The 115,343-nt window shown below is 43.0% G+C and carries 73 protein-coding genes and 1 tRNA gene (1 of these 74 only partly in view); 38 read left to right on the forward strand and 36 right to left on the reverse strand.

Annotation, left to right across the window (positions count from 1 at the left end):
- The 8 genes from DB520_RS16965 to DB520_RS17000 all read left to right on the forward strand — a co-directional run.
- Positions 1-595: the 3' portion of an efflux RND transporter periplasmic adaptor subunit gene (locus DB520_RS16965; RefSeq protein ID WP_157972135.1), read on the forward strand. Its footprint begins 509 nt before the window's first position; 595 of the gene's 1,104 nt are visible here — the last part of the coding sequence; its start codon lies beyond the left edge, outside the window; the stop codon is at positions 593-595.
- 12 nt (positions 596-607) lie between these two features.
- Positions 608-1,870 carry an ABC transporter permease gene (locus DB520_RS16970; RefSeq protein ID WP_114750967.1) on the forward strand — a complete coding sequence of 421 codons (1,263 nt, stop codon included), beginning with the start codon at positions 608-610 and terminating at the stop codon, positions 1,868-1,870.
- Between the two features lie 4 nt (positions 1,871-1,874).
- Positions 1,875-2,543: an ABC transporter ATP-binding protein gene (locus tag DB520_RS16975; protein WP_114750968.1), complete on the forward strand. Its 669-nt coding sequence runs from the start codon at positions 1,875-1,877 to the stop codon at positions 2,541-2,543.
- Positions 2,544-2,743: 200 nt separating this feature from the next.
- On the forward strand, positions 2,744-5,152 hold the full coding sequence (locus DB520_RS16980) for a TonB-dependent receptor domain-containing protein (protein ID WP_114750969.1): 2,409 nt from the start codon (positions 2,744-2,746) through the stop codon (positions 5,150-5,152).
- Between the two features lie 124 nt (positions 5,153-5,276).
- The gene (locus DB520_RS16985) at positions 5,277-6,572 is read left to right on the forward strand and encodes a mandelate racemase/muconate lactonizing enzyme family protein (RefSeq protein WP_114750970.1); all 1,296 of its coding nucleotides are present in this window, start codon (positions 5,277-5,279) and stop codon (positions 6,570-6,572) included.
- 265 nt (positions 6,573-6,837) lie between these two features.
- Positions 6,838-9,993 carry an AsmA-like C-terminal region-containing protein gene (locus DB520_RS16990; protein ID WP_114750971.1) on the forward strand — a complete coding sequence of 1,052 codons (3,156 nt, stop codon included), beginning with the start codon at positions 6,838-6,840 and terminating at the stop codon, positions 9,991-9,993.
- A 178-nt stretch (positions 9,994-10,171) separates the two neighbouring features.
- Positions 10,172-10,381, forward strand: coding sequence for a hypothetical protein (locus tag DB520_RS16995; RefSeq protein WP_114750972.1), 210 nt, complete (start codon positions 10,172-10,174; stop codon positions 10,379-10,381).
- A 229-nt stretch (positions 10,382-10,610) separates the two neighbouring features.
- The gene (locus DB520_RS17000) at positions 10,611-11,336 is read left to right on the forward strand and encodes an NYN domain-containing protein (RefSeq protein WP_114751149.1); all 726 of its coding nucleotides are present in this window, start codon (positions 10,611-10,613) and stop codon (positions 11,334-11,336) included.
- 47 nt (positions 11,337-11,383) lie between these two features.
- Here DB520_RS17000 and DB520_RS17005 read toward each other — a convergent pair whose 3' ends face one another.
- A complete protein-coding gene (locus tag DB520_RS17005) occupies positions 11,384-11,962 on the reverse strand; it encodes a DUF4136 domain-containing protein (protein ID WP_114750973.1) in 579 nt (192 codons plus the stop codon).
- A 352-nt stretch (positions 11,963-12,314) separates the two neighbouring features.
- Positions 12,315-13,988: a ribulokinase gene (locus DB520_RS17010; RefSeq protein WP_114750974.1), complete on the reverse strand. Its 1,674-nt coding sequence runs from the start codon at positions 13,986-13,988 to the stop codon at positions 12,315-12,317.
- 236 nt (positions 13,989-14,224) lie between these two features.
- On the opposite strand from DB520_RS17010, the gene DB520_RS17015 reads away from it, so the two are divergent.
- Complete coding sequence (locus DB520_RS17015) at positions 14,225-16,438, forward strand: DUF5916 domain-containing protein (RefSeq protein ID WP_114750975.1); 2,214 nt, start codon at positions 14,225-14,227, stop codon at positions 16,436-16,438.
- Positions 16,439-16,693: 255 nt separating this feature from the next.
- On the opposite strand, the gene hisB is transcribed toward DB520_RS17015, so the two are convergent.
- The 5 genes from hisB to DB520_RS17040 all read right to left on the reverse strand — a co-directional run bounded on the left by hisB (position 16,694) and on the right by DB520_RS17040 (position 23,952).
- Positions 16,694-17,794, reverse strand: a complete 1,101-nt coding sequence (gene hisB / locus DB520_RS17020) for a bifunctional histidinol-phosphatase/imidazoleglycerol-phosphate dehydratase HisB (protein ID WP_114751150.1) — start codon at positions 17,792-17,794, stop codon at positions 16,694-16,696.
- Positions 17,794-18,867, reverse strand: a complete 1,074-nt coding sequence (gene hisC, locus DB520_RS17025) for a histidinol-phosphate transaminase (RefSeq protein WP_114750976.1) — start codon at positions 18,865-18,867, stop codon at positions 17,794-17,796. The genes hisB and hisC overlap by 1 nt, the downstream gene beginning before the upstream one ends.
- A 4-nt stretch (positions 18,868-18,871) precedes the next feature.
- Positions 18,872-20,164 carry a histidinol dehydrogenase gene (gene hisD / locus DB520_RS17030; RefSeq protein ID WP_114750977.1) on the reverse strand — a complete coding sequence of 431 codons (1,293 nt, stop codon included), beginning with the start codon at positions 20,162-20,164 and terminating at the stop codon, positions 18,872-18,874.
- Positions 20,165-20,190: 26 nt separating this feature from the next.
- Positions 20,191-21,051: an ATP phosphoribosyltransferase gene (gene hisG, locus DB520_RS17035; protein WP_114750978.1), complete on the reverse strand. Its 861-nt coding sequence runs from the start codon at positions 21,049-21,051 to the stop codon at positions 20,191-20,193.
- A gap of 1,062 nt (positions 21,052-22,113) precedes the next feature.
- A complete protein-coding gene (locus tag DB520_RS17040; protein WP_232835030.1) occupies positions 22,114-23,952 on the reverse strand; it encodes a M1 family metallopeptidase in 1,839 nt (612 codons plus the stop codon).
- 442 nt (positions 23,953-24,394) lie between these two features.
- On the opposite strand from DB520_RS17040, the gene DB520_RS17045 reads away from it, so the two are divergent.
- Positions 24,395-26,653, forward strand: a complete 2,259-nt coding sequence (locus DB520_RS17045) for an efflux RND transporter permease subunit (RefSeq protein ID WP_232835031.1) — start codon at positions 24,395-24,397, stop codon at positions 26,651-26,653.
- On the opposite strand, the gene DB520_RS17050 is transcribed toward DB520_RS17045, so the two are convergent.
- Positions 26,628-27,698 (reverse strand): endonuclease/exonuclease/phosphatase family protein, encoded by a 1,071-nt coding sequence (locus DB520_RS17050; RefSeq protein WP_114750980.1) that lies wholly within the window; start codon positions 27,696-27,698, stop codon positions 26,628-26,630. The genes DB520_RS17045 and DB520_RS17050 overlap by 26 nt on opposite strands.
- 167 nt (positions 27,699-27,865) lie before the next feature.
- Here DB520_RS17050 and DB520_RS17055 point away from each other — a divergent pair, with 167 nt between their 5' ends.
- The 4 genes from DB520_RS17055 to DB520_RS17070 all read left to right on the forward strand — a co-directional run bounded on the left by DB520_RS17055 (position 27,866) and on the right by DB520_RS17070 (position 33,566).
- The gene (locus tag DB520_RS17055) at positions 27,866-28,435 is read left to right on the forward strand and encodes a DUF2911 domain-containing protein (protein ID WP_114750981.1); all 570 of its coding nucleotides are present in this window, start codon (positions 27,866-27,868) and stop codon (positions 28,433-28,435) included.
- A gap of 17 nt (positions 28,436-28,452) precedes the next feature.
- Positions 28,453-30,855: a penicillin acylase family protein gene (locus DB520_RS17060; protein ID WP_157972137.1), complete on the forward strand. Its 2,403-nt coding sequence runs from the start codon at positions 28,453-28,455 to the stop codon at positions 30,853-30,855.
- Positions 30,856-31,218, forward strand: coding sequence for a hypothetical protein (locus DB520_RS17065; RefSeq protein ID WP_114750983.1), 363 nt, complete (start codon positions 30,856-30,858; stop codon positions 31,216-31,218). It abuts the gene before it with no gap.
- A 173-nt stretch (positions 31,219-31,391) separates the two neighbouring features.
- Positions 31,392-33,566: a bifunctional alpha,alpha-trehalose-phosphate synthase (UDP-forming)/trehalose-phosphatase gene (locus tag DB520_RS17070; protein ID WP_114750984.1), complete on the forward strand. Its 2,175-nt coding sequence runs from the start codon at positions 31,392-31,394 to the stop codon at positions 33,564-33,566.
- A gap of 66 nt (positions 33,567-33,632) precedes the next feature.
- On the opposite strand, the gene DB520_RS17075 is transcribed toward DB520_RS17070, so the two are convergent.
- Positions 33,633-34,904: a mandelate racemase/muconate lactonizing enzyme family protein gene (locus DB520_RS17075; protein ID WP_114750985.1), complete on the reverse strand. Its 1,272-nt coding sequence runs from the start codon at positions 34,902-34,904 to the stop codon at positions 33,633-33,635.
- Between the two features lie 64 nt (positions 34,905-34,968).
- Positions 34,969-35,796, reverse strand: coding sequence for a zinc transporter ZupT (gene zupT, locus DB520_RS17080; protein WP_114750986.1), 828 nt, complete (start codon positions 35,794-35,796; stop codon positions 34,969-34,971).
- A gap of 967 nt (positions 35,797-36,763) precedes the next feature.
- On the opposite strand from zupT, the gene DB520_RS17085 reads away from it, so the two are divergent.
- From DB520_RS17085 to DB520_RS17145, 13 genes are all read left to right on the forward strand, one after another.
- Entirely contained in the window at positions 36,764-40,087 is a 3,324-nt protein-coding gene (locus tag DB520_RS17085) for a SusC/RagA family TonB-linked outer membrane protein (RefSeq protein ID WP_114750987.1), read from the forward strand.
- A 38-nt stretch (positions 40,088-40,125) separates the two neighbouring features.
- Positions 40,126-41,697, forward strand: a complete 1,572-nt coding sequence (locus DB520_RS17090) for a SusD/RagB family nutrient-binding outer membrane lipoprotein (RefSeq protein ID WP_157972138.1) — start codon at positions 40,126-40,128, stop codon at positions 41,695-41,697.
- A 73-nt stretch (positions 41,698-41,770) separates the two neighbouring features.
- Entirely contained in the window at positions 41,771-43,231 is a 1,461-nt protein-coding gene (locus tag DB520_RS17095) for a mandelate racemase/muconate lactonizing enzyme family protein (protein ID WP_114750989.1), read from the forward strand.
- 242 nt (positions 43,232-43,473) lie between these two features.
- Complete coding sequence (locus tag DB520_RS17100; RefSeq protein WP_114750990.1) at positions 43,474-44,502, forward strand: alpha/beta hydrolase; 1,029 nt, start codon at positions 43,474-43,476, stop codon at positions 44,500-44,502.
- Positions 44,503-44,594: 92 nt separating this feature from the next.
- Positions 44,595-46,331: a metallophosphoesterase gene (locus DB520_RS17105; RefSeq protein WP_232835032.1), complete on the forward strand. Its 1,737-nt coding sequence runs from the start codon at positions 44,595-44,597 to the stop codon at positions 46,329-46,331.
- Positions 46,315-48,654: a GMC family oxidoreductase N-terminal domain-containing protein gene (locus DB520_RS17110; RefSeq protein ID WP_114750991.1), complete on the forward strand. Its 2,340-nt coding sequence runs from the start codon at positions 46,315-46,317 to the stop codon at positions 48,652-48,654. Before DB520_RS17105 ends, DB520_RS17110 begins: the two co-directional genes overlap by 17 nt.
- A 101-nt stretch (positions 48,655-48,755) precedes the next feature.
- Positions 48,756-49,622, forward strand: coding sequence for a phosphoenolpyruvate hydrolase family protein (locus DB520_RS17115; protein ID WP_114750992.1), 867 nt, complete (start codon positions 48,756-48,758; stop codon positions 49,620-49,622).
- The gene (locus tag DB520_RS17120) at positions 49,612-50,355 is read left to right on the forward strand and encodes an AAC(3) family N-acetyltransferase (protein WP_114750993.1); all 744 of its coding nucleotides are present in this window, start codon (positions 49,612-49,614) and stop codon (positions 50,353-50,355) included. Before DB520_RS17115 ends, DB520_RS17120 begins: the two co-directional genes overlap by 11 nt.
- A gap of 140 nt (positions 50,356-50,495) precedes the next feature.
- A complete protein-coding gene (locus DB520_RS17125; protein WP_114750994.1) occupies positions 50,496-51,665 on the forward strand; it encodes a glycosyltransferase family 4 protein in 1,170 nt (389 codons plus the stop codon).
- Positions 51,666-51,740: 75 nt separating this feature from the next.
- The gene (locus DB520_RS17130; RefSeq protein ID WP_114750995.1) at positions 51,741-52,559 is read left to right on the forward strand and encodes a polysaccharide biosynthesis/export family protein; all 819 of its coding nucleotides are present in this window, start codon (positions 51,741-51,743) and stop codon (positions 52,557-52,559) included.
- 2 nt (positions 52,560-52,561) lie between these two features.
- On the forward strand, positions 52,562-55,009 hold the full coding sequence (locus DB520_RS17135) for a GumC family protein (RefSeq protein WP_114750996.1): 2,448 nt from the start codon (positions 52,562-52,564) through the stop codon (positions 55,007-55,009).
- 9 nt (positions 55,010-55,018) lie between these two features.
- Positions 55,019-56,065 carry a dTDP-glucose 4,6-dehydratase gene (gene rfbB, locus DB520_RS17140; protein WP_114750997.1) on the forward strand — a complete coding sequence of 349 codons (1,047 nt, stop codon included), beginning with the start codon at positions 55,019-55,021 and terminating at the stop codon, positions 56,063-56,065.
- A gap of 7 nt (positions 56,066-56,072) precedes the next feature.
- Positions 56,073-56,867 carry a thymidylate synthase gene (locus DB520_RS17145; RefSeq protein ID WP_114750998.1) on the forward strand — a complete coding sequence of 265 codons (795 nt, stop codon included), beginning with the start codon at positions 56,073-56,075 and terminating at the stop codon, positions 56,865-56,867.
- On the opposite strand, the gene DB520_RS17150 is transcribed toward DB520_RS17145, so the two are convergent.
- Positions 56,845-57,690: an aminotransferase class IV gene (locus DB520_RS17150; protein ID WP_114750999.1), complete on the reverse strand. Its 846-nt coding sequence runs from the start codon at positions 57,688-57,690 to the stop codon at positions 56,845-56,847. The genes DB520_RS17145 and DB520_RS17150 overlap by 23 nt on opposite strands.
- 449 nt (positions 57,691-58,139) lie before the next feature.
- Between DB520_RS17150 and DB520_RS17155 the strand changes: the two genes are divergently transcribed.
- On the forward strand, positions 58,140-59,489 hold the full coding sequence (locus DB520_RS17155; RefSeq protein ID WP_114751000.1) for a TolC family protein: 1,350 nt from the start codon (positions 58,140-58,142) through the stop codon (positions 59,487-59,489).
- Positions 59,490-59,504: 15 nt separating this feature from the next.
- Positions 59,505-60,794, forward strand: coding sequence for an efflux RND transporter periplasmic adaptor subunit (locus DB520_RS17160; protein WP_114751001.1), 1,290 nt, complete (start codon positions 59,505-59,507; stop codon positions 60,792-60,794).
- A 302-nt stretch (positions 60,795-61,096) separates the two neighbouring features.
- On the opposite strand, the gene DB520_RS17165 is transcribed toward DB520_RS17160, so the two are convergent.
- Positions 61,097-61,498, reverse strand: a complete 402-nt coding sequence (locus DB520_RS17165) for a hypothetical protein (protein ID WP_114751002.1) — start codon at positions 61,496-61,498, stop codon at positions 61,097-61,099.
- A 77-nt stretch (positions 61,499-61,575) separates the two neighbouring features.
- Between DB520_RS17165 and DB520_RS17170 the strand changes: the two genes are divergently transcribed.
- On the forward strand, positions 61,576-62,391 hold the full coding sequence (locus tag DB520_RS17170) for a ZIP family metal transporter (RefSeq protein ID WP_198675378.1): 816 nt from the start codon (positions 61,576-61,578) through the stop codon (positions 62,389-62,391).
- Positions 62,392-62,555: 164 nt separating this feature from the next.
- A complete protein-coding gene (locus DB520_RS17175) occupies positions 62,556-63,017 on the forward strand; it encodes a hypothetical protein (protein ID WP_114751004.1) in 462 nt (153 codons plus the stop codon).
- A gap of 240 nt (positions 63,018-63,257) precedes the next feature.
- Here the strand turns inward: DB520_RS17175 and DB520_RS17180 are convergent, their stop codons facing one another.
- The 6 genes from DB520_RS17180 to DB520_RS17205 form a co-directional block, all read right to left on the reverse strand.
- A complete protein-coding gene (locus DB520_RS17180) occupies positions 63,258-63,614 on the reverse strand; it encodes a translation initiation factor (RefSeq protein ID WP_114751005.1) in 357 nt (118 codons plus the stop codon).
- A 4-nt stretch (positions 63,615-63,618) separates the two neighbouring features.
- Positions 63,619-64,473, reverse strand: coding sequence for a universal stress protein (locus tag DB520_RS17185; protein WP_114751006.1), 855 nt, complete (start codon positions 64,471-64,473; stop codon positions 63,619-63,621).
- A 227-nt stretch (positions 64,474-64,700) separates the two neighbouring features.
- Entirely contained in the window at positions 64,701-65,615 is a 915-nt protein-coding gene (locus tag DB520_RS17190; protein ID WP_114751007.1) for a 1,4-dihydroxy-2-naphthoate polyprenyltransferase, read from the reverse strand.
- A 54-nt stretch (positions 65,616-65,669) separates the two neighbouring features.
- Positions 65,670-66,266 (reverse strand): glutathione peroxidase, encoded by a 597-nt coding sequence (locus DB520_RS17195; RefSeq protein WP_114751008.1) that lies wholly within the window; start codon positions 66,264-66,266, stop codon positions 65,670-65,672.
- 2 nt (positions 66,267-66,268) lie between these two features.
- Positions 66,269-68,062, reverse strand: coding sequence for an arginine--tRNA ligase (gene argS / locus DB520_RS17200; RefSeq protein WP_114751009.1), 1,794 nt, complete (start codon positions 68,060-68,062; stop codon positions 66,269-66,271).
- A 182-nt stretch (positions 68,063-68,244) separates the two neighbouring features.
- Positions 68,245-70,440 carry an alpha-glucuronidase family glycosyl hydrolase gene (locus DB520_RS17205; protein ID WP_317047768.1) on the reverse strand — a complete coding sequence of 732 codons (2,196 nt, stop codon included), beginning with the start codon at positions 70,438-70,440 and terminating at the stop codon, positions 68,245-68,247.
- A 201-nt stretch (positions 70,441-70,641) separates the two neighbouring features.
- On the opposite strand from DB520_RS17205, the gene DB520_RS17210 reads away from it, so the two are divergent.
- Positions 70,642-71,922 (forward strand): DUF445 domain-containing protein, encoded by a 1,281-nt coding sequence (locus DB520_RS17210; protein WP_157972139.1) that lies wholly within the window; start codon positions 70,642-70,644, stop codon positions 71,920-71,922.
- On the opposite strand, the gene DB520_RS17215 is transcribed toward DB520_RS17210, so the two are convergent.
- From DB520_RS17215 to DB520_RS17235, 5 genes are all read right to left on the reverse strand, one after another.
- A complete protein-coding gene (locus DB520_RS17215) occupies positions 71,908-73,281 on the reverse strand; it encodes a sensor histidine kinase (RefSeq protein WP_114751011.1) in 1,374 nt (457 codons plus the stop codon). The genes DB520_RS17210 and DB520_RS17215 overlap by 15 nt on opposite strands.
- Positions 73,281-81,335 carry a PAS domain S-box protein gene (locus tag DB520_RS17220; RefSeq protein ID WP_114751012.1) on the reverse strand — a complete coding sequence of 2,685 codons (8,055 nt, stop codon included), beginning with the start codon at positions 81,333-81,335 and terminating at the stop codon, positions 73,281-73,283. Before DB520_RS17220 ends, DB520_RS17215 begins: the two co-directional genes overlap by 1 nt.
- Positions 81,336-81,603: 268 nt before the next feature.
- A complete protein-coding gene (locus tag DB520_RS17225) occupies positions 81,604-84,744 on the reverse strand; it encodes a PAS domain-containing sensor histidine kinase (protein WP_114751013.1) in 3,141 nt (1,046 codons plus the stop codon).
- A 402-nt stretch (positions 84,745-85,146) separates the two neighbouring features.
- Positions 85,147-86,397, reverse strand: coding sequence for an ADP-ribosylglycohydrolase family protein (locus DB520_RS17230; protein WP_114751014.1), 1,251 nt, complete (start codon positions 86,395-86,397; stop codon positions 85,147-85,149).
- Positions 86,381-87,355: a phosphotransferase gene (locus DB520_RS17235; RefSeq protein ID WP_114751015.1), complete on the reverse strand. Its 975-nt coding sequence runs from the start codon at positions 87,353-87,355 to the stop codon at positions 86,381-86,383. The genes DB520_RS17230 and DB520_RS17235 overlap by 17 nt, the downstream gene beginning before the upstream one ends.
- Positions 87,356-87,428: 73 nt before the next feature.
- Between DB520_RS17235 and DB520_RS17240 the strand changes: the two genes are divergently transcribed.
- The 3 genes from DB520_RS17240 (at position 87,429) to DB520_RS17250 (ending at position 91,711) form a co-directional block, all read left to right on the forward strand.
- Positions 87,429-90,383 carry an FAD-binding and (Fe-S)-binding domain-containing protein gene (locus DB520_RS17240; RefSeq protein ID WP_114751016.1) on the forward strand — a complete coding sequence of 985 codons (2,955 nt, stop codon included), beginning with the start codon at positions 87,429-87,431 and terminating at the stop codon, positions 90,381-90,383.
- A 108-nt stretch (positions 90,384-90,491) separates the two neighbouring features.
- Positions 90,492-91,415, forward strand: coding sequence for a DnaJ C-terminal domain-containing protein (locus tag DB520_RS17245; protein ID WP_114751017.1), 924 nt, complete (start codon positions 90,492-90,494; stop codon positions 91,413-91,415).
- The gene (locus DB520_RS17250) at positions 91,412-91,711 is read left to right on the forward strand and encodes a chaperone modulator CbpM (protein WP_114751018.1); all 300 of its coding nucleotides are present in this window, start codon (positions 91,412-91,414) and stop codon (positions 91,709-91,711) included. Before DB520_RS17245 ends, DB520_RS17250 begins: the two co-directional genes overlap by 4 nt.
- Positions 91,712-91,725: 14 nt before the next feature.
- On the opposite strand, the gene DB520_RS17255 is transcribed toward DB520_RS17250, so the two are convergent.
- The 7 genes from DB520_RS17255 to DB520_RS17285 all read right to left on the reverse strand — a co-directional run bounded on the left by DB520_RS17255 (position 91,726) and on the right by DB520_RS17285 (position 103,602).
- A tRNA-Val gene (locus DB520_RS17255) sits at positions 91,726-91,800 on the reverse strand.
- A gap of 142 nt (positions 91,801-91,942) precedes the next feature.
- A complete protein-coding gene (locus tag DB520_RS17260; RefSeq protein WP_114751019.1) occupies positions 91,943-93,535 on the reverse strand; it encodes an amidohydrolase in 1,593 nt (530 codons plus the stop codon).
- A 259-nt stretch (positions 93,536-93,794) separates the two neighbouring features.
- Positions 93,795-96,299 (reverse strand): zinc-dependent metalloprotease, encoded by a 2,505-nt coding sequence (locus DB520_RS17265; RefSeq protein WP_114751020.1) that lies wholly within the window; start codon positions 96,297-96,299, stop codon positions 93,795-93,797.
- 16 nt (positions 96,300-96,315) lie between these two features.
- Complete coding sequence (locus DB520_RS17270; RefSeq protein ID WP_114751021.1) at positions 96,316-97,764, reverse strand: RagB/SusD family nutrient uptake outer membrane protein; 1,449 nt, start codon at positions 97,762-97,764, stop codon at positions 96,316-96,318.
- An 11-nt stretch (positions 97,765-97,775) separates the two neighbouring features.
- Positions 97,776-101,090, reverse strand: a complete 3,315-nt coding sequence (locus DB520_RS17275; protein ID WP_232835033.1) for a SusC/RagA family TonB-linked outer membrane protein — start codon at positions 101,088-101,090, stop codon at positions 97,776-97,778.
- A gap of 318 nt (positions 101,091-101,408) precedes the next feature.
- Positions 101,409-102,557 (reverse strand): FAD-dependent oxidoreductase, encoded by a 1,149-nt coding sequence (locus DB520_RS17280; RefSeq protein ID WP_114751022.1) that lies wholly within the window; start codon positions 102,555-102,557, stop codon positions 101,409-101,411.
- A gap of 178 nt (positions 102,558-102,735) precedes the next feature.
- Positions 102,736-103,602 carry a 3-keto-disaccharide hydrolase gene (locus tag DB520_RS17285; protein WP_114751023.1) on the reverse strand — a complete coding sequence of 289 codons (867 nt, stop codon included), beginning with the start codon at positions 103,600-103,602 and terminating at the stop codon, positions 102,736-102,738.
- A gap of 153 nt (positions 103,603-103,755) precedes the next feature.
- Here DB520_RS17285 and DB520_RS17290 point away from each other — a divergent pair, with 153 nt between their 5' ends.
- A complete protein-coding gene (locus DB520_RS17290; RefSeq protein ID WP_114751024.1) occupies positions 103,756-104,679 on the forward strand; it encodes a hypothetical protein in 924 nt (307 codons plus the stop codon).
- 188 nt (positions 104,680-104,867) lie between these two features.
- Here DB520_RS17290 and DB520_RS17295 read toward each other — a convergent pair whose 3' ends face one another.
- From DB520_RS17295 to DB520_RS17310, 4 genes are read right to left on the reverse strand one after another with little or no spacing between them, the layout of a single operon-like run.
- Positions 104,868-107,018, reverse strand: a complete 2,151-nt coding sequence (locus DB520_RS17295; protein WP_157972140.1) for a hypothetical protein — start codon at positions 107,016-107,018, stop codon at positions 104,868-104,870.
- The gene (locus DB520_RS17300; protein WP_114751026.1) at positions 107,015-107,638 is read right to left on the reverse strand and encodes a DUF4230 domain-containing protein; all 624 of its coding nucleotides are present in this window, start codon (positions 107,636-107,638) and stop codon (positions 107,015-107,017) included. Before DB520_RS17300 ends, DB520_RS17295 begins: the two co-directional genes overlap by 4 nt.
- The gene (locus DB520_RS17305) at positions 107,635-109,446 is read right to left on the reverse strand and encodes an N-acetylmuramidase family protein (protein WP_114751027.1); all 1,812 of its coding nucleotides are present in this window, start codon (positions 109,444-109,446) and stop codon (positions 107,635-107,637) included. The genes DB520_RS17300 and DB520_RS17305 overlap by 4 nt, the downstream gene beginning before the upstream one ends.
- A 37-nt stretch (positions 109,447-109,483) precedes the next feature.
- Positions 109,484-110,308, reverse strand: a complete 825-nt coding sequence (locus DB520_RS17310) for a DUF5675 family protein (protein ID WP_114751028.1) — start codon at positions 110,306-110,308, stop codon at positions 109,484-109,486.
- 483 nt (positions 110,309-110,791) lie between these two features.
- Between DB520_RS17310 and DB520_RS17315 the strand changes: the two genes are divergently transcribed.
- Both DB520_RS17315 and DB520_RS17320 read left to right on the forward strand, forming a co-directional pair.
- A complete protein-coding gene (locus DB520_RS17315; RefSeq protein ID WP_114751029.1) occupies positions 110,792-111,253 on the forward strand; it encodes a (2Fe-2S)-binding protein in 462 nt (153 codons plus the stop codon).
- A gap of 2 nt (positions 111,254-111,255) precedes the next feature.
- Positions 111,256-113,418 (forward strand): xanthine dehydrogenase family protein molybdopterin-binding subunit, encoded by a 2,163-nt coding sequence (locus DB520_RS17320; RefSeq protein WP_114751030.1) that lies wholly within the window; start codon positions 111,256-111,258, stop codon positions 113,416-113,418.
- Between the two features lie 232 nt (positions 113,419-113,650).
- On the opposite strand, the gene DB520_RS17325 is transcribed toward DB520_RS17320, so the two are convergent.
- On the reverse strand, positions 113,651-114,238 hold the full coding sequence (locus DB520_RS17325; RefSeq protein WP_114751031.1) for a DUF1989 domain-containing protein: 588 nt from the start codon (positions 114,236-114,238) through the stop codon (positions 113,651-113,653).
- A gap of 2 nt (positions 114,239-114,240) precedes the next feature.
- Positions 114,241-114,975, reverse strand: a complete 735-nt coding sequence (gntA, locus tag DB520_RS17330; protein ID WP_114751032.1) for a guanitoxin biosynthesis heme-dependent pre-guanitoxin N-hydroxylase GntA — start codon at positions 114,973-114,975, stop codon at positions 114,241-114,243.
- Positions 114,976-115,343: the final 368 nt, after the last annotated feature.

Raw genomic sequence — 115,343 nt, forward strand, 5'->3', positions numbered from 1 at the left:
TAGGCTGGAAAATTTGAGAGAAGACCTCAGGGACAGGGAACTGGGCCTTCGGCAGCAGCTTTCCGGGATGACACAGACTGGGGATTCGGATGAGATAAGAAGTCCTTTTGAAGGAAAGGTACATGCCATTCCCCATAAATCGGCAGAGACTGTACCGGCCTTAAGGGAGTTGGCTCTGATTGGTCATCCAACGGAGTTTATGCTGGAATTGCTGCTGGATGAAAGAGACATCGGCAAAGTAAAGCTGGGGCAAAAAGTATACTTCGAAACAGAAACCGCAAAGGGAGAAATATTTGAGGCACAGCTCACTAAAATCAATGCGGTAATGGATGAGGAGAGTCGAAGTTTTTTGGCCGAAGCAGAGGTGGATGGGGTAGGTCCCTTTTTTCCAAAGGGATCCGTAGAGGCAAATATCCTGGTAGCTTCAGCAGAGGGGGCAATGGTCATCCCAAGGGATTATCTGATGGATGGGGATACGGTGCTTATGGTCTCCAATGAGAAAAGAAAAGTGAAGACAGGTATCCTTTCCCGAAATTCGATACAGGTACTGGAAGGCCTGAAGGAGGGAGACCTACTAAAGCTTCCCGAAAATTAATCCCTTTGGTTTATGGCTACGCTAAAAGATGTAAAGCTTTCCGTCTCCATTGCCATGGTCCATATCCGGTCCAAATTGAGGCAAACCATTGTGGCTACCGTGGGAGTGGCCTTTGGGATAGCGGTTTTCATATTTATGGTTTCCTTTATCATGGGCACCAATAATTATATGATGGACATCACCTTCGAACATTCTCCCCACCTCCGCCTCTACAACGAGCCCACAATTGCGGAGACAACCATCCTAGACCGAAAATATCCCGACTGGAAGAATGAGGTCCACAACGTACGGCCAAGGGATGTACAACTCAACCTTAAGGATGCCAGGCAGGCAATCCAGGAAATTTCCCAACTTCAAGAGGTAGATGCAGTGGCTGGCTCGGTGAAGTCACAGGTTTTTTACAGGTATGGGTCCAATGCCATCAATGGACTGGTAAACGGCATAGACTTTGACAACGAAAACCGCCTTTTCAATCTTGAAGAAAAGTTGGTGGAAGGCTCTTTTAGGGAGATGAATACCATTCCAAACAGCCTGGTGATGGGGGAGGGACTTGCCAATCGGCTAAACTTGTCGGTGGGGGACAGGCTGAATTTGACCACCGAGGCAGGTGGCACCTTTTCCATTGTGGTGATTGGGCTATTTAAAACAGGGCTTACCGATATAGACAGGCAACAGAGTTATGCCTCACTGGCCACCGTGCAACGCTTTCTGGGGGTTCCTGCCTCCTACATTACCGATATACAAGCCAAACTCCATGACATGGACTTGGCTCCCCAAATGTTAAACAAATGGAAAAAGCGTTTTGGGTATCAAGGTTCTGATTGGAAGGAGGATCATTCTACTCTTCTGGAAGGAGAGGCACTTAGGTCAATGATCGTCTATGGTGTGGCCATAACCATCTTATTGGTAGCTGGTTTTGGGATATTTAATATCCTTACCATGATGATTTACGAGAAGATGAAGGACATTGCCATCCTTAAAGCCATGGGTTTTTCCGATACGGATGTAAGGTATGTGTTTTTGTTCCAGGCACTACTTATTGGGGCTTTTGGTTCCGTTTTTGGGTTGATTTTCGGTTTTCTGATCGCCTATGCCATTTCTACCATGCCCTTTGAGAGTGATGTAATGGTTACCCTGGATCATTTGCCGGTGAGTTTCGAGACGGTGTATTATATAGCAGGATTTACCTTTGGCTTGATTACCACCTTTTTGGCCGGGTATTTTCCCAGCAGAAAGGCAGCTAAGGTGGACCCAATTTCCATATTGAGAGGTTAATAAAATGAACATTCTGGAGGTAAACAACGTGGATAAATACTTTTTGGAACCTTCCAGGTTCCATGTCCTAAAGGATATCACCTTTGCCATAAAAAAGGGGAAGTTGGTGACCATTACCGGCAAGTCGGGAAGTGGAAAATCAACCCTTCTATACTTGCTTTCCACCATGGACACGGAATTTTCCGGGAGCATAAGAGTAGATGGGGAAGAATTAAAAGGCAAAAGCAACAGGTGGTTGTCCAATTTCAGGAACGAACATATAGGTTTTGTGTTTCAGTTCCATTACCTGCTTCCTGAGTTTACCTCTCTGCATAATGTGATGCTTCCTGCTTTAAAGCGGGGAACCCATGACAAGGAAAGTATTGAGGAAAAAGCCTATGGATTGCTCAAAATGCTGGATATAGAGGATCAGGCGGTAAAGCGTTCCAGTTTGCTTTCCGGTGGTCAGCAGCAAAGAGTGGCCATAGCCCGTTCTCTGATCAATGACCCCCTCCTGATCATGTGTGATGAGCCCACCGGGAATCTGGACAGTAAAAACACACAGATAGCGTTTGGGATTTTTAGGGAGATCATAGACAAAGGGGAGCAGACCATGATCATGGTGACCCACGACGAGGACCTGGCGGATAGATCCGATGAGATCATCCATCTGGAGGATGGGAGGGTGGTGTGAGAAAAGGATACCGTGGTGTTCATTTTTTTTGATGATTTTTTTTCACCACGCAGGTAAATTGGGTCTCAGCTCAAATTGAAACAATTGTTTGAATCAATGGAATATATGTGCTAACCCCTAAACCGGGTTTAAGCTTACCTTGGGAGTGAATGTAAGAAGGCTGTTTTCGTAACGGGGAGCAGTTCAAAACATCTGCAACCATGAAATGCCAAGTAATTCTCATCCTGCTATTTACTTTTTATTTTGACACCTATGCCCAAATTCAAGTATCGGGGCATGTCCAAAATACCCATGGAGAGCCTATGGCTTTTGCCAATGTGATGCTGCTGTCTGTAGGGGACTCGACTATGCTAAAGGGTGATGTATCGGATGATAAGGGGCGTTTTCAGCTTTACCACCAGGAGAGTGAAACATGTTTATTGGTGGTATCTGCTTTAGGTTATTCTCCTTTCTTTCAATCCATTTCCAGAAGTGATCCCAACCCGGAGCTGGCTCCCATCATACTTTCCGAAAGTGAGACTGAATTAGAAACAGTAACCGTGTCCGCCAAAAAACCTTTGGTGGAAAAGCATTCGGATAGGCTGGTGGTCAATGTGCAGGAGAGCATCACTATGGCCGGTGCCACGGTTTTGGAGGTATTGTCCAGGTCTCCGGGTGTGTTTTTAAACGCACAGCAGGGCAATCTTTCCCTAAATGGAAAAGATGGAGTGTTGGTGATGATCAACGATGTAATCAACAGAATGCCGCTTGCTACCCTATTGCAACTCCTGGAAGGCATGAGTGCGGCCAATATCGAAAGGCTAGAACTCATTACTCACCCTCCAGCACACATGGAGGCGGAGGGAGCCGGTGGCATCATCCATATCGTGATGAAGGAAAATTTGGATGAAGGTACCTCTGGAGATATGGGAATTATGGTAGGGGCATTGAGGAGAGAATTATTCGGTGCCAATGGCAGTATAAGTCATAGAAGAGGAAAATGGGCGATCAATGTAAATTCCTCCTACAATCATTTAAGAAACATTCAAGTTTTTGATAACGCTTTTATGGCTCGGCCATCCAGTTCGATTCCAGTGGATTTTAAGAGTGGAGTGGAAAGGATACAATCCAACAAAACACTACAATTCAGGGCTGCTATTGAAAAATCCTTTGACAATAATGCATCGGTGGGAGCTATTTTTAGTTTCAACAATTCCTTTCAACCTGTGGATAACCTAGGGATTTCTTTTTATCAAGCAGCAGATTCCATGCTTTCTACCCGTCTTAATTATTTAGATAGAAAGAATATTCATAATTTAAATGCCCATCTTCATTATATTAAGAGGATAAAAGAAAAGCACCTGATCCGCTTGGATTACGATTATTTGAATCTTGGGATGAATGCACCTTCTACCTACGACCATGTTCGGCAGTATGGAAGTGGTAAATCTGAAAGGGTAAAAATGGGCATTGATAGCGATACCCCCATGAGCTTTCATATTGCCTCTATGGATTTCGAAACCACCCAGTTTAAGCACTTAATACTCAGAGTAGGAATAAAAAAAACGTGGATGAATTTTGAAAACACGGTGGATGCATTCGAAGGAGAAGAGCCAGACAAATTGCCGATTCCTGCGATTAGCATGAGGGCCACTATGAAAGAGGAAGTTGCGGGGGCATATATGAGCGGGAATTGGTCACCGGTACCTGGGTTCAATCTAAATGCTGGATTAAGATATGAACACACCATAACCGACATACAGCGAGAGGAGGTCAGTAATTATATTTACAGGGATTTTGGGAATTTTTTCCCCAATTTGTCATTGGAGAAGAGCATTGGAGAGCATCTTGGTCTGATGGGGGGGTATGCTAAACGAATTAACAGACCCACCCTAAACCAATTGGTGCCTGCCGTATTTATGTTCAATGAAAACTCCCATTTTTTTGGTAATGCCGAACTCTTACCCGCAGTTATAAACAATTACCACTTCACGCTCAAGTGGAAAAACGCTTCCCTAGGCATTGAACACTCCCATCTATTAAATTCTCTTGTCCGGCATCAACCCAGCTTCGATCCACAGCGGGATGTGGTCATCTACAATTCGCAAAATTTGGAACACCATGAAATTTCCAGCCTAAATTTCAATGCCCCTTGGATAATTACCCCTTTTTGGGACCTACAGTCCACCGTGCAACTTCAGCGCAACCACATGAAAGCCTCACATATGGGGGCTTACCTTTGGCATACCATTTACAACCTGCATTTTAACCTTAACAACTCTTTTGATATGGGAAATGGATGGTCAGGGGAAATGGTATGGATTTATGATTCGAGAAGAAACATGGGTATATGGAGGTTTAGCCCTATTTCCGTGATAAACTTTGGGATAAGGAAACAACTGAAAGCCAACCAGGGAACTATAAACCTATCCGTGACCGACATCCTAAATACCCAAAATTTCTTCTTAGCCACCGAATTACCTTACCCTTCATTCTCCACTAATTTTGACCTTTATTTAAGAATGAGAGGGATTAGGATAAATTACATCAAAAGGTTCGGGCACTCAAAAATGAAGGCCATCAAAGTGGAATCTGCTTCAGAGGAGGACAAAAAGAGAGTGGATTTGTAAGGGTGTGCCATTTTCTGTAAATAAGGATATTCCTGAGCAGATAAACCATTGGATTTTGCATAAAGTTTCTGGATGATATTGCTAAAATGGTTAACTTTTGGAAAATCACAAAAAACCCAGAATAATGAACAGAAACCGAAGAAGCTTTATCAACAAAGCCCTGGTGGGAGGAATGGCCATGGCAGCACCCTACCAGGGGTTTGGAACTAATCAATTTGTAAACAACCCTTGTGCCGAGGACCAAAACCCCAACTACCAAAAATTGGATGCAATTCTTCGGCAACCTGTCTTTAAAAAAGAACTTTTCGATCAGCCCGTGATCATCTCTTCGGTGGAGCTCCTGAAAAACAACCGGACTTTTATGTGCAGGGTGCGTTCCCAAGATGGGGCCGAGGGCATCTCGGTGGCTCACGGTATGATGAACACCTTTTACTCGATTTTGATGAACCACCTTCAAAGCATGTTTGTGGGTTTGGATGCAAGGAGATTAGATGAAATTGTGGAAAAAGCCCTTATCTACAACATGAATTACAGGTACCTGCCCTTACCCATAGGTATCCCCCTGGCCACTGTGGAGTTTGCCATTTTGGACATGATGGGCAAGATAGCTAACAAACCCATAGGCGAATTGATTGGAAGCATTCATAATACCCACGTACCCGTTTACCAGGCCACGGAGTTTAGGGAAAAACCCGTAGAGGAATCCGTGGCGTTGATCAAAGCGGAAGTGGAGAAATACCAAGCCCAGGCAGTAAAAATCAAAGTGGGTGCTTTGATGTTCATGACCAATGACCTGGACGCTAAGGGACCTGAGGGCAGAACTGAACAGATTATTCCTTTAATCAGGAAGACTTTTGGGGATGATATGCCTCTGTACGCAGATGCAAACGGCTATTACCAGGATCCTAATGAGGCCATACGGGTAGGTCGATTATTGGAAGAATACGGTTACAAGTATTTTGAAGAGCCCACTCCCTGTTATTGGCATCATGGCACCAAAATGGTCAATGATGCCTTGACCCTTCCCGTGGCAGGAGGAGAGCAAGAACACAGTATTTACGGATTTAGGTGGCTGTTGGCAAATAATGGACTCGAAATCGTGCAGCCTAATCAATTTTACTTTGGCGGGATGATTAGGTCTATGAAGGTAGCTCAAATGGCTCATGCGATGGGAAAGATCTGCACTCCGCATCTTTCCGGTGGATTTGATTACATTTATATGCTTCATTTTGTTTCGGCCATCCCGAATTCCGGTCCACATATTGAGTTTAAGGGATATACTGATATTCCCTTGGAATGTCCCACATCCACCCTACGGCTATTGCCGGACGGAACTATAAAGGTTCCTACTGGTCCTGGCTCAGGGATCACTATCGATCCAGCCTTTATCGAGGCTAGTGAGGTTCTAAAAAAAGTTTAGTGGGTTCACATTAATATCCGTAGGTATTTTCCAGAAATTTTTTAGGGGCATTCAGAGCGCTCCAATTACCGCTGTCTGTTTATTGGATGCAGGAAGGAAAATCCTGGCAGGCTAATTATTACTGTTGGGTACCGCTAACAAAAAACCTTCTCTTCCTGGTCCACAAAATAGTATCATGCTTATTAATTATCCATAAATCTTGCTTGATTTGCAATCATCTTTCGAACATTCACGTTAATTAGCTTGGGTTAGCCAGAGCGAAAAAATGAAAAAAGTAATAATAGGGGTTTCAATAGTTTTTTTTATCCTTGTAGTAGGGGTTGTGGGGGCGGTGATCGGTATTTACAAAAACCAAAAGGTCTTGACGCAAAAGGCATTGGCAAGCCTGAATGAACAATTTGTCGGGGAATTGGTGGTGGAAGATTCGTACATTTCTCCCTTTGCCCAGTTTCCATATATCTCCATTGATTTAAGGGGGGTAAGTTTTTATCCAAACAAGGAAAGATCAGGCAAGGCCCTTTACGAGGCGGAAGACCTATATTTGGGGTTTGACATTATCGGTATTTTGAAGGGAGACTTTCAAATTAAGCGGATAAAAATCGCCAATGGGCATCTTGACATAAGGAAAGACGGAGCCGGGCAAATTAACTTGGTCACCGCAAAAAACTTATCGCCAACAGAAAAGGACGTGGCAGAGAAGGATTCGGAATTGGAATTTGATTTGCAGGATTTCAGGTTGGATAATTTTGTTATTTCCTATTTCGATGAACTTACCCAGCAAGAGATCATCACTAACATTGGCAACCTTGGGGCAAAGGTGAAACTGATAAAGGACCATGTCTATTTGGATGTAGAATCAGATATGGTATTGGATGTCATTACGAATGGGAAACCCTCTTTTTTCTCCCAAAAGCACCTGGTTTTGGACTGGGAAATGGATTACCACCAAACCTTGGAAGTATTGACTATACTGCCCTCCAAGCTAAGGCTTGAGGCTTCTTTGTTCACGCTGGAGGGGAAGGTAGATATAAAAGACGACCTGAATACAGACCTTAAATTATATGGGGAAAAACCCGATTTCAATGTTTTTGCTGCTTTTGCCCCTTCGGAAGTTGCCGAAACCCTAAAACGCTACAAGAATGAGGGACAGATTTATTTTCTTGGTACCATCAGGGGAAAAATGGCAGATGGCCAAATGCCAGCTGTGTCGGTGGAGTTTGGTTGTGATAATGCCTATTTTGTAAATACGGCGGTGGAAAAAAGGGTGGACGACCTTCGCTTCGCAGGGTATTTCACCAATGGCAAGGAGCGTACCCTGCAAAGTTCCGAACTTCGGCTGCAGAATTTCTATGCCAAACCGGAGGAAGGGGTCTTCCAGGGTCGACTGGTAATCAGGAATTTTGAGGATCCCTATATTAAGGTAAATCTTCACGCCGATTTGGACCTACAGTTTTTGGGTCAGTTTTTTGAGATAGAAGGGCTGCAAAGTCTAAGGGGGAATATCCTTTTGGACATGGACTTTGATGAGTTGGTGGATTTGGACATGCCGGAACAGGGGTTGGCGCAACTCAAAGAGGGACTTGACAGCGAGCTTACCATTAAGAACCTCAGCTTTGTTATTCCCGATTATCCATTTCCGGTGAATAACGTGAATGGACATGCTGTCATGGAAAAGGGAAAAATCAAATTGGATGGGTTGTCCTTTACCATAGGCGACTCTGATTTTTCCTTCGCTGGGAATCTGAGTGACTTCCCGGCCGTTTTTCATGGATGGGATAAACCTATAACTGCCGAACTAAACGCCAAGTCCAACAAGGTGGATGTTCAGCAATTGCTCTCCCATGATTCGGTATTGATGGCTCTTTCCGATGAGCTAATCAGCAATTTTGAGGTGAAGTTGGCATTTGAAGGTTCTGCAAATGAATTTACCCAGTTTGAATACCTCCCTAAGGGTAAATTGAGGATTGATGATTTTCATGCCAAGTTAAAGAACTATCCCCACGAGTTTCACGATTTTGATGCACTTATCACCATTACCGATACGGACTTGTCAGTAGAGGACTTCAATGGTAACTTGGACACCACCGATTTTCACTTTACTGGCTTGTTTTCGAATTACCCCAAGTGGTTTATGGAAGTTCCAAAAGGGGACAGCAGTTTTGAATTCGACCTTAGGTCGAATTATATTCGGGTATTGGATTTGTTGACGTATCAGGGACAAAATTACCTTCCGGACGATTATCGGGATGAGGAGATAAGTAATTTATTGATCAAAGGTAAGTTGGACTTGCATTATGATTCTATTTTTAGGTCCGCAGACTTACTAATTGATCATTTTCAGGGTAAGCTGAACGTACACCCCCTGAAATTGGAGGAATTTAGAGGGAGGCTTCATTTTGAAGATGGAAACGTGCTGATGGAGAATTTTGGTGGCAGAATGGGGCAAAGTGATTTTGAGGTAGACTTGGCCTATTTTGCGGGAGAGGACATTACACAAAAGTCGCGACCTAATGCCTTCCATCTCAGGGCAAAGGCACTTGACTTGGATGCCCTGATGAACTATGACCCAAAGTCTACCGCCGAGGTAAACCACGCAGATACCTTTAATATCTTTGAGCTTCCTTTTTCTGATATGAATTTTAAAGCTGAAATAGGGAGGATGAACTACCATTCCTATTGGCTAGAAGACGTATATGCAAATGCCCGAACCTCTGGTGACCATTATCTGTATGTGGACAGCTTGTCCCTGAAAGTGGCAGATGGAAGTTTAGGCATGTCAGGGTACTTTAATGGTTCCGATCCTGAAAACATTTATTTCCATAGTACCATGAAAGCGGATAAGCTGGATATAGACAAGCTCATGGTGAAGTTCGACAATTTTGGACAGGATGTGATGATCAATGAAAATTTGCATGGAAGGGTGAGCGGGACAATAGAAAGCAAGTTTTTGGTACATCCGGACCTGACTCCCATCATTGAAAAGAGTGAAGCCCATATGGATCTCACCGTCTACCAAGGCAGTTTGGTCAATTTCACCCCCTTGGAAGCCATGTCCACCTATTTTAAAGACAAGAACCTGATGATGGTGAGGTTTGATACCTTACAAAACAAAATGGATCTTAAAGATGGGGTGTTGCATATTCCCAATATGAACATCAATTCTAGCCTGGGTTACATTGAACTTTCCGGGCGGCAGAGTTTGGATTTGAATATGGACTATTTTATAAGGGTGCCCTTGGGCATGGTGACTCAGGTAGGCTTCCGTTCTCTTTTTGCAGGAAGAAATAGGCAAGAGATAGATACAGAACAAGAAGATGCCATTGTTTATAGGGATCAGAATCGCCGTATCCGTTTTGTAAATTTGAAAATTTCAGGCAACCCTGAAAATTACGAGGTGTCCTTAGGAAGGGATAGGAATTGACAGCCCTATATGCCCTATTAAAATTATAATTGGGGGAAGAAGATACCCTAAAACCAAAACTAAAAAACAATTATAAACACATCGATACCCAATTTTTTAATATAAATTAAAAAATTACCGCCCATCCTCTTTTTTTACCTAAAACAATTTTGTAATTTGAAACCAAAATGGTAGGGCTATGGAAAAATTGCTTGTGATTTTGGTTTTAGGTATCAGTGCCTCTATGGCCGTAATTCCCCTATTGGATTCTTATATTAACATTTCCCTCAACATTGACTCCGTCAAGGTGAGAATGGAGGGTGAGTCCTTGACAGAGTATATAGACGAAGGATTGATGGAAATCTTAAACCTGGATGAGCTTGCCCAAGCCTCCACTACTTCTGAATAATTTTTGATTGGTAATTACAGGATGCACTGCTGATTTAGTAAGGTAGTACAGAGTTTTTTTATTCCTTGATTCCTCTTTGCGGATAACACCTTTACTCCGTGTTGGTCATGTACCTTCAAGAAACAGCTTTTATGTAGATCATCCCACTCCTTCTGAACTATGCTCGGTTGAAAGGATGGGCTTGAACGTAAATTTGCCTATCTTTGCCCTTCATTTTCAAGCCCAAACCATGAATAAAGATATAAACTTGGCAGTGCTGATAGATGCGGACAATATCCCAGCCAACCACGTAAAAGAAATGATGGAGGAAATTGCCAAATATGGCAACCCAACTGTCAAAAGGATTTATGGGGACTGGACCAAACCCCATTTAGGCAAGTGGAAAAACGTGTTGTTGGAAAACGCCATCAACCCCATGCAGCAATACGGGTATACAACAGGGAAAAATGCTACCGATTCCGCCATGATCATTGATGCAATGGATATCCTGTATTCGGGCAAGGTCAATGGGTTTTGCATTGTTTCCAGTGATAGTGACTTTACCAGGTTGGCCACCAGGCTAAGGGAAGCCGGAATGATGGTGATAGGTCTTGGGGAGAAGAAAACTCCCGATCCCTTTATCGTGGCCTGTGATAAATTTATTTATGTGGAAATTCTCAGACAGGATGAGGCTGAAATTAAGGAAAAGGATGGGAAAGGTAAGGAGTTGGACAAAGTAAGTCCTAAACTCATTCGTTTAATCGCCAGTACCATTAATGACCTTGGGGATGACGATGGTTGGGCATTTTTGGGAGACGTAGGTAATTTACTCCAAAAAAAGCAGCCTAACTTTGATGCAAGAAACTATGGTTTCCCCAAACTTACACCTCTAATCCGTTCCATTGACAAATTTGAAGTGGAAGAGAGGGAAAACCAGAGAGGAAAGTATAAGTTAGTATATGTCAGGAACAAATAAGGAGTTGCCAATTGCCCCATACACAAATAATTTCTACAGGAAATATCCTAATTTTTCGTTAATATTTTGAATTGATCCATCACTTTGTAGGTAGCCCTGGTCAGGTCAATGTGGATATTAGGAGAGTCGTAATCAAAATAAGCAGATGTGTATCCTTGCCAAACAGTGTTCCCCTTTTTGTGGTCGATGACCAAAACTACTAGCATCCCATCGTTTTGGGTATATTTCACACTGTTGTAGTTTTCTCTCATTTTTTCTCTCGCCAAGCTATCAGGTTCTTCCTCTAGTAGTTCAATGCCTTGCTTCTTAAGCCAGAAATCAAAATCCGGTTGGTTATATCCTCTATATCTTACTTCACTAAGGTACAGTTTGTAAATAATCAGCAGGTCTGGATTGTTGTCTTTCATCCTGAAGCCTTGAGAACCCAGCCTGGAAGAGATGGTCTTTTCAATGACATCTCCATAAGCGTTGGTGTTCCTTCCTTCTTCCTCTACAAATCCAAAGGTTCTGTACTTCTTAAAAGCACCTCTGTAGTTGTAGTCATATTCTGCCACGAAATCTCTTTGAGACAAACACGCTGATGTGAATATCAGCAAAACAATGATGAAGTAGTTTAAATGTTTCATACATGTTTTTTTTGGTAGGGATAAATTGATTTTAAATATGTCGGTAAAGTTTAATTTTGAATTAAGGAAGGCTGAAAGGCCTAAACTTCATAATACCTTAACAACCTCATGCTTTATTTTTTGTTTATCAATTAGGCCAAATATAATATTTAGCTAATTTTAGTGATTTCCATTTCAACATGCAAGTAATTATTAATTAAATTACTGATCTATTCCTCTGAGCGTTAGTGAACTAAAGTGATAATAGGCCTATTTTGGCCGTATTAAGGGATTTTGCCTTTTTTATACAAAAAAATGCCGTCTAAATTTTAGACGACATTTTTTTTGACCTAAAAAAACAGGAAATGGTAGGTTAGTTACCGAAAGTGTGGGACTCTATAAATTCCCCAAAACTCAGGTATTTTTCATAGCGTTTTTGATAAATCAGAACCCGTTCGGGGTTTGGGTGATAAACCTTGTCAAACCCGTTTCCCATAGTAGTAATTGCAGTAGGCAAGTCTGGGTGAATTCCTGCTGCAACAGATGCGTACATGGCAGCACCAAGTGCTGGGGCTTGTTCAGCACTGGCAACCTTTATGGGCATATCCAATACTTCCGAGAGTGTTTGCATCACAAAGGAGGACTTTTTGGCGACTCCCCCCAGGCCTATGACCGAGTCTATGGTTACGCCTTCTTCCCTGAACCTATCGATGATCTTTTTTGACCCAAAACTTATGGCTTCGACAAGGGCCTTAAAAACATAAGCTGCATCTGTACCCATGGAAAGCCCCATGATGGCCCCCTTGAGTTGTTGGTTTGCATCTGGGGTTCTTCGGCCGTTAATCCAGTCCAGCGCCAAAGGATCGTTTTCCGACAGGGGGAGCTTTTCTGCTTTGGCAGTAAGGCTGGATAATAACGAACCTTCCAACTCCTGAATCAAGGTGTTTTTTCCCGCCTCATCCAGTGAGGGAGATTGCAATATGATTTCTTCCACAGTCCCCTGAACTAGATTTTTAAACCACGCTAGCACATCCCCAAATCCGGATTGCCCAGCCTCTAAGCCAATGGCACCTGGCAACACTGAACCATCCACTTGCCCACAGATGCCTTTCACTAGGTTATTGCCCAATTCTTGGTAGGGTGCTACCATGATGTCGCAGGTAGAGGTCCCCATTACTTTTACCAAGGATTTTTCAGTAATTTCTCCTCCCACTGCTCCTGCATGGGCATCAAAGGTACCGACTGCAACCACCGTTTCTTCGCTTAGTCCAGTAATCTTCGCCCATTTGGGACAAAGTGTGCCGGCGGCTTGGTCTGAAGTATGGGTGTTGGTGTAAAGCCTGTCCTTGAGTGTTGCCAGGTAAGAGTCCAACTGCTCCAAAAAAGCCTTGTCAGGTAGGCCTCCCCAGCTTTCGTGCCATAAGGCCTTGTGCCCTGCAGCACATCTGCTCCTTTTGAGCGACAAAGGATCCCTCTTGCCTGTGAGTATCCCTGTGATAAAGTCGCAATGCTCCACCCAGCTGAAGGCCTTTTCTTTTATGGCTTTATTTTTTCTTACCGTATGTAATATTTTGGCCCAAAACCATTCCGAGGAATAAATCCCCCCCTCGTATTTGGTAAAATCCTCACCGCCCCAGTTTCTGGCTAGGTGATTGATTTCATCAGCTTCCTGGATGGCAGTATGGTCTTTCCATAGGATCATCATGGCATCCGGGTCTTGGGCATAGTCATCTAACAATGCTAAACTCTCCCCCTTCTGGTCCACTGGTAGGGGAGAGGAACCGGTAGTGTCCACACAAATTCCCTTAATGTCTTTCGCTTCTATAGAACTTTCCTTTACCACCGCCTGCAGGCAATGCTGGAGACCCTCAATATGGTCTGAAGGATGCTGTCTAAATTGGTTTTTCTTTGGGTCACAGAAATCCCCTTTTTTCCACCTAGGATAGGGATACACTTCCGAGGAAATGGTTTTTCCATTTGTGGCATCCACTAAAACTGCCCTTACTGAGTCTGTTCCAAAATCTACACCGATCACGTAGTTGTCCATTTCTTGTATTCTTGGGTTAGTATAAATAAAGTTTGTAGCGTACTTGGCCAATACGGCGAAAGTGCAATTTAGGGCAATTTTAAAATCCCTCCTTGGAAAATAGACGGAAATTGCGGAAACCTTGCAATTGATTTGTAGCCTTCTTTATTGCCTTTCAGGAGTGTTTTTACCAATTGTGTAAAAAAAGAACGGGTAATTGAAGAAATAAACTACTTTCAATTTTCTATTCTACCTCCATGAAAATCAGTATTTCTTTATCGATAATATTTTTGCTATCGGTGATGGTGGCTTGGGGCAAGGGGCCTGTTTTGCCTGGACTGGAGGCCCAGCGAATTCAGCACCCCATAGCTATTGATGCCATGTTGAACGAAGAAATATGGGCTACGGAAGATCATTGGACCGATGATTTTTTTCAGTTTTTCCCTTCCGATACATCAATGGCCATGGCTCCTACCAAGGTTAAAGTGGCCTATGATGATAAGTACCTTTATATAGCAGCCGTAATGTTTAACCTTGGACCCCGGGATGGGTATGTTAGCACATCTTTAAGAAGGGACTTCAGGGGCAACCAAAACGATGGGTTCAGTATTACCCTTGACACCTTTAATGACGGCACCAATGCCTATCTCTTCGGGATTAATCCCTACGGAGTGCAAAGGGAAGGTATGATAGGGAATGGGGGGTTAAATAGAACTGATTTTAACCTGGCCTGGGACAACAAATGGATTTCTGCCGCAAAAATTTATGAGGACAGGTGGGTGGCCGAAATAGCCATACCTTTTTCAACATTGCGCTATAAGGAAGGGGGCAATTCCTGGAATGTCAACTTTTATAGGATAGACAGTGAATATACAGAAAAAAGCACCTGGGCACCCATACCAAGGAACTTTAACGTCACCAATGTGGCATTTACCCGAAAGCTCATTTTTTCTGAACCCCTGCAAAAGTCCGGGGCAAACATCGCTCTTATACCCTACACCGCAGTGGGCACCAACAGGAATTTCCAGACTGGAGTGAATGAGCCCCTGAAACCAACCTTCGGGGGAGATGCGAAGGTAGGCCTAGGGCCTGCCTTGAATATGGACCTGACCTTTAATCCCGATTTTTCCCAAGTTGAGGTGGACGAGCAGGTGACCAATTTGGACCGATTTGAAATTTTCTTCCCGGAGCGAAGGCAGTTTTTTCTTGAAAATGCAGATCTATTTGCGGATTTTGGAACAGACCGAATCCGCCCGTTTTTTAGCAGAAGGATAGGGGTGGACAGGGATGAGAATACTGGACAAAACGTACAAAACCAAATCCAATATGGCGCCAGACTTAGCGGAAAACTCACCGATGACTGGAGGGTGGGTTTGATGAATATGCATACTGCAAATGATCCGCTCAGGGGAATTTCTGGGAAGAACTTTACCGTTGCCGCGCTGCAGAAAAAAATATTTCAACGCTCCAATATCGGTGCTATCTTGATTAATAGGGAGTCCATGGATATGGGAAAGGGTGGGTTAGCGGTAGAAAACGGAGATTATAACCGCATGGCAGGACTGGATTACAACCTGTTTTCTGCCGACAACAAATGGAGTGGGAAGTTTTTTTACCATAGGACTTTTGAAGAAGAGAACCCTTCGGATGCTGGTACCGCACATGCCCAGCTTAGTTTTAACGATACCAATTTCTCGGCTGGATTAGCCTACTCCTATGTTGGTGAAAATTATAATCCTTTGGTAGGGTATACCCCGAGGAACAATTACCAAAGGTTGGCTCCGGAAATTGCATGGCAGTTTTTCCCCTCAAAAGGAAAAGTAAACCGGCACGGGCCGGGATTGCGCTCAGAAACACTTTGGAATGAGCAGCTGGGGATTACGGATGAGCTGCATACCCTCTTTTATAGGGTGCAGCTACATTCTTTTGCGGAGCTTACCCTGATGATGAACAACCAATACACCTACCTGTTCTTTCCTTTCGATCCAACCAGAATGGGAGGGGAGCCATTAGGAGTAGGCACCTACTACAGAAACAATTTCTTGAGCTTTGATGTGAGATCAGACCCCAGGAAAGTATTTGCCATTGTTGGAGTGGGGCAGGTCGGTGAGTATTACAACGGTACCATGGCAAACTTTTCCGGCAGTACAGAATGGAGGCTGGGGTATTTAGCCAATATTTCCATGAACTTGAGTTATTCCAGGATCAGACTTCCTGCTCCCCAGCAGGATGCGGATTTACTATTGCTTGGCCCCAGGGTGGACCTCACTTTTACCAAAACACTTTTTTGGACTACATTTGTGCAATACAACAACCAAATTGACAACATAAACATCAACACCAGACTGCAATGGCGTTACGCTCCCGTTTCCGACTTTTTTATGGTTTACACGGACAACTATTTCCCTTCTACCTTTGCCTCCAAACAGAGGGCCTTAGTGATGAAACTGAATTATTGGTTCAGTATTTAAGCTAATCCCTTAGGTTCGATTAGGTATTGCTACTCCCTTCGTCCAACTTTGTTTTCCGTCCATTTAGTCGGGTTTGGAGATTCAACTCCTGTCAGGATTGAGGTGGGTATTTGAAATTCCCGTTCCTTTCTCTTGTGGAGCGAGAAAATCAAAAAAAAACCTCTGGGCTTAGCTTAGATTGAAAATGCTATATCCTGCCTGGTAAGGCTTTAAATGATATGGTTTCGAAGGAATGGATTGCACACTAAGACATATCTACAGTACTCCCTTAGTGCTTGGTAAAGCATTCAAAGCACCTGGATCCCTTTGTACTGCCATTTTGATGGCCCTTGCCAGCCCCTTGAAAATAGCCTCTATTTTATGGTGCTCGTTGTCCCCGGTAGCCTTGATATTAAGGTTGCATTTTGCGGTATCACTAAAAGACTTAAAAAAATGGTAAAACATTTCCGTAGGCATCTGTCCAATTTTTTCCCTTTTAAACTCCGCTTCCCAGATCAACCAAGGCCTGCCCCCAAAATCTATGGCTACCTGCGCCAGGGCATCGTCCATGGGCAGTAGAAAGCCATATCGGTAAATGCCTTTTTTGTGGCCCAAGGCTTTAAGGTAAGCGTCTCCCAAGGCAAGGGCGGTATCTTCGATGGTATGGTGTTCGTCTATGTGCAAATCCCCCTTAACCTCTATCCTGAGGTCTGTTCCACCGTGTTTGGCCAGTTGGTCGAGCATGTGGTCAAAGAAAGGAATACCAGTGTTGATTTCCGCTTTTCCCGTACCGTCCAGATTCACTTGAATTGAAATCTGGGTTTCGGAGGTAGACCTATTCACTTCCGCAGTCCTGGAAGGCAGGGCAAGAAAGCGATAGATCTCATCCCAATTAGTGGTAGACAGAGTGGCACCATCTACCCTCTCTTCTCCCATATAGATGGATCCAGAGCCCAGGTTTTTGGCCAGTTTCACATCTGTTTCTCTGTCTCCAATCACGTAGGAACCTTCCAAGTCGAAATCCCCATTTAAATATTCTAGTAATAACCCTGTACCGGGCTTGCGGGTAGGTGCATTTTCGTGAGGAAAGGTTTTATCTATATGTATGGCATGGAAAATCACACCTTCCTGCTCCAGGGTCTTTAGCATTTTATATTGAGCGGGCCAAAAGGTTTCTTCGGGAAAGGAATCCGTTCCCAATCCATCCTGATTGGTGACCATTACCAGCAAAAAATCTGTCTCTTCCGCAATTCTCCTCAAATTGCTGATAGCTTTTGGAAGAAACTCCAATTTCTCCAAACTGTCCACCTGAAAATCCGTCTTGGGTTCCTTGATTATAGTTCCGTCCCTATCTATGAAAAGTATCTTCTTCTTCATCATTTCTGAGCTTTTGCAGTTATGGATTGATAGTCATTCATGGCAGCAATCAAGGCTTTGTTTTCTTCCCAGGTACCAACGGTGATTCGCAGACAATTTTCGCAAAGAGTCACCTTGGACCTGTCCCTGACAATGATTTTTTTCTCGACCAAAAATTCATAAATCCTTTTGGGATCCATCACCTTGACCAGAAGGAAGTTGGCATCGGAAGGGTAGACCTTCATCACCACAGGCAAATCTTTCAATTTTGCATTGAGTTCTTCCCTATTTGACAATATTTCCCTTACCATATCTTTTACCCTACCGTAATTCATCAAAGCAGCCAAGACCGTTTTCTGGGTCAAGCCACTGATATTGTAGGGGGGTTTGATTTTATTAAGAATACTTACGATTTGGGGAGCAGCATATGCCATACCCAACCGTAGGGATGCAAGTCCCCAGGCTTTGGAAAATGTTTGAAGTACTACCAGGTTTTGGTAGTTTTCCATTTCCTCTGTAAAGCTGGCCTCATCACTGAAATCGATATAGGCCTCATCTACCACCACCAGCCCCTCAAAACATTTGGCAACCTGAAGGATATCCTCGCGTCGCATTTTGTTTCCAGTGGGGTTATTTGGGGAACATATAAAAATAATTTTGGTGAATTCGTTTATCGCATTTTTTATCCCTTTAATATCCAATTGGAAATCACGAGTCAGGGGCACCTTCTGGATATTAACATTATTAATATTGGCACTTACCTCATACATTCCATAGGTCGGGGGAAGTAGGATTACGTTGTCCATGCCTGGATTACAAAAGGCACGAAATAACAAATCAATAGCCTCATCACTGCCATTTCCCAGAAAGATATGGGAAGGAGGGACGGATTTTATCCTTCCCAGATCCTCTTTCAATTCCCTCTGATAAGGATCAGGATATCGATTGAAGGATTCTTGGGTGATACTCCCTATGGGGTTTTCATTGGCGTCTAAGAAGACCCCTTCTGTGCCGGAATATTCGTCCCTGGCAGAAGAATAGGGGAGAAGGGAGGCGATGTGGGGCCTTAGTAATTTTTCGACTTCAAATGCCATTTTGCTATTTTTGTTGGTTTAAATAGGCCAATCGTATACTTACCGCCTTTTCATGCGCTTCCAACAGTTCGTTGGCTGCCATGGTTTCCACTACAGGACCCAGTTGTTTCAATCCCTCTTCGGTGATTTTCTGGTAGGTTATTTTTTTCACGAAACTATCCAAGGATACCCCACTGTAACTCCTGGCATATCCGTTGGTGGGTAGGGTATGATTGGTGCCTGATGCATAATCCCCGGCAGATTCCGGAGTGAAATTCCCAATAAAGACAGACCCTGCATTTACAATTTGTGGGATCAGTTCATCGACATCCGATACAGAAAGGATCAGGTGTTCAGGGGCATATTCATTGATAAGGTTTACGGCCTTATCCGGGTTGTTTAACACGACAGCGACACTGTTTTCCAGTGCTTTTTCGGCAATTTTATGGCGGGGGAGAAGTTTTGCCTGTTCCTCCACCTCTTGGAGGATTTTCTTTGCTAGCTTTTCAGTGGTACATACCAGCACCACCTGACTGTCCACTCCGTGCTCAGCCTGAGAGAGTAGATCTGCAGCCACAAATTCAGGAATGGCCGATTCATCTGCGTAGACCAACACCTCCGAGGGACCTGCCGGCATATCTATGGCAACTCCTTTTTTTGTTGCTATTTGCTTGGCGGCAGTTACATATTGGTTTCCTGGCCCAAAGATCTTATCCACTTGGGGCACCGACTCTGTTCCGTATGTCATGGCCGCAATGGCCTGTGCTCCTCCAGCTTTCACTATAGTATGTATGCCCAGGAGTTCTGCTGTATATAATATGGCAGGATGTACTTTGCCTTCGGGGTTGGGGGGAGTGCACAATACCACCTGCCTGCAGCCTGCAATTTGGGCAGGAATACCCAACATCAATACCGTTGAGAAAAGGGGTGCGGTGCCTCCTGGAACATAAAGGCCTACCCTTTGTATAGGTACGCTTCTGCGCATGCAGCTCACGCCTTCCATGACTTCCATTTCCAGATCAGGAGTTTCCTGGGCTCTGTGAAATTTCTCGATATTTAGTCTAGCCTTGAGAATAGCGGCTTTTAACTCCTCCGATACCAATTCCCTTGCTGCTGCAATTTCCTGCTTGCTGACGAGCAATTGGTCTATTTCCACATGATCATATTCCAGGGCAAACTTCCTTAGGGCCTTGTCCCCTTGACGTTTCACCTTGCGCATGATGGGTTTGACAATTTTTTCTATGGACTTGGTCTTGTGTACAGGGCGGGCCAATGCTTTTTTCCATTGGCTTTGAGGGGGGGTCACCAGAACTTTCATACTGATTGGATAAAATTAAAGGTTGACTAAAGAACCATTTTTTCTATGGGTATTACCAAGATTCCCTCTGCACCGGCCTGCCTGAGTTCCTCTATATTCTCCCAAAACTGTTCTTCGCTAAGTACGGAATGCACGGAGGACCAACCTTTTTCTGCCAATGGCAACACGGTCGGGCTTCTCATTCCTGGGATTAAGGAAATGATCTTTTCCAGAGAGTCGTTTGGAGCGTTAAGGAGTATGTATTTATTGCCTTTTCCCTGTTGTACCGCATTCATTCGGAATAGCAGTTTCTCCACAATACTTTTCTTCACCTCTTCCATTCCAGGGTTACCTATAAGTACCGCTTCCGAACGGAAAATTTCCTCTACCTCCTTAAGTCCATTCATCATCAAAGTGGAACCTGAGCTGACAATGTCGCAAATGCCCTCGGCAAGCCCTATACTGGGGGCAATTTCTACCGACCCGCTAATCTCGTGTATGGATGCATTTACTTTTCTGGATTTCAGATAGGTGTTGAGTATATTAGGGTAAGACGTGGCGATGTTTTTACCTTCAAAATAGCTAATTCCCGGGTATTCCTCCCCTTTGGGTATAGCCAGCGACAACCTGCATTTGGAAAAGCCCAATTTCTTTATGGTTTCTACCTGTTTGTCCTTTTCTACCAACTCGTTTTCACCTACGATACCCAAATCTGCAACCCCGTCTGCCACATAACCAGGTATGTCGTCATCCCTGAGGAAAAGAAATTCTATTGGAAAATTGAAAGCTGTGGATTTAAGCTTTCCGGTGCCATTATAAAACTTGATGCCGCACTCTTTGATAAGGCTTAAGGAGTCCTCGCTTAGCCTTCCGCTTTTTTGTACGGCTATACGTATGATTTCTTTCATCTTTTTACAACTGTCTGATTCGAGATTTTGTGTTAAGAAGCGATGGGCTGGAAATAATTAGAAATTCCCCTATAAATGAATCACAGGCAATGCCGATGGACATGGTGGAGTGAAAAATTACTGTGTTGGAGTGCTTCTTTCATGATCAATTGCAAATTTAACCAGTACTGCTGAACATCCAAGGCCTATCGGTTTTTTATCTGGGGTACAACTAAAAATACCCCTCGGGTAACCAATCCGAGGGGTATTTGTAAAAATTTTAGCTGTTAAACTAAACTGTTCCATTAAAAAATTAACCCAACTAAACCAATCTTCAATTAAAACTTGTCTTCAACTCCAATCTTTCCTCACTGCTGTTTTAATAAGATATTCAAATATACGCATGATGGGGGCTCCATGGATGATTAATCGATGAAATGCGAATTCTCAAGGCTGAAATACCTTTTTATAAGGGTTAAATAAATTGCAAGGGTCTGAAACAGGGTAAATTGCCCTACATTTTTAAAGACACCAATTGCTTTTGGAAGCAACATAGGGAATCGAGTTGTTAAATTCTTTCCATAAAAACTTTTGGATTAGGTCACTTTACCAAATCCCAATTTTTCAGATGGTAGATGAATTATATTGAACCTACAAAGTCATTAATTAACGGAAAGTGCATGAACCTTCAGTTTGGCTTTGGCCATCTTTGGAAAAGGTCAAGGATTTTATTTACTGGTTCAGTTTGGTGTTTAAGGGGTACAACTAAAAATACCCCTCGGGTAACCAATCCGAGGGGTATTTGTAAAAATTTTAGCTGTTCAACTAAACTGTTCTATTAAAAAATTAACCCAACTAAACCAAACTCAATTAAAACATGTCATCATCACTAGTCTTTCTTCACTACTGTTTTAATGAGATATTCAAATATACGCAAGAAGGGATCCTCATGGATTATTAATCGACGAAATACATAAAATTTACGTTGAACTACATTAATGTAGGGGTTAAAAATTAATTGCTTATCAAGCAATTGTATAGAAATAAATAAGATCTATTTGGGATATGAGATCTAAATAGACATTAAAATTCCTTTTTATTATTATCCCTGTTGATATCGGCCATTCTTTCAGAGGGATCGATTTCTACGGACTTGATTTGGCGAAAGGGAACTTCGATGGTAACTGTTTTTTCAGGTTCTACCCAAGGCCACCTTTCCGTATGGATGCGTTTGGGTTTTCCTTTCTCTTCCGGCTTTTCTCCCCGCTGAATGGCCAAGGGTAGGTATAGAGTTTCTTGGCTTCCATCTTGGTAGGTTATCACCACGTCCAAAGGCATAGGCATCAAGCCTTTTCTTTCTAGGGTTAGGAGGGTATTTTCCCCATCTTCTTTTACTGACTTTATAGCGTAATCGATGGTCTTGGTAGTGTACACCCAGTATTCCTTGAACCAATCCAGTTCCAGACCACTTTCCTTCTCCATCACCCGTATTACATCATTCGGGTTAGGGTGTCTGTATTTCCAAGTATTCCAATATCTGAGCATTGCATTAGCCAGGGTCTCTTCCCCTATAATATAACCCAACTGTACCAAAAAAAGAGCTCCTTTGGCATAGGCCGCAGACCCATAGGCCACGTTGGTATGAAAATGATCTGCATGAGTGGCTAGTGGCTCTTCCAGACCTGACTCCACCAATCGTTGATAGCCAGCAAAGGACCCTCTGTGGGGATTTTCTGAGGGTTGTTCACTAAAAATATGTGCCATGGTCAAGCTACTGGCATAAGATGTAAAGCCTTCATCCATCCAGGGGTAGAGGCTTTCATTGTTACCCAACACTCCGTGAAACCAGCTGTGAACTAATTCATGAACCATCACACCTACCAAGCTGCCAAGGGTCCTATGGCCTGTGATCAGTGTGGACATGGGATATTCCATGCCCCCGTCTCCACCTTGAATGACAGAGAACTGCTTGTAAGGGTACTCTCCAAAATGTTCACTCATATAGGATAATGCTGCCGGGGTATAAGATTTAAGCTTTTCCCAGTTAGAAGCTGTACGGGAACTTTTGATGTATAAATGATGTATAGTGACCCCATTATCCATTTCTATTTTGTCGTGGGTGTAGTTGGGGTCTGCCGCCCACATAAAGTCGTGCACTCTGGGAGCGTTAAAGTGCCAGGTGAGTTTATCACTTTCAGGAGTGGGTACTTTCACACCTTCATCCTCATAGCCATGTCCTATTTCGTTGTTGTTTTGCAAATACCCAGTACCACCTAAGGTATATTCCTTATCTATCTTGATCCTAACATCAAAATCACCCCATATGCCATAAAATTCCCTGCCGATGTATGGGTTGGCATGCCAACCCTGATAATCGTAATTGGAGATCTTTGGATACCACTGGGACATGGAATACCGTACCCCTTCTTCACTGTCTCTTCCTGCTCTCCTTACCTGCAAGGGAACTTGGCCTTCAAAGCGGGTTTCAAACAAAACAGTGGTAAATGGAAGAATGGGCTGTGGCAAGTTCCCCTCCAAAATTGTTTCCACCTCTTCATAATCCACCGGAAGCCCGTTCATGGTCAATTGTTGAACATGTAAATAACCAATCTCTTCGGGGCTCAATTTGGAAATTCGGTCACCTACTCGCCTGTCTGGATCGGCAATGGTCCGTGAACGGACATCCATCATGCTGTTGGGTTGAAAAGCATTATAATACAAATGGAAAAACACCCTATGCAAGGTGTCTGGAGAATTATTGGTGTAAGCAATGACCTGTGTACCTTGGTATTGGTTTGTGTTTACATCCATGTCCACTTCCATTTTATAACTCACAGATTGTTGCCATCTATCGGACTGTGCATTAACTTGGAGGGTGCCCATTAAAACAAGGAAGAGCAGAAAACTGCAGGAATTTTTCATATTAAGCATAAAATTAAGCCCCTAAATAAGCTAAATTTGACTTATTGGCCAAACCGCTTATATGTATTAAATGGATATTCTTAGAGGCTACAAGGTAAATTTAGATGAAATCGAGCCTGTCCTGACGGCAGACAGGGCATGACGAGCACGTCACGCACTGGGATGATTATCGTTGCGAGATTCTCCAGAAATAAATTCGGGACAGGCTCCCGAAACGAGTTCCCCGAAGCAAGTTCGGGGCAGGCAAGGGCAGGCTATGTGACCGCTGAAAACAAATTATAAACACATGAAATCGAGCATGAGGAGAACCTCACACAGAAGGATGATTATCGAAGCGAGATTCCATCTGACAGCTGAAAAACAAATTATAAACAGATGAAACAATACCCCCACCTTTTTGTATTTCTATAGTTGTATGAATATGTTCAGCAAGCATTTTTCGATGTATGGTTTTTTGGGTGCGGTTGTGCTTACTCTTGTAGCAGCGGCAATATCCCCGAATCTGGTTTTCAATTATGACTTTGAGCAATTTTTTTCCTCTGATGACCCGGAGTTAGGCTTCTACAATACATTCAGGGGACAATTCGAAAATGACAACGATTACCTGCTAATATCCTTGGGAAGGGAATCAGGGGATGTCTTTGACAGCAGTTTTTTGCAAAAAGCTTATGAGGTTGAAGGGCAAATAGAGAGTATGGAGAAAGTGCGTGGGGTGACTTCTTTATTAAACATGGAGGAACCTATTCTGGGAAATTTTGGAATTAGCTACAGAAGGGTTCTCGACTGGGATAGCCCAGAAGCACTAAGTAAAACTGGCGAAAGGGTAATTAGTGACCCCAACTGGAGAGGAAATTTGATAAGTAAAGAGGGAAAGTACTTGCTTCTTCTGGTGCATCATGAAGAAAACATCAATAAAGAAAGTGGAGACCAGCTTTACCAGGAGATCAACGATGTAGTGGTAGGCAGCAGCATCGCAAAGACACGAACTGCCGGAAAAATTAAAGCACAGGGTGAGTTCGTTTCACTCTTGCAACAGGAGTTTGCGTTTTTTCTTGCCATTTCCTTTCTTTTGGTTGTAATCTGGTTGTTCATTGTGTTCCGGGCAATTTGGGCAGTGGTATTGCCTATATTGGTGTTGGGTTTAGGAATGTATTGGACACTGACCATCTTGCTAGCGACAGGTGGGCAGCTAGATGTATTATTAGTCATGCAGCCCCCTATTCTGCTGATCATAGGGCTTAGTGGCATGATACATTTCTTGAGTTACTTTTATAATCTATCAAGGGAGGGCTATGACAAAGGGAAGGCCATCAGGGAGACCTTTAGCAAATTGGGTATAGCGGTAATGTTGACCAGTGTCACGACTTCCATGGGTTTCCTTTCCCTGTATTTAACGCAAATTCCAAGTTTGAAAAACTTTGGCCTTTACACGGGATTAGGGGTTTTGCTTATGTTTTTAGCCATGATATTAGTGATGCCTTGGGTATTGTACTTTGTTCCTATACCGGGAACTGTTTTAAGAAATAGGGGGGCAGAATGGTTTTATGGATTGAGAAATGGGTTTCAGTGGATTATCAGGCACAAAGTTGCCATCCATGTTGGTTTTATACTTCTGAGTTTTTTTTCTTTTTTTGGCTTTGCCTCCATGAAAACCGATGGATATCTTCTGGATAACCTTCCCCAGGATCACCCTTTGCTTACGGATTTTATGTTTTTTGATGAGCATTTCGGGGGTTCAAAGCCTCTCGAACTTTACCTGGAAGTAGGAGAAGAGGGAGAGGACCTTTTGGAGTATGAGGTATTGAAAGAAATCGAGAAATTGGGGAATTTTCTTGAGGAAAACTTTAGAACGGGTTTTCAGGCTTCCCCTGCAACGCTGGTAAAAGCGGCCAATAAAGCTCAGAATAACGGTAACCCAAAAGCCTTCAGTTTTCCTTCTCCGGGGCAATTTGACCGAGTGAAGCCACAAATTAGGCAATTTTTTGAGAGGGAGGAGATTCCAATTCTTTCCCAGGATGGAACTCAGGGTAGAATTTCTACCCGAATGGCAGATATTGGAAGCCATAGGGGATTTGAATTGTATGAAAAACTTGAAGGGTTTTTAGAAAATGATATTGACTCTGGTTTGTTAAAAGCGAGAATGACGGGGACATCCTACTTGATTGATAGAAGCCATAACGCCATCACAAGTCAACTTATAAATGGCCTTGGACTTGCCTTTCTGATAGTGGCAGTATTGGCTGGTATACTCTTTAGGTCTTGGCGTATGGCGTTTATTACCCTGCTTCCCAATGTTGTCCCATTATTGTGGTTGGGAGGCTGTATGTATTTGCTAGGTTTGGACTTTAAGCTTTCTATGTCCATAATCTTTGCTGTGGCTTTTGGAATTGCCGTTGATGATAGCATTCATTTCATGGCCAAGTTACGGCTGCTTTTGGGGCAAGGTTCCGGTTTGTTATATGCTATCAAAAGGACTTTTTTCACCACTGGCAAAGCCATAGTCTTAACCACACTGGTACTGTCCACAGGTTTTATGGTTTTGATGTTCAGTGGTTTTGAAATCACCTATTATACGGGTTTGCTCATCGCATTGGCATTGGTATTCGCCCTCTTGGCAGACCTTCTTTGGCTTCCACTGCTTTTAGTGCCTATGAACAGGGTATGGGAAAAAAAATTCAAGGGGCGTTTTCTTCGGAAATAACCCTCAAGGGACTTTTCCAGATAAATTCAGTGGAAATAGGGTAGTGATCTGAATAGTCTACTTCGGTATGGGTTCGGAAGTTTTTGGCCTTGAACACCTTATCATGAAAAATATGATCAATCCTTAAGAAAAAAAGCACCTTGTTATAGGTAAAGCCAAAGCCCTTACCCGCTTCTTCAAAAGCATTATTTAGAATAGAGCGCAAACTAAAGTAGGTATAACTATAAGGAATATCGTTAAAGTCCCCGGCAATAATCACAGGGTAAGGGCTGTTTTCCATGTGTTCTTTGAGGGTTTTCAATTGTTCTGCCCTCATTATTGTTCCGTTTTTTATTTTCCTGATAGTCTCCCGATAATGCAGCTTTATTCCTTCAACATCTGAAAGTTCCTCAGCAGGGATGCTCATGGATTCCAGATGCACATTGTAAATCCGCATGGTGTCCTTTTTCACTACCAGGTCCACAAACATGGCTCCGTTGTTTCTCCTGTTGTCGAATACCCTGCCCTCGTTGATAATCGGAAACCTACTTACAATGGCCACTCCATGTGACCGGTTCTTACGGTTCCCTATGATAGATTGGTAGGAATGGTTTAGTTTACCATCCTCGGTGATGATTTTTATGGCATTTTTGGAAGGTGTAGTGAAATCCTGGTAAAACTCTTGAAAACACTTTATGTCGGCGGGATGGTCTTTGGCCCATTGAATGATGTTTTTGCTCTTTTCCAAGTTTTCCTTATACATGCCATAGGAAAATTGCATGGTGTTGAAGCTGAGCAAGGTAATACTTTCTTCCGTTTCCTCTCTGGGATTCCACTGGAAGGTGATTCCAAAAAATTTATAGCCCAGGGCTAAAGCAATGATCGGATAGATGATCAACCTGGATCGCCCAAACAAAAACATTACTGCCAAAAAAATATTAAGCAACATAAAAAGTGGAATGAGCAGGGGCAATAATCCAGAGTAAGGAAATGATTCTGGAGAAACATATACGCTGAAAAATAGCGATAGGGAAATCAAAAACAAAATAATGACGATGAAACGCATAATTTACATGGGGATTATTTCCCTTTTTTAAAGTCACAAACATACGGGTAGATACTGTAAATATCAACGAAAGTTTTACACAACTGAATGGGTTTCTTTTTTGAATATTTGGTTGGATATGCTTGGAAAAAATCCATAAATTGGCCTAAATTTTAAAAAAACCTAACATGAAGAAATCAATCCATTCTTTTTCACTTTTCTTCCTCTCCACTTTATTGGTAATTAGTTCTTGTGGGGGCCCCAGTGAAACCTCGGAACAGGAGGAATCCACTGACCAAGAGCAGCAAATAACCGATAATAGGGCTAGTCCCCTTAGGAAAGTAGAAGGAGAAATCAACGGAAAAAAGGTACTAATTCAATATGGATCACCTGCAGTAAACGAAAGGGCAATATATGGGGACTTGGTTCCTTACAACGAAGTATGGAGAACCGGTGCCAATGAAGCGACCTATGTGGAGTTTTCCGAGGATGTAAGCGTGGAAGGGGAGCCTTTAGCTGCCGGACGGTACTCCTTGTTTACTATTCCCAGGAAAACAGGACCTTGGACCGTGATTTTCAACAGCGAATGGGATTTAGAACACGGCCATTACCAATACAAAGAGGAGCATGATGTCCTCAGGGTTAATGCTATTCCTACTTGGGAGAACCAGTCCCAAGAGAGGTTATCTGTAGAAATTGAAAACAGTGAAATAGTAGTAAAATGGGAGAAACTAAGGCTTCCTATTCATGTTGAATGAGATACCTGGGTTTCGTTTTGACATTGTTTCTGACCCTATGCTTGGTATTGGGTCTGTCCTTGAATTTGGCCAGCTTGCCTCCGCTGGCCAATATTTTTGACCCTTTCAGGGGCTTTTGGCAAAATTTAAATAGCGAAGATTATCACCCCTCTTCCAAGATTAAGGTTCCGGGACTTAGTTCTCAGGTAGAGGTGGTATATGATGAAAACTTAATCCCTCACATCTATGCAGAAGAAACCGAGGACTTGTACAAGGCACTCGGATTCGTAACGGCAAAACATCGGCTGTGGCAGATGGACTTCTTGGTAAAAGTCGCCTCAGGCAGCCTTTCTGAGGTGCTTGGCGACCTTACCCTCGACTATGACCGTATGCAAAGAAGGAAGGGTCTTGGCTATGGTGCCGAGGAAAATCTTACCTTTATTCAGGAAAACGACCCTGAATCCTACGCAAAATTACAAGCCTACAGCGAAGGGGTGAATGCCTTTATCGATCAAATTTCATTTAGTGAGTTGCCCTTGGAATACAAACTACTGAACTACTTACCTAGTCGTTGGGAGCCCATCAGTACCATTTACATTCTCCAATATATGGTTGACGACCTTACCCGGGACACGGATTTTGAATATACTAATTTGAGATTCATGTTGGGAAAGGAGTTGTTTGATGAGCTTTTCCCCGATTTTTCCGAAAACCTAGAACCAGTAATCAGGGAGGCAGACAGGTGGGATTTTGAGCCTATACCCATATCGGTGCCGGATACCCTTTCCTATCCAGACTCTTTGCTTTGGGTCAATACCGTAGATAAGGCTCCTCAAGGCCTTGGTTCAAATAATTGGGCAGTTTCCGGATCCAAAACCTCATCGGGCGCCGCCATATTAGCAAATGACCCGCATCTGGGTTTGAGGTTTCCCGCCATTTGGTTTGGAATACAACTTCAGGGGCCAGATGTTAGGGTTAAGGGTGTAACTGTACCTGGTGCCCCATTGGTGGCCATCGGGTTTAACGACCAAATTGCCTGGGGGCTAACGAACTCTCCTAGGGACCTTAGAGACTGGTACCACATCGAGTTTAGAGATGAGAGTAAATCGGAATACTTATACAACCAGCAATGGCTACCCACTACCCAACGTATAGAACACATTAAAGTCAAAAATGCTGAGGATATTGTGGATACAGTATATTATACCCATCATGGGCCTGTTGCCTATGATGAATCCTTCCGGTCCGGGCACCAAGGCAAGGGTTTTGCATTGAAATGGGCAGTAAATGAACCTGCCAACACATTGAAAGCATTTTTTACCTTTAACGAGGCTAAGGACTTTGATGCGTTTTTGGGTGCTTTTGATCAGTATGTCAACTTAGCCCAAAATTACGCGTATGCAGACATTAATGGGAACATAGGGATGAGCGTTCAGGGTAAATTCCCAGCCAAGTGGGCAGAACAAGGAAAATTCATCATGGATGGGAGTGATCCTGCTTTTGACTGGCAGGAATATATACCTTTTGACCATAACCCTACCTCCTACAATCCAGATAGGGGTTTTGTCAGTTCGGCAAACCAGCATGCCGTGGAGCCTGATTATCCCTATTATTATTTCAACGATCATCAGGAAGCCTACCGAAACAGAAGGATCAATCAGCAATTGGAGCAAATGGAAAATGTAACTGTGGAGGATATGAAAGCCTTACAGTTTGATAATTTTCACTTAAAAGCCTCCGAAACAGTTCCAGTATTACTGAGCTTACTCTCTTCAAAGGGAAAAGATAGGGAAGGGCAGGGTCTTCATCCTATGGTTTCCCTACTGCAGGATTGGGATTTTCACACTGATCCCGAACAGGTAGCCCCTGTGATTTTTGAGATCTGGTGGGAAAACCTTGTGGAATCCATATTCTCCCATTGGAAAGATGAGTTGCCCAGTGTAGTATATCCAAGGGATTACACGATTTACAATTTGCTAAGTGAATCACCCGATCATGTCATTTTCGATAAACCCGGAAATAATAGGTTAAATACGGCTATGGATCATGTGGCAGAAAGCTTTGAGTTCATGCTGGACAGTGTGGATAGCTTAAGAGCATCTGATCCGGAATTCACTTGGGGAAGCTATAAAAACACATCCGTTCAGCATCTTATTCCGCTGTTTGGGGCGTTTAGTAGGTTAAATATTCCCACAGGTGGGGGAAAAAATATTGTGAACGCCACAGACCGCTCGCATGGTGCAAGCTGGAGGATGGTGGTGGAAATGGGTGACCCTATCAAGGCTTACGGGATTTTCCCAGGGGGACAGTCGGGTAACCCGGGCAGTAGGTTTTATGACAACTTCATCGATCTCTGGGCCCAAGGAAAATATGTGCAGTTTGACTTTAGGGAAATCCATGATGAAGGTGATTTGTTTCGTACATCCTTAGTTCCAAATTAAATGAAGTTTCTAGTAGGGTTTATTATCGCGGCATTGTTGGCATTGATTTTAGGGCCTTTGGTTCCTTATTGGGGACTTATGGTTTTTCTTGCAATACTAGGAGCCACAATTCGTGGAAACGGCTTTATAGTGTTTTTTTCGTCAGCTTTGGGAGTGGGAATAGTATGGTTATTGGTGCCTTTGGTTTTGTGGACACGTTCAGGTTCTGATTTGCCACAAATGTTGGGAGAAATTTTCGGAATTAATAATGGGGCATTGCTGCTGGGCATATCTGCGGCAATGGGTTTTTTAATTGGGGGTTTGAGTGCGCTTTCGGGCTGTTTGTTTGGCAAGTTGCTGGTGGATCGCAACACCTATTATTGACCTGGATTATTGATAGGTTAAGGATAAGGAGTACACTTTTTAAAGAATTCTACTGTGTACAAAAAACTTTTTTCTTCCCAACAAATGTAGTAATTTACAGTTCCGAATAAACCTTTAGGAGACCATGGGTTTTTTGGAACCCAATCGACCTTTTTCACAAAAACCATCCAACTATGGCAAAAACGATCATTGTTTCAAATAGATTACCCGTAAGCCTTCAGCATAAATTTGGGAAATTTGAGTTTAAACCCAGTGCTGGTGGATTAGCCACGGGACTGGGATCCATATATAAAGAAGGGGACAATATATGGATTGGATGGCCTGGTAATGATGTGGAAGACCCAGGCCAGCGGCAGGAAGTGGCTGAGGAGCTTCAAAAGTTAAAGATGGCCCCAGTTTTCCTTTCCAAAGAAGATGTTGAGCTTTATTATGAAGGCTTTAGCAACGATACCATTTGGCCAGCATTTCATTATTTCACCCAATATATCAATTACCACGATGAATATTACGAGGCCTATAAAAGGGTGAACCGGAAGTTTTGTGATGCCATCTTGGAGAAGGCAGACCCTGAGGACACCATTTGGGTACATGACTACCAACTTTTATTGTTGCCGATGATGCTAAGGGAGGCTCTCCCAAAATCAACCATCGCCTTTTTCCAGCACATTCCTTTCCCTTCCTACGAAATCATCCGAATGCTTCCCTGGAGGAGGGAGATCCTGGAAGGCATGGTAGGGGCCGATTTGATTGGTTTTCACACCTATGATGACATGCGGCACTTTTTAAGTGCAGTAGGCCGCCTTTTGGGCTTGTCGAACGAAAGTGGGTATATACAGGCCGATAACCGGCTAGTGAATGTGGATTCCTTTCCCATGGGCATTGACTACGGTAAGTTTTCCAAAGCAGCAACCAGCAAAAAGACCCTAAAAAACATTAAGAAATTCAAGGAGCAACTGGGGGACCAAAAGCTCCTGCTGACCATAGACCGGCTGGATTATTCCAAAGGCATCCCCCAACGGATTAAGGCTTTCGACAGACTATTGGAGGAACATCCCGATTTTCACGGCAAGGTTTCCATGATCATGGTAGTGGTGCCCTCCAGGGCAAAAGTCAAGACGTATCAAGAGCTCAAAGAGGAAATTGACACCTTGGTAGGGAGAATCAACAGCCGATTCTCAACCCTGAATTGGGTGCCAGTACATTACTTCTATCGGAGCTTTCCTTTTGATGAGCTAAGTGCATTTTACGCCATGTCGGATATTGCCTTGGTTACACCCTTGAGGGATGGTATGAACCTGGTTTGTAAGGAATTTGTAGCTAGTAAGACCGACAAAAAAGGTGTCCTGATCCTTTCTGAAATGGCAGGCGCAAGCAAGGAATTGGTGGATGCCTTATTGGTAAATCCCAATAACCTTGAAGGGATGAAGGATTCCATCATGCAGGCCCTTACTATGCCAGAGGAGGAACAGGTTCAAAAGATAGGCACCATGCAGGCTAGTTTGCAAAAGTATGACATCTTCCAATGGGTGAAGGTTTTTATGGATAGGCTGGCAAATGTAAAAGGAAAGCAGAAGGAATTGGAATCCAAGGCTATAGACAAATCCTTGGTGAAGGAATTGAAAAACAAGTTCCAGTCGGCAAAAGCCCCTATTTTGCTGTTGGACTATGACGGTACCTTGGTAGGTTTTCAAGGAAGACCGGAGGATGCATTTCCAGATGCGGAACTGAAACACCTCATTGCGGAACTTTCTGGGAAATGCCAAATAGTGGTAATAAGCGGTAGAGACAAGGAAACTCTTGGGAAATGGTTTGAGGGGCAAAAGGTGGATATGATTGCGGAACATGGGGTTTGGCTTAAGGAAAGGGGAGATGATGACTGGACACTCTATGCAGCTATAGACGACTCCTGGAAGGAAGATATCCGACAGGTAATGGACTACTACGTCCTTCGTACTCCCGGGGCCTTTATTGAAGAAAAACACCACTCCCTAGTCTGGCACTACAGAAAAGTGGAAAGTGGATTAGGGGACCTCAGGATGCGGGAACTTTTCAGCCATTTGAAGTACATGGCTAGAGGGCATAACCTACAGGTACTGGAAGGAAACATGGTATTGGAGATAAAAAGACCTGATATCAATAAGGGCAGGGCTGCTACTGCTTTTATGAAGGGTAAAGAATATGATTTCATCATGGCCCTAGGGGATGATTGGACGGACGAAGATACCTTCAAAGCTATGCCCAAAGACTCCTACACGATTCGGGTGGGATTTGCTTATACACAGGCAAATTATAATATCAAAAGCCCGACAGAGGTAAGAAAATTACTGAAAGAATTAATGGAAGATTAAAAGTGATTTTAACTAATCAGGAAAAAAAGGGTAGCTTGGTTTAAGTTACCCTTTTTTAATGGAAGGTCAAATTTCTGCAATAGTTTCTACAATAAGATCCTCGCTCTCAAAAAGCCCTTTTTTGAACTGAAGACCGAGACCCGGAAGGTCTGGGGGCGAAACTTTCCCTTGTTTCACCTGGGGTACATTATCAAAAAAGTAGGGATACCTTACTGTATAATTTTGGTATACGCTTTCCATGGGAAACAAATTTGAGATAGCTGCTGCGAGGTGGGTGGAGGCATACCACAGGATGGGGCCACCGGCAGTGTGCATCATGGTGGGCAGGAAATACGTGTTGCCCATATCAGCAATTTTTTTGCCTTCGCTTATTCCCCCGCACCAGGTCAGGTCAAACATTGGAATACCCCCGATACCGGCTTCGAAAAACTCGCGGAATTCGAATCTTGAGGCTAGCCTTTCGCTGACCACCAGGGGTATAGAGGTATGGTTGGCCAAAGCCTGATAAGCTTTAATGTTTTTTTCTAATAGCATATCTTCCAAAAACCATATCCCATAAGGAGCCAGGGCTTCCGCAATCCTAATGGCACTGGGAAGGTTCCAGATGCTATGAAACTCAATACCAATTTCCAATCGATTTCCCACCGTATCCCTTACCCGTTTTACCCATTCTAATGCTTTATCTATTTCCTGCAATGAAATATGTTGCCCCTTGTTTCTATTCCCAATTGCATCAAAGGGACAGTATTTGATACCAATGATTTCATTGTCCACCAAAAACTGGGCGATTTTTTCCATGTCTTTTTCAAGCGTCCAGTTGTTGATATGCCTGGGGTTGGTGTAGGTGTTATACACGGTTATTGGCTTGGTCTTGCTTCCGCCAAGGAGTTGATATACCGGTAATCCGGCCTTTTGCCCCAAAATATCCCATTGGGCTATATTGATCGCTGAAAGGGCACGCATTTCTGCCCCTCCGGTGACATGATAGGCACTCTGGCGGTATATTCTTTCCCATGCCCCTTCTATGTCCAGGGGATCGGAACCCAGCATTTTGCCCATCCAACTGTGCCATTCCAAATCTTTTATCGCTGATTGACTGGCTTCGTTGAAGGGGTAAGTTTCTCCTGTGCCCACTATGCCTTGGTTGGTATGGAGGCGTAGCCACATCCATTGGATGCCTCTTCCGCCAAGACGTAAGTCTGGATTAAACCTTACTGTTTCCACCTTGGTAATGACCAGGTCATCTCCCGGGTCAAACTTTTTAACAGCCTCATGGAGTGCAATGGGGGAAAACATGCCCATGAGCGCACAACGGTTCACAAAGGATCTTCGGTTCATTTTTGGGTTTATTTGGTTTTAAGCCTTTTTTCCCAAAATTAGCCTTTTTGTTGAATTTCCAAGGTTAGGTTAAAAATATCATGCTTAGCCCCATCACCGACAACCCCGCAATGATTCCCCATTTGGTGTAAGTTCCGTGCCCCATCTCAATGGAAGTGGGGATGAGTTCGAAAAAAGAGACATACACCATGATACTTGCCACAAATACATTTACTACATCGAAGACTTCAGGTTCCATATTCCTGAAAAAAAGCAGGTAGGCAATCCCCGCACCTACGGGTTCGGAAAGCCCGGAGAGCAGTGTGATAAAAAGTGCCTTCTTCTTGTTTTTTGTGGCGTGGTAAATGGGCAAAGCAACAGCAAGGCCTTCCGGTATATTATGGATGGCTATAGCCACCGCTATTCCTATGCCCAGGTTGATGTCCTGCATGGAGGTAAGAAAGGTGACCAGGCCTTCCGGTAAATTATGTATCGCTAATGCTACGGCTGTCACTATTCCTGTTCGGTATAATTTTTTGGACTTATTGCCATTGGATTTTTCAGCAGTGAGATTGGAGAGGTCGGACTTCTTGATCCCCATTTTGTCCGTAATGGATTCCATGAATTTGCCAAGTAGCCCGGTCACCACCAGCCCACCCAAGAACATCACCGCCATCTTGGTATAGGCGGTTTGGGCATCGTCCCCTTCTTTTTGGAAACTTTCCAAAGCCCCAAAAAGCAACTCCACAAAAGAAATATAAATCATTGCACCCGCAGCAAGACCCAGTGCAAAAGCCAAAAACTTTTCTTTCCGCGCAAAGTTGGCAAATGCTGCAAGTCCTCCTACACCAGTGGAAAGTCCCGCCATAAAGGTGAGGGCAAAGGCAAAAAGCAGGTTTTCATCAGCTTGCATAAAAGGGAATAGTCTGCAAAATTAGGTTTGCGGGATGTTCACAAAATATAATGCCTGCAAAAATACGTAAAATTGGGGATTAATACAGGCAATAATTCCTTTTCATACGTTTATAATTTTTTTTCAGCCGTCACACCCGACTGCATTCAGGCAGTGTAGCCTGTCCTGTCTGCTCCATCCCGTATTCTATCGGGATCGGGGAATCCGTTTCGGGGGACTCTATTCAGGAGCCTGCCCCGGCCTTTGGGCTGTCTTCTCCCAGATACTTCTGATGGCTATCAGGGGGCAACCAAGTAGGTGACGATCGATCATGCTCGATTTATGAGTTTTTTTAGCTATATCCAGTAGGACTGCATAATAAAGGAATAAATAAACAAAATAAAAATAATATAATAAAAAATAGTATTACAACAGTATAATAAAAAAAGTAAGGCGGTTGGCAACAAATTTTAATATAAGGTAAAGCAAGTTTTCACAATATTTAATTTTTAAATAAACTCAAGGTATAATTTATTTTAGGTTATTGACCTATATGGACATTTTTTCATTTGACAAACAAATATGATTTTTGGTGCCAAAATTTTAAAAATTCAATTTTTTTATTACCTTTAAGATACTATTTCAAACCCAGAAAACCTATTTTCGATGTACGAAACTTCGACAACCTATACTTTCGAGTTATATTTATTTCATTTTTTCATCTCAAAACACAATAATAAATTGTTGTTTTTTAAGTGCACTCCACCCTGATTTAAAGTCTCAAAAACTTAGTTAATTATTACTTTGATTTCTCCTTAAAACTAAGGAGATCACTCAAATAACCATTATTGTCATGCCTAAACCAAGATGTCCTCCGGGATAAAAAAGGCCGGAATTTCTTCCGGCCATGGGTAATGTAGTGTTCTTCCAAAACGATTCATCACCCAGCTATTCAACAATTTCTCATTATTAAATAACCCTTAAAAGTATGAAAAAAAGTATATCAAAAGGCAAAGGTGTCTTTTTTGTCTTGTGCTGTTGTTTATTGTTTATAAGTGGGTTTTTTTCACCCATTCATGCAACAGAAAACAGCATTAACCGTACGGCGCTGGATATCGGCGAATTTGACATAACCATAACAGGAGTGGTGACAGATGAAAACGGGGAGCCACTACCTGGTGCATCCATTTTATTGGAGGGGTCCACAACAGGGACTGTGACTGACATAGATGGCAATTACTCCCTAACCGTACCTGACGATAGTCAGACCCTGATCGTATCTTATGTTGGCTATCAACAGCAAAGGGTACAGATTGGAGGCAGAAGTGAAATAAACGTACAGCTTTCTCCAGATGCAGAACAATTGTCTGAGGTGGTGGTAACAGCCTTCGGGTTGAAGAGGGAAGAAAGATCTTTGGGTCATGCTGTTGGTAAGGTGGATACCGATCAGCTGGCTCAAAATCCTGAGATTAACGTAGCCAACTCTCTTTCCGGACGAGTGGCAGGAGTCCAAGTGGATGGTGCCGGTGGAGCGGATGGTTCCAGTAGAGTGGTTATCCGTGGGTTCAGTTCTTTGGGGGGAAATAACCAACCTCTCTATGTTGTGGATGGAATACCGATAGACAACACATCAAGGGTACAAGCCGGTAGATGGGGAGGACGTGACGGTGGCGATGGTATCCAAAACCTTAACCCTAATGACATCGAAGAAATGTCGGTACTTAAAGGCCCTAATGCCGCGGCCTTATACGGGGAAAGAGGAGCTAACGGCGTGATCATGATTACCACCAAGAGCGGAGCTTCCAGGGATGGCATAGGTGTGGAAATCAACAGCAATATGAGGGTAGGAAATCCATTGGTATGGCCTGATTTTCAAAATGAATATGGCTTAGGCTCCAATGGGCAACACCGGTATTTCAGTGATGGTCAAGGCAATATCTTTTCTCGAAGTGAGGCTCAAGCTATGGGCAACATGGATCAACTGACTCCACAGGTAACCACCAATAGAGATGGGCCACAACACCCTAAAAGCTGGGGCCCACGAATGGATGGCCATACGGTATATGGATGGGACGGAGAGATGGTTCCTTTTAGTCCTCAACCCAATAATGTAAGGGATTTTTTCCAGAACCAACTTACCTTTGACAATTCGGTATCCTTAAGTGGGGGCAATGAAACCTCGAATTTTAGGCTTTCCGTCGGTGATATACGGAATAGAGGCATGCAGCCTTCCAACAATCTCACCAGAAACACCTTTAATATCAGAGCTGAGCACAAGTTTAACGAAAGACTCACTGTTTCTTCGAAAGTCAATTATGTGCGCCAAAGTGTGGAAAACAGAGTAGGCCTTGCCGATGACCAGAGGAATGCCATTTATCAATTCAGGGGGTTACCTAGAAACACCTCATTGGAAAGTTTCCAGCGGTATGAACTTACTCAAGGTGATTTGGACAATCCAAATGCCTTACATGATTATCTTTCCAATCAGCGACAGGTAGGGTGGTCCAGGCACTGGAGTAACGGCACCCATACCGAAAACCCTTATTGGATAACCAATAATGTGAGAAATGAGGACAGAAGGGAACGGGTGATGGCATTTATGGACATCCATTATCAAATTAATGACTGGTTGTCCACTTCCCTTCTAGCGGGAACGGATTTTTACACAGATAACCGACATACCCATGATGCCATTGGGACCCGTGTAAACCAAATTGGAGGCATGAGTGAAACTACCCAGCAATTCAGGGAAGACAACGTTCAGTTCTTATTGATGGCTAACAAAAAGCTAACGGATGACCTTGATTTCAGTGCCAATATCGGTGGTAATTATATGAGGAATGACTTCCAAAATTCCGGTTTTGATGGTAGTCGCTTATCCGTCCCAAACCTTTATGTTATCACCAACGCAGCGGTACAGAACCCTATACTCAATATACAACAGAGGGAAATCCAATCCGTATTTGCCTTTGGTCAGTTGGGATGGAGAGATTACCTGTACCTGGATTGGTCAATTCGAAATGATTGGTCTTCCACTCTACCAGAACAAAACAATTCCTTTATGTATCCAGCGATAAGTAGTAATTTTGTGTGGACGGACGCTTTTGATTTCTATTCCTCTACACTTTCCTATGGATCATTAAGGGCATCCTGGGCACAGGCTGGTAATTCGGCTGACCCCTACAATGTTTTGGGAGTTTACAACCTAACAAACAATCCGCATCTTGGCCAACCGGGGGCAGTTTTTCAGAACACCGTTCCGTTTTCGGATTTGCAAAGTGAGCTAACCAGTTCTTGGGAGATCGGAGCGGATTTAAGGTTTTTTGAAGGAAGGTTAAGATTGGACGCTACATGGTACCATGCTTCCACCGTAAATCAAATATTGAATATCGCGGTGGCTCCTTCTTCGGGTTTTGCCAATCGGAGTGTAAATGCGGGAGAGATCGTAAACACCGGTGTGGAGGTCATGATAGATGGGGTAGTCGTCGAACGGGAAGATTTGATGTGGAGCCTGAATTTGAACGTGGCTCATAACTACAATGAGGTAGTCTCCTTGGTAGATGGTATCGACAGGTTCATGTTGGGAGACAGCAGAAATGTAAGGGTATATGCCGACCCTGGTCAGCCCTATGGTGCTATCTATAGTCCTATAGCACGTTGGTTAAGGGACGATGATGGGAATCGAATTGTTGGGCAGGATGGATTACCAGTTCGTGAAAATGGAGAATTCAGGATTGGCAATGTAATGCCGCTGTTTACAGGTGGGTTTTCTAGTACTTTGAATTACAAGAACTGGACCCTATTTACGCTGTTTGATATGCGCTATGGAGGGGATATCTTTTCCTTATCAAACGTGTATGAAGCTCTATATGGAACAACCACTAGAACCTTGGAAGGCAGGGACGGGACTTATATTGCTGACGGTGTAGTGGGCGTTCAAAACGAAGATGGCCAATGGGTCTCTACCGGTGAACCCAATACCACACAGATATCTGCTGAACAATATTGGAACCATGTAGTGCCTGCTCAGGATCAATCCGTGGGAGAGGAATTCCTGAACAGTTCCACTTTTGTGAAGATGAGAGAACTGAGATTAGGTTATAACTTCCCCCGTGCCTTTACTGAAAGGTTAGGGGTTAATCAGCTTAACCTGTCTTTCGTTGGTCAGAACTTGTTCTATTTCGTAAGGCATACGGATGGCTTTTCTCCGGAAGTGGCCAGTTTCAATCTCGGGCAAGAAGGCATGGGGATTGAATCCTTCGCATGGCCATTGATGAGAAATCTTGGGTTTAATATAAGGATTGCCTTTTAGAATCATTGTTTGTAATCAGTATAGAAAATCACACGGATATGAAAAATTATAAAAATACATATAGGCTAATCGTGGTCTTTTCCATAGTCCTCTTCTTTGGATGTACAGACCATTTTGAAGAGCTAAATACCCCACCTACAGCAGTGGTGGAAATAAACCCGGACTTTACCTTTAGTGAGTCTATTCGTATGGATAATATCAATTATAATTACGAATGGATTAACAACAGGCTCTTTGGAGGATGGGTGCAGCATTGGGCAAATGTAACCCTGGATAACGGGAGACCAAACTATTATATGCCTGATAGGAGGATTGATGATGAAATGTGGATGCATTTCTATCAGAACGTCTTGAAAAACCTGGAGAGAACCCAGGCTTTGTTGTTGGACCTTGCAGACGGGGACGAGAATAACCCGGAAATACGGTCCAGGCTTGCCATCGTAAGAATTTACGAAACTTTGCCATTCGAAAAACTTACCGCTGCATATGGAGATATACCTTATTTTCAGGGTGCAAGGGGCATGGATGGAAATTCTTTTCCTGAATACGACCCCCAATCAGAAATCTACCCTGAAATGTTACAGCGGCTAGACCAAAATATGGCCTTGCTAAATGAGCAGGACTTAAGTTTTGGCGATGCGGATTATTTCTATAGCGGGAATGTGGAGAACTGGAGAAAACTGGGGAATGCCATTAAGTTAAGGCTTGGTATGAGGATTTCCAATGCGGATCCTGCATTAGCTGAGCAGGTGGTCACGCAGGCTATGCAGGGTCCCTTGATCGCAAGCGATGCCGAGTCTGCTTTGCTTAACACAGTTGCCAATAATGGACCTGATGAAACCGCCCATCCCATAACCAGAGAAATGAGGGCACCAGATATTAAATCCAGGCCAGGAATGCATCTTGTCAACATGCTTAAAGAAAGGGATGATCCTAGGTTAACCTTGATCGCTGAACCCACCCAGGAGTCTAAGGCTGTTTATGCCCAGACAGGGGATCCCGATGATTTAATCTTTGAGGGCATTCGTCCAAACATGACAGTGGAGCAATACGATGATCTTAACTTAACAAGGGTATCTGAAGTGGCACTGGATATTTGGGCTAATGAAGACTTAAATGTTCCTGTACATATTTTCACCCATTCCGAAGTCCTTTTTCTCCAAGCTGAAGCGGCACTTAAAGGATGGGGAGCCAGTGAAGATGATGCCGAAGCCTTTTACAGAGAAGGCATTCGATCGGCACTTCAGATGCCTCCTTATAATATCTCCGATCAGGAGGTAAATGCCTATTTGGATGAACATGGGACCTTAAGTGGAAGTGCAGAGGATAAGCTGGAACAGATTCATAATCAAAAGTACATTTCTTTATTTACTAAAGGTTTAGAGGCTTATTTCGAATGGAGGAGGACAGGACTTCCGGTTTTGGATCCAGGAGATAGGACGGACAATGTTACCAATGGAGTTATTCCCAGAAGGGCATATTACAGTCAGATAGAATTGAGTCTGAATGGTGCTAACCTTCAAACGGCTGTATCCCGACAAGGGGAAGACCATCCACTTACCCGTATGTGGATAGACCCTGAGGGTGCTGCCACTGTTTTGAGCCGTTAATAATTTTCCTTATTATTTTATGGGAAGCCTTTTCTAAATTGGCTTCCCATACCTTTATTAACCGAAATTAATTATGAAGAAAAACATTCGTCATTTACAACAGGCCGATTTGCCGGTAGAAAATAGCAAGGCTATTGTATCTGCTAATTCCCAAGATGCCAAGCAAGAAAACGGGAGAAGGTCCTTTCTGCAAAAAGCAAGCCTAGGGGGACTTAGTCTGGGTGGACTTATGATGCTTCCGGTGGAGGACACCATTGCCCATACCACATCAAAGGTCAACAGGAACTCCAATCCCTCCGAACTCAAGATTACCGATATGCGAATTGCCCAATATGGCAATGTCCCTTTGCTTAAAATTTACACCAATCAGGGCATTCATGGCCTGGGTGATGTAAGGGATGGTGCAGATAAGCGGTATGCCTTGATGCTGAAAAGTAGGATCTTGGGGGAAAACCCCTGCAATATCGAGAAAATATTCAAAAAAATAGAGCAGTTTGGTGGCCACGGCCGTCAGGGTGGGGGAGTTTCCGGGGTGGAGATGGCCCTTTGGGATCTTGCCGGAAAAGCCTACGGTGTTCCCTTATACCAATTGCTTGGAGGTAAATTCAGGGATAAAGTACGCATTTATGTGGACACTCCCACGATGAAGGATCCCGATGAATTTGCCGAAAAAATGAAGGAAAGGGTGGATCAGGGATTTTCCTTGCTGAAAATGGACATAGGTATAGGCCTCATCAAGGACATTGAAGACACCTTGACCAATGCCGAACCTTGGCAACCACTGAGAGGGTGGACGGATAGGGACCCTATGAGCTTTGCCCAGACACCCCATCAATTCACCCATGTCCAAATCACCCAAAAGGGGCTTGAAAAAATGGTGGAGTTTGCAGCCAAAGCAAGGGAAAAAGTAGGATATGAAATACCTTTGGCCATAGACCACTTCGGGCATATGGGCTATAATGAAATGATCAAACTTGCAGAAGCATTCGGCCCCTACAATATCGCATGGCTGGAGGACCTCATTCCTTGGCAAAATACCGAACAGTGGAAAAGGATTACAGAGGCCATCACCACGCCTACTCTTACTGGAGAGGACACTTACCACAAGAGAAATTTTAAGGACCTGATAGAAAATAGGGCCGTGGACATCGTGCACCCGGATCCCGGAAGTGCTGGTGGCTACTTGCAGACCAAGAAAATAGGTGACTATGCCGAGGAGTTTGAAATTGGAATGGCAGTGCATCATGCAGCTTCTCCAATTTCTTTTATGGGTACTGTCCATGCTATTGCTGCTACGTATAACTTCATCGGTTTGGAACACCATTCTGTGGACAACCCATGGTGGGAGGACTTGGTAACGGGAATAGACAAGCCATTGGTGAAAGATGGTTACGTAAAGGTACCCGAAGCACCGGGCATTGGATTGGAATTGAATGAAGACGAGGTGAAAAAACGCCTCAAAGAAGGGGAGCAATTTTTTGCCCCTACTGACGATTGGAATGAACTTCGCTCTTGGGACAGAACCTGGAGCTGATGGATTAGCCATCAAAGCCATTGGGGAAATCATCCCAATGGCTTTTTTTTACTTTTTATGATTTCCCTGGAGAAGCAACCCCTCTTGCCATACGCACTGACCAATTTCATTCTCCTTTTTTATGGAAATTGATTTTACTCATTGGCAACTTGTAAATACTAACTCCCTATTTCAATTAGGCAAATAAGATTTTGTGATTCATAAAAATTGCGTAACTTAAAGCCTGAATCTAGCACATACCCATGAACACCCAGTTTGAGACCATTCCTTTTACCTCCTTGGATGGATTTGAATGTAATCTATTGCATTACCTGCCTTCCAAACCTACCAAAGGCCCCGTATTATTGGTTCACGGGGCAGGGGTTAGGGCGAATATCTTCAACCCACCCCACAAAAAAAACCTCATCCATATGCTGGCCGATGCAGGTTATGATGTGTGGCTCGAAAACTGGAGGGGAAGCATAGACCTACCCCCCAATGAGTGGGACTTGGATGTAGTGGCCAAAAATGACCATCCTGTAGCGGTACAGAAGGTTTGTGAACTGACAGGAAGTCAGGAAGTAAAGGCCATCATCCATTGCCAGGGAAGCACTAGCTTCATGATTTCTGCAGCACTAGGCTTGCTGCCCCAGGTCAAAATAATCATTAGCAATGCCGTTTCCCTGCATCCGGATATTCCCCGGTTTTCGCGTTTTAAACTTGGTGCTCTTTTGCCGATTGTGGGAAGGTTTTTTGACTATCTCAATCCCCAATGGGGGCTGGAAGCCCCTGATTTTAAGTCTAAGCTATTGAGGAAGTTTGTCCTGGCCACCCACTGGGAGAAAGACACCGCCGTTGGCAAAATGGTCAGTTTCACCTATGGATCGGGATTTCCTGCACTTTGGGAACTGGAAAACTTGGACAAGAAAACCATGGATTGGATTCAGCATGAATTTGCCCACGTGCCTATTTCTTTTTTCAGGCATATCTATAAATGTGTTGGGGAGGGGGTGTTGGTTCCAAGCGGTAACAATGGGTCTGATTACGAGGTGAAACCAGTAAAGACCGACGCAAGGATTGTGCTTTTTGGGGGTGTGAAAAATAAGTGCTTCCTCTGCGATAGCCAGAAAAAGACATATGAGTACTTGGAGTCCCAAAACCCGGGACACCATAAGTTATATTTGATGGATGAGTACAGTCATTTGGATATATTCTTTGGTAAAAATGCCCATGTAGATGTTTTTCCTTTAATGATAAAAGAATTGGACCATAGTCTTGGCCAGGATGCTTAACAACAAGTGATGTCAGGGAAGTGGTGAATATATAGATACGGAGTCATTTTAGTCATGGCTCTTTTTTCCAAAGTCAAAATCTATTTTAGCCCATGAAATTTAAAAAAATGCCCATGGTCAACTGGTATGACCCCAAGCAGTTGTCCAATACCGGGGTTAAAACGGTTCTCTCCGGGGTTTTTGGTAATTTTGCGGACAGAAGGGAAACATTGGCGGCATTGAGCCAGGATGTAAACTACTTCGACCATTCCGAGAAGGAAGAATTATGGTTGGATTTCATTTGTGATTTGGGGGATGGGTTTAATCCCACCTACACCCTGGCTCATCTATTGGCGCAGGAAAAGCTGGAAGCGGGTGGGGAAGCTCTCAAAAGGGGGGATATCCTGGTGATGGGCGGGGATGAAATATACCCAACTCCAGAAATGCACGAGTATGACAATCGCCTAAAGGGACCATATACCGCTGCTTTTCCCAAAAATGAGGAAGACACCCAGCGACCTGAAGTGTATGCTATCCCCGGAAACCATGACTGGTACGATGGCCTTTCCAATTTTCTTAAATTATTTACCCAAAAGAGATCTTTCGGTAACTGGAAGACAAAGCAAAACAGGAGTTATTTTGCCATAAAGCTTCCCCATGATTATTGGCTCATAGCCGTGGACATACAGTTGCAAGCCGATATCGATTATCCCCAAATTTGCTATTTCAGGGAAATTGCTGAAAAGGAGTTTACCGAAAACACAAAAGTAATCCTGTGTACTGCCGAACCTTCCTGGGTGCTATGCTCTTTTGATCAGAAGAACACCGCACATGAACGGTTTAAGTTTTTTATAGACAGGATACTCTATGGCAAGGGAGACGAAAAATATGAGGAGAAAAATAAGCACATAGATGTGACCACCATCCTCACTGGCGATCTTCATCACTATGCCCGATATGAAGAGATAAGTAAAAAAAACTCCGTTTGCCAATTGATCACAGCGGGAGGAGGAGGCGCGTTTCTTCACCCCACACATACTCTGAAGGAAAAAATCGAACCGGTGGATGGGTATGATGCCACCCTTAAAAAGGTTTTTCCTGAAAAGGAGGATTCCATTAAACTGAGTTTTTTAAACCTGATTTTTCCATTTTATAGCATAACTATGTTGCTTTTTTTCGGGGTGTATCACCTATTTACCTCATGGATATTACAGACAAAGGAACTTGGGGGAACCAGCTACATGGAGAGGTTGGCCCAGGTGGACTTGTTTAATGGTGGCTTTCAGGACTTTCTTTCAGCCACCTCGGTCGCCATCAGCCATAATCCGGGCGCAGTGTTTTTAAATATCCTTTTGTTTTTGGGCTTATTGGTTTTCACGGACACCAAATCGGGAAATGGGAAATGGAATTACATTGCAGGTGCTGTACATGGGTTTCTACATTTGGTTAACTTTTACCTACTAATCTGGTGGTTTTCTCGGCTCAACCTCCACCACTTCGGGTTAGACTTGGATACCGCAAAACAAGTGTTGATTTATTCTTTAGAAATGATCTTAGTGGGGGGGATAATAAGCGGAGTGCTTTTTGGCCTCTATTTGACCTTTAGCGTATTGGTTCTGAAAAATCATATTACAGAAGCCGCTTCTTCCTATCGCTGGGAAGGGTATAAGAATTTCCTTCGGATAAAGCTTGACAAGGACGCCCTGACCATTTACCCCATAGGCCTAAAAAAGGTGGTGTCCAATTGGAAAAATGTAGGAACGGAGGACAAACCTAAATTTGAAGGAAGCCCCATAAACTATGAACTCATAGAAAAACCGATAATCATAAAACATGAAAAAACTCTCTAAACCCATCACCTCTATCCGGGGAAAATACGATGTAGTAGTCGTAGGTTCCGGATATGGAGGAAGTATTGCCGCCTCCAGGATGGCAAGGGCAGGATATAAGGTATGTTTGTTGGAAAAAGGCAAGGAATTTCTCCCTGGGGAGTTCCCCAGGACCCTCAAGCAAGCCGCAGGTGAGATGAATTTTATCCGGGGAAGGTCCTCCGGGATCAATAGGAATGGGTTGTATGAGTTTACCATGGGAAATGGCATTAATGTTTTCAAAGGGTGTGGCCTGGGGGGTACCTCCTTGGTAAATGCCAATGTTTCCATTAGGCCTGAAACCAGAGTGATGGAGGATGCTGCCTGGCCTGCTGCCATCCGAAATGACCCCAAGAGCTTTGAAGCAGGCATGGGCAGGGCTTGGGACATGCTGAAACCAAACCCCTATCCCGAGGGCCAAAAGGGATATCCTGTTTTAAAGAAAACCGAAGCCATGCGAAAATCGGCAGCCCACATGGGTGAGCCATTCCGGCTCTTGGATATCAATGTGAATTTTGAGGACAAGGAAAACCATGTAGGTATAAAGCAGGCGAAATGCACCAATTGTGGTGACTGTGTAACAGGTTGTAATATCAGCGCCAAAAACACGACTGCCATGAACTACCTTCCAGATGCCTTTAACCATGGGGCAGAAATTTTTGTGGAAATAAATGTCAGGCACCTCGAAAGGGAGGGTTCGGATTGGCTGTTATTTTTTCATCCAGTTGGTATTGGCAGGGAAAACTTTGATGCCCCTTTGATGTTTGTCAGAGCCAAAAAGGTCATTTTGAGTGCAGGAGCTTTGGGATCCACCGAAATTTTGATGCGTTCCCGTGAAAAAGGCCTTTCCCTATCCGAACGGATTGGCAAGAGGTTTACCGGCAACGGGGACGTACTGGGATTTGGCTATAACAACGATGTCCCGATCAACGGTATAGGGTTGGGCCGAAAAGGTACTGATGAAATTGCCAAGGTGGGACCCTGCATTACGAGCGTAATAGATATCAGGGAAAGGGAAGTACTAGAAGAAGGAATGACCTTGGAGGAAGGAACAGTCCCTGGCCCTATCAGGATGATTATGCCAAAATCCCTGGTAACCTTTAGCAGGTTGGTAGGCAGGAAAACGGATAGGGGGTTTTGGGATTATCTCAAAGAGAAATGGAGAGAAATAATGAGCTTGTTTTTGGGACCCTTTTTTGGTGCTTTAAAACACACCCAAATTTATCTGGTGATGACCCATGACGATGGAAACGGCGAACTTGTATTTGATGAAAATAAATTAAGTATCAATTGGAAAGGAGTGGGCAAGCAGGAGATTTTCCAAAAGGTAAACGACAAAATGTTTAAGGCCACAGAAGCATTAGGAGGCACAAAAATCCCAAATCCTACCTGGAACAGGATGCTAAATTATGACTTAGTGACCGTCCATCCATTAGGGGGCTGCGGCATGGGAGAGGATGCTAGCACCGGAGTAGTGGACCACAAGGGACAAGTATTTACCGGCAGCACGAAATCCCCCTTACATGAGGGCCTCTATGTCATGGATGGATCGGTAATCCCAAGGCCAGTAGGAACCAATCCCCTTATGACCATATCCGCCCTCGCGGAGCGAAGTTGTAAAGTAATTGCCGAGGAAGAAGGGTATACCCTGGACTATGATTTTTCCGCTCCTTCTGAGCCAGACCGGGACACATCCCCCAAGGGTACAGGAGTGCAGTTTACAGAAACCATGAGAGGGTATTTTGGGCTAGGGGAAACCCGAGACTATGAGGCAGGATTTAACCAGGGTAAAAAAGTAGGCTCCAATCTTGAGTTTACCTTGACGATCCAAACAGAGGATATTGATGCGTTTGTCAATGATGCTAACCATGCTGCCTCAATGATTGGGACTATGAATGCGCCAGCTTTATCAAGCTTTCCCATGACGGCGCTAGAAGGTGTTTTTAACCTTTTTATTGAGAACCCCGATGATTCTTCTCGGAAGAAAATGGCATATCGGATAAAACTGAGGAGCAAGGAAGGGAATGATTATTTCTTCGAGGGGTTTAAGGATATTCACAATGACAGAAGGTTGGATGTTTGGAAGGACACTACCACGCTTTTTGTTACTGTGTATAAAGGTATTTCCAAAGAGGGAGAGGTGCTGGGAAAAGGAAAGCTTGTGATTAGGGTTGCTGATTTTCTCAGACAAATCAGAACGATGAAGGCAATCCATGCACCAAACCGTAGGGAGGGTCTGCGTGCAGTAAAAACCTTTGGGAAGTTTTTTGCAGGCAATGTTTTGGAGACCTATTTCAGGGTTTAGTATTTTTATGCCTGGATTTCTACTACCTGTCAATTTCTTTGGTAAGCACTTACATTTGCTTAATTTGGCAGGATAGAAGCGGAATTTTAAACCAACAAAAAATGCCAAACCCTTGGACAGGAGTAGGGAACCCCTATACGAGACAGGAAGTAAGGGAGAGATTGACATCTACCATTTTACAAAATAAAGCCATCATTGCTGCCGGAGCAGGAACGGGTATAAGTGCCAAATTTATAGAGAAAGGAGGTGCAGACCTTTTGATTATTTATAATTCCGGGAGGTTCAGGATGTCAGGACACGGTTCTACGGCAGGTCTAATGGCATACGGCGATGCCAATGCTGTGGCATTGGAAATAGGGGAGTATGAGGTACTCCCAGTGGTAAAAGAAATCCCCGTAATATGTGGGGTACACGGTTCCGACCCCAGGAGAAGAATTTGGCATCACCTGCTCAAGGTAAAGGATATGGGGTTTTCCGGCATCAACAACTTCCCAACCCATTGCATCGTTGATGGCAACTTTAGGCAAGTCTTGGAAGAGACGGGTATGGGGTTTGAAAAGGAGGTAAAGATGGTGGAAATTGCCCATAAAATGGATTTATTTTCCATTGTATATGTGGCTACTCCCGAGGAGGGGGTGAAGATGGCCCAAGCCGGAGCAGATGCCATCATTTCCCATGTTGGTACCACAGTGGGAGGGTCAATCGGAGTGAAAGGGGCAAGTTGCAGCATGAAGGAGGCGATAGAAAGAACACAGGCAATCATAGAAGCCTGTAAGGCCGTTAACCCCGACTTGTTTTTTCTCGCACATGGTGGGCCCATCAACACCCCGGACGATGTAAGCCAAGTATTGGAGGCTACCCAAGCCCAAGGGTTTGTAGGTGCCTCTTCTTTAGAAAGGATGGGGGTGGAGGCTTCCCTTACAGCGCTTACCCAACAATTTAAATCTCTGTCCCTTTATGCAAAATAAACAATTGGTGGAGGATCTGTTCAAACTAGGTCTGTGCAATGGGGACAACGTACTGGTTCATTCCTCTTTGAGTAGCCTAGGTACTATGACCAATAAGGCCAGTATGCTTTGTGAGGCGTTGTTGGAAGTATTGGGTAGGGAAGGCACTCTATTGGTTCCTGCACTTTCTTATAGGACAGTGACCAAGGACCACCCCTATTTTGACCATGCCCATACCCCTTCCTGTGTGGGGGGATTTACGGAATTTTTCAGGAAATTCCCCGGCACATATAGAAGTATTCATCCTACGCATTCTGTTTGTGCCTATGGGAAAAATGCAGAGATGCTTACTAGGCAACACCTGAAAGACAAGACTCCCGTAGGGCCAAACTCTCCCTTTCGGCTGCTGCAGGAAATGGATGGCACTTTGTTGTTTATCGGTTGTGGCCTTAAACCAAACACCTCCATGCATGGGGTGGAGGAACTTTCCCAACCCCCCTATTTATATGGGCCCGAGGTTACCTATAGGTTAAAACTAAGCAGGGGAGAGACTGTCGCTAAGTCATACATTACCCATGGGTTCGATGGATATGAGCAACGTTATGACAGGATCTGGAAACTACTGGATAATTGCGAAAGAAGTAGCGGAATGTTGCTAGATGCTGAAGCATTTCTTATCCAGGCCAAAGCACTTTGGGTAAAGGGAAACCAACAATTGGTGGCCGATCCTTTTTACTTTGTAGACAAGGCATAAGCTCTTATGGTGTACAGAAAATTTACTTTTTTGGGCAGTTAATTTAAATATCGCGGATACTTATACAATAACCCGTGAAAAATTACATTTTTGTCCTTTAAAATTTATCTTTGTTTTTTTATTCGATTTAGCAGCCCTACATGCCAAAAATTATTAGGATAACCACTGTTCCCCTTTCCCTCAAGTTGCTATTAAGGGGACAAATGAAATATATGGCCTCGGCGGGCTGGGAAGTGCTTATGGTCAGCGGGGAAGGAAAAGAATGGGAGGAGGTAATAAAAAACGAAAATTGCCGCCACCACATAGTGCCATTCACCAGAAAGATCACCCCAATCCGAGATTTGGTTTGTCTCTGGAAGCTGATAAAGCTATTCCAGGCTGAAAGACCCGATATAGTGCACACGCACACCCCCAAAGCCGGTTTATTGGGAATGCTTGCTGCACGGATATGTGGTATAGGGATTAGGGTCCATACCTTGGCGGGTTTGCCATTTTTAGGGGTGGGTGGCAAACACAAGAAACTGTTGATTTTCCTCGAAAAACTCACCTACCGCCTTTCCAAAGAGGTTTGGCCTAACTCCTATTCCCTGAAGGATTTCTTGGTGACAAACGAACTCGCCCCTGAAGAGAAAATAAGGGTAATTGCACAAGGATCCTCCAATGGAGTGGACTTAGAAAAGTTTAGCAGGGAAAACCTAAAGGAAAACCACCTGGTAGCAGCAATGATGCGGGTGGCCCCTGCGGAGCATGAGTTTGTGATCACATTTGCAGGCCGTCTTGTCAGGGACAAGGGGATAGAGGAATTAATTGAGGCTTATATTGCGTCAAAGATAGTCGAAAAGTCGAAATTGGTGTTGTTGGGTTCTTATGAACAAGACCTTGACCCCATCTCCCTTCAAACCAAAAAGCGCATCGAAGACCATCCAAGGATAATTCATGTGGAATGGACGGACCATATTGCCTATTATTTGGCCATTTCCGACATTTTGGTTCATCCTTCCCATAGGGAAGGGTTTCCCAACGTGCTTTTAGAAGCCGCAGCCATGTCTTGCCCTATCGTTTGTTCGGATATTCCCGGGAATTTGGAAGTTGTGAAGCACAAAAAGACAGGTTTGGTATATCCTGTCAAAAATCGTGATGCTTTGAAAGAAGCAATGGAATTTGCCTATATAAAGAGGGAGGAAATGAATGGATACGCAGATCGGCTTCATGTGGAGGTTAGGGAAAAGTACGATAGGAAAAGGGTACATCAGGCGATTTTGGAATCCTATTTTCGCCTGTGGGACACAAAGAAGAGTCTTTCAAACTAATCGATTGGATAAGTTTTCTTTCGTGTGTTATTTAATTAATTTTGGGTTCCCTATGGGAGAATTTTGGCGGTGAAAATGAAAAATTTTGTTTGGGTTTGTTTTCTATTTTTGGCAGTATCTTGTATAAGCAACAAAAGGATTAATTATCTCCAAAACCTTCAGGGTGAGGAAGAAATAGCCTTGGGAGAGTTTATCCCCTATGCTGAAGTAGATTACGAATACATTTTGCAGCCTTTTGATATTGTGGATATTGACTTTGCCTCCTCTAATGAGGAGTTGCTGAAGGCTTTTGAATACCATGGCGCAAGTGGTTCAAGGATGGGCAGGGGAGGAATGGGGGCAATGGGAGGCGCCATGGATGTCTTTTATTTTTCTGGTTACCCCATTGACAAAAATGGAGAGGTAAGAATGCCTATATTGGGATTAATTAAGCTTGCGGGGCTTACCGAGGAGGAAGGTAGGGATAAAGTTCAGGAGGCGATCAACAGTTACTTTAAGGAAGATGTGGACGTAAGGCTTAGGATTGGGGGGATAAGGTTTACGGCCTTGGGGGAATTTAACAGTGTGGGGACCAAGGTAATATTGAAAAACCGGGCTACTATTTTTGATGCACTAGCCATGGCCGGTGAATCAAATATCCTGGCAAAAAAGAATGAGCTATTTCTGATCCGGCAGTATGACGGAGGGACAAAAATCCACCAAATAAATCTAAATGACCGGAGGTTATTGGCTTCTCCTTATTATTTCATTCAACCCAATGATGTTTTGTACCTACAACCCATGCAAATCAGGCAGATTGGTTCTGGGGAGAGTTTATCAGCTTCCCTTCAGCTGGGTATATCCATACTTACGGCAATACTCTTTATTTACGGTGTAACTTCTGGAATATTCTAATTATGGAAAACTTGGATTTGTCAAAGTTTGAGGAGCAGGAGAAGCCAATAGATATAAAATACTATATCATCAAATACTCGAGGTATTGGCCTTTGTATCTGCTTTTCATTGCAGTGGGTGTGGTTGGTATTTTTCTTTTTCACAGGTACACCGTTGAGCTTTTTGAGGTGAAGGGCAGTGTGATGATTAAAACCAACGCCTCCCCCGAGGTGAGGGTGTTGGACAGGTCCAATATTTTTTCCTCAGGAGAAAATCTGACCAATGACATACTCTTGTTTTCTTCCAAACAGTTGGCTGAGGATGCACTTAAAAAAGTGCATTTTGATGTCACCTATTATGCCGCAACCAACATCAAAGAGATAGAGCTCTATAAAAACAGCCCGGTATTGGTGGAGGTGGACTGGAATTATCCCCAAGTAGAGGGAAAAAAGATTGGAATAGAAATCCTTTCCGAAGATGAGTACAGACTGGGGAAGGTTGATAGCCAGATTTTTGATTGGTGGAATTTCGGTGATGGGGGCAGTGATATAGATCTAGATATTTTTGAGGGCATACATACTTTTGGGAAGGAAGTAACAGGCAGCAAGTCCAAGTTTACGGTACATCTGTCCAACCCTTCCAGAATTGGAGACGAAGTGAGTTTTAAGCTTAGTCACCCCAGTTCGCTAGTAGACCAGTATGCGAGAGCCATTCAGGTAAAGCCTATGATCAACTACGGCTCCGTCTTGGAAGTGAGTATGGTCACCAAAGTGGTAGATAAAGGCAGCGATTACGTAAATGCTTTGATGGATGCATTCTTGGAACATGACCTTCGGGAAAAGAACAGAATATCCGAAAATGCACTTAGGTTTATCGAAGAACAACTTTTTATTGTAGAGGACTCCTTGAACTCAGTGGAAAGGAGGATGCAGCAGTTTAAAGTCTCCAACAAATTATTGGACGTAAATGCTGAGTTTGGTGGGGTATTGGGAAATATACGTTCCCTAGAGGAAAACATTCAGGCCATTGATTTTGAGCTTTCCTATTACAGAACTTTGCGGGACTACCTGATGCGTAAAGGAAGAAACTTTGAAGAAGTCGTGGCTCCTTCAGTGGTAGGCATAGCAGATGGGCTATTGAATGATTTGATACAGCAGCTGGTGCAACTTTCCTTGGAGCGCAGAAAGCTTTTGTCAAAAGTCCATGAAACCCATCCCGATCTAATTGTTGTGGACCAGCAAATTAACAGGCTACGGGATAATATTTTTGAAAATATTGAAAACCTGATCGAAAATACGGAGGTGCGAAAAAGGGAAAATACCGAAAAATTAAGCACCTACGACCGTCAGTTTGCAAACTTGCCACAGGCAGAATCCAGTTACTCCAATATTTTCAGGGAATTTAAACTTAGAGAGAACCTTTATACCTACCTGCTTGAAAAGCGGGCAGAGGCTGGAATAGCGAAGGCTTCCAACGTTTCGGATAATTCCATTGTGGATTATGCTAAAAGGGGAAATCTCATTTTCCCGAAAAAGCTGCAAAATTATACCTACGCCGTGGGCCTTGGTTTTTTCATTCCCTTTGGCTTTCTTTTACTGTACCATTATCTGAACAACCGTGTTATGGATCAGATACAGCTTAAAAACATTTTGAAAATTCCAATTTTAGGTACTATAGGTTATAGTGAAAAAGGAACCAACCTTTTGGTGGCGGATCATCCCAGGGCACTTGCTTCTGAGTCTTTTCGTTCGTTAAGATCTGCACTTTTCTATATTGCCAGTGAAAAAAAATGCAAAATAATCCTTGTGACATCCAGTATTTCTGGGGAAGGTAAAACTTTTATCAGCATCAATGTGGCCTCAGCCATGGCACTAAGTGGTAAAAAGACCTGTCTGATGGGGTTTGATCTTCGAAAACCAAAATTGTCTAACTACATGGAGGTTTCTAACAAGAAGGGGCTTTCCACCTTTTTGGTGGACAAGCACAGCGCAGAAGAGATCGTATTGCCCACTAAATATGATAACCTCTACATTGTACCTTCAGGGCCTGTGCCCCCAAATCCCTCCGAGTTGTTGTTGAAGAACAAATTGGGGGATTTTATGGCCAAATTGGAAAGTGAATTTGATATCATAGTGATGGATTGTCCACCAGTGGGCTTGGTTTCAGAAACCATGGACTTGCTCCGGTTTTCGGACGTAAACCTTTATATAGTAAGGCATGATTTTACGCACAGAAACCACCTGCTCATGATCAATGATCTGTATGCCAGCGACCAGGTGAGGAATTTCTATGCCATTTTCAACGGGATGAAAAGAGGAGGGGACACCTATGATTTTGGTGGATATAATTATGGGTATGGCTACAGCTATTCCTATATGCAGAAAAACAAATACAGCGGAAGTTATTATGAGGAGGAGGCAGACTTTAAATCAGGTTGGTTAAAAAAAATAATTTCTAAATTTAGGGTTTAGTATAAAGACATGGAAAAATCGATATTGATAACTGGAGGGGCTGGGTTTATTGGCTCCCACGTGGTAAGGCTTTTTGTGAACAAATACCCAGATTACAGAATTGTGAATTTGGACTGTCTCACCTACGCTGGCAATTTGGAAAACCTTGCTGACCTGGAGGATAAAAAAAATTACCATTTTGCAAAAGTAGATATTTTGGAGGAGATGGCCCTAGAAAAGGTGTTTAATGATTATCAGATCACCGACGTAATACATCTTGCCGCTGAATCCCATGTAGACCGATCCATTACCGACCCTTTAGCCTTTGTGAAAACCAATGTGCTGGGCACTGTTAATTTATTGAATGCGGCAAAAACCTTTTGGAAAAACCTGGAGGGACATCTTTTCTATCACGTATCCACCGACGAGGTATATGGTTCCTTACCGGAGGATGGGTATTTCCTCGAAACCACACCCTATGACCCACAATCCCCTTATTCTGCCTCTAAAGCAAGTTCCGACCATTTTGTAAGGGCCTATGCCAATACCTATGGGCTTAGGACCGTGATTTCCAATTGCTCCAATAATTATGGCCCTAACCAGTTTCCCGAAAAACTGATTCCCTTGGTTATCCATAATATCAAAAACCACAAATCCCTTCCTGTATATGGAAAAGGGGAGAATGTAAGGGACTGGCTTTATGTGGAAGACCATGCGGTGGCCATTGATTTGGTCTTCCATAGGGGTAAGCTAAATCATACCTACAATATTGGAGGCTTTAATGAATGGAAAAATATCGATATAGTTAAATTACTGTGTAAGCTGATGGACCAAAAGCTAAACAGGGAACCTGGAGCCTCGGAAAAATTGATCACCTTCGTTAAAGACAGGGCTGGCCATGACCTGAGATACGCCATAGACGCCGGAAAAATACATAAGGAATTAGGGTGGAAACCAAGCGTGACGTTTGAGCAGGGAATAGAAAAAACCATCGATTGGTACCTCAAAAATGAGGATTGGTTGGAAAGCGTTACTTCAGGGGATTATCAGAAATATTACCAACAACACTACGGATAGACTTAACATGAGACAATACCACCAACTAATGCACCATATTCTGGAAAATGGTGTAACTAAAAATGACAGGACAGGAACAGGCACTAAATCGGTTTTTGGGTACCAAATGAGGTTCGACCTTTCTGAAGGTTTCCCTTTGGTGACCACCAAGAAGTGCCACACAAGATCCATCATCCACGAGCTACTTTGGTTTTTAAATGGGGAGACCAACGTCCAATACCTCAAACAAAACAAGGTTTCCATTTGGGATGAATGGGCCGATGATAATGGGGATTTGGGGCCGGTTTATGGATACCAATGGAGGCATTGGCCAGATGGAAAGGGAGGAGAGATAGATCAAATAAAAAACTTGATTCACCAAATCAAAACTAACCCGAATTCCAGAAGGTTGATCGTTTCGGCCTGGAATGTTGCGGATGTAGACGCGATGGCCCTACCACCCTGCCATTTGCTATTTCAGTTTTATGTAGCAGAAGGCAGGCTCTCTTGTCAGCTTTATCAGCGGAGTGCAGACGTATTCCTTGGCGTTCCCTTTAACATTGCCTCTTATGCGCTTCTCTTGTGCATGATTGCGCAGGTTTGCGAATTGGCTCCCGGTGAATTTGTGCATACCTTCGGGGATGCGCATCTTTATCTCAATCACCTGGACCAAGCCAAACTCCAACTTTCCAGGGAGTGTAGAAAACTGCCTACTCTTTATCTCAACCCCTCTGTTAAGGACATTTTTGCATTTAGGTTCGAGGATATCCAAATTAAGGATTATGACCCTCATCCTCATATCAAGGCCGAAGTTTCGGTGTAGGTGGCTTGGGAAATAAGGAGGCAATATCCTCCAGGCCCCCCGTTTTAAAGCTTTTTCCTTCTATAGACTGAATGTAGGAGAGGCCACTGATATTGGTAGTAAAAACCCTTTCGGCCTCCATTATTTCTTTTGGCAAAAAGGACCCCTCCACCATATCGTATTTTAATTGGGAGGCTTGGGCAAGGATCACCGACCTTCCCACACCCATGATGGCGTGGTGTTTCAGGTCTGGAGTAAAAAGCTTGTTGCCCTTCTGCCAAAAAAGATTGGAGCTTCCTGCCTCACTGATAAAACCATGCTCATCTAGCAGAATTACCTCGTCCATGGAAAGCTTTACCCTTTCCCTGTTAGCCATTACATAGGGCAAGGCATTTAGGGTTTTGCAATTTGCCCAGGGACTGGGGTAGAGTTTGATCTTATCGCTAATAAATGCTTTGGATTTAATAGTGGGGGAGGGCACAAATTCTTGTAGGTATAGGCTTTCCTCTGCCTTGTCCGAAAGGGGCGTATATTTGCCCAGTCCTTCTCTGTATATATTCCACCTTATCCTCAAGGGGAGATTGGCTCCTGAAGTAACCTTGGTTTTAATAAGGCTTTCCAACTGTACAATGGTGGAAATACCCTCCTCCGAAATCCCCAATGCATTCAGCCCAAAATGGAGCCTATCCATGTGATGATGGCCATTTAGGATACTGCCTTTCTGGAAAACCATGGTTTCAAAGAGCCCATCCCCGAAAAAAGATGCACGGCTTGGGGGTTGGGAAAGGCCTTTGAAAGTTCCATCCACTTCTTTGGTAAAATATACTGTTTCAAATTCGGACATAAACTTGTTCGATTATGGACATTTTCTTGATTTGTTTACTTTCCAATGACTTAAATTTAGTTAAAAAATGCACTATATAGGTATATTACAAGGTTTTGGGTTTAATTTTATTAAAAGTTTAGGGAAATCGTCATTTTAGCATATTATTTGAAAATAGGTAGCTTTTTCAAAAGACAATTGAAATGCGCATATACCATATCCAATGAAATCGAGCCTGTCCTGACGGCAGTCAGGGCATGACGCAAGCGACAAACGGAGGGATGATTATCGTTGCGAGATTCCCCCGAAACAAGTTCCCCGAAGCGAGTTCGGGGCAGGCAGGGGCAGGCTATATGACCGCTGAAAAAAAAATTATAAACAGATGAAATCGAGCATGAGGAGAACCTCACACTTAGGGATGATTATCAATGCGAGATTCCATGTGACCGCTGAAAAACAATTATAAACACATGAAAATAAAATTACTTGTATTAGTTTTATTCATTAAGTTTTCATTGCTAAAAGTAGCAGTTGGCCAAGAAGTACCTGCGATTTCTTCCCTAAGTTTGCAGGAATGTTTGGAAATAGCATTGGAAAACAACCTCAACCTTCGGCGTGCAAACCTAAGCCTAGAATCCGTAGAGGCAGGGCTTTTGGAAGCAAAAGGCCAAATGTTGCCCTCATTTTCTACTGGCATTTCTTCTGGGTTTAGGTGGGGAAGATCCATTAACCCCGTTACCAATTTATTTGAAACCAGAAGAATTGGAAACGTAAACGTATCAGCCAGTGCAAATCTCCCTATTTATACTGGGAGGCAGATTCAAAACCGAATCAAACAATCAGAAGTGGACTTGCAGTCCAACAGGTTGACCGTAGAGGCCACGGAGAACGACATCAGTCTCAATGCCATAAATTTATTTATCAATGTGGCTTTTGCCAAAGAACAGCTTAATATCGCCGATAATCAGCTTAACACCATTGAGGCACAACTTGCTATTACCAATAGCAGGGTACAGGCTGGTGGATTACCTATGGCAGAGTTGTTGGAAATACAGGCCCAGAGGGCTACTTCTGAACTAGAGGTCATCAATGCCAGAAATAATTTTAGGATTGCCCGTCTGAACTTGTCCCAGTTTTTGATGATTCCCTTTTCCGATGAATTCGGCATATCCATTCCAGAGGTGGAATTAGAAAACCTGGAATTGGGAGTTTCCAGTGTGGAAGAAATTTACAGCGAGGCCTTATCCCATCTTCCCCAGATAAGAGCGGCTGAATTGGAGGTGGAAAGCGCCGAATATGGGATTAAAATTGCCCAAGGCGCCTATTACCCAACTTTGGGGATCAATGCCAATGTATTTTCCAATTACGTGGATCAGGCAGCCCTCGGCCCAGTGGATCCGGTATTTCGGCAATTCGAGAATAATATTTCCCAAACGGTGAATATGGCCTTGAATATACCGATTTTTTCAAATTTCCGAAACAGGGCTGGATTACAGAGGGCCAGGGTGCAGAAACGTATTAGTGAAGTTGCAGATTTGGAAACAAGAAACCAATTGAGGCAAGACATAGAAACAGCTTATACCTCTGCTTATGCCGCCAGACAATCCTTCAACAGTTCAGAATTAAGGGTGGAAGCCCTTAAAGAGGCTTTTAGGATGTCCCAGCAGCGATTTGAGGTAGGCGCAATAAATGCTACAGATTACCAAATAGCTCAAAATAATTTATTTAATGCGGAGGCTGATTTATTAACAGCTAAGTATGAGTATGTGTTTAGAATGAAAGTATTAGATTTTTACCTAGGCAAACCTCTAACCTTGTAATATAAAGTATCACTGATGGCTAAGAAAAACTCGAAAAAACTCCTATATGTTTTGATAGGAATAGTGCTTTTGTTGACAATAGGAATAGTAGTGGCCCGAAAAGCTGGGTGGATAGGTGGCGTTCTGGAACTGGAGGTGGAAGTGGAAAAAGCTGGAACCAAGGATATAGTAGAAAAGGTAAATGCCTCTGGGGTAATCCAGCCTGAAATAGAAATAAACCTGAGCCCGGATGTAGCGGGGGAGATCATAGAGCTAAACGTGGCCGAAGGGGACTCTGTTAGGGTTGGGGACTTGTTGGTGAAAATCCGGCCCGATAATTTCATTTCTGCCCTGGATAGGGCAAAAGCTACCTTAAATCAGCAAATGGCCAATTTGGCACAGTCCAAGGCTTCCTTGAAAAGAGCTGAGGCACAATTTACACGGGCAGAGCTTGAGTTTCGGAGAAATCAAAAACTTTATGAGGATAAGGTGATTTCCGACGCTGATTTTGAACAGGCCGATGCCAACTACCTTACAGCACAAAATGATTTAGAGGCAGCCGAACAAACCGTCTTGGCAGCTGGATATGTGGTGAAAAGTGCCCAAGCCACAGTGGATGAAGCGGCCGAGAACCTAAGGCTTACCAATGTATATGCACCCACCTATGGGATTGTTTCCAAGTTATTGGTAGAGAAAGGGGAAAGGGTAGTGGGTACTGCCCAAATGGCGGGTACAGAGATGATTCGGATTGCCGACCTGTCCAGAATGGAAGTAAGGGTGAATGTGAATGAAAATGATATCGTAAGGTTGTCCATTTTGGATACCACAATCATTGAAGTGGATTCCTATGCCTTCATGGATAAGAAGTTCAAGGGTGTGGTAACCTCTATTGCCAATTCAGCCAATGAAAAGGCAAACCCAGATGCAGTAACCGAATTCGAGGTTAAGATTCGGATACTCAATGATTCTTACCAGGATTTGATCAGTGCCAGAAACCCATTTCCGTTCCGACCAGGAATGACCGCAAGCGTGGAAATCATTACAGAGCAAAAAAACAATGTTTTGTCTGTTCCATTGTCGGCAGTAACCACCCGAACAGTTGGTGAAAATGACGAACCCAACAATGGCAGCAAAGCTAAAGAGGTGCTTTTTGTCAATTTGGAAGGAAAGGCAATAATGAAGGAAGTAGAAACTGGAATATCTGATTTTGAATACATAGAAATTCTTAACGGGGTAGGGGAGGGAGATGAAGTTATTACAGGTCCTTATTATGTGGTTTCCAGACAGTTAGAGAACGAAAAGCCTGTTAAGAATATGAAAAAATAAAAAAAATAAAAAAGGAGTCTTATAATTTATAAGACTCCATAGTACGGGGTTTATTTTATAACTGACTATAGCTATACGAGTTTCAAAATCTAAAAAGCTTTGTAGGTCCGGTAATTATTACGCAGTTTTAATTTTGAAATCCCCGAAAGATAGAAATATTTATTGGGTTTTTTCCAAAAATAAATGACTTTTCTCGGAGTTTTATACATAAACAAAATAAAAATATTTATATATTTTAAATAAAAAATCATCGCCTGAAAGGCTTGATTTTTTATTTAGCCAGCCCATTATTATTTGGTGGGTTAGTTGGCGATACGAGCCAGCTCATTTTCGATGTGTTGAATCTCTTCTAGAAGCCCCATTTGTAGCGACAGGTGTTCTACTGCACTGAGGTTTGGAGCGGGATTATGGTGGTGATGGTGGTCATGATCATCCTCATGGTCGTGTTCATGCTCGAAACCGGGAACTTCTACGAAGCTTTCATCCCATTCCACTAGTCTTTCTTTAATTCTATCCAGGATTTCTTTTTCATGCTCTTCTATGTTAAGGTTCTCTATCCGTTCACCAACCCTTTCCCTTACTTTTACGGAAACCTTGTGATGTTCATAGGCCTCGTGGAGATTGGAGTCTTGTTTTTTTGATTGGCAATGGAATACTACCAATAGCGGCAAAATGGTGGAAATTAAAATACAACTGTTTCTCATCGTAGCAATCTTTTCGAAAGATCAAATTTTATCAAAATTTATTATATATGCAATTATGTTGCATGTATATTTGTCCTATGGAACCAAATTTCATTTTTGCTCTATTAGGGGCATTTTCAGTAAGCTTGATAGCAATGGTAAGTGGGGTTTTTTTATTTATCACCCCTAAACAGTTAGAGCACGTATTGCCCTGGGCCATTTGCCTTGCCATCGGGGTTTTGTTGGGAAATGCCTTTTTCCACCTTATCCCGGAGTCCGTAATGGAAATACATGACATCCAGCCCATTATGTATTGGGTCATAGGGGGAATATTATTCTTTTTAGTGTTGGACAAGCTGTTATTTCATCCAGGAATCAAAAAATCCAATCCAAACAAAGAAATTAAGTCCATAGGTTATCTCAACCTGGTGGGGGATGGCATACACAATTTTGTAGATGGATTGATAATTGGAGGAAGTTTTATGGTGAGTAATGAGCTTGGGATAGCTACTACCCTCGCTATAGCCATTCATGAATTTCCCCAAGAATTGGGAGATGCTGGTACCTTGATTTATAGTGGATTTAATCCCAAAAAGGTGATTCTATTAAATCTTTTGGTTGGTCTAACCGCTGTGCTGGGAGTGATTGTCATTTATTCTTTGAATGAGGTGTTCGTTGTACCTACTTCCATTTTGTTTGCATTTACGGCCGGGGGATTTATTTATATGGCCATTGGTAATCTACTTCCATCTATCCTATACGAAGAAAAAAATTCCGGGAGACGGTTTACCTACCATATGGCTATTATTTTGATTGGTTTGTTTTTGGTAGCAGGTCTCACTGGGGAACTAGGACATGATCATTCCCATAAGAAAGATTTAAAACCTAATAGAATGGGGATAAATTTCAAGTAAATTTCCTAATAGGTATAGGGCTTAAGACAAAAAGTTAATAAGTGGAGGGATTTATTTTTGAATAAATAACCTATAAAACCTATAGGGTTATTTAAATTTATGTTAATTTTATACCATCGGTGAAACTTTCATCCCTGAGATAAGTTTAAATCTATATAGAACAAATGAATAACGCCTTGAATACCAATAGAGAAAATGAGAATAATGAACCTGTGTCTTTGATAAAAGTCAGTAGGTTCGAAGAGGAGGGTCAGGGGCTAACTGCCAAGGAGGCCTTAGAGCAGCAGCATGGTGTTCGCCTGTTAAAGAAGCAAGCAGGTGAAGAGGGCACTTTTTCGGAGGTATCTTTCGAGTTGTCTGAGGGTTGGAACAAGTTATATGGGATTTTGAGGGGCTTGAGTGAGCTATACAGATCCCCCGCCGCATTTATAAAAAGTAACCATCAGACAAAAAGCTTCACGCTTTATTTCAATGCAGAAGCCAAAAAGGAAGTGAAGGCATTCCTGGAATTGGTGTTTTCTACTCTGGATAAAGAAATGCATTTTAGGAAGGTTCTGCGTCAATGGTTATCCATGCAAAGGAGACAGCAAAAAGAAAATGAGCTGATATTCAAACAATTGTTTTAAAAAAAATCCCCTGGATCTCTCCAGGGGAAGCTAAAAATTTTTGCTGTTAAACTTTCTCTATCGAAAGCTTCGTAAAAATCCCCACTACCAACTTCACTTTATCATCCTTCACTTTCCAACTCCTACTTTCGCTTCGGATGATACGCTAATGTACCAAGAAGGTAAGAAGGAATGGGGATTTTTCGATTAACGCAGGTAAATTTAAGGTCAAACGCCTTATTCCATAGACGAAGATTCAAATTAACCTCCGGATTTTTTGGCGTTATAACCTTCAGCCTTCAACAGCTCAAGGACCTTATCTCTTAAGTCTCCTTGGATGAGTATTTCTCCCTCTTTGGTATTACCCCCAACCCCACATTTGGTTTTCAGCCATTTTCCAAGTGACTTTAGATCTTCCTCGGTGCCTGAAAAACCAGTAATGAGGGTTACTTGCTTTCCTCCTCGGGATTTTTTGTCAAGGCTTACCCTCAATTGTTGTTGCTTTGGAGGAAGGGACTCTGTTTGTTCATTATCAGGTTCTTGAAAATCAAAATCCTCATTGGTGGAATATACCACACCAAGGCGTTTTTTCCAGTCCTTGTCCTTTCTCTTACTCATAGTCTCATTTATTAACTAACTTCATGGTCCATACGGGCCTTTTTGCGGCGTTTACCACGTCTTCCGCAATACTTCCACTGAGCAGGTGAAGGAACCCTGTCCTGCCATGGGTTGCCATTGCAATCAAATCTGCATTGATCTCTTCAGCATATTCCAAAATACCGTCTTCTTCAGAACTGCTATTGAAGATATCAATGACCACATTTTGTAGTTTATTTGATTTGACAAAAGAAGCAATTTTCTCCTTTGATTTTTTGCTGTTTTCAAAGGAGTTGGGGGTATTTACTTTTACCAAATGTAAGTCTGCACCCAATAGGTTTTGAAGGTCCTTTAGGCTTTTCATCACTTTTTTACTGTCCTCACTAAAATCACTAGCAAATACAATCTTTTTAATCGAGCTGGCATTGGTGGGGCTTTTAACCGTTATCACAGGGCAACTCGAATGTCTCACTACTTTCTCGGTGTTGGAACCTATCAATAGCTCCTCTAATCCACTGGAGCCTTTTGAACCCATTACAACCAAATCGGCCTTAATGGTGGAGATTTCTTTTGAAATGCCAGCATAGGGGTTACCAAATGAAAGGCGGGTGGAGAAGGGATAAGGCTTTACACCTAAGCCCTCTTCTATTTCCTTCAATTGTTTCTTCCTTTTTTCTACCAGCTCCACCATAAAAACTTTGTCTATGTAGTTCTCCTCCAAGTTCACTTCTCCCATGGTGTTGAAGTGTTGGGTGGTAGGTATTTCGATGATATGAACCAGCTTTAGTTTCGAAGAAGACAAAGCTGCAATTTCTTGTGCAAATTTAAAGGCGTATTCAGCCTCTTTAGAAAAGTCATAAGGCACTAATATGTTTTTCATAGGATTATAATTTGTTTTTTAAAGGTCATAACTTGCCCCTCACTCGTTTCGGGAGCCTGTCCCGAATTTATTTCGGGAGAATTTCGCAATCTACAGTCATCTTAGTGTGACTTGCTCGTCATGCCCTGACTGCCGTCAGGACAGGCTCGATTTCATAAGTAGTAATTTGCGTTTGTGCATTTAAGCTACAAAAAACTTCGCAATTATAGATAGGTTTTTAGGAATTCTTAAAAAATTAGAAGGCCAATTCCGAAAGATAGTACACAAAGGAAGGTAGATAGAGCGGTTTTTTTCAAGTAGGGGTCCAATTGGGCTGCTTTTTTTTCCCTTTCCACACCCTTCGCGTTTTTGACCATAAGCGGAAAAACCAACAAAAAAAGCAAACCTCCGTATCCATCGTTTGTTAGTACGAAAAGCAACAAGGCGATATTTCCTCCCAGGATCAGGAACCAATTGTAGACGATGGCATTCTTTCTTCCTATTCTAACGGGTAGTGATTTTTTTCCGGCAATTTGATCCGAGTAAATGTCCCGGATATTATTGATATTCAGCACAGAGGTACTAAACAAACCTAAAGCAAGTGCAGGAAAAACAAGAGTACTATTCCAGGTAACTGCATGTAAAAAGTAAGTACCCATTACACCCAATAAACCAAAAAACAAAAACACGGAAATGTCACCCAAGCCAATATAGCCATAGGGATTGTGGCCAGATGTATAATTGATGGCAGCCAGAATGGAAAGGATACCGAGAACCAAAAACAAAAATAAAAACATTGGATGGTCATAAAGGGCCACCAACAACAGAGATACACCAGAAACAAAAGCCAATGAAGCTACAAGGTACATTGCTTTTTTCATTTCCTCCTTTCGTATTATCCCAGACTGCACCGCTCGAATAGGACCCTCTCTATTGTCACTGTCAGCTCCATGTACACTGTCCCCATAATCGTTTGCCAAGTTAGAAAGTACTTGAAGCAAAAGGGTGGTTAAGGATGCAAGCAACAAGACCTCCCATCTGAAATAACCATGATAGGCAGCAATGAAGCTTGCCAAAAATATACTCGATAATGCCAAAGGTAAAGTCCTTAACCTAAGGGCATGTAACCAAGCCTGTTTTTTGTCCTTTAGGGTAATTTCCATTCTTCTTCAAATCCCCCATCGGCACCAATAGCGATGAAGCTCATTTTATATGGGTTATAGCAATGAAAGTATTTCCTGGTCCATTGGTTTTACGGAGGATGGAAAGAATTTGACTAACTTGCCTTCCTCGTCAATGAGATACTTACAGAAATTCCAAGAAGGTTCGGTGTTGTTCCATCCATTCATTTCCTTATCCGAAAGCCAACGATAAAGGGGGTGTTTATCTACTCCTTTTACAGAAATTTTTTCAAACATGGGAAAAGTTACCCCATAGGTAGAGGAACAAAAAGATTTAATCTCTTCTAGGGAACCGGGTTCCTGTCCGCCGAAATTGTTGGCAGGAAAACCCATAACGACCAACTTATCTCCATGTTTTTCATGCAGTTCCTGCAATCCCTCGTACTGGGGGGTATATCCACATTTGGAAGCCACATTTACCAAGAGAAGTTTTTTACCTTTGAAGGTCGAGAAATCCACTTCCTCGCCGTCTATATCATTCATTTTGACCTCGTAAATAGACTCTATCATTTTGTCTTCATTTATTTTGATAATGGAAGCCTCCTGCATATCTGTGTTGGAAACTCTCTCTGAGGAGTTGCCTGCCGAACATCCAAGGGACAGCAGGGCAATCATGGTAAATAGTTTGTTCATGGTTACATTTTTTCTGGAACTTCAATACCTAATAACTTCATTCCCGCTTTAATTGTTTGGGCTACTTGAGCTGAAAGTGCTACTCTAAAAGCACGGTGTTGCTCTTTTGCTTCACTAAATATAGGGATTTCCGCATAAAATCTATTGTATTCTTTTGCCAATTCAAACATATATTGGGCAATTAGCGAGGGAGAGTATTCGCTTCCTGCAGTTTTCAGTTTTTGGGGGTAATCCAACAAGAGGACAATAAGGTTTTTCTCGGTTTCCTGCAGCTCTGCAACCTTATTGAGCAAGGAAGGGTTATTAAAGTCCAGCTCTATTTGTTCCGCTTTTCGAAGGATTGCCCTTATCCTTGCATGTGTGTATTGGATGAAAGGACCTGTATTGCCTTGGAATTCAATGGATTCTTCAGGGTTAAACAGCATACGTTTTTTGGGATCCACCTTTAAGAGGAAATACTTCAAAGCTCCCAGTGCCAGTATTTCGTATAGTGCTTCGGCTTCTTGTTCCGAAAAACCATCAATCTTACCGAGTTCTTGGGTGTGCCTTCTGGCTGTTTCTACCATCTCCGCCATAAGGTCATCTGCATCCACTACCGTGCCTTCCCTGGATTTCATTTTGCCCGAGGGTAAATCCACCATGCCATAGGAGAGGTGGTGCAATCCCTTAGCATAGGGTCTTTCCAGTTTTTCGAGGATTTTGAACAAAACATCGAAATGGTAGTCTTGTTCATTGCCCACCACATAAATGGATTTATCGTTTTTGTGATCCCTGTATTTGAGGTCCGCTGTGCCCATATCCTGTGTTATATAGACAGAGGTGCCATCTGATCTCAATACCAGCTTTTCATCTAGGCCTTTGTCGGATAGATCCGCCCAAACAGATCCATTTTCTTTTTTATAGAAAACGCCCTTCTGAAGTCCTTCCTCCACCATATCCTTGCCTAACAGATACGTGTCCGACTCATAATACATCTGGTCAAAATCTACTCCCATTCTTTTATAGGTAGCATCAAACCCCTCATAGACCCAGTTGTTCATAGTTTTCCATAAGGAAACTGTTTCTGGATCCCCCTTTTCCCACAAGACCAACATTTCCTGAGCCTTGCACATCAACGGAGCCTCCTTTTTGGCTTTTTCCTCCTCCACCCCCTTCTCCATCAGAACTTTTACTTCGGCTTTGTAGGCAGCGTCAAAAATCACATAATATTTACCTACCAAATGGTCGCCTTTTATGCCACTGCTCTCCGGGCTTTCCCCTTTTCCAAACTCCTGATAGGCCACCATGGATTTACATATATGGATGCCCCTGTCGTTTACCAAGTTTGACTTTACTACATGGTGCCCATTGGCCTTAAGGATCTCTGAGAGGGAAAAACCCAAAAAGTTATTTCTCAAGTGCCCCAAGTGCAGGGGTTTATTGGTGTTGGGGGAACTGTATTCCACCATGACTTTTACCTTTGTCTGTGGTAAGGCAAATGGGTTTTCACTAGAAGTCATAGCCTTAAATTCCACTAGCCAGTAGTGGTCAGTAAGGGAAATATTCAAAAAGCCCTTAACCACATTAAAGGTAGCGACCTCTTCCAGGTTCTCTTTTAGGTAATTGCCTATTTCCTGGCCACTTTGTTCAGGACTTTTCTTCGTGTACTTCAAAAAAGGGAAAACCACAAAGGTGAAGGTGCCTTCAAATTCTTTTCGGGTAGGTTGTAAAGATAAAATTTGCTCAGGCAATTCAACTGCAAAAACAGCTGTAAATGCATCGTGTATCGAGCGTGTTATTTTAGTGGAAATGTCCATATATAAAGTAAGGCCTATGCGATTTTAAAATTGAGAAGACAAATATATAAGGAAAAGATCAAAAGCGGCACAGGGATATCGAGATTAAGGAACAGGATACTGCGAAGGCCAAATCAGAATCTATGATCAAAGAAAACCTATGAATTTCCTTTCCCATCGAGTTAGGCGTATCCACCCAAAAACTAAATTCCGGGTACATACCTATGCTGAATATCCCTGTAAAAATCCAGTTCCTTCTCTGGCTTTTCTACACCTTCGGGAAGCGGCATTTGGGAGAATTGCTGAAAATACAATAAACAGGCGTCCCTCCACCAAATGGCCTCTTCTGCCTGGATCTTCAGGAAGGATAGTACATGCGCGTGCCTTTCTTCATCCAGGTAGATATCCAGATTCTCCCAGGTGTCGATATTTTCATTCGCTTCATCCACCCCTTTTTGGTAGCTTAGCGCCATTTCGTCCCAAAGGGAATTGCCACTGGATAAGGTATGGCTCCAATTTACATGATGAAACCAAAGCAGGTACTTTTCTGGAATAAGATCTATATTACCCCAGGTTTTTTGCAGTTCAGGATGGTATTGTCCTAGGGCATTACTCCCACTTTCAGTTCTATCGAACCCTACTCCCTTTTGGTCTGCCTTGTGGTAATAAGTGGATGTCCAGTCGTCTCTATGTCTGTCTGTGATCCAAGGGCCAGGTCCATAATGGTGGCTCCAGGCCATGATATGGTGTAAGCCCAAAGGGGTCATGTAATTTACCACCATTTCATGGGAACGAAGCATCATGTCCTTGACGGGTTTTACAAAATTTTTGTGTGTGGTAAAGGTAAGCTTAAGCCAATCCTCAGCAATGGTATCACTATCCAGATAGGGATCCCATGCCAGCCTGCCGTAACAAAACCAGTTAGCCTGGTGAAAATGGTGCCCCGTCCAATTTCTGTCGGTACCAATATTGGCTACACCAGCCATGGCCGAAAAAGAATAGCCGTGAAGACTGCCATCTACCACTCTGGCCACAGTGCTTCCTTCACCTTTCACAAAAGTGTCGCTTTGCAGAACTTCTTCGTACATCTTTGCCAAATAAGCCAAGTGGGTATCCTGCCCTAAATATTCCATGGTAACTTGAAACTCCATCATCAAGGGTGTTTCTGGCATGGCGCCAAATAAGGGATGAAAGGGTTCCCTAGGTTGAAAATCTATAGCTCCATTTTTCACTTGGATAATTACATTATCCCTGAATTTCCCATCTAAAGGCTTGAATTCATTGAATGCCTGCTTGGCCCTGTCCTCTGGAGTGTCCTGGCTATATACGAATGCCCTCCACATTACTATCCCTCCATGGGGAGAAAGGGCATCGGCCAGTAGGTTTGCCCCTTCTGCCTGCGTTCTGCCGTAATTGTGGGGACCGGGTTGCCCTTCGGAGTCTGCTTTTACCAAAAACCCCCCAAAATCAGGTATATGCTCATAAATCTCTTTCACTTTATTGTTCCACCAGTCCTGTACCTCCTTTTCCAAAGGGTCAGCAGTATCCAGTCCCCCTATTTCAATGGGTGCAGAAAACCTTGCTGTAAGGTATAGTTTTATTCCATAGGCTCTAAACACATTCGCCAAAGCAGCAGCCTTTTCCAAATATTCAGGGGTAAGCACCCTGGCATTGGCATTTACATTGGTTACTACGGTTCCATTTATACCGATTGAGGCATTGGCTCTGGCATAATCATGGTATTGCTGATCCACATGTCTGGGGAGCCTGTGCCAGTTCCATATGGAAAAACCAGAATACCCACGTTCCACTGTCCGGTCTAGGTTGTCCCAGTGGTTCAATAGCCTGTATTGGATTTTTGGGTTGGATCTTATTCCCTCTGTTGGTACCGCTTCCCCCTTTTGAACCATCTGTAACCAGCGGAATACACCATACAAAAGACCTGCCTCGCTTTTTGCAGTTATTAGGAGAGATTTTTTTTCCGGATGATATTTGATAAGAAATCCCTCCTCGTTTAAGGAATCTCCCAATCCAATTTCTCCCCACGCTTTGCTCAGGGAATCATTTTCCAGTTCAATATGCAGGTTAGCATTTGGATTTTGGGTAAATAAAGTATGGACTGGCACCTTCTCATCAAAAAAGCCATTATAGGCTAAGGTTAATTCCCTTTTTATTACTTCCATGGTTTCCCCACCTTTCCCGATAAAAATAGTAGAGAAAGTGTTTTTAACCTCTTGTTGGGGGAATTCTAGGGAATAGTATTGCATCCAAAGTCTATATCCGTCCTTTGAAAAGGCAGAAGTGTAAAGGAAAATTGTCAGCGTTATAGTAAAAAACAAGCTAACCATTCCCGAATTTCTTAGGGGAACTACTTGGGAAAACTTGGGAAAAGGTTGCATTTTCAGGAAATTATGGTTGAGGGACTAAAATTAATTAATTTATTAATACGGCCTCAAGGATGAGGCGTTTTATGTAGGCTGGAAGAAGCAGCTCCGTTGAGCCAAGGATCTTATGGGGGAGTAATCCTGGATTGGTAAAAAAGTTGGTTCTAATTGGGAATGGGGCACAGGTATTGTTTAATTTCTTTTATATCCCTTGTGTTGAAGAGTAAAATTGGACATATATCACTATTAGTAGCAGTTTTTGGCTTTGTTGCCTTAGAAGTGGGTATACACTTTTTGGGGCTTGATGCCCATATATGGAGAATGCTGGCCACCGGTTTTGAAGCAGCCACCATAGGCGCATTGGCAGATTGGTTTGCGGTAAGTGCCTTGTTTTATGAAATACCCATACCGGTCATCAGGCGCCATACCAATATCATAGTCAAAAACAGGGAGAAACTTACGGAAGGAATAGTGGATATGGTCACCAATAAGTGGCTATCTCCGGAAATTATCCAGGAAAAACTAAAAGGGGTCCCCATCACCGAAAACATTCTGGAACTGTTGCAGGACCCAAAAAATTTTGAAAAGGTCTTGGTGTTAATCCGGATGCTTCTATTGAGATTAACGGCCCATCTTGACCACCCCAAGATTGGTGTTTATGTACAAAACCTTCTGAAAAGTCAATTGCAAGAAGTGGACCTTGCTAGCCCACTTGGAGAATGGATGGCAGACGTTGTGAGGAAGGGAAATCATGAAGCCTTGGTAGGTTTATTGGCGCAGGAAGCTTCCAAATCCATACAGGATCCTGGTACTAGAAGAATCCTGTTGACAAAACTGAAAATTGCCTTGGAAGCTTATCAAAAGCAGGATTGGTTTAAAAAATCCGCAGTTTGGATAGGGATAAAAACAGGTGGCATAGACCTCGAAATGCTTGCGGATAGGATAGTGGAAATAGCTCTCATATTAGCTGAGGAGTTTGCAAATGAGGAAAATCACCCACTAAGGTTGAAACTAAATGAATATCTACTGGAGTTTTCGCATCTCCTTCAACAAAAAGATCCGGTTGCCACGGGTTACGTGGAGCAACTTCGGGACAATCTGATACAAAACCAGGCTGCCAGGCAGTTGATGATAATGATGTTGGGGAAAGCAAAAATATTGGCAGAGGAAGCCCTTGAAAACGTGCATACCCCTTTAATGCAATGGATAGGAAATAGTATAAAGGATATCATTCGGTCTTTGGGAAAAGATGAGGAGACTAAGCAAAACATGGATGCTTGGATAAAAGCATCCTTGACGGATGTACTGGATAAATTTCATCCTGAAATTGGAGAAATGGTAAGGACTAGTCTCTGGCGGCTGGACGATAAGGCCATGATGTTTCAGATCAAGGATAAGGTAGGGGACGACTTGCAGTATATCCGGTTAAATGGAGCAGTTGTGGGGGGATTAGTGGGATTGACTATAGCCCTGCTTAGGTGGTTATGGCTTTATTGATACATTGCTTTCTGCCTCTTTTGGGATTTTGAAATAAAAGGTGCTTCCCTTGCCCAGTTCAGATTCCACCCAAATTGTGCCACCCATGGTTTCAATCAGCTTCTTCACTATGCTAAGGCCTATACCTGTACCTTCAAATTCTTTTCTGGTGTGTAGGCGTTGGAATATATTAAATATTCTTTCATGGTATTCTGGTGCAATACCTATGCCGTTGTCCTTTACAAAAAATTCCCAACCATCGCTTGTTTCTTTACCTCCTAACCATATTTTTGGGGAAAGATTTTCTTGCCTGTATTTTATGGAATTGCTTACAAGGTTTTGGAGGATTTGTAACCAGGCCGACTTATAGCTAATTATTTCAATTTTATTTTCGCAATAAATAGTGGCGTTCGATTTTTGTATAGAAGAACGTAGTAGTAGTTTTACCTCGTCAATAAGGCTCTCCACAGAGAATATTTCAACTTTATGTGTATTCCTTCCCACTCTGGATAGTTCTAACAAATCTAAAATAATCTGCCTCATCCTTTTGGTGCCGTCCAGGGCAAAATGAATATACGTTTTTCCCTTTTCATCTAGAAGTTTTTCGTACCTGCAATGGAGCAAAGAGACAAAACTAGAGACCATGCGCAGGGGCTCCTGCAAGTCGTGGGAAGCCACATAGGCAAATTGCTCCAGTTCTTGGTTTTTGTTTTCCAGTTCTTTCATCGAACGTTTAAGGTTTGCCTGTTCCTCCTTTAATTGCTCTCTTAATTTGATTTGAAAGTTTATGGTATCCTGCATCCCCCCGAATAGTTTTGGAATAAGAATGGATATTACCGCGTCCAAAAATATCAGGTTGCTGGATATGGCAAACCAGGACAGCAGCATATTTTCATCCACCCTGTGAATTTCAAAGACTTCCGTATAAATGATAATTCCATAGAGAATACAAAAAGCAATATTTATCCAGATGGATATGAAGGCATATTTATAGGGAAAAATGATGACCATAAAAACTGAGACAGCCAACAGGTAAACCAAGCCTGGCCCAAAACTTCCCAAGGTGGTAAGCAGGACAAAAGCCAATGCATATACTATGGAGACAAAAAGTACTTTTTTTATCTGGATGTCTAACTTCCTGTTGAATGCAATTACCAAAAGTCCCAAGCAGGCGAATATGTCGAAGAAAGCAATGGTGTAAAACTCTTCATGAATGGATATTATTATCCCCGGGATTAAAGCAATAAGGCTCAAGGGAAGGATATAGGTAATGGTGGCAATGAAGAGGTAATCCCGCCAAAACTCCAACCCTTTTTCGTGCGGGGATAACCCCTGAAATTTACTCAATAAGGCGGATTGATACCGCTGCCATAAATTCATTAAGGTGTAGTATTTAAAGTAAAGTAAAATGTGCTCCCTTTACCGGGTTCAGAAGTCAGCCAAATTTTCTCGCCTAGGTTTTCAAGTATTTTTCTGACGATGGCCAAACCCATACCTGTTCCGCTATATTCCTCCTTGGTGTGTAGCCTTTGGAAAATGACAAATATCTTGTCAAAATATTCTTCTTCAATCCCTATCCCGTTGTCTGATATCGCAAAAACCCACCTGTTATCCTTAAATTCGGCATTTATTTCCACCCTTGGAGTCCCCTCAGGCCTTGAATATTTCAGTGCATTTCCAATGAGATTTTGCATTACCTGCATGACAGGCGTTTTGTAGTTTTTTAAAACAGGAAGCTTACCCATAGTTATTTTGGCTTTTTTCTCTTTGATGGTGGATTGATGGAGCAGCATTATTTCTTCCACCAATTCCTGCATATCCAATTCTACCATTTCCTCATCGCCTTTGCCTATTCTAGAGTAATCCAGCAAATCAAGGATAATATTCCGCATTCGCTTTGCCCCATCCACGGCGAAACCAATATAGGTTAATCCCCGGTCATCCAGTTTGTGGCTGTATTTATTGTTTAGTTGAGTGAGAAAGCTAGAGACCATCCTGAGAGGTTCCTGAAGGTCATGCGAGGCCACATAGGCAAACTGCTCCAATTCGGCATTGGAGGTGGCGAGTTCGGCTGTTTGCTTTTCCAAGGTCAAATTGAGTTCTTTCAGGGAATTTTCATAAGCCTTTCTTTGGGTTACATCCATCATGGATCCCACCATACGAATGGCCTTTCCATTTTTGTCCCTAATTATTATGCCCCTATCCACTACGGTAGCATATTCACCATTTTTTTTCAAATAGCGGTACTCACTTTGCCATTTCGATTGATTGGGTTGATCCAACACTTCACCTATACTGCTTTTAACTTTTTCCAGGTCTTCACTATGAATGCGGGATGTCCATACATCCAAGGAAGAAGATTTTTCATGGGGTTCATACCCAAATAAGGTGTAGTATCCCTCTCCCTTGAATACCTTATTGTCAATGATGTTCCAGTCCCAAATAGCATCTAGGGTAGCTTCAGTGACCTTGAGAAACCTTTCATTGGAACGACGGATTTCTTCTTCTGCTCTTTTTCGTTCTGATATATCGGTATGGATTCCAAAAATGGCCACCAAATTACCTGCTTCATCAAATATTGGCCCCCCGCTTAAAAAGAAGTCAATTTCTTTCCCCTGCTTATTGATAAGCTTTACGTCCCCTTTCCAAAACTTTCCGGAAAGGAGGGTGCCAAAAACCTCCTCTGCAACCTCTACGTCTGCATAAACGGTGCCCGGATCACCCTTCTCCCGGAATTCCTCTGTAGAATACCCCAAGGAAGTAGCGAAGCTTCGATTTACATACAATGGTTCCCCTTTACCGCTGGCAAGTGCTATTCCATCCTGGCTATTCTCAATGATACGCTGAAACTTCAGCAGCTCTAGTTCAGCCATTTTTCTTTCTGTTATATCCCTAAAATAAACGGTTAGCCCGTTATGAGAAGGGAAAGCACTTACGTCAAACCATTCACCAAGAGAAGGGAAAAATTCCTCAAATTTCACTGGAATGTTTTCCTGCACTGCCCTGTAGTATTCAGTATAAAATTTCAGGGAAACCGCTTCCTGGAACTCCGACCAGATATTCTTACCTATGACTTCTTTTCTTTTCCTTTGCAGCATCCTTTCTGCTTCTTTGTTCCAATAAGTGATTTTCCAGTTTTTATCCAAGGCATAAAACCCATCTTGGATACTTTCTAGGATTTCTTCCTTTTCCGAAAGTGCCTCTTCTAGTGCCAGTCTACTCATCCTTTGCAGGATGGCCGTGGAGAGATTGGAACTGATGCTGGTTAAAAAGGAAACCTCTTCCTTGTCCCAAATTCGTTCTTCCTTACAATCATCAAAGCCAATTAACCCATGATAAGTGTTTCTTAAAAAGATGGGAAGGCATAAAATGGATTTAATGTTTTGGCTTTCCAAGGTGGATTTGAATTGGGAAGAAGGCAGCGAGGAAACAATAGCCTGAAAGGGACTACCCTTAGAAAGTGGAGTTTCAAATTCGACAAGTAATTCAATAGGGACATTCTGAAGTTCAGGATTATCCATCTGGGAAGGAAAATCCCCACTGTTCCACTCAAACCTTTGGCTATACAAATGCTTGACTGGATTGTCGGGGTCAGTGTGTTTTTCGAAATAATATACCCGGTCCACTTTGGTGGCTTTTCCTGCAATTTCGAAACAACTTTCCAAAGCCTTAAACCAATCCTCCTTGGCTAACAGGTTTTCTATGATATTAGCTAAGGCAAAAAGATACTCTGTTTTTTTGCCCAGGTCTAATTCCGCCGTTTTTCTTTTATGTATATCCTGAAAACTGCCATATATCCTGTTGCAGCTACCATCTTTATAATCTGGCTTTCCAATGCATCTTACCCATCTTTCGTTTTCTTTTGCAGTAACAATAGGTAACTCAAAATCCCAGGGAATCCCTTTCTCTATTCCCATTTTTATTGCCTCTTTTACCTTATTCCTCACGTCTTTCCTATAAAAGTGGATTGCATCAGAAAGAGAGACTGTATCCTTTTTTTCCAGTTCATGGATTTCTCTGGTCATCTCTGAAAAATATACCTTTTGGGTGGCTAGATTATATTCCCATCCCCCAATTCGGGACATTTTAGTCGCGTTGTCCAGGAGAATTTCAAGGTCTTTTTGTTTGGTAACGTCTTTGGCTACCGAATAAATAACTTCCTCCTCATGGAAGTATCTGGAGTTCCAGGAAAGCCATAGTGTCTTGCCCGTCTTGGTCAGGTATCGGTTCTCAAATGTACTATGCCCTTTTATGTTATTTATTTCTTTTAATTCATTCTGGGTTTTATCCCTGTCTTCCGGATGAGTAAATGCAACTATAGGGGAGCTTAATATTTCTTCTTCCGTATACCCTAGCAATTCACACATGGCCGGATTAATCTTTTTGAAATAACCATCGACACCCGCTACGCATATAATGTCAGGGGAAGAGTTAAAAATTCTTCCCAACTCCTCTTCCAGCTTTTTCCGATATAACTCCGTACCCAGGAAATTTTGAAGTTTCTTTAGCAAGGAGTGAAACTGAGAATGCTCCTCTATTTTGCTTTTGGAGGCAAAAAGTATAACCCCAAGGGTTTTACCGGCATGGGTTAGAGGACTGCCGATTACGGTAGTGATTTTTTCTTCATCCTCATTAAAACTATTTTTCCAAGAATAGTGACTTTCGTTACTATTTTCCCATATACATACTTCATTTTTCTCCCAAACCATTCCTGCCAAATCTTCCCCTTTTTTGACTGATTTAATCGCTATGGTTTTTTCTTTTTTGATTTTGCTTTCTTCACTGCTTTGAATTGCAAGTAGATGGATGTTTTTGCGGTCTGCACTGAGGATCCATGCCTCAGCAATATCGAATTGTAGGTGATGGAGTAAGTAAGTTAGTACATAGGAAAAAGATGAAGATAAACTAGCTTCCTGATTAAATATTCTGCCTAAACTGTTCTCCAACTGATCTTGGATTTCCAGGTTTTTTTGAAAAGTAATGTCTTGAGAGGTACCTTCGAGTATGGTTTCATCGGAAAGGGGGTCTTTTACCAAGTATGCCCTGGAATGTATCCATTTTAATTTTCCAGAATGGGTAAGGATTCGATATTGAGCATCGTATTTATCATTCTTGCCAGCCAATAATTTCTTTCTCTCTTCCTTGACAAGATTCCTATCACTTGGATGAACAGATCCTATCAATACTTCAAAGTCAACTTTTTGATTATCCGCTGGGTTTTCCCAGATCTTATGCATCATGGGCGACCAATAGAGCGTATCGGAGGACAGATTATGGGACCAATAACCCATTTTGGCCACCTCATGAGCTTTTTCAAGTTTGGCTTCCTTGTCCAGCAAGTCCTGTGTCAGCTTTTCCCGCTCTGTCACATCCATACAGTCCACCATCATACAGTCTTTTCCCCTATACTTCAGCATTTGCCCGGTAATATCCATCTGCATTTGTGAGCCATCCTTCCGCATATGGGTAAAAACGCCAAACTTGATGACCCCTTCCAGCGATTCCACATTTTTATGGGCGGCAAGAAGGTTATTAACATGATTCTTTGGTCTTAGGTCCTTTATCGTAAGACTCAAAAACTCTTCCCTGGAATAGCCATACTCCGATAAGGCTACCTTGTTTACATCCAAAATCCGGTAGTCCTCAAGCCGATAGATCCACTTGGGGAGAGGGCTGAATTCAAAAAGGTTCCTGTATTTTTTCTCCGAAATTTCCAGCTCATTTTGGATTTCAATCAGGGGAGTTACATTCATCGTATTAATTACGATACCCTGAATAGCCGGATCATCCACCAAGTTAGTGCTGGTGCCCTGCAGCCAAAAATAACTTCCGTCTTTGGCCTTGAACCTGTATGCCGGACTTGTTATCTTTTCTTGCTCTTGGTGTTTCTCAAAGGCTGCTTTTATTTTTGGCAAATCTTCTGGATGGATAAAGTCAAAACCGGTCTTGCCTAAAAGATCTTCAGAGGAGTAACCTAATAAATTTTCGTAATTGGGACTTACGAAACGGTACCTACCTTCTGCATCTACGATACATATCAAGTCAGCTCCCCTTTGCACTAAGCTCTTAAACCTCCTTTCACTTTCTTCAATCTGTGTGCTATTTATATAATGATTGATGGTGAGTACCAGGTTTGATCCAATACTATTGAGCAAGGTTTGCTCCTCCGGGAGGAAGGGTACTTTATTTTTAGTATGGTTGAAAACAGTAACTTCTAGTGTTTTATTCTCCTTAGTTTTTTTCTTGAAAGATTGGAAATGGGAGCTTTTTTTGAAAGGGGATGAACGGAAAATGGCTTCGCCGTAGGTGATCGACACGGAGGTTTTTTCAGAAAACTGATAGCCTTTTGAAATAATGGAGCTTACGGAACCTAAGAGTTCCCGAACATTATTCATTTCACTTCCCAAAGAAATTATCTCAATGAGGCAGGCCTGTTCCTTTGCTCGTTCTTTTAACCTAAGCAAAGTGTTGTCCAAGTTATCGGAAATTATTTTTTCTTTGGTGATATCCGTTACTGAGGTGATTTTAAAACGCTCACCATCTGGATTCACCAATAAATCCGCAAAGACGGAAACGATGATCTTTTCGCCGTTTTTTTTGATAACCTCCACATTGGTAGGAGGTTCTTTTCCATTGATAAAAAAAGCATCATGCAATTCCTGGATACTTTTCCTCTTTTTAGGGGCAACCATCATGGTGAAAGGTTTACCAATCAATTCTTCCTTTGTGTATCCATAGATCTCACAATAAGCTTCATTGACTTCAATGAACCTTCCTTTATCATCCGTGATGCATACACCTGTAGAAACTATATGAAAAACCGAGTTGACCAGTTTTTCTGAAGCAGTAAGCTTTTTAATGGTCTCTTTTAGGTCGGTGATTTCCATAAATCCCAGCGAAATGGCAATTACCTCATCTTCTAAATAAATGGATGGGGTGTAATTAACGGAAAACCATCTGGTCTTGAGCTTTTTGTCTTTGAAGACCTTTTCCCCCTTGTAAATTTTCCCTTTGCAAGAAGCCGAAAAGTTGCTTACAAAATCTTCCACATGGCCTAGGGGCAAAAGGTCTATCATAGATTGTCCCTTGGCTATATTTCTACCAATTAGGGAGTGGATCAATTGTTTCGCTTTCTGATTAAAATTAATGACCTTGTATTTGGTATCGACCAAGATGAATGCCTGTAGGTCATTATTGAGCAAAGCCTCGTTGTTTGCTTGCATCCTTTGTAAGGCTTGCTCTTTTTTTTCTATTTCATCAAAGGCAGCCTTCAGTTCCGAATAAGCAATTTGAATTTCCTCATTGGTGCTTTGAAGTTCTTCATTGCTGGTTTCCAGTTCCTCATTGCTGGATTGTAATTCTTCATTGGTGCTTTGAAATTCCTCATTTAAGGATTGCATTTCCTCATTACTGGATTCGATCTGTTCAATGTAGGTTTGTAAATGCTCCTTGGTAGCGGCTAGTTCGTGTTCTAGTTCGTAAATCCTGCTGGAAACCATCTCCTCCGGACTGGAAGCCCTGCCCCTGGCTATATATTCTTCTATTTCCAGTTTTTCAAACACCACCATGAATAAGGGTCCGGAAGATGGAGAATACAAAATTGGTTTTGCTGACACTCTCACAAAGTGATCTTGTCCAAAAAGTGTAAAACGGTTGATATTGCCATTATTATTGGCTCGGTTTTTCATTGACTTTGCCAATATAGCCCGAACTTCTATTTGTAGCTCTTCGTTGACCAATTTCAATAAGTTAACCTGAATGCTTCCAGAACTTAGGGTCATGTATAGCCGCACATCTCCATTCACCTGAAGGATGTCCAATTCTTCGTTTACTATTACATAGGGATGTTCATAGCTATTGTAGAGGGTTTCTTTGATTTTGTCCTTTAGACTCAGGTCTTTTTGATGAAGAGATGTTTTCTGGTGTTGCGGAAAAGGAGGTTCTTGGGTTTTTAAGGAAGGGAATTTAAGGTTGTGAATGCTTTTTACATCCTTTTTCCGAAAGATTTTGTTTACGGTGTCATATACTGAAAACAGATCTGTGAAATTCCCTATATTTTCAGATTTACCCAAAAACAACAAAGCTCCAGGATAAAGGGCGTGATGAAACAGTGGGATTATTTGTTGCTGAAGAGCTGCACTAAAATAAATAAATAGGTTCCTACAGCTAATTAAGTCCAACTTTAGAAAAGGAGGGTTCTTGATAAGGTCATGTTTGGAAAAAAGTATACAGGACCGAATGGTTTTGATGACTTGAAAATCCTTTCCTATGCTCTCAAAGTAGGTGTCTCTAATTGATTTTGGTAGGTTCTCCAAGGAGGATTCAGGATATATACCCCTACGGCCAACTGCTATGGCATTCTCATCTATATCAGTGGCAAATAATTGTAATTTAAAGTTTTTTCCGCCGCTCTTAAATTGTTCATGGATTAATATGGCCATGGTGTATGCCTCTTGACCCGTGGAACAGCCTGGCACCCATACCCTTATTGGTTGTTGATTGTCTTTTTTGTCTATAAGCTCCTTTACAGCTTTTTCTAAGGCCAAGAAGGATTCTTTATCCCTGTAAAAGGAAGTGACCCCAATGAGTATGGTATTGAATAGTTCTTCAATTTCCTCGGGGTTTTTTTCGATATACTCCAAATACTTTTCGTTAGTTTCTAAGCCTAGGGATTGTAGCCGCTTTCCGATTCTTCTTCCTATTGTGGGTGATTTATAGTTGGAAAAGTCAGTTCCGCACTTTTCATTCAACAAGGAAAGAATTCTTTCTAAAGAAGAATAAGTTCTATTTTTAGGTATACCATTCAATTTCAGCTTTTCGGGATTTTCCAAGAACTCTTCTATTTTCCTCCCCATTTGTTTGGGAGCCATGATAAAATCCACTACGGCGGTATTTATGGTTGCTTTAGGCATACCATCGTATTTGGCAGTCTCCGGATCTTGAACTATCAGGATGCCGCCGCTCTCCTTTAGCGCCAAGGCTCCAAATGCCCCGTCTGATCCAGTTCCGGAAAGAATGATGCCGATTTTTATTGTAAACTCATCAGCAGAAAGGGATTTAAATAAGAGATCTATGGAGGGCTTAGGTCCTATTAAGTTGCCCGGTTGCTGAAGTACAATGTTTCCATTGTTCAGTAAAATATCCCTATCCGGTGGGGTGATAAATACCACGTTTGATTCTAAGGATTCTCCATTTACAGCTTCCTTTATCAATAGGGATGTTTCTTTGCTAAGAAGCTGCACCAGCCTACTTTTGTGGGTAGGGCTTACATGTTGGGCTATAATGACACAAGTTTCCGGTAATTCAGGAAAATGGGAAAGAAATTCCTGAAGTGCCTCAAGACCACCGGCAGACGCACCTATACCGATGATGTGTTTTGGATTTTTGTGTCTTTGGGTATCCTCTACTTTTGATGGGGTATTGCTGTTATCCATTCTTAAACAAAATATAAAAACTTAAGCGTATTTACCTGAATCCCATCCCCACGTGTGTTGGAAGAGAAGAGAGCAGAATTCAAATAAATATAATCATATTTTATTCAACGTCGAACCGAGACCTTAAAACATGTCTCGCACTCGTATTATTATATGTTGGGCATCCCGAAGAATAATGTTTAACTCCAAGATGGATAATCAATTGCACCGGAAATCTTTTCGATTAAGGTTAGAATTGAAAAGATCGGGTTTTTTAACTTGCTTGCTTTTATGCAGTTGCCAATGTGGTTACAGGTTTTGGGAAAGTCAATGTGAAGGAACTTCCTTCATTTAATGTTGATGCTAATTCTATCTTTCCTCCATGGCTTTCCATGATTTTTTTGACAATAGCCAATCCCATTCCTGTTCCTTCGTATTCGCTTTTTCCATGTAGGCGTTGGAAAATCTCAAAAATCTTATCCTTGTATTCCTCTTCAATACCAATCCCATTATCCTTTACCATCACTAAAAGAGAATCTCTTGTTTGTATACAGCTTATGTGGATGTTGGGTTGCTCTGAAGCCTTTCGGTATTTTATGGCATTGGAAATCAGGTTGAAGAATACCTGAACCAATGGTGACCTATATCCCTGTAGGATGGGCAGCTCATCCATAGTCACTTGAGCATTTGCATTTTGGATTTTCCTTTTTAGCAAAAGGCAGGCTTCTTCTACCACCTCCTGGAGAGAAATTTCCTCCATAGCATCCTCATTTCTTCCCACCCTTGAAAACTCCAACAAGTCCAACAATATCTTTCTCATTCGGTTTGCACCGTCTACCGCAAAGGATATGTATTCCAATGCTTTGATATCCAGCTTTTCCCTATATCTTTTTTCCAAAAGTTTAAGAAAACTGCTGATCATTCTAAGGGGTTCTTGTAAATCATGGGAAGCCACATAGGCAAATTGCTCTAGTTCTGAATTACTTCTAGAAAGTTCATTTGCTCTTATGGTGAGCTCCTTATTCAATCTTTTTAGGGATTCTTCGTATTCCTTTCGGTAACTAATATCCTGAATGGCACCTAAAAGCCGGATTGGTGTTCCTTCTTGGTTCCTTATCACCATGCCCCGGTCTATCACTTGGGCATAGTCTCCGTTACTTTTTTGGTACCGATAGTCGTGTTTATAGGAGTCAGTTGTAGTTTTAGCCTCTAGAATGGCCTCCATTTTGCTCATCAAGACCATGCGCTCTTCCTCATGTACCCGTTCCATCCAGCAATCAAAACTATAGGAAGACTTGAAATCATAACCGAATAAGTCATAGAATCCCTTACCCAAATAAACCTCGTTGGTTTTTAAGTCCCAGTCGTAGATGGCATCGTTGGCAGCTTCAGTGAGTTTTTCATACCTTTCGTTACTTTTTTTAAGGTCTTCATCAAGTTTTATTCGCTTCAGGTCTTTACCAAGGTGCCTTCCAAGTTCTTCATAAAAATCCGATTGGTACTGGGCTGAAAATAAGGATCCTTGACTAGCATTATTTGCCAAAAGCAGGACCCCTAAAAGCCTGGCATCCGAAAGTATTGGGATTCCCATGACTTTATGTTTGGATGAAAACCTATATCTTTTGTCAATATGGCCAACTTCAGAGGGATCCTCCCAAATTTTAACGGTTTGATTACGGTAAATTTCACCTAAAAATCCCTCGTTTCGGCTAGCTTTATTTCCACGAATAAATAGGGACAACAAACTTCTCTTGGACTGTGATTGCAAATTGAAATCGGAGGAGTGCTCATCGAGTAGCCATGCTTCTGCAAGATCGAAGGCTCCATAAAGCGATACTTGATGTAGAGTATAATTGATATAGGCCGATGCATCGCACTTTCTTTGGGAAAATTGACTGATGCTGGCCATTAACTCCTTTTGCATCTCCCTGATTTTATGCTTAGTTACATCCCTTTCTATTGCAATCCAATGGGTAAACCACCCCGTCTCATCTGCCACAGGCGTAAGAGAAAAATGGTTGAAATATTCTTCCCCTGTTTTCTTATAGTTGATTAAGGTAGTTTCGTATGGCCTCCATTCTTTTATAGCTTGCTTGAGCTTATCCAACTCCTTTCTGTCCGTTTTGGAACCCTGCAAAATTCTTGGGTTCTGGCCGATTAATTCCTCCTTACTGTAACCGGAAACTTCACACATTGCATCATTCACGTATTCAATTAAAGGGCCCGGATTATCCTGGTTTTCGGCCTCGGTCACCATTACTCCATCAGAACTGTGGGTAATTACCCTTTCCAGAAGCCTAAGTTTGTGTATTTCCTCCTTTTGCTGTGTGATGTCTTGTACGGTTCCCCTTAAAAGGTAAGAATTGTTTTTATCCAATCTTCCAATCAGGTTCATCCATTTGACCTTACCGGATTTTGTAATCACGCGAAAGGAAATTTCCAGGAGGCTTTGTGTCTTCAACCCTTTACTGCAGTAAAGTAAAAACTTCTGCCGGTCATCGGGATGGATGGTTTTGAAAAAGTAGGCTAAGGAGGGATGGGGTGTATTAAGGTCTACCTCCCAAAGCAATAACATGTTATCCGACCAATGAACAGATTCATTTTCCAAGTGGAATTCCCAGTTGCCAAGCTTTGCAATTCGCTGGGCCTGCTCGAGGTTTTCCTCCTTGTCTTTCAATGCCAAAAATGCCCTTTCCCTTTCCGTTACATCTTTGCCTGTAACCAGAACACACCCCTTGCCCTGATATTCAAAATGGTGTCCATGGAGGTCCATAAAAAGCAGCCCTCCTGATTTTGTGAGGTGGTTGATAATGCCAAAGTGAAAAACCCCTTCCTGATCTTTAATTTCCTTTTGGATATCCAACAGTTTCGAAAGGTCTGAGGATGGCCTCAAATCCTTAAGGGTTAATTCTTTAAATTCCTCTTTGGAATAGCCATATAAATCCATTGCGGCCTGGTTAACATTCAGAATCCTTAGCGTATCCTTTTCATATATCCATTTAGGATAAGGGTTCATTTCAAAAAGACTCCTGTAATATTGTTCAGATTCCTTGATAGCCAGAAACTGGGGATCCTGCAAAGTGAGGTGTAGGTGTTTAAGGGATATTTTCCCATTGTACAATTCACATAAATATCCCGGAGGGGGATAGTAAATGGTATTAGGTGTTGGACGCTTACCGGATTTGGCCTGGAGAATAATATGGGAATAGTTAAACTGTTTGATCGTTTTTTTTAGGTGATTGATAATAGCTTTACTTGGTGCTTTTTTTATTAGGTAAGCACAAGTATTTGTTGAAGTATTGGACAATAGCTGTTCAATTACCGGGAGCTGTTCTCTTTTAATCTCTTCAAAGCTGATACAAGTAGCATTCTTGTTGCCGCTGATTGGGCTTGATCCCTTACCTTGATTTTCCCCTAACAATTCTCCCATTTTGGCTCACATTTAGTACTGCTAAAGTTTTTGGCAGCTAGTCGGTTATTTTTATCCTGAATAAAAAAGTATTTGTAATTTTCTTTATTCCCTCATCGAATTCTACACGGGTTTTCCCTAGGCTTTGCTATATTTTCATATGTTTATAATTGTCTTTTCAGCGGTCATATAGCCTGCCCCTGCCTGCCCCGAACTCGCTTCGGGGAACTCGTTTCGGGGGAATCTCGCAGTCTATAATCATCCCAGTGTGTGACGTGCTCGTCATGCCTGACTGCCGTCCAGGCAGGCTCGATTTCATGGCATATCCATTGCTGAGCCGAATATATTCATTTTGTGATTCAACACCTCTACAGTAATAAAGAAATGTACAAAAAAGTAAATGAACTTTGATTTCTAAAAGTTTTATCTCCAATTCTTGACAAAGTGTTTTGACAAGGCCTCCATGTCTATTCCTAACATCTCCTTATTGGTATCTAGGCACTTATATTTCAAGTGATCTGGAAGTCTCTCAAACCCATAATAAGTACCAAGTATTGCACCTGCCAAGGAAGCCGTTGTATCGTTGTCCCTTCCGTAATTCACCAAAAACTGCATACTTTGCTCAAAGTCAAAATCAGTAAATAGCATGGCAGTCAGTACCTGAAGAAAAATTTCCCCCGCATGGAAAGGCATATCCTGTTGCTGCTCATCCAACAGTTCAAATGCTTTTTTTACGCTGGGATCCTCTTTTCCAAAAGGGACATCTTCGTTTTTTTCCTGCTTGGCTTGCTGGGAAATGGACAGTGCCTGCCGGAGGATCCGATAAGCCACTCTACCCACCAGCCTGCTATCAAAATAGCCTTCGGGATCTGTTGAACGAATAACTTCCAACATGTGCTGTGGATCAAGGTCTCTCTGCATGGCCACAGAAACCATAGCTGCACTTAAGGCACTAAGGTCTTTGGCATACCCGATATCAAAAATGCTTAGCTTAAAAGCCTCTTTATAAGCCTTTTCAGGGTCTTGAGGAAAAAACAATCCTATGGCAGGTCCGTATAGTAATCCCCCACATACCATTTCTCCCCCATAAAACTTGTTCAAGGCACCCGCATATTTTTGAAGGTCATTATCCAAAAAGGGTTTGGAAACCTTGGCCCATTCCTGCAGCCATAGCACCCTTAATTGCTGCGCTTCGAAATCCTCCGGTTGTTCAGGATTAAGTTGCTTGAACCGGCTAAGGTCGTTTTGGTATTGCTCATATATCTTTCTCACCCATTTAGATTCATTGAGTGTGTTCCCATTTTGCTGGCTTAAATATTCCATGATCAGCACCTTCCAGCGGGTATCATCGGTGGTTCCTCCAGCTGGGAGATTGGCCTCCCATATGCCTTCCGGGCTCTTCTCCCGGACCATGGAATCCAGTTTGCTTACCCATCCATATTCCATCCAAATTTCTTCCCTTGTCCACATTTCTGTGGGGGTTCCCATAGCATCTCCTATGGCACTCCCCACCATCATCCCCAACACCTTGTCATACAACTCTGCTTCCGTAAGGTCTACCCGGGAGAGGGGCTTATCCGTAATACTTTCCTCCAACTCCTTGTCGGTCTTACATGAAAAAAGGATTAGTGTTAGGGCAAGGTATGTAATAAGTAACTTACAATTCGAGTACATATTGAGCAGCTTCTTTGGCTATTTTTTCTTTTTCTTTCAACTCCAAGTGCAAAGGTAACTGGGCTAAACCGAAAAGCCTCCTTAAGATTTCAACGCCACAAAAGGCCAATAGCAAGGAGGTATCGCAAGTCCCATAGCGGTAAATTTCCCTTTCTAGGATTTCCTCAGGGTATCTTGCCATTTTAAGATGAGCCAGCATCACCCCTAAATCAAATTCCGGATCCCCCTTGAAAGCAAACTCCATGTCTATCACCCTTACATTTCCCTGTTTATCCAACCAACTTCCCGGGTAAAAGTCCCCATGCAATAAGGCCTTGCCCTGCTTTAAATACCTTTGCCCAACCAAGGCAATTTTATTCACAAGTTTTTGGTCTTTTTTAAAAGGCTCAGCAAGCTCCCCTAATCCTTCTTGGATTTGGTTCAGGTCAAAATCGTTATCCTCTCTATATGGGAATATAAAAATATGTTCATGATTTAGTAATTTCATGCTGTAGTTATCCGGAAAGACTACTTCTGAAAGCCCATGCAGGTTTTTTAAAAAAGAAACCAATGAGCTTAGGGTATCGCTTTGAAGTACAGAAGGGTCCGAATAGATGCTGGAAAAATCACGCGCCTCCCCCAAATCCTCAAGTACCAAGAGATAATGCGTGGGTAAATAGTCTACATGGGAAACTGTGTAAGCACCCAAAATTTCATTGGAGCTTATCTTTTCATAGAAGGCTTTTTCTACCGATATCCTTTCCAAAGGTGCCGGTACCTGTGGATATTTGTTGACATAGGGTCTTGACTGTTTGAGAATAAGGGACTGCCTGTCCGTTTTTAGGCGAATCACCTGGTTCATATTGCCCTCACCCGCTTTTTCGTACCTTAGGATTTTCTCTTCTGGATGCAGACACTTCAATTCTTTTCTTAAAAAGGATTCCTGTTTTTGATCCAGGGGTAATGTAATATCCACCATAGTTCAAATTTAGAACAAGAAATTTATTTCACGAAATATTTAATCCTATATGCATCTGTTATAATTTTGGGACATGAGCGAAAAAACAATAGATCTCAAGCCTTTCTTGAAGGACCTAAGTAGCCAACTTTATGGAGACCTTCATTATGACCACCTGATGAGGACACTTTATGCCACAGATGCTTCCGTATATAGATCCCTGCCCTTGGCTGTAGCCCTTCCCAAAGACAAGGAGGATATCAAAAAACTGATTGCATTCGCCAATACCCATAACACCTCTTTGATCCCCAGGACTGCCGGGACCTCACTGGCTGGCCAATGTGTGGGGGATGGAATAGTGGTGGATGTATCCAAATACCTCAATAAAATTGTAACATTCAATAAGGAGGAGGCTTGGGTAAGTGTGCAACCGGGAGTGGTCCGCAATGAACTGAACCACTTCCTCAGACCACATGGCTATTTCTTTAGCCCCATCACCAGCACGGCCTCCAGGGCCATGATCGGGGGAATGGTAGGCAACAACAGTTGCGGTACTACTTCCATCGTTTATGGCAGCACCCGGGAGCATACCCTTTCCCTGCAACTCATCCTTAGCGACGGTTCTGAGATAGAAGTGAGGGCTTTAAGCGAGCAGGAGTTTGCGGAAAAATGTAAACTCCAGACCCTGGAGGGAAAACTATACAGACATATCAGGGAAGAGTTGTCCCTCCCAGGGATGAAGGAACAAATCGAGAAGAACTTCCCCAAACCAAGTATCCATAGAAGGAATACGGGATATGCGGTGGATTACCTGTTGAACTCCTCCCTTTTTGGGGACTCCGAGCAACCTTTTGACTTTTGCAAGCTGATTTGCGGTTCCGAGGGTACGCTGGCCATTATTACCGAAATAAAACTCCATTTAGATCCCTTGCCTGCACCCTTTGATGTGGTAGTGGCTGCACATTTTGAAAGTATCCATCAAAGTATGAAAGCCGCGCAGGTGGCCATGAAACATTCCCCTGCTGCTGTGGAACTGATGGATAAGATTATCCTGGACTGTACCAAAGAAAATGTGGAGCAAAGCAAAAACAGGGATTTTGTGGAAGGGGATCCCAAGGCCATTTTGATGGTGGAGTTTCGGGATGAAAACCTACCTGCTGCTTCTGTACAGGCAGAGAAATTTATTAAAGCGCTTAAAGATGCCGGGCTGGGGTATGCCTATCCAGTAATAGGGCCTGAAAGGACTAAAAGTGCCTGGGAACTAAGAAGTGCAGGTTTGGGGCTTCTGGCCAATATCCCGGGAGACACTAAGGCCGTGGCTTGTATTGAGGATACCGCCGTGGACATAGAGGACCTTGCCGATTATATCGATGAATTTGCAGAAATCATGAAAGGGTTTGGTCAGCAGCCTGTCTACTATGCACATGCTGGAGCCGGAGAAATCCACCTAAGGCCAATTCTGGATCTAAAAAAATCGGATGATGTGGAACGCTTCTACCAAATCAGTGAAGCAAGTGCAAAGTTGGTGAAAAAATACAATGGGTCCCTGAGTGGGGAACATGGAGATGGAAGGGTAAGGGCTGCTTTTATTCCGCTAATGGTAGGGGAGGAAAATTATGCCCTCTTTAAGCGGATTAAACAAACCTGGGACCCGAATGCTATCTTCAATCCGGGAAAAATCGTGGATGCACCCCCTATGAACACCAGCCTACGCTATGTGCCGGACATGGAGACGCCCAGCCAGGATACCTTAATGGACTTTAGTGCAGTTGGGGGTATACTAAGGATGGCGGAGAAGTGCAATGGAAGTGGGGATTGCAGAAAATTGCCGAATTCTGGTGGAGGCACTATGTGTCCTAGCTTTCAGGCTACCAGGAATGAAAAGGAAACCACCCGTGCCAGGGCAAATACCCTCAGGGAGTTTTTGACCAAAGACACCAAGCCCAACCCCTTTGACCATGAGGAAATCAAGGAGGTCATGGATCTTTGTCTTTCCTGCAAGGGATGTACTTCGGAATGTCCTTCCAATGTGGATATGTCCACGATGAAAGCCGAATTTCAATACCAATATTACAAAACGCATGGTGTTCCGCTTAGGGCCAAGGCCTTTGCCTATATCAATCAGCTGAATAACCTAGGTGCTATACTTCCGGGATTCAGCAATTTCTTTCTGGGAAACAAATTAACAGGTACTCTGCTGAAGAAAAGCCTGGGAGTGGCCCCGCAAAGAACCCTTCCCAAATTAGCTCCCGAAACTTTGCGCAGTTGGTACAAAAAGAATTATGCCAAATTGACAGGAGAAACTCCAGTTAAGAAATCGGTTTATCTCTTTGTCGACGAATTCACCAATCATAATGATACGACTATAGGTATTAAGGCAATTAAACTGCTTAGGCATCTTGGCTATGAGGTCAAGGTAGTGGAACATCCCGAAAGTGGGAGGGGAGCTATCTCAAAGGGCTTGTTGGAATATGCCAAAAAGGCAGCCAATGAGAACGTACGGGTTTTTAGGGAATTGGTCAATGCCGACTCCCCGCTATTGGGTATAGAACCTTCTGCTATATTTAGCTTCCGGGACGAATATCCCCGGATGGTGGATACTGACCTAAGGGGGGATGCCAAAAAGCTAAAAGTGTATGCCGAAATGGTGGATGAATTTTTGGCCAAGGAATTTATCGCTGGAAATATTAGTGCTTCTCAATTTCATACTGCTGAAAAACAGGTGCTTCTCCATGGGCATTGCCATCAAAAGGCCTTATCATCAGTAAGTTACAGTAAAAAGATTCTCGAAATTCCAAAACATTACCAGGTAGAGGTAATCCCATCCGGTTGTTGTGGCATGGCGGGTTCTTTTGGCTATGAAAAGGAACATTACGCCCTGAGCATGCAGGTGGGGGAGATGGTGTTGTTTCCAAAGGTAAGGGAGGCAGATGAGGCCGTAATTGTGGCCGCACCCGGAACCAGTTGCAGGCATCAAATAGCAGATGGTACGGGAAAGGTTGCGAAGCACCCAATTGAAATTCTGTTTGATGCTGCTGAACTGGCATAAGAAAGTCATTGGTACCTTTTTTGACTAGCTTGCTATAATAAAGCTTGTAACCTAGAAGATAGGTTCGGCTTATTAATAGAGGTAGGGAATTTGAATTAAATGTAACCTATGGAGTTTATTGACTACTATAAAGTATTAGAGCTTTCTAAAGGAGCTAGTACGGATGAGATTAAAAAGGCCTATCGAAAGCTGGCAAGGAAATATCATCCCGATCTAAACCCGGATGACGCTAATGCGCAACGTAGGTTTCAAGAAATCAATGAAGCTCACGAGGTACTTTCCGATCCGGAGAAAAGAAAAAAGTACGATAAATATGGTAAGGACTGGAAGCATGCCGATGCCTTTGAACAGGCGGGTGCATCCAGCGGAAGGGGTGGATTTTCAGGCTTTGGAAGTCAAGAGCCCGGTGGATATGGTGGATTTTCCGAGGATTTCGGAAGCTCGGGTTTCTCGGATTTTTTTGAACATCTTTTTGGAGGTGCTTATGGCGACAACCAAGGGTCAGGTGTCAGGTTCAAAGGCCAGGATGTAAAAGCAAGTTTCCAATTGCCTATACGGGAAGCTTATACCACACACAAGAGAACCTTGGACATAGGTGGAAAAAAGATACGTATTACCGTTCATGCTGGTATCGAAGATGGTCAGACCATAAAGATCAAAGGATATGGCCAGCCCGGTGTTCATGGAGGCCCGAATGGAGACCTGTACCTTACCTTTCAACTTATTCCGGATGGATCTTTCAAAAGGGTTGGGAAAAACATCTTCAAGGATGTGCCCATAGATTTGTATACCGCTGTTTTAGGTGGGGATATCACTGTGGACACCTTAGATGGCAAGGTTAAATTAAAGGTGAAACCCGGTACGCAGAACGGGGAAAAAGTGAAACTTAAAGGAAAAGGATTTCCTGTATATAAGGAAAAAGATGTATTTGGAGACTTGTTTTTGACCTATCAGGTAAGGATTCCGGAATCCCTGTCAGAAAAGGAAAAAGCTTTGTTTCAGGAGTTGGCCAAAATAAAACATGCGACATGAAAGAGGAACTAATTGCATTGGATTTCTTTTGCCGCCACTGCCGGGTAGAAATCTCATTCGTGAAGCGCCTATCAGAGTTTGGACTGGTGGAATTGGTGGAAGAGGAGGATAATTTCTTTATCCCTTCCTACGAAATTGGGCATTTGGAACGTTTAAGCCGGCTTCATTATGATATTGGCATAAACACGGAGGGGCTGGAGGCGATCCAGCATCTTTTGGATAAAATTGAGCAACTTCAGACCAGACTAAAGAAGGCTGAATTGGAAATTATGTATTGGCAGCAATTGGCAAAATAGGGAATAAAAAATTGTAGGTCGTACCAGGCTCGAACTGGTGACCTCTGCCCTGTCAAGGCAGCGCTCTGAACCAACTGAGCTAACGACCTAAATCACCTTTTGCAATATTATGTTTTCTTATTCAATTGACCAAATACCCCATAAAAAAAGGAGGGAGTAAACTACTCCCTCTTTTTACTTCCAACTTATTGATAGGTGAAAAAATACCCTAGATTTCTTTAATGGCATCTGCTAGTTTTCTGGTGTAAGTACAGGATAATCCACGTTAAGCTGTTCCAAATAGGAATCATAGCTTTCGGGGTCGTAATACAGGGGTTCCAGTTTGGGTCTGTACTTATTCATGATTTCTTCATTTAAATAAATAGGAGGTTGGACCTCCTCACTCATAAATGGTTGATAGGAAATGTCCTTAGTCTGGACCTGTTCAAAATATTCCCATGCCTCCTTTAATATTTCCGATTGTGTAAGAAGATCATAGATGGTCAAGGCCTTAACTTTGGCCCCTGCAAGTACGCCTTTATGGGCTATAGGGGTGGCCATGGCAACGGCATTTGTCCAATGATGCCCCGGCAAATCTGGCATATTTGCGGGATACCGGAGCACCACAGTGGGCAGGTTCCAAGAAACATCCCCAATATCGTCAGAACCCCCTCCTATGGAAAATTCCACTGGGCCACGTAGGTCGGGCACCTCTGTAGGCAAGCCCGATTGATCATCTCCTTTTTCCGGATTGATGTTTTTTTGTACTGCCTTTGCTAATTGTTGATCTTCCTCCGTCCAATCGGGTAAGCCGATAAGTGATATGTTTGCATACATGGTTTCCGCAAGGGCCTTGTTAAAATGGCCTGGCCAGGAGGACCCCATAATTTGGTGGCTCACTTCTGTATTGGACATTTTTGCGGCACCTTCAGCGATGCGTTTTGCATCTTCAAAAAGTTGCAGGATTTTGGGATAAGTCCTTTCCCTGAGAAAGTACCAAACGGTCGCTGTACCTGGTACCACGTTGGGTTGGTCTCCCCCTTCCATGATCACATAATGAGACCGATGGGTGGGTTCCACATGTTCACGGTGGAAGTTCCAACCGATATTCATTAATTCCACACCATCCAGGGCACTTCTACCTTTCCAGGCACTTGCCCCATGGGCCGTTTGACCCTTGAAATCAAACCTTGCCGAGATCAATCCCGTATTTCCAGAATCCCCCCAAGAAACCCCAAAATTGCTGCTCACGTGGGAAAAGAGACAGGCATCCGCTTCCTTAAATATGCCAGACCGTACCAAAAAAGCCTTACCGGCCAGCTGCTCCTCTGCTATCCCTGCCCATAGCATCAATGTACCTGGGAGGTTTTCCTTTTCCATAATGGCTTTCACTGCCAAGGCAGATGCAATACTTAAGGGTACTCCCGAATTATGCCCCTCTCCATGTCCGGGGGCACCTTCCACTAGGGGTTTGAAATACGCTACACCCGGGGTTTGGTTGGTGTTAGGGAGGCCGTCAATGTCTGAACCTACGGCGATAAAGGGTTTCCCACTTCCCCATTTTGCGGTCCAAGCCGTAGGGATTCCCGCAATTCCCCTTTCGATCTCAAAGCCATGAGAAGCAAGGATTTCAGTTAGGTAATCTGATGTCTCATACTCCTGAAACCCCAGTTCGGAAAAACTAAAGACCTTGTCCACCATTTGTTGAATCAATTTCTCGTGTTTTTCGACCTCATCTACCAGGAGCTTTTTGCTCTCCGATAAGGATTCTTGGCAAATACCAGGAATTACCCCTGTAAAGCAAAGGGGAATACAGAGCAGAAGGAACCTACCAATTCTTTTCATCTGTTTATAATTTGTTTTTCAGCGGTCAGATGGAATGCCCAGATTAATCATCCCCCTGTGTGAGAATACTTTCTCATGGGCATTTCATATGTTTATAATTTCTTTTCAGCGGTCATATAGCCTGCCCCTGCCTGCCCCGAACTCGCTTCGGGGAACTTGTTTCGGGGGAATTTCGCAATCTATTATCATCCCCCCGTGTGTCTCTCGCGTCATGCCTGACTGCCATCTAGGCAGGCTCGATTTCATCTTATTATTGCAACTATTCTGAATGGTCATGGGTGCAAATAGGTTCTAACCAATGTTGGAGGGTAGTACCAATAGGAGCACCAGAAGGAGCTGGTATTGGGGTAAGTAGATCAAGTTGTTTATCGGGACTTTTCGCGAAACCGTCCAGCATGCTTTTGGAGTAATGAAGGTGAGCCTTTTGATAGACATTTTCCGGTTGCTGGCTCCCCATCCAGTCGGAAAGATCATTCAACTTCATCATTGCAATGGCCCTTGCTTGAGTGGCAGCACTTTGGTCCGTAGAGAGGTTTACCAGGTGTTGTATCACTAATTTGTCAACGGTTCTTTTTACCTCACCTTCATAGCCTGTGGGGGTTGTTTTTTTCCAGGTAGTTTCCAGAAGGGCATCAATAACCCCATCCAAACCTGGCAAACTACTTTCTAGGGCATGTTGTGTCACCAATCGGGAGGCACGTTCAGGATGAAGCAAGAGGGTTAAGGTATGATGCGCGGCAATCTCGGCAGGTGCCAAGGGGTCAAATAAAATCCCCGTTTTTCTGTTGAATAACTCCCTGGGATTGCCTTGGTCCTGAAATGACCGAGGTGGTATCAAAGTGAGTATGTTGGTAGGGACTTTAAGTTGCGCTGGATCCAAAGTAAGAAGTAAAGCCTCTAATGCTTTTTGTTGGGCCTCGGAAGATACTGGTTCAATGGGTTTGCCACTTTCTCCCCTTACCATATAGGTGTAGGATGCCCCGGCCAAAACTTTTGCAGCTGCTTCTACTTGGTACCTGTGATACATGTACATGGGCACCAAGACCTCCTCCAAATTGGCCATAGGGGTGCCTTTGGGAATTTTTTTATCTGAGAAATCAGCGAGAACTTTCTCCCTGATTTTCAGCGTATGGTGAAGTTCTTCTACCGCATCTTCCCCATTGTCCCACAGGTGGGTTTGGGGATGTGCACTCCCCGGAGGTCGGGCATCTTGGTCGGCCAGAAAAGTCATACCCCTGCTTTGATAATCCTTCACCAGTTGATCTATGGCTTCCATTTCATCCATGTCCTCCGGATAAGTGCCATAGGCAATCTTTATGGAAACTTTATCCCATTCTCCAATTCCCTCTGCATAGGAATCGGAAATGTCTATCTCTCCATTTTCATCAAAATGTACTGTGGGGTGGGGGTAATCCATGACAGATGCCCTTCCATATGTGGAGGCGATGTAGTTGTGCGGTAACCCCAAAGTATGTCCTACCTCATGGGCGGCAAGTTGACGCATCCTAGCCAGAGCCAGCTCCATCATGGCTGGGTTTTCTTCGCCTTCAAGTTCGTATTCCCCTACAAGTCCCTGGGCCAACAAATAGTCTTGTCTCACCCGCAATGAGCCCAAAGTTACTTTTCCTTTGATAATCTCCCCGGTTCTGGGATCGGTGACACCTCCTCCATAGGACCAACCACGAGTGGACCTATGCACCCACTGTACCAAGTGATACCGAATATCCATGGGGTCAGCATCCTCGGGCAGCAATTCCACCCTAAAGGCATTTTTAAAACCTGCCTCTTCGAAGGCCTCCGCCCACCATTTAGTGCCGTCCATTAATGCTGTACGAATCGGCTCCGGTGTGCCCGGGTCTATATAATATACAATGGGTTCCTTGACCTCGCTTGGCTCTGGACCCGGATTAACCTTTTCCAGACGGTGTCTTCGGATATAGCGTTTTGTAATGGGTTGGTTTACCGGTGAGGCATAATCGAAAAAGCTGATGGCATTGATCCCGGCTCTTGGGTCAAAACCCCTTGGTGTGTAATTGTCATCCGGCAATTCCACAAAAGAGTGGTGCATCCGCAGGCTTACGATAGTTGGGGTAGGGGTGACATCCCGAAGGTAATTCCCGGGTTGGTCTCCTGTCAACGTAATAGTGGCCTCTACCTCCGTGTTTTTAGGGAAATTCTTGGTTCTGGGCAAATAAAGGGCACAACGGGAGGGATCAATTTTAAAATTCCCCTGACGGGTCCGGCTGATGGCCCCTGCGGCGTTAACGGCATCCTGAAGAAAAAACGGAGTACCGTCCACAAGAACCTTATCCCCTGAAACGGCGACGATATCAAATCCCCAATGTACAGACCTTGCGAAGGATTCCTCCACTGCCTTTTTCTCCATTTCATTATCGGTGAGTGCCCTGTAGTCCAAATTGGGTTCTATCATCAGTACCTTATTACCGGAGCGCTTGAATTCCACCACATGAGAGGGCAATACTCTGCCTCTGTCCAATCCAATGTCGTTGGAGCCGAGACCGGCCGCTAAAGAAGGATAGTACAAGAGCTCTTGGTCCAGTTGTTCGATTTCCAGATAGAGTTTTCCTTTGTTTCCATCCCAATAGAGGGGGATAAATCCAGGCATCTTTTCCATGCCATTGGTGAAGGAATTAATTTCAGGTGCTTTTTGGGCTTTCACCGAAAAATTACCTTCCCCCGAAACAAGGGGGAAGGTCATCAGCAAGATTAAACCACAAATCAAGTTACTGATTGTTTTTATCATATTCTTGGTAGGTTTTTCAATTGAGTAATAAATTGTTGGTAATGATCTCAAGATTGGGCAAAGGAAACACATATTCTTCCTGTGATGGGGATATAGCAGGTGCGGTAAGACTGCTACTTCCCTTGGCCGGAATTGTCAACAGGTTTCTCAAAAGGTCGTAGGACCTGAATCCTTCTCCAATTAATTCCATCCTTCTTTCCAGCCAAATAGTTTCAACAAGCTGCTCTGGGGTGCCTACCGCTTCCGCAGGAAAGGAATAATCAGGATCTGAACGATGTCTTACTTCTTCCAAAAGTGCCAAAGATAAAGGCAAATCATTTCCCGTTTTGGCCAATGCCTCAGCATAGTTCAGCAAAACTTCCGCATAACGAATCACAGGGACAAAATCCAGAAAAGGAGCACCACGAGAATATTTCATCAAATAATGAACCCCATCGGATTCCCTATACATGACTCTCCTTGCATCCTCGGACCTCCATTCTGGATGACCAAATATTCCGTTGGGGTTCATATAGTATTCTTCACTCACATTGTAGGTGAAACCCAAACTGTTCTGGCCCGTAGCACTACTTAGCTCTGTCATAGGCATAGAAAAGATGGATTCTGTAGTGGTGAAGTTGTCCCTGAATATTTCAACCACATCCCTGTTCAAGGTATGTAAAACCCCTGAAGCTGCCATAAAGGGGGCTTGAGGGCTCACGATTTTCTGGGCCTCCTGAATTACATTTGCATAGTCACCCATGTTCAAATACACCCTGGTTTTAAGGGCAATTGCCGTATTTCGATGGGCTCGGGTGGTATTCAACAAAGAACCACCGTGGGTTTCTGGCAAGGCGGCTTCGGCTTCGTTTAAATCCTGCAGGATTTGAGCATATACCTCGGCTACTGAGCTCCTGGCTAAATCGTTGCCAGTATCATCATCCTCCGACCTTAAACGGAGCGGAAGTCCAGGAGAAGCCCCTTGGTTTTCCACATAGGGCCTTGCATAGTAGGTCACCATACTAAAATAACACAGTGCCCTTACAAATTTTGCTTCTGCAATATATTGATCTGCCAAGGCATCCGTAATTACTCCCCGGTTGTCGTCCATGTTATCGATAAAGAAGTTGGTTTGATTGATGGTAAGATAGGCATCTCTCCATACAAATTCCACTTCGTTTGAGCTGGAATTTAAATTGTGGCTCCAGGCATCATATCCGGTAAAGATGTTGTTGGTGTTGTTGATAAAATCTTCTCCCCTGAAGTCCCCGTACATTACATATCTGCCTCCGTAGAAGTAGTCTTGCTTAAGTCCATTATAAAGACCGTTTACCAACCCCTCGATTCTGTCAGGGGTATCAAATATATTGGCTACTGTCAAATCGGTTTGAGGAACAGGGAATAATAATTCGTCCTCCATACAAGCACTCAGCAATAATCCAAGGCTTACTATGTACAGCAATGTTTTATTATATAAATATTTCATCTTTATCTAAGTTAGAAGCTGATGTTTAAACCTAATGTAAAAGTCCTGCCCTGAGGCACCGAGTTTTTTTCTACCCCTGGTGAGGTGTTGGAATTTCCGTTTACAGATATTTCAGGGTCAGTTCCTGAATATCGAGTAAGAACAAACGCATTAAACACTTGGGAATAAACTCTCACAGATGTCAATTTCAATTTACTCAAAATACTGGCAGGAAGCCTATATCCAATAGATGCGGTTTGCAGCCTAATGAAATCTGCACGCTCTGCATTTGCGGAGATGGGCCAAGAAGATCCGTTAGATAGTAAATCACCAAACACAACCCTTGGCACATCTGTAACTTGACCGGGTTCAGTCCATCGGTTCAAAACATCCACGGAGTTATTCCAAAATCGTTGGTCTAGCCAGGTACCTCTGGTTCCATTCATTACATAGTTGCCACCGGAATAGGTAAACAGCATGTTAACATCAAAATTTCCAAATGTCAGGTTTTGGTCTATCCCTCCATACCATCTGGGAAGCGCATTTCCTATTAAACCAAAGTCTGAGGAAGTAATAGCAGGTGCCGATGAACCGTCCAGATAGGTCCATCTACTTTGGCCAGGTGCGGCCACGTGGCTATACTGTACACTTTCACCATCTCTATTGATGAATATTCTTTGCCCGTTTTCAGGGTTAACCCCATCCGTAATGGCACCAAAAATACTTCCTACGGAATGACCCTCTCTTGTGATGTTGGTGGTTTCTGCTGCTGACTGCGTGGTACCAATGATATCACCACCTGGCAAATCCGTTACCGTGTTCTGCATATTGGTATAGTTGAGGGTGGTGGACCATTGGAGATTGGGCTTATTGACCAAGTTGGCCGTCAAAGCGAATTCAATCCCTTCGTTGACCATGGCTCCCACGTTGCTGAGAATAGAGCCTCCAGGTATTCCCTTCGAAGGAGCCTGTGGTACTGCCAATATCAACCCATTTACATTATTGTTGAAATAGGTTACGTCCAGCTGAAACCGGTCATTCATAAAACCTATATCCGCTCCAATGTTTGTCTGTTCACTGGTTTCCCATCCCAAGTTGGGATTTCCTGCTTGTCCAAAACCCCAGGTAGGGGCATTTCCATATAAGGAAGCCTCAAACAAGACCAAAGAGGCAAAGGCGTTATTCAAGTTACCATTTCCGACTACACCCCAACTACCCCGTAACTTCACGGTGTTCATAAAATTGGAAATGGTGGAATTAATGTAGAAATCCTCGCTGGATAGCTCCCAACCCGCAGATGCACCTCCGAAAACGCCATACTTTCTGTCGGCTCCAAGAGCGGAGTTTCCATCCCTTCTTATGTTCATGGTCAGAAAATATTTTTTGTCCAAATCATAACTTATCCTTCCAAATTGAGAAACGAAGGAAAACTCATCGATAAAGGCACCTGTAGGGGTGATGTTGCCATAATTTCCTTGCCATTGGTTAAAGAAATCGTCAGAAGCCTGTGTTACTGTAGCTCCCCATGCCGAGTTGTCAAATTTCTGTATATCCGAACCAGCTAGGAAGGACAAATTATGTTTATCCTGTATGGAGGTTTCATAGGCAACGGTAGAAACCCAATTCCAGTTGTTTCTTTGGGCTGTGATATTGATGGCTTGCCCGTTTTGAGCAAACCCAGGGCCATGTAAAGGGTTGTTGTAGGTTTCGTTGTCTGTCCTTAGGTTGTCTATGGAATAGGTGGTGCCAATTGTCAGTCCCTTCACTGGGGTAGCTGTCAGTGTTAGGTTTGAAATAATTCTGTTGTTTTCAGAATCGTACCTATCCATTTCTACGAGGGGAACAGGATTGTAAAAATTACTGACCACCTGATTATTTCCCATTCCCATTCTTCCATTGGAACCTATATTAAAGCTGCCATCTGGATTGTAGGGGGCGACATTTGGCGCGGTGATGTATCCCATTCTTGCTGCTCCCACCAAGAAGAAGGCGTTATTGGGCAGAGATCCACTTGATGCGGCTTTATTGATGGTGTTGTTGTAATTCACGTTTCCCGTAAACTTAAGCCAATCGGTTAATTTGTGGTCTATATTAAAACGTGCCCCTTTTCTCTCAAATGAGTTTCCCCGCAGCATGCCTTCTTGCATACTATAGTTTGTGGAAAAGAAATACTTGGTGTCTTCCGTACCCCCAGATACATTGATGCTGTGGTTTTGAGAGGTCCCGGATCTGTAGATATAATCATACCATTGCGTATCTATAAGGCTTCCGTCAGGATTAAAGCTAGGGAAAAACAACTCCGAGGGAACTCCATCATCACTCTCGTTGCCCCCCAATATTTTGGCATTGTTAACCGCTTCATTTTTGATCATCATGTATTGTTCCGCATTGAGCAAATCCGGTAGGCGAGCAGCATTGGTCACTCCTCCCCAAACTTCGTAATTTACCTTTGCCCTGCCCTCAGCACCTCTTTTTGTGGTGATAAGCAGAACGCCGGCCGCAGCCCTAGAACCATAGATGGAGGTAGAGGCAGCATCTTTAAGGATGTCAATGGATTCAATGTCTGCAGGGTTGATATCCGCCAATGGGTTGTTGGCTGCGTGTACGTTTCCGGATACATTTCCTGTGTTAATGGGTATACCATCTACTACAATTAATGGATAAGAACTCAGGGAGATGGAATTTATTCCCCTTACCCGGATTACGGGAGCATTGTTCAATACTCCGTTTGGTTGGGAAATATTCACACCAGCAGCCCTTCCTGCCAATCCTTGATCGAAACTCTGAACTGGAAGATCCTTTATCTTATCTCCTCCTACAGAGGAAGCAGAACCCGTGAACTCCCTTTTGGTTTGGGTACCATAGCCGACTACAAGTACCTCCTCCATAGTATTATCTGGCTCAAGGGTGATGTCAAGTACGGTTTGGTTGCCTACTGTAATCTCCCTGGGTTTGAAGCCTAAGTAACTTATTCTGATTTTAGTGCCAGAGGGTACATCTAAGGAGAATTTTCCATCTATATCGGTGGCCACACCTTGATTTGACCCTACCACCATGATAGAAGCCCCAATTAGTGGCTCACCAGAGTCCCCGTCTATCACCGTTCCGGTGATTTCTTCTAGTTCGTTGGAGTAGGAGGTGAGGGGTGGGTGAACAGATAATCCTGAAGCCAAAGTGCTTGCTGTTCCATTCCTTGCCAGGTTACTTTCCGGCTCAATTGAGGGTAATGACTCCAATCCCGGTTGGTAGGCATAGAGCTCCCCATTTGGGATCTGGTAGGATAGGATAAATATTCCTAATCCTATCATTCGCAACCCTTTTGCTGCGGTTTGTAACTTTTTTTTCATAACTTTGGTAAGTTTTAGTTTAATCTATTACGTTCTATACAGAGAGATCCGAGGGGCCTAATCCAGGATCTCTCTTTTTTTTTAATTCGCTATAAGCACAGTTATTTCACGAATAATACAAGGGTAATTAAGACAAGCTTGGTTCGGGGCTGGGATCCGTAGAACCGAGGTCTTTGAATATTCGTTTCAATTTATTGATGCCATAAATTTAACCCATTATTTTTAAAATTATAACAACTTTCAAATAAATAGGTTAAAAAAATTACTTAAGTACACTTAATTTTGTCGAATATTTTAAATGTTGGTTTAAATATTAGGTCATCCTTTTAGGTTCTTCATCATCTCTTCCAAAGCCGTCAGGTACTTGTCCCTTACTTCCGGATCCGGAGTAGTTTCCCAGTTTCCATCTATTCCATTTCCCCCGAGCATGATGCCATCTCTTCTTGGTATAAAGTACACTCCAGACATATTGGCTCTGTAGTTGAGTTCCGGTTGTGGGATCAGGAAGCAGAGCTGACCCGAAACGGGCATCAATTCCTCATCACCAAATATATCTTGTGCCCCAAGGCCCGTACAATTCACTACACACTGGAAAGGCAGTGAATCTACATCTTCAGGCTTTTGAAAGGTTTTGATCCGAATTTTTCCTCCGGCTAGAAGAAAATCGTCCTGAAGCATTTTCAGATAAGATGGGATATTAAAAATGGTGGTTGGGCTTTTACTAACATGGGAGTATTTAAAGGGGTTTTCCTTTCTTTTCAAGGGCTCCCCTTTGGGATAGAAGTCTACTTCAGGGGTAACCAGTTTATCCTTTAGCTCGCTGGAATAATCGCTTGCCCTGCTTTCCCCATTACTGATTCGGTAGCTGTCCATCCAATCCACCACGTGGTTGAGTCCCAGTAATCTCTGAAAAGTTTTATAGGAGTGGGTACATGCTTTTTGGTACATGGCTGCAAATTCCGGAGTCACTCTGTCGGGCTTGACCAGCCTTGATGTGGGTGACCAGGTTCCTGTGGCCATGGCTGAGGTGATGTTTGGGTAACTGTCTTTGGTGAAGATAGTGACCTCGTACCCCTTTTTTTGCAAGGTTCTCGCTGTGGATAGTCCCACAACTCCACAGCCCATTACTGCCACTTTTGTAGTTTTGGTCTCATCTACCAATTCACTGGCAATTAAAGCTGTTCCCCAGGATAGGGACCACCCAGACCCTCCATGTCCGTAGTTGTGGACGATGGTCTTTGAGCCGAGTTCCTGCTTTTCAATACGGGGCCCTCCTTGCCTAAAGGGTCGTAACCCCACCGTTTCTTTGATGATTCTGTCTTTGGAAACCTTTACTTTTGGTAATTTCTTGGGGTTGCTGACATAGGCTGAACTGTTGGGATAGCTTGGGGCACATGCCCCAAATAAGCTGGTTCCCACAGTGGCCATTGCCAAACTTTTAATAAACCCCCTTCTTGGATGGTTCATGATTAGTTTGTTGTTAGTGGTTAATTGCTTTGCATTTTGGGGCTTGTTAATTTTCGGTTAAAAAATCACCCAATATTAATGAATAAAATATTGTAATCTAAAATATAAGTAAAAAAATACACCCTATTTTTAAATAAAGGCCACAATTAGTGAATTACTAGTTGCAATTAAAGGGATGTCAATCATTTAGCTTTTCCCCGATATTCTCCAATGCAGCACGGAGTGCTTCCGGATCTTCTGCATATTTGCGTAAATCCAGGATTTCTACTTTTTGGAAATCAATGGGGTGACTTTCGCTTTGCAGGGAAATATACCCCTCAGGGATTAGTTCTCCATCTTTTTTCGCGGAGGGATCGTGATTGGATACATTACCCCCTCCATATTGGGGTTTTTGATAACTAAGTACAGTGTCTCCTTCTAGAATATGGTGTGCCACAGAGTCCCCGAGAACCAAGAAGTAGGCTGCTACCCATTGATCCCCATGGTAGGTCTTGGAATTTGAATTGAGGCAGTGGGGGGTAAATAGTTCTCCGTCGATTTCCACATGTGTCCCAGGAGTGCACAGGTTACTGGTGGGCCTGGGGTTTTCTCCGTCCCCTCCCAATAGCTGTCCCTCTATGGAGATGGGAAAGTCCTGGTCTTTGGTCATACTCTCAGGGGATTGACCATGCAGCATAACCCCTGAATTCCTGAAAGCCCATCCTTCTCCTCCAGGGGCTTGTTCGCCAACAAACCTGTAGGTTACCCTGAACAAGTAGTGGGAAAAGGACTCGTCAAAGAAAATATGCCCATATTGTTGGTCGAAATCATCGTATCCGTCGTACCTGACTTTCATAAGGTTATCCTCCACCCTGAAGGTGTTTCCAAAATTTTCATCCAACTCGTGTTTAGAAATCTTGATCCTCCACCCGTCCAAATTCTCCCCATTAAAGAGGCTTCTCCATTCCATTCCTTCTTTATCCAATTGGTAATTGGTCTCCTTGGGTGCTTGGCAGGAATAGCAGGAAATTAAACAAAATAATAGAGCGATAGGGATAGTTCTCATTGGGTATGTTATTGATGATCTTGTGAATCAAGTAATGTCCAAAAGGACAGATATCCCAAAAATGGTTAAAAAAAAGCATATTTTTTATTAAATTGCGTAAAATTGTATGGTCAACGACAAGACCTTATTCACCTATTTACTGCATTAGACCTTATGAAGCAAAGTGTTTTTATACTGATATCCTTTTTGTTATCCCTTTCCGGATTTACCCAGCAAAATTTGGTGAAAATAGCAAAATTGAGCCAAGGAGATGAAAGTGGACTTGAGGCAATCAGGCAGGATTTTATCGATAAAAACCCTGGATACGACCTTCATTATCATGCTGAAACCCAATCTTTAGATCCTAAAGATATCACTCAAGTGGTATTTGTGCAGGAAGGCGGCGGTACTGCTTTGGTTAAAGGAAATAAAGAAAAATCCAGTAAAGTAGCCATTGGGGATATTGTCCTTCTGAAAAAAGGGGAAAGGATGGAGGTAGACAGTTTGTTGAGCCTTTTGGTTTTTGACGTTCCTGAAAAACCTTCTGAAGAACTTCCCAATTTCATCAGGCCGGATTGGGATCCGAACATCACCGATGAACCCGGAGGCTGTGCCACAGAGACAAATGCCTATAGACGAATATTGTTGACATGGAAAAAAGAGGTTGGAAACTATGTTTATCATGCTATTAATGCCCACAGGGTAAGGATTATGGACTCCTTTAGCCATTACCATCCCGAAGAAATAGGGTTTGAGGAATTTTATCTTGTGCAAATGGTTATGCCTGGTGCTAAATTAATCACCAGTGAAAAAGTGGACGTGATTTCTAATCCGGAAGCTGTGAAAAAAGAACAGGTGGATTCGTTATTTGATGAATACAAGCTAGATGTAGGGGATTTGGTTTACCTTCCCAGAGGCGTCATGCACCGGGGACTGGGAGGTGTTTTGGCCCAGGTGATCACGGTACCTGGATTTATTCCCGGATCAGAATATGGGGTGGATCATTGGATCAAACAAATCAACAACAACCTTGGATTAAAGGGGGATGATGCCCTGCCTTTCAATGAAGGGGCATCCGATCATCAAGTGATTTATTGACAGAAATCCATATTTTGAAATACCCTTCTTAAGAATTCCTACGTATAGGGAAAGGTATGGGCATAATATTAGACTAAACAGCGTTCACGGACTTTTTAAATAATCCTCCGGTATCTGGTCAAAAAAAAGGGGTACGGGGTCTTTCTAGCAGTCATTAAGGGACATTTCCTATTGCCTTTCTAAGTCGACTAGAATTTGCTTTTGATCTTTTGAAGACGTTCGTTGAAAGAAACCTTGTTCTCCAATTTTTGGAAAACCCATGCGTTCGCCCTACTCACTGGGCCTTTTTCCAGATTGAGCTGGTGGTTTTTTAAAATTTCGTTAATGTATTCATCCATTTCCTCACTTTGGGTGTTATTCATTCCCAAGGATGGTGGTGGGTTGGTATTCATGCTTTGAAAATCGGAAGTCTCCTGAAAAAGGCAGAACTTATTTTCACCGATGCATGCCAAGCCCTGTTTTTGGGCCATTTCAGCAAAGTAAGGGGTAAATAAATCCCGAAAGGATAGGCTGATTTGATACAAATTTTCTGGATTATCTTTGCGGTACAACCATAGTTTCCCTTCTGCGGGGGACACTTTTTTGATGGTATCCTTAGGTGCAGGATGGCTGCTAACCAGGTTTCGGTCTTGATTCCATTTTTTCCAGGATTCCGGATTATAATGAAAGGGAAACAAGGTGTGGTGCAATAAACTGTTTTCGGCTTCCAAAGTGTCAAGCCAGAAGATTTTTCGGTCACCATTTATGGAATTATTGCGAAGGATCCAGTGGGTGGATATAAAATTATTGATCGCTGCTGTATCCTGATACCCATTTTGAAAAAGGGTGTCCTTCATTGTTCCTAAAGGGATTTTGGCGGCAATCAGGTTTCCCATTCCTTCGCTGAATTGACTTTTGGCCCAAACCGGATCCTTATCCTGCCACAGGGCGAAAAGTGAATCCGGAGGATACTCATTTTTCTTCAGTTCATTAAAAATGGCCTCTAGTATTTCCTGCTCGGTGTCATCAATGAGAGAATCCCTAAGAATTTCATAAAACAGGGTAGAAAAATAATTGAAATTCCCGTCCAGCTCCTCGAAGGGATATTTTCGTACCTCTTGTGTCAGTTTGGTAATGGTGTTCCATTTTGTTTCGGCCAACTGCAAATTGCTGGATCTGTTTTCTCGGCTTATTTTTAGGGAATCAATGGTTCTCAATTCCTTTTGGATCAATTCTTCAAAAAGCTTGGCCTCTTCATAGTTTATGAATTGGTCATTTGTGATGTGCTGGGTGAGTTCTATGAGCCTATCATGATGAAAAACCACTTTTTTGATTTCTTTTCCGGTAATAAGGGTAAAGAGATGCTTGAATGTCTCCCCACCGAATTCCTCGGCATTTTTCAAAATATCGGCTCTCTGGGCATTGACAGTGAGCTTTTGAATGGCAAACTCCTTTACTTTTTGTGCGTCTTTAAAACTCACACCATTATCAGCCATGAGTATGTCAAATCCAGGGACTCCGCGCTCGGGTATAAACCAAGGGTTGATATCGGCATTAAGGATTTTGGGAGAAAGGCCAAAAAAATGAAGTTCACCTGCCTTATCGTTGATGTAGTACATGTTTTCGTCCAATCTGGTTAAGTCAAAGCCTGCTTTTACACTGCCTCTCCCCACCATAGCCAGTTTTTTCCGGGCTTCCCTATTTGGCAACTCACTCTGTTGAAGGCTTAAATAGGACTGTATGAATCGCTCAACATCCCATTCTGCGGAATTTATATCGTTGTATAATTTGAACAAAAGATCCCCCTTCTCCCTATCGCTTAGCCCCATCTTTATTCCACCCGTGTTTGGGCCCCAATTGGTAAAAAGAAACCCCAAAACCTCTTGGTTTAGAGGAAGAAGCAGATAATCCTCCCACTCTTCTTGAAAGTTCAATTTCTCCAAAATAGTATGTTCACTTACTTCCCGGTTGATTACCCTCCTTTTGATCCTTCCTGTCAACCTGGTTTCTGCGGAAATTAGTTCTTCTTTTTCTTTACTTTCCAAGGATTCGAATTCTTTCAAGGATTTCAAGCACTCCATAATTTCACCATAGCAAGCATCCGCCTGATCTCTAATAATGGATTGCTCTAACACATTGACCCTAGCTTCACTCAAAGAAGCAATCACCTCACCATAATATTCGGCAGTGATCAATTCGCCCATTTCTTTGATCTCCATGGTGAGGTTTGCAGTAGGTTGCAATTTGGATTTGCCTCCAAAAATCCCCAGCGGGTTCCACCAGTACAAAAGTAAGATTGCTGCTAATACAAGGACGATGTCCAAAACAAATCTGGCGCTATGGAAGAACTGACGTATCATCGTTGCACATTATCAGGGTCATTTTCCAGGTTTACCTTTTTTATCCGTAAACTATCACTTTTAAAATGTATATAAATTTCATCAAAACCAAAGGAGCTTAAAAGGGTCTGAATCAGTTTCCGGGTATTCTCCTGGCTGGTTTTTACCATACCCATGTATTGAAGACTTTCCCGAATATCCAACTCGGCAGATCTAAAAAAATCCTCCTGATCCTGCAAGGATATATTATTCAAAAACCTATTGGTATTAGAGATTAGGGTGTCCTCCACAAAGCTCGATGGTGGATAGGAAAAATTAACGACTTCAACCGGGGGAAGGTGAAGGGTGATTTTTTTCCCCTCAATGACAACATCCTCTTCCAAGATGTTGCTGAGGTTTATTCCCGTTTTGACCTTGGCTTGGGAATATGCCAAAAAGGTAGTTTCATTAAGGGGAATGAAAAACACCCTTTTGGTCTTTTTCCCATAAACTACCTTATCCACCGTAAATTCCGAAGTCACCAGGTCGCTGGCCTGTTGTATTTTACCCACCACCATCGCCCTGTCATCCGAATGGCAGGAAAAAAGGCCTAGCAGATACCCAGCAACTGAAGCAATAAGGATTAGTCTCTTGTTCCTCATGACATTTCATTTTTTATCCTTTCGTAGGCTTGCTGCATTTTTTCATGGTACCGGTTGACTGCATAACTTGGCCCGTTATATCCGTATGCAAAGGCCTCCCAGTCATATTTCCCTTTGTTTTCTTCCGAGATGTAATGGATTAGGGCTTTCTTCCTTACTTCTTTTGTTTTGATAAATTCCAAAAAATCCAAAAAATGGTACTTTTCGGATAACTGCTGCTTTTCTTCAAAGTCAGCGGCATTTTTGTAGCCCCTGCCTTTTATATTATGCTCTATATTCTCCCCTAGAATCTGGAAAAGGCCCCAGGATGCGGAATAGATGGCTGCCTTTGGATTGATGATTTTGGCCTTTTCCAGCCGCTCATATTCGGCAGCTCCTCCTTTATAATGGTCCCGGGTCCAGTTTTTATAAAGGATATCCTCGTTTCCTATCAGGTAATCTTCCGGGTTTAGTTTATCCTTTTCCAGCCATTTCCAAAACTTGTGGCCTTCAAATAGTATTTTGGCCCTGCCGTCCTTCAAATGTCCACGGCCGTTTCCGGTTTCCACAGTGACAACGGCTTTTACTACCGGCAAAGACAACCTGAGGCCTTCCTCTTCGGCTAACTCCTCTAAAGCCAACCTCATATCCATATCACTTAACACCTTGCTGTGGGTGTTATCATTGATTTGCACAAAGCCTTCCCCTTCCGCTGTTCCTACCGGATTTTCTACGGAACGGGAAAGGATTTTTCTTCTTTCGTCAGGGGAGGAGGCGGGTAAGGAAAGGGGTGTATTGGCAAACCTAAACTCTTTGTCTTCCTCCATGAAATATCGGTCATCACTGTCAATTTGATTCAATTCTAGGTTATCCATTTCCGCAACCTTTCCGGGAGAGGAATCTCCGAGTATTTTACCTTGGAGAGTGGTTTCCCTCCCTGTGTCTTTCTTGGCATTGGGATCGGTCCATCTTCCTTTGAGGTACTTGAGAGACCGATCACCAAAATAGAAGGCAATCATCATCAAAAAGGCAGTTTCAAAAAATTCAAACTGTTGACGGATCAGAGCCAGTTCCCCCCCGGAATAGGAGGAACCGAAACTGGTGATCAACAGGGACATACCACCTAGTAACAAGGTAAAGGCTATCATGCCCCGAACTGTACCTGTAGGAAGCCCAAAAGTCTGGCTGCGGTAAGGGTTGTATTTTGGCGCAATGAGTTCACTCTCCTCAACAGGTTCCCCAGCGATATACCTCTTCCTTGCGGCATCTATCCTGTTCCAATCCTCATCCGTAATACCATAATTGATATTGTAGTGGTAAACCGACCACATGAAATAAACCAAAAAAACCGAAATCCAAATTACCGAAGTGGCTAACCCTACCGCCTGAAAGACATTGCCGTGTTCCAAATAGACAAAAAAAGAACCTAGGAAACCAATGATGGTTAGCAATACTGTCAACACCACCGTGCCCTTAAAAAAAACGTGATGGGAGGGGTTATTGTTCGGGGTCCTGGTTTTGACCACAGGGCTTACATGTCTTGCGATGGCTGTATAAAGCAAAGCCACCGCAATCAATAAAAACACCGCTGCGCCAAAGCCCCTGTTGGCACTATCAAAAGTGGGAACCAATCCGAACAACAGAATCAATGTTCCTAACAGAATGCCGCCAATTTTTACATATAGGTATTTCTGCCGCTGTTTTTCTTTTTGGTCTTTAGCTATCTGTTCATTTCTATCCTTTTCCTCCTCTGCCGAAAAGGTTTGGGTTTCCTTCGCTTCAATGGAATCCGGTGGGGAATCTTTCGGTTTTTTGCTTTTTGCTTCCATGACGGAAAAATGGTTTGGATTACTGGGACAATTTATTTTAGGTAGATGGAACTGCTATTTCTTTTTCAGACAGTACATGAACTTTTTCAAACCAATCCTCATTAAGGATCTGTATGGAAATAGGTGCTTGGTTTTCGTTCAATAGAGGCCTAAGCGTTTTGTAGAGTCGTTCGAAAGCCAGTCTGGAATAAGTGATCATACTTTGGGTGCTGGAGTCGGTAATTCCATCTGCTACTAAAACACAGCCCCTGGTATCCTGGTGGGTATTGCCAATATGGATGTAAACCAAGTTGTAGTTGGGTATTTCCTTGATTTCTATATGAAAATCGAACCAAGAGAACATGTTTCTGTACCTCTGAGTAAGATCGGTTAGATTACGGTTGAGTTCCAGGGGGTAGGTTCCTTGTGGAATCCTGGTATTTCCATCCTTTTTTTCATCCCTGTGGGTATCCTCCAAAGTATAGGCAAAAAATCGGTTGTGTATAAAGAGTAAGCCCAAAGTAGTTTGCCCATCGTCCTTATACCGGAGAAGGGTAACGTAATTTTTTGACAGTGGAATGGTCAATGGTCTTTCTTCCTTTAACCTTTCCTCAATTTTCTTAATTTTCTCTTCCCAGTTGACCGGGGGCTGGGGCGTGGGAGTTGGTACAGGGTCTGTTGGTTTTTCTTTTTCTGTAGCAGGCTTTCTGCTAGTGAACAATTCTTTTAACCCTTCAGCCCCTTTTTCAATTAAAAGAATAATGTATCCTATAAAACCCACTAACCACATCCATATTTTGTCCAAAAGCTGTGGTTCTGTAAAAAAAACCAATGCCAATACAACTACTATGACCAAGAAAAATAAAACCAAATAGCGGTTCATGTTACTTGAGGTTTTTGTATGGTTAAAGAAGGGAGTTTCTGATAAATAATTAAATAAAATACTGCCTTATATAATTTAATCAAAAGATAATTATTAATTGAGGATTATCAAAAATATCCAGGGGAATTATTTTGGCAATGAGGGAATTACCTTTGTAAATGCTCACAAGTCATTCTAAATGTAATTAAAAAGAAGAAGTTAGGGACTGGGTCTAGAATTCGATTTTGTTTATAGATTGTTTTTCTGTCCAAAAACTTCGGTAGCTAAGCTTTATAAGTTCAAGAGTGTCATTTTTTTTATAAGATTATTTTATTTCAAAAGCACCACTTTTGCCGTTCATAATCAAAATAAACCGCTGGTTTACAGAGGTCTTATGTAGAATTGTACTAAATAAGGGAAATGTCAGGATTTCGGCATTCTTTATTTGACTGTAAAAAGATTAATTTCTAATTTAAGTTTTAATCAACCGAATTTGGAAAAGTAATGGCTAACTACAATTTAAAAATCAACGGTAAAAGCTACCAGGTGGATGTAGATGAGGACACTCCACTGCTGTGGGTGCTCAGGGACCACCTTGGCTTGGTAGGTACTAAGTATTCCTGTGGTATCGCACAGTGCGGTGCCTGCAAAGTATTAATCAAAGATGATGCGGTGCCAGCATGCGTATTACCGGTTTCCCAGGTAGGGGAGGATGAGGTCACCACTATAGAAGGGTTGTCCGAAAGTGGAGACCATCCCTTGCAGGAAGCCTGGAATGAAGTCGATGTAGCTCAGTGTGGCTATTGCCAAGCTGGTCAGATCATGGCGGCAGCCGCTCTATTAAAGAAGAACCCGGCACCATCTGATGAAGAGGTAATGGATGCCATGAATGGCAATATTTGCCGATGTGGAACCTATCACCGAATTAAAGAAGCTGTATTATTGGCTTCCTCCAAAATCAAATAACCATGAAAACGCTGAAAACCAATAGAAGAGATTTCTTGAAAATAGCGGCCACCGCCGGGGGAGGACTTTTGCTCGGGTTCCATTTTACCCGTTGTGATTCCCCCTCCAAAATGAAGGTGGTCACCGACGAAGAACTGATGGCCCAAGCGGTCAATTACAACAGCTATCTCTCCATTTCACCCGATGGCCATATTGTAATTTTCTCCCCTAACCCTGAACTGGGTCAGAACATCAAGACCTCCTTCCCCATGATAGTGGCCGAGGAGTTGGATGCAGACTGGTCTAAGGTAAGGGTAATGCAGGCTTTCCTTGACGGGGAAAAATACGACCGGCAGGTGACTGGTGGATCGGGTGCCATGCCCCATTCTTGGGAAAGGCTGAGAAAAGCCGGTGCCACCGCCAGAATGATGCTTATGGAAGCAGCTGCCAAACGTTTGGATGTGGATATAAGTGAACTCAGCACGGAAAAAGGGCAGGTGCTGCACTCCGGCTCCAAGAAAAAAATCAGCTATGGTGACCTGGCTAAGGATGCAGCCCAACTGGAGGTGCCTGAGGATGTGCCACTGAAAAAGGTGAAGGACTTTAAGATAATAGGTACACCCATAAAAAACGTGGACAATAAAGCCATGTTTACTGGCAAGCCCCTATTTGGTCTGGATATCTACAAGGAAGGCATGATGAATGCCATGGTGAAACGCCCACCATTCGGGATGAAGATCAAATCCGTGGATGATGAGGAAGCCAAAAAAGTAAGCGGGGTTACCGAAATTTTCACCTTCGGTGACAACGTAGCTATAGTCGGGATTTCTACCTGGCCCTTGATGAAAGCAAAGCAAAAGCTAAAAGTAGAGTACGAACCCAAAAATGGGAAACTTGAAAGCAGTGAGATGCACAACCAGCTTTTCACCGACCTGATGAAAAATGGAAAAGCACAGGTGATGCGAAAAGATGGAAATGTGAATAGTGCTTTTCGGGGTGCTGCAAAAGTGGTAAGTGCAGAATACCAATGCCCTTTCCTTTCTCATTCCCCCATGGAACCCATGAATTTCTACGCCCATGTAAAAGCCGATGGGGTGGAATTGGTGGGGCCTACCCAAACCCCGGACAGAGCAAGATCCGCGGCAGCGGAAATAGCCGGAGTGGACGTGGAAAAGGTTTCTGTAGAAATGACCCGTTTAGGGGGTGGTTTTGGACGTAGGTTGAGGGCTGATTTTGTGGAAGAGGCAGTGTCCATTTCCAAAAAAATCGGAGCACCAGTAAAGGTAACCTGGTCTAGAGAAGACGATATTACCGGAGGTGCTTATAGACCAGCGGTTAGGTACAGGTTTGAAGCTGCCTTGGACAAAGATAACAAAATGATTGGCTACAAGCTGAGAGGAGTGGGTATGAATGCCGGGAATTGTACTCGGGAAAACAACTTCCCATCTGGCTCAGTGGATAACCTTTTGATAGAATCCATAGAATATAAATCAGACCTTACTACTAATGCTTGGAGAGCTCCGATCACCAATTTCTTGGCTTTTGCAGAGCAGTCCTTTTTGGATGAAGTGGCCGAAGCGGCGGGTAAGGATCCGGTTCAATTTAGGTATGAACTCTTGGACAGGGCTAAAAATAAGCCTGTCGGTGAAATCCACTATGATATAGACAGGATGAGAGGGGTCATAGAACTTGTCGCTGATAAATGCGGATGGGGACAAAAGAATGGTGTGGGCCAAGGCCTCTCTGTGTATTTCAGTCACCGTTCGTATGTCGCACAGGTGGCAGAGGTAAGGATGGAACAAGGCAATCCCGTTTTGGAAAGAATCTATGCGGCAACTGACTGTGGCATAGTGGTGAATCCTACCGGAGCTGACCAGCAGGTAAGGGGTGGCATGGTGGATGGCATGGGACATGCCATGTTTACCAATATGACCTTTAGGGATGGGGCACCCACCCAAAAGAACTTTGACAGCTACAGGTTGATCCGGATGAAAGAAGTGCCTGAAATAGAAGTCCATTTTGTGGACAATGAAATTGACCCTACAGGACTGGGCGAGCCTGCACTTCCCCCAACCGGAGGAGCAATCTCCAATGCTATTTACTGGGCCACGGGCAAGCGCCTAAGGAACCAGCCCTTTATAGAGCAGGAAGAGCTCAAAGAATACAAAATCGGTCAGAGGGCATAACTTGTCCCATTTCCAAATTTCATAAAACCGCCTACATTATTTGTTGGCGGTTTTTTTGATGAATTTTGGTATCTTAATGGGTTTTAGCACTTAGGACAAAGAGCAGACAGGAAGATTACAATGTTTTATTGATGTATCCGATTGTGAGGTTGACTTCCTGAGACGAAGAGACCTAGGGGCCGAGAGCCTTGTTTAATCCCCGGTGTTTTTTTTGGGATAGAGGGAAACTTCTTTAAATTTTTGATATCAACTCATAAGCGATGGGTTTAAAACTGTAATTATTGGATTGTTCTGCAGAGCAGGCCGTTAATCCAATAATTAAATCCATGCATGCTTTAAACAATATAAAGTCCCCTGCCTTGCTCTGGGGCGGTTCTACGCTGATAGTACCATCTCCGGCAAGCCGTACATTCATGAAAATATTGAAGGCAGTAGGGATCTCATCCGAATGGATGTCAAATTGGCGCAAATTTTTTTCGAGGTTTTCAAAGCAACTGGGGTGGTATTGGGGATTGTCGTAAAGGATCTGAAAAGTTTCAGGACTGCATGGCGCCAAAAGAAAATCATTTCTACCATTGGTATCTTCCATTATTTCCATCATTTTTTGGCTGCGGTTGCTCCAAAGATGATGCCCTTTGGTAATATATATGGTACTTTCAAAATCCAGAGTTTTCCCGGAGGAAAGTTTTTCCCGCTTATCATTGGCGTTGAATGCCACTAAATCACTTACCTGCTCTCCTTCCGGGTCTATTACCTTTAGATACTCTCCTTTATGGAGGTAAAATCCAGTTCCTGATTGTTTTTCAATAATTTTAGCCATACCTATTCTTTTATTTCGTGAACAACACCATGGTGAAAAGGACATTTCCAGTTTTTTTCCACCATTCTACCACTGTATTGAGGTGCTTCTTGCCCTTTACCAAAGTCCTCCAGCATGGGATTGATAGAACCTTGGTAGGCCAAGTCCCGATCCCTGATTACTTTTTTCATATTATCGAATTGACCGTTTTCCCTCAATTTATCAAATTGCCGGTGTAGATTAAAGGCCATTGCGGGATAATTGATTCTTCGCGCTATTCTGCTGGCTTTGGGGTGTAACCCAACAATGAAGAAGGCTGTTCCGCCAAAACTAAAACTAAAATTATCATCTCCGGGATTACTGCTTACCGTTGGGTCCCAATTTCCCTTATGGCCCTCGGCATCATGTAGTTTTTGAAGTTGCTTCCATAATTTATGTTCGAAATCCACTTCCGAATTGGTCTCACTGGTAAAGACGGCTACCAACGTCAGGTAATCACTGTCTTCCTCCACGGTTTCCTGGATGTACTTTTTTAAATCTTTACTTAGTAGTTCCGTTGTGTTATCCGATGCCATTTCTCCATAAATGCCCAATCGGTATTGATCTGAATTAATAGATGCTTTCGCCCCTACGCATGGGTATTTAGCATCGCCGATCTTTTCGATGATATCTTTATGGATTACCTTTATGTAGTCATTTTCACAACTGCTTAAATCCTTAGGCTTCCAATAAGTTTGTAGAAGATTTGAATTTTGCATTAAATTTATATCTAAATATGAAAATTTATAATTAATTAAGCTTTTTAACTTAAAAAAGTATTTATTAATATTTTTTTTATTATTACTACAAATAACAATAGGTGTGCCACGAATACTGGAATCAACACTAATTTTTTGGTTGATATATGGAATAAAACAGTAAATAATCTATGTCTCACCTACACAACAAACACCCTGTCCATGTGAAAGGTAGGAGGTTGGGGATAGGGTGAATTACGAGGAACTGGGAGACTTGGGGATTGAATCGGGATGATTTTTAACGTTTGCGGATTTGTCTTTGGAGCTACCATTGACAGGTTATTATTTCAGGCTGAGAGCGTAGCGGATTCGTAGCGCCTCTTCTGACT

This window comes from Pleomorphovibrio marinus (assembly GCF_003347495.1).
Taxonomy (GTDB): domain Bacteria; phylum Bacteroidota; class Bacteroidia; order Cytophagales; family Cyclobacteriaceae; genus Pleomorphovibrio; species Pleomorphovibrio marinus.

Excerpts from the sequence above, each read along its gene's own strand:
- hisB (WP_114751150.1), bottom strand. The coding sequence starts at position 17,794 with ATGAAGAAGAAGATACTTTTCATAGATAGGGACGGAACTATAATCAAG.
- DB520_RS17315 (WP_114751029.1), top strand. The coding sequence starts at position 110,792 with ATGGCTAACTACAATTTAAAAATCAACGGTAAAAGCTACCAGGTGGAT.
- DB520_RS17305 (WP_114751027.1), bottom strand. The coding sequence starts at position 109,446 with ATGGAAGCAAAAAGCAAAAAACCGAAAGATTCCCCACCGGATTCCATT.
- DB520_RS17270 (WP_114751021.1), bottom strand. The coding sequence starts at position 97,764 with ATGAAATATTTATATAATAAAACATTGCTGTACATAGTAAGCCTTGGA.
- DB520_RS17250 (WP_114751018.1), top strand. The coding sequence starts at position 91,412 with ATGAAAGAGGAACTAATTGCATTGGATTTCTTTTGCCGCCACTGCCGG.
- rfbB (WP_114750997.1), top strand. The coding sequence starts at position 55,019 with ATGGAAAAATCGATATTGATAACTGGAGGGGCTGGGTTTATTGGCTCC.
- DB520_RS17280 (WP_114751022.1), bottom strand. The coding sequence starts at position 102,557 with ATGAACCATCCAAGAAGGGGGTTTATTAAAAGTTTGGCAATGGCCACT.
- DB520_RS17150 (WP_114750999.1), bottom strand. The coding sequence starts at position 57,690 with ATGTCCGAATTTGAAACAGTATATTTTACCAAAGAAGTGGATGGAACT.
- DB520_RS17235 (WP_114751015.1), bottom strand. The coding sequence starts at position 87,355 with ATGGTGGATATTACATTACCCCTGGATCAAAAACAGGAATCCTTTTTA.
- DB520_RS17190 (WP_114751007.1), bottom strand. The coding sequence starts at position 65,615 with ATGGAAATTACCCTAAAGGACAAAAAACAGGCTTGGTTACATGCCCTT.
- gntA (WP_114751032.1), bottom strand. The coding sequence starts at position 114,975 with ATGCAAAATTCAAATCTTCTACAAACTTATTGGAAGCCTAAGGATTTA.
- DB520_RS17135 (WP_114750996.1), top strand. The coding sequence starts at position 52,562 with ATGGAAAACTTGGATTTGTCAAAGTTTGAGGAGCAGGAGAAGCCAATA.
- DB520_RS17050 (WP_114750980.1), bottom strand. The coding sequence starts at position 27,698 with ATGCGTTTCATCGTCATTATTTTGTTTTTGATTTCCCTATCGCTATTT.
- DB520_RS17300 (WP_114751026.1), bottom strand. The coding sequence starts at position 107,638 with ATGAGGAACAAGAGACTAATCCTTATTGCTTCAGTTGCTGGGTATCTG.
- DB520_RS17040 (WP_232835030.1), bottom strand. The coding sequence starts at position 23,952 with ATGAAAAATTCCTGCAGTTTTCTGCTCTTCCTTGTTTTAATGGGCACC.
- zupT (WP_114750986.1), bottom strand. The coding sequence starts at position 35,796 with ATGCAAGCTGATGAAAACCTGCTTTTTGCCTTTGCCCTCACCTTTATG.
- DB520_RS16975 (WP_114750968.1), top strand. The coding sequence starts at position 1,875 with ATGAACATTCTGGAGGTAAACAACGTGGATAAATACTTTTTGGAACCT.
- DB520_RS17225 (WP_114751013.1), bottom strand. The coding sequence starts at position 84,744 with ATGGGAGAATTGTTAGGGGAAAATCAAGGTAAGGGATCAAGCCCAATC.
- DB520_RS17005 (WP_114750973.1), bottom strand. The coding sequence starts at position 11,962 with ATGAAACATTTAAACTACTTCATCATTGTTTTGCTGATATTCACATCA.
- DB520_RS17215 (WP_114751011.1), bottom strand. The coding sequence starts at position 73,281 with ATGAATTTATGGCAGCGGTATCAATCCGCCTTATTGAGTAAATTTCAG.
- DB520_RS17320 (WP_114751030.1), top strand. The coding sequence starts at position 111,256 with ATGAAAACGCTGAAAACCAATAGAAGAGATTTCTTGAAAATAGCGGCC.
- DB520_RS17090 (WP_157972138.1), top strand. The coding sequence starts at position 40,126 with ATGAAAAATTATAAAAATACATATAGGCTAATCGTGGTCTTTTCCATA.
- DB520_RS17110 (WP_114750991.1), top strand. The coding sequence starts at position 46,315 with ATGAAAAAACTCTCTAAACCCATCACCTCTATCCGGGGAAAATACGAT.
- DB520_RS17095 (WP_114750989.1), top strand. The coding sequence starts at position 41,771 with ATGAAGAAAAACATTCGTCATTTACAACAGGCCGATTTGCCGGTAGAA.
- DB520_RS17125 (WP_114750994.1), top strand. The coding sequence starts at position 50,496 with ATGCCAAAAATTATTAGGATAACCACTGTTCCCCTTTCCCTCAAGTTG.
- DB520_RS17120 (WP_114750993.1), top strand. The coding sequence starts at position 49,612 with ATGCAAAATAAACAATTGGTGGAGGATCTGTTCAAACTAGGTCTGTGC.
- hisC (WP_114750976.1), bottom strand. The coding sequence starts at position 18,867 with ATGGCATTTGAAGTCGAAAAATTACTAAGGCCCCACATCGCCTCCCTT.
- DB520_RS17160 (WP_114751001.1), top strand. The coding sequence starts at position 59,505 with ATGGCTAAGAAAAACTCGAAAAAACTCCTATATGTTTTGATAGGAATA.
- DB520_RS17290 (WP_114751024.1), top strand. The coding sequence starts at position 103,756 with ATGAAGCAAAGTGTTTTTATACTGATATCCTTTTTGTTATCCCTTTCC.
- DB520_RS17155 (WP_114751000.1), top strand. The coding sequence starts at position 58,140 with ATGAAAATAAAATTACTTGTATTAGTTTTATTCATTAAGTTTTCATTG.
- DB520_RS17310 (WP_114751028.1), bottom strand. The coding sequence starts at position 110,308 with ATGAACCGCTATTTGGTTTTATTTTTCTTGGTCATAGTAGTTGTATTG.
- DB520_RS17205 (WP_317047768.1), bottom strand. The coding sequence starts at position 70,440 with ATGCAACCTTTTCCCAAGTTTTCCCAAGTAGTTCCCCTAAGAAATTCG.
- DB520_RS17170 (WP_198675378.1), top strand. The coding sequence starts at position 61,576 with ATGGAACCAAATTTCATTTTTGCTCTATTAGGGGCATTTTCAGTAAGC.
- DB520_RS17180 (WP_114751005.1), bottom strand. The coding sequence starts at position 63,614 with ATGAGTAAGAGAAAGGACAAGGACTGGAAAAAACGCCTTGGTGTGGTA.
- hisD (WP_114750977.1), bottom strand. The coding sequence starts at position 20,164 with ATGAAAGTTCTGGTGACCCCCCCTCAAAGCCAATGGAAAAAAGCATTG.
- DB520_RS17045 (WP_232835031.1), top strand. The coding sequence starts at position 24,395 with ATGTATGGTTTTTTGGGTGCGGTTGTGCTTACTCTTGTAGCAGCGGCA.
- DB520_RS17100 (WP_114750990.1), top strand. The coding sequence starts at position 43,474 with ATGAACACCCAGTTTGAGACCATTCCTTTTACCTCCTTGGATGGATTT.
- DB520_RS17265 (WP_114751020.1), bottom strand. The coding sequence starts at position 96,299 with ATGATAAAAACAATCAGTAACTTGATTTGTGGTTTAATCTTGCTGATG.
- DB520_RS17260 (WP_114751019.1), bottom strand. The coding sequence starts at position 93,535 with ATGAAAAGAATTGGTAGGTTCCTTCTGCTCTGTATTCCCCTTTGCTTT.
- hisG (WP_114750978.1), bottom strand. The coding sequence starts at position 21,051 with ATGAAAGAAATCATACGTATAGCCGTACAAAAAAGCGGAAGGCTAAGC.
- DB520_RS17010 (WP_114750974.1), bottom strand. The coding sequence starts at position 13,988 with ATGGACAACTACGTGATCGGTGTAGATTTTGGAACAGACTCAGTAAGG.
- DB520_RS17055 (WP_114750981.1), top strand. The coding sequence starts at position 27,866 with ATGAAGAAATCAATCCATTCTTTTTCACTTTTCTTCCTCTCCACTTTA.
- DB520_RS17245 (WP_114751017.1), top strand. The coding sequence starts at position 90,492 with ATGGAGTTTATTGACTACTATAAAGTATTAGAGCTTTCTAAAGGAGCT.
- DB520_RS16985 (WP_114750970.1), top strand. The coding sequence starts at position 5,277 with ATGAACAGAAACCGAAGAAGCTTTATCAACAAAGCCCTGGTGGGAGGA.
- DB520_RS17115 (WP_114750992.1), top strand. The coding sequence starts at position 48,756 with ATGCCAAACCCTTGGACAGGAGTAGGGAACCCCTATACGAGACAGGAA.
- DB520_RS16995 (WP_114750972.1), top strand. The coding sequence starts at position 10,172 with ATGGAAAAATTGCTTGTGATTTTGGTTTTAGGTATCAGTGCCTCTATG.
- DB520_RS17230 (WP_114751014.1), bottom strand. The coding sequence starts at position 86,397 with ATGTACTCGAATTGTAAGTTACTTATTACATACCTTGCCCTAACACTA.
- DB520_RS17220 (WP_114751012.1), bottom strand. The coding sequence starts at position 81,335 with ATGGATAACAGCAATACCCCATCAAAAGTAGAGGATACCCAAAGACAC.
- DB520_RS17295 (WP_157972140.1), bottom strand. The coding sequence starts at position 107,018 with ATGATACGTCAGTTCTTCCATAGCGCCAGATTTGTTTTGGACATCGTC.
- DB520_RS17275 (WP_232835033.1), bottom strand. The coding sequence starts at position 101,090 with ATGAAAAAAAAGTTACAAACCGCAGCAAAAGGGTTGCGAATGATAGGA.
- DB520_RS17085 (WP_114750987.1), top strand. The coding sequence starts at position 36,764 with ATGAAAAAAAGTATATCAAAAGGCAAAGGTGTCTTTTTTGTCTTGTGC.
- DB520_RS17145 (WP_114750998.1), top strand. The coding sequence starts at position 56,073 with ATGAGACAATACCACCAACTAATGCACCATATTCTGGAAAATGGTGTA.
- DB520_RS17325 (WP_114751031.1), bottom strand. The coding sequence starts at position 114,238 with ATGGCTAAAATTATTGAAAAACAATCAGGAACTGGATTTTACCTCCAT.
- DB520_RS17015 (WP_114750975.1), top strand. The coding sequence starts at position 14,225 with ATGAAAATCAGTATTTCTTTATCGATAATATTTTTGCTATCGGTGATG.
- DB520_RS16990 (WP_114750971.1), top strand. The coding sequence starts at position 6,838 with ATGAAAAAAGTAATAATAGGGGTTTCAATAGTTTTTTTTATCCTTGTA.
- DB520_RS17195 (WP_114751008.1), bottom strand. The coding sequence starts at position 66,266 with ATGAACAAACTATTTACCATGATTGCCCTGCTGTCCCTTGGATGTTCG.
- DB520_RS17070 (WP_114750984.1), top strand. The coding sequence starts at position 31,392 with ATGGCAAAAACGATCATTGTTTCAAATAGATTACCCGTAAGCCTTCAG.
- DB520_RS17075 (WP_114750985.1), bottom strand. The coding sequence starts at position 34,904 with ATGAACCGAAGATCCTTTGTGAACCGTTGTGCGCTCATGGGCATGTTT.
- DB520_RS17175 (WP_114751004.1), top strand. The coding sequence starts at position 62,556 with ATGAATAACGCCTTGAATACCAATAGAGAAAATGAGAATAATGAACCT.
- DB520_RS17165 (WP_114751002.1), bottom strand. The coding sequence starts at position 61,498 with ATGAGAAACAGTTGTATTTTAATTTCCACCATTTTGCCGCTATTGGTA.
- DB520_RS16980 (WP_114750969.1), top strand. The coding sequence starts at position 2,744 with ATGAAATGCCAAGTAATTCTCATCCTGCTATTTACTTTTTATTTTGAC.
- DB520_RS17000 (WP_114751149.1), top strand. The coding sequence starts at position 10,611 with ATGAATAAAGATATAAACTTGGCAGTGCTGATAGATGCGGACAATATC.
- DB520_RS17065 (WP_114750983.1), top strand. The coding sequence starts at position 30,856 with ATGAAGTTTCTAGTAGGGTTTATTATCGCGGCATTGTTGGCATTGATT.
- DB520_RS16970 (WP_114750967.1), top strand. The coding sequence starts at position 608 with ATGGCTACGCTAAAAGATGTAAAGCTTTCCGTCTCCATTGCCATGGTC.
- argS (WP_114751009.1), bottom strand. The coding sequence starts at position 68,062 with ATGGACATTTCCACTAAAATAACACGCTCGATACACGATGCATTTACA.
- DB520_RS17105 (WP_232835032.1), top strand. The coding sequence starts at position 44,595 with ATGAAATTTAAAAAAATGCCCATGGTCAACTGGTATGACCCCAAGCAG.
- DB520_RS17285 (WP_114751023.1), bottom strand. The coding sequence starts at position 103,602 with ATGAGAACTATCCCTATCGCTCTATTATTTTGTTTAATTTCCTGCTAT.
- DB520_RS17130 (WP_114750995.1), top strand. The coding sequence starts at position 51,741 with ATGAAAAATTTTGTTTGGGTTTGTTTTCTATTTTTGGCAGTATCTTGT.
- DB520_RS17240 (WP_114751016.1), top strand. The coding sequence starts at position 87,429 with ATGAGCGAAAAAACAATAGATCTCAAGCCTTTCTTGAAGGACCTAAGT.
- DB520_RS17185 (WP_114751006.1), bottom strand. The coding sequence starts at position 64,473 with ATGAAAAACATATTAGTGCCTTATGACTTTTCTAAAGAGGCTGAATAC.